This is a genomic window from Stenotrophomonas sp. C-A, from assembly GCF_054030835.1.
The window spans coordinates 4,504,151-4,618,175 of record NZ_CM132916.1 but is presented as its reverse complement, the minus strand read 5'-3'; the positions used below and the strand labels follow the sequence as shown (position 1 = coordinate 4,618,175).

Sequence of the window (114,025 nt, the reverse complement as noted above, 5' to 3'; positions counted from 1 at the left end):
GTAGCCCATTCATCCTGTCACCCAGCTCCACCTGCGACAAAGTGAAGCAGCGCGTCACCCGGTCGCATCCCACCTTAACGAAATCCTCCTAAAGTGGTCCGGTATCCCACCGGTCACAGGCAGGAGGCGTCCCTTGGACGCGTTGTTGTTGTCCCGGATCCAGTTCGGATTCGTCATCAGTTTCCACGTGCTGTTCCCCGCCTTCACCATTGGCACGGCCAGCTGGCTGGCCTTCATCGAATGGCGCTGGCTGCGCACGAAGTTGCCCGTGTGGCGCGAGCTGTATTTCTTCTGGCAGAAGATCTTCGCGGTGTCGTTCGGCATGGGCGTGGTCAGCGGCATCGTCATGGCCTTCCAGTTCGGCACCAACTGGCCGCGGCTGAGCGAGGTGGCCGGCACGGTCATCGGCCCTCTGCTGACCTATGAGGTGTTGACCGCGTTCTTCCTGGAAGCCAGCTTCCTCGGCGTAATGATGTTCGGCTGGGGCCGGGTCTCACCGCGCCTGCATTTCCTGTCCACCTGCATGGTGGCGCTGGGCACGCTGTTCTCCACGTTCTGGATCCTGTCGTCCAACAGCTGGCTGCATACGCCGGCCGGTTACGAGATGGTCAACGGTATCGTGCATCCGGTCGACTGGTGGCAGGTGGTGTTCAACCCGTCCTTCCCGTACCGGTTGGCGCACATGGCGCTGGGCTCGTTCATCACTACCTGTTTCGTGATCGGTGGTGTGGGCGCGTGGTACCTGCGCAAGGGCACGCACGTGGAAGCGGGTCGGCGCATGCTGATCGCGGCGGTGGCGTTCGCCGCACTGACCGTGCCGGTGCAGATCTTCGTCGGCGACATGCATGGCCTGAACACGCTCAAGCACCAGCCGATGAAGATCGCGGCGATGGAAGCGCACTGGCATGAAACCAAGGAAGGCGAGGGCGTGCCGCTGGTGGTGTTCGCGCTGCCGAACGAGAAGGAAGAGCGCAACGATTTCGAGGTTGCCATCCCGAAGCTGGGCAGCGTGATCCTCACCCACAGCCTGGACGGCACTTTCGATCCTCTTACCTCGGTACCCGCCAGCGAGCGGCCGCCGGTGACGCCGGTGTTCTTCGCCTTCCGCATCATGGTCGGGCTGGGCACGCTGATGCTGTTGCTGGCCTGGGTGTCGGCCTTCCAGTTCTGGCGGAAGAAGCTGCTGGATTCGCCGTGGCTGCTGCGCGGCTGGAACTGGATGCTGCCCAGCGGCTTCATCGCGCTGCTGTCGGGTTGGTTCGTTACCGAGATGGGGCGCCAGCCGTGGGTGGTGTATGGCGTGCTGCGCACCGCTGATGCAGTGGGCCCGCAGAGCGCGTGGATGACCGCGCTGTCGCTGGGCGTTTACGTGGTCGGTTACGCGTTCGTGTTCGGCTGGGGCATCTGGTACCTGGTGAAGATCCTGCGCCATGGGCCGCAGCCGTACGCCGAAGGGCCGTCGCTGGACCACGGCAGCCATACCCCGGCACGCCCGCTGTCGGCCGCCGACGAACCGCTGGAGGAGCGCTGACATGGACCTGATGACCTGGCTGCCGGTGGCATGGTTCGCGGTGATCGGCTTCGGCGTGCTGATGTACGTGGTGCTGGACGGCTTCGTGCTCGGCATCGGCATCCTCGCCCCGTTCGCCGAGGACGAGGAACAGCTGGACCTGATGATGAACACCGCCGCGCCGATCTGGGACGGCAACGAGACCTGGCTGGTGCTCGGTGGCGCCGGCCTGCTGGCGGCGTTCCCGAAGGCGTATGCGGTGCTGCTGTCGGCGCTGTACCTGCCGGTGCTGCTGCTGGTGGTGGCGCTGGTGTTCCGCGGCGTGGCGTTCGAATTCCGCTTCAAGGCGCATCGTTCGCGCCGGCTGTGGAGCGTGGCGTTCGGCCTCGGTTCGCTGCTGGCCACGTTTGCCCAGGGCGTGATCCTTGGCACCCTGGTGCAGGGCATCCCGCTGGTGGACGGTGTCTATCAGGGTGGCCCGTTCGCCTGGTTCAGCCCGTTCGCGATGCTGACCGGTGCCGCACTGGTGGCCGGCTATGCGCTGCTGGGCAGCACCTGGCTGATCCTGAAGACCGAAGGGCGCGTGCAGGCGCTGGCGCGGCAGATGACCCGGCCGCTGGTGGTGGCGGTGATCGCGGCGATGGGCCTGGTCAGCAGCTGGCTGCCGTTCCTCGATTCGCGGTTGATGGATCGCTGGTTCAGCGACGGCAACTTCTGGTGGCTGTCGCCGGTGCCGCTGCTGACCCTGGCGGTAGCCGCCGCGCTGTGGCGCAGTGCCACCCACCCGCGCCGTGACCTGCCGCCGTTCCTGCTCAGCCTGGCCCTGTTCGTACTCGGCTTCCTCGGCCTGGTGCTGGGCATGTGGCCGTATCTGCTGCCACCGTCGATGACCCTGTGGCAGGCCGCCGCGCCGGCGTCGTCGCTGGGCTTCACGCTGGTCGGGCTGGTCATATTGCTGCCGGTCATCCTCGGCTATACGGCGTGGTCCTACCGGGTATTCCGCGGCAAGGTGCACGCCGACACCGGTTACCACTGATCGATTGAAGACGGGGCCTGCGCTTGCCGGGCCCCGTGTTGGGGAATGTGAAACCTGCACACCCCGCGCGGGACGTGCTAGCGTGCGCTCCTTTCCGGCGGCCAGGGGGGCAGCCGGCGACGTCCTGGACGGACGCACGGCTGCAGGAACGGGGGGCCGCCGCGCGTCGCCGTAATGGCTCGTGCCTATCGTTCTCCCGTTGAAGCACCATCGCCAAATGATCGAATTTTCCATCGTCGACTGGGCCGCCTGGGCGCCCGGCCTGAGTGAGCGCAGCCAGTGGCTGGGCTGGGCCGATGCGCCGTACCTGCCGCATGGCGGGGACACGCCGGCGCTGGCCGAAGTGCCGGCGATGCAGCGCCGTCGCATCGAGCGGCTGGGTCGTATGGCGATCCAGGCCGCGTGCTGGTGCGAGGACGGGCAGGGCGCCGACAGTGACGTGCCGCTGGTGTTCGCCAGCCGCCACGGCGACGTGGCCCGCTCGATGGACCTGCTGGGCGCGCTGGTCGGCGACCAGCCGTTGTCGCCGACCGGATTCGGCCTGTCCGTGCACAACGCGATCGCCGCGCTGTATTCCATCGCCCGCGGCCACCGCGGCAACTACCTGGCGCTGGCGGCGGGCCAGGCCACGGTGGAGACGGCCTGCCTGGAGGCCGTCGGCCTGCTTGCCGATGGCGCCCGCGAGGTACGGGTAGTGGTCTACGAGTCGCCACTTCCTGAAATTTACGCGACGTTCGCCGACGAACCCGATCCGTTCTTTGCATGGTGCTGGCGTTTGACCGCTCCGGCAGAGGGCCGGCCGACGCTGTCGCTGCAGTGGCAGCCGGCCGACGGCCAGGCCAGCACTGCGCCCGGCCTGCTGCCGCATGCGCTGGACCTGCACCGGTTCCTGTTGTCCGGCGCGCCGGCACTGGAACACGTGGCCCACGGCCAGCGCTGGTGCTGGAGCCGCCGTGGCTGAGCTGCTGCGCCGCCTCGACCATGCCTGGCGGGTGTTTGGCACCGGCCTCAGCTTCGTCGCGTTTGGCCTGGGCGGGGTGCTGCTCGGCGTTCTGGTGATGCCGGTACTGCTGCTGATGCGTGACCCGGTGGCGCGCCGCCGCCGCGCCCGGCGCGTGGTCCAGGTCGCGTTCGCCAGCCACCTGCGGCTGATGCGCGGGCTGGGGGTGATGACCTACGAGATCGAGGGCGGTGAGCGCCTGCAGCGCGACGGCCTGCTGGTGCTGGCCAACCACCCGACCCTGATCGACGTGGTCTGCCTGATCTCGCTGCTTCCCAACGCCGACTGCGTGGTCAAGCGGGCCGTGGCCTGCAACCCGTTCATGCGCGGTCCGGTGCGGGCCGCCGGCTACATCGCCAATGACGATGGCGCCGGCCTGGTCGATGACTGCGTGGCCGCGGTGCATGCCGGCGGCACCCTGGTCATCTTCCCGGAGGGCACCCGCAGCGTGCCCGGACAGCCGCCGCGGCTGCAGCGGGGCGCGGCCAACATCGCCGTGCGCGGCCGCCTGGACATCACCCCGGTGCGGATCACCTGCAGCCCGCCAACGTTGACCAAGGGGCAGAAGTGGTATCGTGTCCCCTCACGTCGCTTTCACGTTCGGCTGCAGATCGGCGAAGATATCCCGATCGCGCCATTTCTGGCCGAAGACGACTCGCCAAGGGGGGATGCCTTGGCAGCCCGTCGCGTCACCGAGCACCTTTCTCGTTATTTCGACCTGTCTGGAGATCCGAACCGTGCAAGCACTTGAGCACGAGATCAAGGAATTGATCATTTCCTCCCTTTCGCTGGAGGACATCACGCCGGAGGACATCGATCCGACCGCGCCGCTGTTCGTCGAGGGCCTTGGCCTGGATTCGATCGACGCGCTGGAGCTGGGCCTGGCGCTGCAGAAGAAGTACGGTGTGAGCCTCTCGGCCGATTCGGAAGAAACCCGTCGCCATTTCTCCAGCGTGCGCGCGCTCGGCGAGTTCGTCGCCGCCCGCCAGTCGTAACGGTGCCAGGACCTGCCATGACCAAGAATGAACTGTTCGAACGCATCGTCAGCATCCTGACCGACAGCTTCGAGATCGAAACCGCCCGGATCACGCCCGAGGCCCGCCTGTACGACGACCTGGACATCGACAGCATTGATGCGGTGGACCTGATCGTGCAGCTCAAGCCGCTGCTCGGCCGCAACCTGCAGCCGGAAGCGTTCAAGGCCGTGCGTACCGTGCAGGACATCGTTGATGTGGTGCACAGGCTGCTGCCGGACCAGGCAGCCGCCTGACCGCAGCGCCGGCGGCTCCACCATGGCACGCGCACGCACGGTCGTGGTGGCTGCGATCTCGCTGGCCTACCCGGTACTGGTGTACCTGGCGATGGGCCGCTTTGAGCCACGCTGGCTGTCGCTGCTGCTGTTCACCCTGGCCCTGCTGCGCGCGCTGAGTTCGCGCCAGCCGCTGTGGTGGGCCGCAGCGGCTGGCACCGGCTTGCTGGCGGTACTGGCTACCGTGCTCAACCAGGCCCTGCCACTGAAGCTGTACCCGGCGCTGGTCAATGCAGTGATGCTGGCGGTGTTTGGCACCAGCCTGCGTTTCGGCCCGCCGCTGGTGGAACGCCTGGCACGGCTGCAGGAACCGGACCTGCCAGCGTTCGCGGTGGCCTATACCCGCCGCGTCACCCAGGTGTGGTGTGGCTTCTTCGTTCTCAACGGCAGCCTGGCCCTGCTGACCGCGCTGTACGCGTCGGACCGGGTCTGGATGCTCTACAACGGATTGTTGGCGTACGTGATGATGGGCGTGTTGTTCGCAGGTGAGTGGCTGGTGCGGCGGCGGGTGAAGGCGGCGCACGCGCATGGCTGAGTGGATTGCCCTGGACCGGCTGCTGCTGGAGGCGCGGCCGCAGCGCAATGTTGGCGTCTGCGATGGCGAGGTGATCGACCACGCTCGCTTCCGCCAGCGCGTGCTGGCCTGGCGCGCGGCCTTTGCGGCCGCCGAAGGCCGTGACTGGGCCCTGTATTTCGACGATGCCGTGGCCTTTGCTGCGGCGCTGTTCGGCGCCTGGCATGCCGGCAAGCGGGTGTTCCTGGCCGCCGACAACCTGCCGGCCACGCTGCAGGTGCTGCAGCCGCAGGTGAGCGGTTTCGCAGGCGACCTGTCCGCCGATTACCGCCCGCTGGCGGCGCTGGACGCCGCGCTGGACGACGAACTGCAGGCGCTGGACGAGCGCGCCTGCGAACTGTGCGTGTTCACCTCCGGCAGTACCGGCCAGCCGAGCGCGATCAGCAAGCGCATGGACCAGCTGGCGCGCGAGGTGGATGCGCTGCAGGCCGCGTTCGGCGCGCAGCTGGAAGGCGTGCAGGTGCATGGCACGGTGTCCCACCAGCACATCTACGGCCTGCTGTTCCGCGTGCTGTGGCCACTGGCCGCCGGCCGCCTGATCCATCCACGCCGGTTCTTCCATGAAGACCTGGTAGGCGCGCTGGCCGGTACCGACACGGTGCTGGTGGCGACCCCGGCTCACCTCAAGCGCCTGCCCGAGCAGCTCGACTGGGCCAGCCTGCATGGCCGCCTGCGTGCGGTGTTCTCCTCCGGTGGCCCGCTGCCGGAAGACGCGGCGCGGCAGGTGCGGCAGTGGCTGGGCGTGGCGCCGACCGAGGTCTATGGCAGCAGCGAGACCGGCGGTATCGCCTGGCGCTGCTGGGATACCGACCTGCCGCCGTGGCAGCCGCTGCCGGGCGTGCAGTGGCGCATCGAGGACGGCTGCCTGGCGGTGGCCTCCGCGCATCTGGAAACCCCGGATTGGTGGCGTACCCAGGACCGCGTCGAAGCGTTGGCCGATGGCCGTTTCCGCCTGCTGGGTCGCGCCGACCGCATCGTCAAGATCGAAGAACGCCGCGTTTCGCTGGATGCGCTCGAACGCGCGCTGCGCGAAGACGCCGAAGTGGACGACGTGCGCGTGCTGGTCCTGCCCGGCCAGCGCGAGCAGCTGGCGGCCGTGGTGGTGCCGGCCGACCTGGCGCTGCTGGAGGGCGGTGACGCCGCGCGCCGCGCGCTGGGCCAGCGCCTGGGCGCGCGCCTGGCACAGGCACATGACGCGGTCACCCGGCCGCGCCGCTGGCGGCTGGTGCCGACGCTGCCGATCAACGCACAGGGCAAGGTCACCCAGGCGGCGCTGGCAGCGCTGTTCCAGCCACTGATGCCAGTGCCGGTCTGGGACCGCCGCGACGCCGCCAGCGCCACCCTGCGCATGACCCTCGACCCGGCGCTGCGGCCGTTCCAGGGCCACTTCCCGCAGGCGGCGATCCTGCCCGGCGTGGCGCAGCTGGACTGGGCAGTGCGTTTTGGCCGCCAGATGTTCGCGATGCCGGCAGCGTTCCTGCGCATGGATGCGGTGAAGTTCCAGCATGTGGCCCGCCCGGGCGATGAGCTGACCCTGCAGCTGGACTGGGACGCCGCACGCAACGTGCTGGCCTTCCGCTACACCTCCAGCCACGGTGTGCATGCCAGCGGCAAGGTGGTCTTCGCCGATGCGGACTGATCCGGCCGTTGCCAGTGCCGCGTTCGCGCCACTGGTGGTGATCCCCGTCTACGACCACGAGCACGCCATCGCGGCAGTGGTCGACGGCGTGCAGGCCGCCGGCCTGCCGTGCCTGCTGGTCGATGATGGCTCGCATGAGGCGTGCGCGAATGCACTGCGCTCGCTGGCACAGCGCCAGGGCGTCGACCTGCTGCGCCTGGACATCAACCAGGGCAAGGGCGGGGCAATGCTGGCCGGTTTCGCCGAAGCCGGTGCGCGTGGCTACAGCCACGTGCTGCAGATCGATGCCGATGGCCAGCACGACACCGCTGACCTGCCACGCTTCATCGAAGCGGCGCGCGCCCATCCCGAGGCGGTGATCTGCGGCATTCCGGCCTACGACGCCAGTGTTCCGAAGGCGCGCCTGTACGGGCGCTACGCGACCCACATCTGGGTCTGGATCAACACGCTTTCGCTGCACCTGCGCGACACCATGTGCGGCTTCCGCGTGTATCCGCTGCCGGCGGTGCTGCGCCTGATCGATGAAGAGACCATCGGCCGCCGCATGGATTTCGATACCGAGGTGATGGTGCGCCTGTACTGGCGGCAGCTGCCGGTCGAGCACCTGGCCACGCGCGTGACCTATCCCGCCGATGGCGTGTCGCACTTCGATGTGTGGCGCGACAACGTGCGTATCAGCCGCATGCATACCCGCCTGTTCTTCGGCATGCTCTGGCGCGCACCTCGCCTGCTGTGGCGCCGCCTGCGGGGGCGGCACTGAGATGGCGGCCGCGCAGGGTGCCCCGCACTGGGCCGACATCGGCGAATCGACGTCGGTGGCCGGCGTGCTGTTCCTGTGCTGGGTGCACCGCTGGTTCGGGCGCTGGCCGTTCCGCCTGTGCGTGTGGCCAGTGGTGGCCTGCCATTGGCTGGGCAACCGTGTAGGGCGCCAGGCCTCGATGCAGTACCTGCAGCGGCTGCAGGCGCACAGCGGCGCGCTCGGTCGCACGCCGACACGGCGCGACAGCCTGCGCCATTTCTTCGCCTTCGCCGACACGATGCTGGACAAGATCCTCGGCCTGGGCGGGCGCTATCCGGCCGAACGCATCCACCTGCATCGTGACCTGGTGCTGGAGAAGATCGCGCGCCGCGAAGGTGGGCTGATCCTCACCGCGCACATCGGCTGCCTGGAACTGTGCCAGGTGCTGGCCGAACAGGTGCAGGGGTTCCGCATCACCGTGCTGGTGCACACCGCGCATGCGCAGCGCTTCAACCGCCTGCTGCAGCGCTTGGACCCGCTGGCGGCGGTGGAACTGGTGCAGGTCACCGAGATGGGCCCGGCCACGGCGGTGATGCTGGCCGAGCGCGTGGCGGCCGGTGGCTTTGTCGCCATCGTCGGTGACCGCACGCCGGTGCAGGGCGGTCGCAGCGTCACCGCCGATTTTCTCGGCCACCGGGCGCCGTTCCCGATCGGCGCCTACGTGCTCGCCGCCGCGCTGGGCTGCCCGGTCTACACCATGGCCTGCCTGCACCAGGGCGAAGGCTATCGCGTGGCGTTTGAACAGTTCGCCGAACGCATCGTGCTGCCGCGTGGCTCACGCGATGCGGCACTGGCCGAACAGGCACAGCGCTTCGCGCGCTGGCTGGAACTCCAGGTCATCCAGTCCCCGTTGGACTGGTTCAATTTCTTCCCCTTCTGGGATCAGGCTCCGCATGACGACTGACGCCGTACCCGTGTGCCGCTTTGGCGATGCACCGTTGACCATCGAAGACGTGGTTGCCCTGGCCCAGCGCCAGCGCGAGGCCGCGCTGAGTGAGGCGCCGGCGTTCCGCGCGCACATCCAGCGCGGTGCCGACTTCCTCGACCGACTGCTGCGCGAGGATGGCGTGATCTACGGCGTGACCACCGGCTACGGTGACTCGTGCACGGTGAACATCCCGCCGGCGCTGGTGGCTGAACTGCCGCACCACCTCTACACCTACCATGGTTGTGGCCTGGGTCGTTACCTGGACCCGGTCGAGACCCGTGCGGTGTTGGCCGCGCGCCTGGCCTCTCTGGTGCGCGGCATGTCCGGTGTCAGCGTGCCGCTGCTGGAAGGCCTGGCCACCCTGCTGCAGCACGACGTGCTGCCGATGATTCCGGCCGAAGGCTCGGTCGGTGCCAGTGGTGACCTGACCCCGCTGTCGTACGTAGCGGCGGTGCTGTGTGGCGAGCGCGAGGTGCTGCACGACGGCCGCGTGCAGCCGGCGGCCGAGGTGCTGGCCAAGATCGGCATGACCCCGCTGAAGCTGCGGCCGAAGGAAGGCCTGGCGATCATGAACGGCACCGCGGTGATGACCGGCCTGGCCTGCCTGGCCTGGCAGCGCGCCGATTACCTGGCCCGCATGGCCACGCGCCTGACCGCGTTCAACGTGCTGGCCAGCGACGGCAACGCGCACCACTTCGATGTGACCCTGTTCGCGGCCAAGCCGCACCCGGGCCAGGGCCGCATCGCTTCGCGCCTGCGCAGCGACCTGCACAGCGAGCGCCCGCCGCGCAATGAACAGCGCCTGCAGGACCGCTATTCGCTGCGCTGCGCGCCGCATGTGATCGGCGTGCTGGAGGACAGCCTGCCGTTCCTGCGCCAGCTGATCGAAACCGAATTGAACAGCGCCAACGACAATCCGCTGATCGATGCCGATGGCGAGCGCATCCTGCATGGCGGCCACTTCTACGGCGGCCACATCGCGTTGGCGATGGACACCCTGAAGAACACCGTGGCCAATGTTGCCGATCTGCTCGACCGGCAGCTGGCACTGGTGGTGGATGCGCGCTACAACCATGGCCTGCCGGCCAACCTGTCGGCGGCCACCGGCCCGCGCGCGGCCATCAACCATGGCCTGAAGGCGCTGCAGATCAGTGTTTCGGCGTGGACCGCCGAAGCGCTGAAGCAGACCATGCCGGCCAGCGTGTTCTCGCGTTCCACCGAATGCCACAACCAGGACAAGGTCAGCATGGGCACCATCGCCGCGCGCGACTGCCTGCGGGTGATCGAACTGACCGAACAGGTGGTGGCGGCGATGCTGATCGCCGCCCGCCAGGGCCTGGCGCTGCGCGAACGGGTTGGCCTGAACGCGCAGCTGCATGGCAGTCTGGCCGACATGTACGCCGACCTGGGGCAGCGCATCGCCCTGGTTGAAGAAGACCGCGCGCTGGATCGCGAACTGCGGGAACTGCTGGTGGAGATCCGCGCGCAACGTTGGGAGCTGTATGCCGGTGAATGAGGCCATTGAACGGGTTGGCGAGATTGCGTTGACTCCCGCCTTCCATGACTGCGACCCGATGAACGTGGTCTGGCATGGCAACTACTTCAAGTACTTCGAGATCGCGCGCTGCGCGTTGCTCGGGCGCTACGACTACGACTACCCGCAGATGCTCGAATCGGGCTACCTGTGGCCGGTGGTCGATGCACGGGTGAAATATGTGCGCCCGCTGCTGTTCAACCAGGCCCTGCGCGTGATCGCGCGCATCGTGGAATGGGAGAACCGGCTGAAGATCGAGTACGAGATTCTCGATGCGGAAAGCGGCCAGGTGCTGACCCGCGCGATGACCATCCAGGTCGCGGTGGACGCGGCCAGCAAGGAAATGCTGTACCAGTGCCCGCCGGTACTGTGGGAACGCCTGGGAGTGCCTGCGCCGTGACGATGCTTGCCCGTGTTTCGAGCGTGCTGCTGTGCGCGCTGCTGCTGGCGGCCGTACCGCGTGTACGGGCGGCCGACCCCGCCGTCGATGCGGTCACCCAGGCGGTGGCGCGGCCCGACGTGCTGCGTGGCCAGTTCAGCCAGGAAAAACAGGTCAGCGGCTTCAAGAACCCACTGCGCTCGCAGGGCCGGTTCGTGGTCGCGCGCCAGCACGGCGTGATCTGGACCACGCTCAAGCCCTTCCCTTCTGAAGTGGTGGTCACTGCCGACCGCATCCTCAGCCGCCAGCGCGATGGCAGCACCCGCGTCGAGCTCGACGCGCGGCAGCAGCCGGCGATGCGCTCGGTCAACGCGATCATGTTCGCGCTGATGAGCGGCGACGTGCAGGCGCTGTCCAGCCAGTTCAATGTTGCTGCCAGCCGCGAAGGGCAGGGCTGGCGCCTGCGCCTGACACCGAAGTCGGCAATGCTGGCCAAGGCCTTCGAATCGCTGACCTTGCAGGGTGACCGCTATGTGCGCCAGGTGGAGATCGTCGAGGCCAACAAGGACCGCACGCAGATCCAGTTCAGCGCGTTGAGCGAGGCCCCGGCCACGTTGAACCCCGATGAGGCACGCCGCTTTGAGTGAGGCCGTGGCATCGAACGCACCGGACCGGTTGCGGCGCTGGTGGCATTGGCTGGGCATCGCCTGGCTGCTGGTGCTGCTGGTGATGGGCGCGCAGCAATGGCGCCTGTGGAGCCAGGAGTCGCGGATCGACACCGATATCCTCGCCCTGCTGCCGCAGGACGCGCATGACCGCCTGTTGAGCGACGTCACCCGGCGCATCGCCGATGGCAGTTCGCGGCAGGTGGTGGTGCTGCTCGGCAGCAAGGACAGCGCGGCCGCCAAGCGCGCGCAGGCGGCCTTTGCGGCGGCCATGGCCAAGGACGCCGACCACGCCTTGTTGGTGCCCAGTGGTTCGATCGAAGGCTGGTTCGATGAGGCGCGCGCGTTCTACGCGCCGTACCGCGACCGCCTGCTGACCCCGGCCCAGCGCGAGCAGCTGCAGGGCAGTGAACCGGGCGCGTTGGCCGAGCAGGCGCTGGCTGCACTGTACGGCCCGATGGGCGCGCCGCGCCTGACCGACTGGCGACAGGACCCGCTGTCGCTGTGGCCGCAGTGGTGGCAGCAGCAGGCGCAGGGTTCGGGCCTGCGCCTGGGCGATGACGGCCTGCTCGAGGCCGAGGGCAAGCATTGGGCGGCGCTGCAGTTCGATACGCCGGGTTCGGCGTTCCAGCTCGATGGCGAGCGCCATCTTGATGGCCTGCTGGAGCGGGCCGGAAAGGCGGCCAAGACCGCAGCGCCGGAGCTGGAAATCCTGCATGCCGGCGTGCCGCTGCATGCCGAGGCCGCCGCGGTGCAGGCCAATCAGGAGATCAACACCATCGGGTGGGGTTCGCTGGCGGCGGTGCTTCTGCTGGTGTGGCTGGCATTCCGCTCGCTGCGGCCGATCCTGCTGGTCGCCGCCTCGCTGCTGATCGGCTGCGGCGTGGCGCTGGCGGTGACCGTGCTGGTGTTCGGCAAGGTGCATGTGCTGACCCTGGTGTTCGGCGCGTCGCTGGTGGGCGTGGCCGAGGACTACGGCATCCACTGGTTCGCCTCGCGCCAGGCCGAGCCGGCCGATCGCCGCTGGAAACTGCTGAGGCACCTGTTGCCGGGCCTGTGGCTGGCCCTGCTGACCAGCGCGCTGGCCTATCTGGCGCTGGGCCTGGCGCCGTTCCCGGGCCTGCGCCAGATGGCGCTGTTCTCGGTGGTCGGCCTGGCCGCCGCCTTCCTCACGGTGATCTTCTGGTTCCCGTGGCTGGATGGTGGCGAGATCCGCCAGACCCGTTTCTCGCAGTGGCTGGGCAATACGCTTGAGCGATTCCCGCGCCTGCACGGCCGCCGCCCGGTGGCGATCTTCGTGGTGGCCGCGCTGGCGCTGTCAGCGGTGGGCATCGCGCGCCTGCACAGCAACGACGACCTGCGCAGCCTGCAGTCGTCGCCGCCGGCGCTGATGGCCCAGCAGATCCGCCTGAGCCAGCTGCTGGGCATGCCCAGCCCGGCGCAGTTCTACCTGGTGCAGGGCGCGGATGCCGCGCAGCTGCTGCAGCGCGAGGAAGCACTGACCGAGCGCCTGCGTGTACTGGCCAACGACAAGCGCATTGGTGGCTATCGCGCGATCAGCGATTGGCTGCCGTCGCCGGCGCGCCAGCAGGCCGATGCCGCGCTGACCGCGAAGGTGGAACCTGGCGTGCTGTCGGCCGTGTCCGAGGCCGTGGGTGAACCGCTGCAGCGACCGCAGTTCGCCGCCGCGCCGCTCACCGCTGAAGCCTTCCTGGCCTCGCCGGCGTCGCAGCCGTTCCGTCACCTGTGGGTGGGTGAGGTCGGCGGGCAGATGATCAGCGTGGTGATGGTCGATGACCTGTCACGCGCCGATGCACTGACGACCCTGCGTGGCGCGGCCGAGGGCCTGCCGGGCGTGCGCTGGGTCGACCGCACCGCCGATTTCTCGCAGCTGCTCGGCCACTATCGCAAGCTGATGGGTGGGCTGCTGCTGGTCGGCATTGCACTGGTGTTCGGTGCGCTGTGGTTGCGCTACCGCCGCCAGGCCTGGCGCGTGTTTGCCCCGACCCTGATCGCCGGCGCGCTGACCCTGGGCCTGCTGGGCCTGTTCGGCCAGCCGCTGCAGCTGTTCAACGTACTGGCACTGATGCTGCTGCTGGGCATGGGCATCGACTACGGCATCTTCCTGATCGAGCACCGTGGCGATGCCAGCGCCTGGCTGGCGGTGTGCGTGGGTGCGGCCAGTACCTGGCTGTCGTTCGGTCTGCTGGGCCTGTCGCAGACCCCGGCGCTGCGCGCGTTCGGCCTGACCCTGCTGTTCGGCATCGGCCTGGTCTGGCTGATCTCGCCGTTGTTCCGGCCGCCGCCGCATGACCTGCCGCCCGCCTGAACCTGTCTTCCGACTTCCTTCTTTCCACCTGATCGAGCAACAAGGACGCACCGATGAATACTGCTGTGGATGCTGTCGAACGTACTGAGATCCTGATCATCGGTGCCGGCCCGGCCGGCTCCGTGGCCGCGGCGATGCTGCGCCAGCAGGGCCGCCAGGTGCTGATGCTGGAACGCCAGCAGTTCCCGCGCTTCTCCATCGGCGAAAGCCTGCTGCCGCAGAGCATGGAATACATCGAAGCGGCCGGGCTGCTGCAGGATGTGGTCGAGGCCGGCTTCCAGTACAAGAACGGCGCCGCCTTCGTGCACGGCGAAGCGCGCACCGCGTTCGATTTCAGGAAGAAGTTCTCGCCAGGCTGGGGCACTACCTACCAGGTGCAGCGCGCCGACTTCGACAACGTGCTGGCACGCGGTGCCGAGCGCATGGGCACCACGCTGCGTTTCGGTGATGAAGTGTTGTCGGTCGAACCCGGTGAACAGCCCACGGTGAACGTACGCCGCCCGGATGGCAGCGAATACCGCATCGAGGCCGATTTCATCCTCGATGCCTCCGGCTTCGCACGCCTGCTGCCGCGCCTGTTGCAGCTGGAGTCGCCGTCCAACTTCCCGGTGCGCGGCGCGATCTTCTGCCACGTGCGCGACAACATTCCGGCCGAAGCGGACTTCGACCGCAACAAGATCCTGATCACCACCCACCCCGAGCACATCGACGTCTGGTACTGGACGATTCCGTTCTCCAATGGCTGCTGCTCGCTGGGCGTGGTTGCCGAACCGTCGTTCTTCGAACGCTACGAGGGTGACGACCTGCAGAAGCTGCAGGCCATCGTCGGCGAGGACCCCAACCTGACGCGCCTGCTGGCCAACGCCGAATGGGCGGTGCTGCCGGTGCGCCGCATCACCGGCTACTCGGCCAACGTCAGCTCGCTGTGGGGCCCCGGCTACGCGTTGCTGGGCAACGCCGGCGAGTTCCTCGACCCGGTGTTCTCGTCCGGTGTGACCATCGCCTTCAAGTCCGCGCAGCTGGCCAGCGAATGCCTGGCGCGCCGCTATGCCGGTGAAGCCGTCGACTGGGAAGCTGAATTCTCGATCCCGCTGCGTGCCGGCGTGAAGACCTTCCGCCGCTTCGTCGAAAGCTGGTACGAGGGCGGCTTCCAGAAGATCATCTACCACCCGCAGCAGCAGCCCGAAGTGCGCGACATGATCAGCTCCATCCTGGCCGGCTACGCCTGGGACACCAACAACCCGTATGTGGCCGACGAAAGCGGCCGCCGCATGCGCGTCCTGGAGCAGCTGTGCAGCGCGTGATCGCCCGTACCGCAGCACTGCTGCTGTGCCTGCTGCTGGCCGCCTGTGCCGGCCGCATGCCCAAGCCGCAGGTGGAGCTGCCGCCGCTGCGCCTGTCACCGGCCAGCCTGCCGGCGCCGCTGGCCCTGCAGCAGCAGCTGCATTTCCGCTTCGGCAGCCATGAACGCGATCTCGACGCACTGCTGGAAGCCGACACCCAGCAGGTACAACTGGCGGTGCAGGCGATGGGCCAGACCGGTGTGCGCCTGCAATGGGACGGCCGACAGCTGACCCAGCAGCGTGCGCCGTGGTTGCCGCCGCAGGTGCGTGCCGAGCGTGTGCTGGATGACCTGCAGTTCGCGCTGTGGCCGACCGCCGCCATCGCTGCCGCGCTACCGGCCGGCTGGCAGGTCAGCGATGACGGCCAGCAGCGCAGCCTGTCGCGCGATGGCACGGTGTGGCTGCTGCTGCAGCGCCTGGACGATGGCAGCGTGCAGCTGGACAACCGTGCCGAAGGCTATGCGCTGCGCATCGAATCGATCGATATGGCCGGGCAGGACCGATGAGTGCACCGATCTACCTGAACGACCTGGGCGTGGTCTGCGCGCTCGGCGATGGCCGCGCCGCTGTCGCGTCGGCGATGTTCGCCGACGTGCCGGGCGGGCTCAGCGACAACGACAGCCTGCTGCCGGGGCGCACCCTGGCGCTGGGAGAGGTCCGCACGCCGCTGCCGGCGCTGGAAGACCTGCCGGTGGCCCTGCGCGGGCGCAACAACGCCCTGCTGGACGTGGCGCTGGCGCAGATCGCACCGGCGGTGGCCGCGGCGATTGCCCGCCATGGTGCCGAGCGCGTGGCGGTGGTGCTGGGCACCAGCACCTCGGGCATCGGTGAATCCGAGCAGGCCCTGCGCAGCCACGCCGAGCAGGGCCAGTGGCCGCAGGGCTTCGATTACGCCCAGCAGGAAATGGGCACCGCCGCGCAGTTCGTGCGCCAGCGCAGCGGCGCAGAGGGACCGGCGTGGACCCTGTCCACGGCGTGTTCGTCCAGTGCCAAGGCACTGATGTCAGCCGCGCGCATGCTGCGCGCCGGCATCGTCGATGCGGTGATCGCCGGTGGCGCCGATTCGCTGTGCCGCTTCACCGTGGCTGGCTTCAGCGCGCTGGAATCGGTGTCGGCGTCGCGTTGCAACCCGTTCTCGCAGCACCGCGCCGGCATCAACATCGGTGAAGGCGCCGCGCTGTTCCTGCTCACCCGCGAGCCCGGCCCGGTGTGCCTGGCCGGGTGGGGCGAATCGGCCGACGCGCACCACATGTCCGCTCCCGACCCGCAGGGGCTGGGTGCCATCGACGCGCTGCAGCAGGCGCTGCTGCGCGCAGGCTGGGGCGCCGACGAAGTGGATTACGTGAACCTGCATGGCACCGCCACCGGCCACAACGATGCGATGGAAAGCCTGGCGGTCTCGCAGGTGCTGGGCAACAGCGTGCCAGCCAGTTCGACCAAGCCGCTGACCGGGCACACGCTGGGTGCCTCGGGCGCGATCGAGGCCGCGCTGTGCTGGATCCTGCTGGCCGAGAACCCGCAGCAGCAGCTGCCGCCGCACTGGTGGGACGGCGTGGCCGACCCCGCGCTGCCGGTGTTGCCGCTGGTCGCACCGGCCACCCGCCTGGCGCAGCCGCCGCGACGGGTGCTGAGTAATTCGTTCGCTTTCGGCGGCAGCAACGCCGTGCTGGCACTGGAGCGTCGATGAACACGCTGTACGCAATCGAAGACGTGGTGCCGCACCGCCAGGACATGTGCCTGCTGGAGCGCATCATCCGGTGGGACCCGGACACACTTGAGGCCGAACTGGTGGTGCCCGAGGCCGGCCTGTTCGTGGAGAACGGCGAAGTGCCGGCGTGGGTCGGCATCGAATACATGGCGCAGGCCATCGCGGCCTGGGCCGGCTGCCGCGCGCGTGCGGCCGGCAAGCCGCCGCAGCTGGGCTTCCTGCTCGGCAGCCGCCGCTACAGCAGCGCGCGCAGCAGCTTCCCCGCCGGTTCGCGGCTGCGCGTACAGGCGCGCTGCGAGTTGTTGGGTGACAATGGATTGGGGATGTTCGCCTGCCGCATCCTGGCAGGTGAGGACGAATGGGCGACAGCCAACGTGTCGGTATTCGAACCGGCCGACGCGATGGCCTATCTGGAGAGTGGACAGGCATGACAGGGAATCGAAGCGTGCTGGTGACCGGCGCCAGCCGGGGCATCGGCCGGGCCATCGCGCTGCGCATCGCGCGTGATGGCTTCGACGTGGTGGTGCATTGCCGCAGCCGCCTGGAGGAGGCACAGGCCGTGGTGGCCGAGATCCATGCACTGGGCCAGCAGGCCCGCGTGTTGGCCTTCGACGTGGCTGACCGCGAGGCCGCACGCGCCGCGCTGGAGGCCGATGTCGAGGCGCATGGCGCGTACTACGGCGTGGTCTGCAACGCCGGCATCGCCCGTGATGGTGCTTTCCCGGCACTGTCGGCGGAGGATTGGGACCAGGTCATCCACACCAATCTGGATGGCTTCTACAACGTGCTGCATCCGCTGATCATGCCGATGGTGCGTCGGCGCAAGCCGGGCCGCATCGTCACCCTGTCGTCGGTGTCCGGGCTGGCCGGCAACCGCGGCCAGGTCAACTACAGTGCCGCCAAGGCCGGCATCATCGGTGCCACCAAGGCCCTGGCGCTCGAACTGGCCAGCCGCCAGATCACCGTCAACTGCGTGGCCCCGGGCCTGATCGAGACCGAAATGCTCAACGATGAAGTGATCGAGCACGCGCTCAAGCTGATTCCCGCCGGCCGCGTCGGCCGCCCCGACGAAGTGGCGGCCACGGTGGCGTTCCTGCTGTCCGAGCCGGCCGGCTACATCACCCGCCAGGTGATCTCGGTGAACGGGGGCATGCTCTGATGGCCGCCGATCGTCGCGTGGTGGTTACCGGTGCTGCCGCCATCAGTCCGCTTGGCCACGACTGGCCCACCATCGAAGCGCACCTGCGCAGCTGCCGCAATGCCGTGCGCACGATGCCCGAATGGGATGTCTATGCCGGCCTGAACACCAAGCTGGCCGCGCCGGCGCAGGACTTCGAGCTGCCGCCGAACTACAACCGCAAGACCACCCGCTCGATGGGCAAGGTCGCGATCATGTCGGTGCGCGCCACCGAGGTGGCGCTGCGCGAAGCCGGCCTGCACGAGCATCCAGTACTGCGCAGCGGCCGTACTGGCGTGGCCTACGGCTCCTCGTCCGGTAGCCACGAGGCCACCGGCGAATTCGGCCGCATGCTCAACGAATTCACCACCGAAGGCATCAGTGCCACCACCTACCTGAAGATGATGAGCCACACCGCGCCGGTCAACATCGGTGTGTTCTTTGGATTGTCCGGGCGCGTCTACACCACCTCCAGCGCCTGCACCTCGGGCAGCCAGGGCGTGGGCGCGGCCTATGAAGCGATCCGCAGCGGCAAGCAGACGGTGATGGTGGCCGGCGGTGCCGAGCAGCTCGATGCCACCGCTGCGGCGGTATTCGACACCCTGTTCGCCACCAGCGTGCGCAACGATGCGCCGCAGACCACGCCGCGCCCGTTCGATGCCGGCCGCGATGGCCTGGTGCTGGGTGAGGGCGCCTGTACGCTGATCCTGGAAGACCTGGAGCACGCGCAGGCGCGCGGTGCCACCATTCTTGCCGAGGTGGTCGGCTACGGCACCAACAGCGACGGCCAGCACGTCACCCAGCCCAGTGCCGACACCATGGCCCAGGCCATGCGCCTGGCGCTGGAGGATGCAGGCCTGGAGCCGGCGCAGATCGACTACGTCAACGCCCACGGCACCGCCACCGATCACGGCGACATCGCCGAGACCCAGGCCACCGCGCAGGTGTTCGGCAGCCGCATGCCGATCAGCTCGCTGAAGAGCTATGTCGGCCACATGCTCGGCGCCTGTGGTGCGTTCGAGGCCTGGATGAGCATCGAGATGATGCGCGCTGGCTGGTTCGCGCCCACCCTGAACCTGGCCGAGGTCGACCCGCGCTGTGGCCAGCTCGACTTCATCACCGGCCAAGGCCGCGAACTGCAGGCCGAGTACGTGATGAGCAACAACTTCGCCTTCGGCGGCATCAACACCTCGCTGGTGTTCCGTCGCTGGCGCGAGTGATCCACCGCCCCACCGCCGCTGTTCCCGCAACCTACCCGCACCCTCGACAAGGAGATGTTCCGATGCGCCGCACCCTGATGATCGCCACGGCCACCGCACTGCTGGCCCTGGCCTCCACCGCTTCTGCCCGCGATACCCGCGTGGAGCAGTCCCTGCAGGAACTGGTCAGTTCGCAGGCTGCCAAGGACGCCGGCATCGACGGCAGCGTCCGCTTCTACCTGGCCGGCCAGCCGGTGAGCGTGCAGCAGCGCCTGGGCGAAGACGTGACCAACAAGAAGACCAACGCCGCCAACAAGAGCGATGCCGAGGCCTGCCGCTGGGTCGCACTGTCGGCGCTGCGCGCGCTGCAGGACGGCGCCAAGTCGCGCGGCGCCAACGCCGTGGTCGACATCGTCAGCTACTACAAGAAGAACGAGTTCAAGAGCAGCACTAACTACGAATGCTACGCCGGTGCGATCCTCGCCGGCGTCGCGCTGAAGGGTACCTACGCCAAGGTCAAGTAAGCGCCTGCGTGGTGGCGGCCGTGGCTGAACGCCGCCGCCACATTGCTGAACCCCGCCGGGGAAACGCCGTCGATCACGCCGTCATCGTCGGCTGACGGCTTTCCCCGGTGTCGGCTTTCCGACACAATCATGGCTCTTCCCGGGTTATCGTCCCGCGGACATGCACGCCTACGTCTATAAAAGCCAACTCAAGCCGGACACCTACGTCTACGTTCCCCGTCGCGATGATTTCAGCGCGCTGCCTGCGCCGCTGCTCACCTCGCTGGGGACGCTCGCCTTCGTCCTGGACGTGGCCCTGGATGCCCAGCGCCGCCTGGCCCAGGCCGATCCGGAAAAGGTCCGCAGCGAAATGAGCGAGCGCGGGTTCTACCTGCAGGTGCCGCCGTCGGTGGCCAGCCTGATGCCGCGCCACTATGACTGACACGTCCCGTCCGCGCGCCCTGTCGATCGCCTTCGCCGTGGGCGCCGTGCTGGCGCTGGGCGCCGCCGTGGGCGGCGTTCCAGGTGCCATCCTTGCTGCACTGGCGCAGCCGGCGTTCGCGCTGGCGGTGTCGTGGTGGCGGCGCAGCCGCGCGCTGCTGCCGCTGAACGTGGTCGCGCGCCAGGACCTGCCGGCGCTGCTGGCGTTGTGGACGGCAGCGCCGTTGTTGCTGGCGCTGCTGCTGGCCTGGCCGCTGGCCGCACTGCGTGACAGCGGTAGCCTTGCGGCGGTGCTGGGCCTGAGCGTGCTGGTCAGTGCCGGCCTGCTGGCGGCCTGGCGCACCTGGCCGCTGTGGAACGATGTCGAACGCCTCGATGGCAGCCTGGCCCAGCACTGGCAGGCGCTGGCCGGGCGCGACCTGACCGCCTGGCGTGGCCTCGGCGTGGCCGCGCTGGTGATCGCGCTGGCCGCGCTGGTGGTGCTGCCGGCCTGGCCGGGCCTGCTGCCGGAAAGCGCACGCTGGCCCGCCGCACTGGCGGTGATGCTGCTGTCTCCAGTGCTGCACCTGTTGCTGCAGCGGGTCGCGCCGGCACCGCTGGTGTCGCTGCGCGCGAGCCCGTTGGCCACCGCCAGCAACGAGCACGAACCGATGTTCGCCGCCGCGGCCGAAACCGCGCCGCTGGAGGCGATGGCACCGCAGGAACTGACCCCGGCACTGTATGAAGCCGCCCGCCATGGCCGCATCGACCGGGGCCTGCAGCTGCTGCAGGCCGGTGCCGATCCGTATGCGCTGCCGGACCCGAACTGGCGCGACCAGCGCAGCTTGGCGGTGCTGGCGGCAGTGCTGCCGGACCTGCGCCTGCTGCGCGAACTGATCGCCCGCGGCGTCGATGTGAATGCGCCGCACCGGGGCATGACCCCGCTGCTGGCCGCCACCCGCGACAGCTGGCACGGCCGCCCCGAAGCGGTGATGACCCTGCTCGCCAACGGCGCCGACTCGCGTGCCATCGACAGCGATGGCAACACCCCGCTGCACCATGCCGCGCGCAGTTCCGACCCGGGCGTGGCCGCGCTGCTGCGCGATGCCGCCGCCGAAGTCGATGCGTTGAACAACGAGGGCTGGTCGCCGCTGGCGGTGGCCTGCCAGGTCGGCAACTGGCGCCTGGCCCGCTTCCTGCTCGAACGCGGCGCGCGCAGCGAACCGGCCGAGGGCACCCCGGTGCTGCTGGCCGCCGCTGCCACCGAAGATGACGATCCGGCCGGGGTGCAGCTGCTGCTCAAGCACAAGGCGCGCGCCGACGCCCGCGATCGCCAGCGCCGCAGTGCGTTGCATGAGGCGGCGCTGGCCGGCCACGTGGAGATCATCGGCGTGCTGCTCGGCGCCGGTGCCAATCTGGAAGCGCGCGATGCGCTGGGCCGTACGCCATGGCTGGAAGCGGCCCGTGCAGGTCGTGCCGCCGTGGTCGAGCACCTGCTGCCGCACAAGCCGGACCTGGTCGCGGTGGACGGCGAAGGCCGCAACGCGGTGCAGCTGGCGGCGATGGCCGAGGATGTCTCACCGCTGCTGATCAAGCGCCTGGTCGAACTGGGCATCGCCGCCGATGCCGCCGATCCGGTCGGTCGCCGTGCGGTGGACTACGCTGCCGAAGCCGGCCGCTGGGCGATCGTGGCCCTGCTGGACCCGTCCTATCCGTTGCCGGCCGCCGTCAGTGATGGCCTGGCCGAGCGCGGCGAAGCCGCCAGTGCCAGTGGCCTGCTGCCGGACCGTCCGCCGTTGACCCTGCTGCGCGAAGCGCTGGGCTTCGGCAACACCGAAGGCATGGCCGCCCTGGCCAAGCTGTGCCAGCCGGAAGAACTGGGTGGCCTGCTGCTCGATCCGGAACTGGCGCTGGAGCCGCGTGCGGTCGATTGGCTGCTGGCCCACGGTGCCGATCCCTACGTGCGTGACGCCTGTTCCGACACGCCGATGTTCGCGCTGTTGTCGCGCGGCATCGACGCGGTGCCGGCGCTGCAGGTCATGCTGCAGCGTGGCCTGTCGCCGGCTGGCCGGGGCGGGCTGGCGCGCTTCCTCGCCGCGTGTGCGCAGCACGACCAGGCCGCCCGTGGCCTGGAACAGCTGGCACTGGAACTGCTGGAACGTGGCGCCGATCCGTTCGCCGCCTCGCCGGCCGGTGATCCGCCGCTGTCGCTGGCGGTGCGCCTGGGCTGGCTGCGCCTGCAGCAGGCCCTTCTCAAGGCCGGTGTCGATCGCGAAGCGCGCGACAGCCATGGCATGACCGCATTGCATCTGGCCACCGCATTGGCCCGCGAAGGCGCGCTGAAGCTGCTGGTGCAGCACGGTGCCTCGCCGGAAGCCCGTGCCGCCGACGGCCAGACGCCGCTGGGCGTGGCGCTGTCGATTGGTCGCCGCGATCTGGCCGACTGGCTGGACTGGCGGGTGTGGCCGTTGCCGCGCCGTACCCTGCGCGAGGCCGATCTGCCGGCCGCCGCGATGGCCGGTGATGTGGACGCCGTGCGCCGCCTGATCGACCTGGGCTTCGCCGTTGATGCGGTCGACGCACAGGGCTGCACCGCGCTGCTGCGCGCCGCCGGTGGTGGCCATCTGGCGGTGACTGACCTGCTGCTGGCGCGTGGCGCCGATCCGCAGCACGCTGCGGCCAGTGGGGCGACGCCGTTGTCGGCGGCGGTCAGCATGCGCCAGGTGGATATCGTCTCGGCCCTGCTCGACGCCGGCGCCAAGCTGGAACACCGCCTGCCGGGTGGCGTGACCGTGCTGATGCTGGCCTCGGCGCTGGGCCTGCCGGACATCGTCGCGCGCCTGCTCACCGCCGGTGCCGACGTGCATGCCGGTGATGCGCAACAGCTGGGCCCGCTGCACTGCGCCGCGCTGTACGGTTTCAGTGCCCGCGACCGCTCGCGCCTGCTGGCCCTGCTCGACACCCTGCTGCTGGCCGGTGCCGAACCGGACCAGGCCGCTGCCGGTTCGGTGACGCCGCTGCTGCTGTTGCTGGGCGCGCGTGCCGAGCCGGGTACCGCCTGCGACGAGCAGGTGGTGATGGCGGCGGTGGAACGCCTGCTGGACGAAGACGTCAGCCTGGACGTGCGCGACCCGCGGGGCTTCGGTCCGTTGCACCTGGCCGCGCTGCATGGCCTGCCGTTGCTGGTGCAACGCCTGCTGCGCGCCGGTGCCGATCCGGAAGTACGCGACAGCCTCAACCGCAGCCCGCGCGAGATCGCGGTGATGCGTGGCTTCATCGACGTGGCCGGTGAGTTCGAACCGCGCGTGCCGGGCGTTTCGTCGATGGCGCGGTTCCTGCGCGACAACGGCTGAGCCGAGGTCTGCGACATCCACGCGTGGCGTGGATCTACTGCCGGAATCCGCGGTGGGTAGTACCGGCCGCTGGCCGGCAACCTCCTGAAACCTTCGGGATCGCGAGGCTGCCGGCCAGCGGCCGGCACTACCGGGTCCATCTGCCATCGGGTGGGTGCCGACCGTTGGTCGGCCCCCTACTTGCCGTCGCTTTCCGCGTCGGCCTCGAACAGGTGCATCAGGTCGTTGCGTGCGTCGCGCGAGGTCTGGATCACCGCCGCCTCGTCGTCGTACACCAGATACTGGTCGCGCAGCAGCTGTTCGTCGTGCTCGCGGAAGCGCTGCACATGGCGCTCGGCCACGTCCGGTGCCACGCCCAGCGCGGTCAGCACGCGGCCGCTCATCTCCAGGCTGGTGCCGAACACTTCGCGGAACGGCTCGGCCGACATGTCCATCAGGCGCCACGCATGCTGGCGGTTGCGTGCACGCGCCAGCACCGTCGCGTCCGGGTACAGCCGGCGCACCATACGCACCGCGCGCAGGTTGGTCTCGGGGTCATCCACGGTGATCACGAACACATCGATGTGCTCGCCGCCCGCAGCGCGCAGCATCTCCGGCCGGGTCGGGTCACCGTAATACAGCTGGTTGCCGAAGCGGCGCAGGTCGGCCACGGTGTCCGGGTTCGCCTCCAGCGCCACGAACGGCACCTTCTGCGCAGTCAGCAGGCGCGCGATCACCTGGCCGAAACGGCCCATGCCGGCGATCAGTACCTTCGGCCGGTTGTCCGGCGCCACCTTGTCGGCGTCGGCCGGGTCTCGCGGCGCGGCTTTCTCCTGGCCGAGCAGTTTCAGCAGCGCGATCATCAACAGCGGCGTGATCGCCATCGACAGGCCGACGATCGCCACCAGCCGGTCGTGGTTGGCATTGCCCAGCAGATGCGCGCGCTGCGCCTCGTTGAACACCACGAAGGCGAACTCGCCGCCCAGCCACAGTACGCTGCCCAGCAGCAGCGACTGTCGCGAACTGAGTTTGGCGATACGCCCGATCACGTAGAGCAGGCTGAACTTGACCACCAGCAGGATCGCCACGCCGGCAGCGATCAGCCACGGCTCGGCGGCGATGCGGTCCAGATCGATGCCCATCCCCACCGCGATGAAGAACAGGCCCAGCAGCAGCCCCTTGAACGGCTCGATCTGCGCTTCCAGTTCGTGCCGGAACTCCGAATCGGACAGCAGTACGCCGGCCAGGAACGCGCCCAGGCTGGGGCTGAGGCCGGCCTCCTGCATGAACCAGGCGGTGCCGAGCACCACCAGCAAGGCGGTGGCGGTGAACACTTCCGGGCTGCGGGTGCGCGCGATGATGCTGAACACCTTGCGCAGCACCGGTCGCCCGCACAGGATCACCACGGCCAGCGCACCGAGGGCCACGGCGGCGTCTTCCCAGCGCAGGGTCTCGTTCTTCACCCCGCCCAGCAGCGGGATGGCCGCCAGCAGCGGAATCGCGATCAGGTCCTGGAACAGCAGGATGGCGAACCCGAGCCGGCCATGGTCGCTGTTGATCGCCTTGTGCTCGGACAGCAGCTGCAGGCCCACCGCGGTGGATGACAACGCCAGCGCCACGCCCACCACCAGCGCGCTTTTCCATTGGAAATGGTCAAGCAGCAGCAGGCCGCCCAGCACCAGCCCGGACAGCGCCACCTGTGCCGCGCCGGCGCCGAACACCGAGCGCCGCATCACCTTCAGGCGTGCCGGCGACAGCTCCAGGCCGATCACGAACAGCAGCATCACCACGCCGATCTCGGCGGCACCGAGGATGCGGTCGGCGTCCTGCACGAAGCCCAGCCCGTCCGGGCCTAGCACCACACCGGCCGCCAGGTAGCCCAGCACCGCGCCGAAGCCGAACTTCTTGAACACCGGCACGGCGATGACCGCCGCCAGCAGCAGCACCAGGGCCAGTTCCAGACCACCGCTATGCATGGGAATACCTGGTCATCGGGGGAGCCCGCTGTGCGTCCGTTCGGGTGGAGAAAGCGTGGCGAACACCACCGCGCCATTATGCGCGCCGGTCTGTGTACGCACGAGAACAACCTGCGGGGCAGGGTGCTGCCGCGGCGGGACCGGGTTGACCTGCATGGCCCACGGGTCCAGACTGCCCGCCGCTGGCGGCGCGTCCGCCCGCACACGCATCCCGGAGTCCCCAACCCATGTCCAGCGACAGTAGAAGTCGACCTCGTTCGACGCCAGCGATGGCCACCGCCTGACATCGGGACGGTTTGCCTGCGTTGGCGTTGCGCGAGGTCGCACCCCCACAAGGCAAACCCGATGAACCAGAAGCAATTGCTGCGCCCGGTGGCCGATGCCGCCGCACTGGCCGCGCCATTGGCGAACTACAACACCGCCGATGCGGTGGAATTCCTCAACACGCTGGAACTGACCCGCGCTGCGGAAACGCTGGCCGCGCTGCCGTTGCCGCGTGCGGTGAAGATGCTGGAGGCACCGGAACTGCACCGCAGCGGCGAACTGGTGGCCGCGCTGCCGCCGGCACGCGCCGCCGCCCTGCTGGGTCTGATGGCCGATGACCGTGCCACCGACATCGTCCACGAGCTGGACGAGGAAGAACGCGCGCGGCTGATCCCGCTGCTGGGCACCGACGCCCGCCAGGCCATCCAGAAGCTGCTCAGCTACCCGCCGAACACCGCTGGCGCGCTGATGACCACCGAGTACGTGGCGGTACCCGCCAGCTGGACCGTGGCGCAGACCCTGCAGCACATCCGCCAGGTCGAGCGCACCCGCGAGACGGTATACGCGATCTACGTGCTCGACCCAGCCAGCCAGCAGCTGCAGCAGGTGGTGACCATGCGCCGGCTGATCACCGGCCTGCCCGAGGAATCGATCCTGGACGTGGCCCAGGTCAATCCGCCGGTGACGGTGGATGCGCTGATGGACCAGGAAGAAGTGGCGCGGCTGATCCGCCGCCACGACCTGCTGGCGATTCCGGTGGTCGACGACCAGCAGCAGATGCTGGGCATCGTCACCGTGGACGACGTGCTCGATGCGCTGATCGAGGAATCCACCGAGGACGCGCACAAGTTCGGCGGCATGGAAGCGCTGGACAAGCCCTACATGCAGATCGGCTTCTTCGAGATGCTGCGCAAGCGCGCCGGCTGGCTGAGCGTGCTGTTCCTGGGCGAGATGCTGACCGCCAGCGCGATGCAGCACTACGAGGACGAACTGGCGCGCGCGGTGGTGCTGACCCTGTTCATTCCGCTGATCATGAGTTCCGGCGGCAACTCCGGCTCGCAGGCCACCTCGCTGCTGATCCGCAGCCTGGCGCTGCGTGAACTGCGCCTGCGCGACTGGTGGAAGGTGGCCATCCGCGAGATTCCGACCGGCATGGTGCTGGGTGCCATCCTCGGCTGCCTGGCGATCGTGCGCATCGTGATCTGGCAGCTGGGCGGCCTGCATGACTACGGCGAGCACTGGATCCTGCTGGCAATCACCATCGGCGCCGCGCTGGTCGGCATCGTCACCTTCGGTTCGCTGTCCGGCTCGATGCTGCCCTTCATCCTGAAGCGGTTCGGCTTCGACCCGGCCAGCGCCTCGGCCCCGTTCGTGGCCACCCTGGTGGATGTCACCGGCCTGGTGATCTATTTCAGCATCGCCGCGATGATCCTGCACGGCACGCTGCTGTAACAAAAAAGGGGACGGAGGGGATTAAGTCGTTTGTGCCACAAACGACTTAATCCCCTCCGTCCCCTTTTTTGGGTACCGTAGGCGCATGAGTACCTACCACCTGCAGTCTGTGTTCCGTCCGCAGTCGGTCGCGGTGATCGGCGGCAGTCCGCGTGAGCGTTCGGCCGGCCGTGCGGTGATGCGCAATCTGCGCGGCACCGGCTTCCCCGGCAAGGTGGCGTGGATCAACCCGCGGCATGCCGAGATCGATGGCATCCGCACGATCAAGCGGCTGAAGGACCTGGACTGGGTGCCCGACCTAGTGGTGATCACCGCACCGGCGGCGATCGTGCCGCAGGTGGTGCGTACCGCCGCCGAGCGCGGCGTGCAGGCGGCGATCATCCTCACTGCGCACCTGGGCGAAGGCCCGGGTTCGTTGTCCGCACAGGTAGAGGCGGTGGCGCGCAAGCATGGCCTGCGCATCCTCGGGCCGCACTGCCTGGGCGTGATCGCGCCGCACGCGCGACTCAATGCCAGTATCGCCGCACATTTCCCGCAGGCAGGCGACCTCGCCCTGATTTCCGAATCCTCGGCGATCGCCGCCGCGCTGGTGGAGTGGGGCGTAGCGCGCTCGGTCGGCTTCTCCGCGGTGGTCTCGCTGGGCGACACGATGGACGTCGACTTCGGCGATCTGCTCGACTACTTCGCCACCGACTACCGCACCCGCGCCATCCTGCTCTATGTCGAGCAGATCAAGGACGCGCGCAAGTTCATGTCGGCCGCGCGTGCCGCCGCCCGCGCCAAGCCGGTGGTGGTGGTGAAGTCCGGCCGCGCCGAACGCGTGCAGCCGGGCAGTCGTGATACCCATGTGCAGGCACTGGCCCGCGCCGACGACGTGTACGGTGCAGCCTTCAACCGCGCCGGCCTGCTGCGCGTCAGCGCGCTGGACGAACTGTTCACTGCTGCGGAGTCGCTGGGGCGGCTGGGTACATTCCCTGGTCGTCGGCTGGCGATTCTCAGCAATGGTGGCGGTGTCGGCCGACTGGCTGTTGATCAGCTGATCGCACTGCGTGGCACGCTCGCCACTCTGTCCGACAGCACGATTGAAAAGCTCGATTCGGTGCTGCCGCAGGGCTGGTCGCGCAGCAATCCGGTCGACATCGTGGTGGACGCCGATGGTGACCGCTATGCCGCGGCCATCGAAGCGCTGCTGGCCGACAACGAGAACGACGCGGTGATGGTGGTCAACGTGCCCACCGCGTTCACCTCGTCCGCAGACGCTGCGCAGGCGCTGACCCGCACGCTCGGCCTGCGCCCGCGCCATCATCGCGACAAGCCGGTGTTCGCGGTGTGGCTGGGCAACGATGACCAGGCCACCGCCACGCTCAACGCGGCGCGGGTGCCGACCTATCCGACCGAGGCGGAGGCCGTACGTGGCTTCCAGCATCTGGTGCGTTACCGCGAAGCGCAGAACGCCCTGATGGAAACGCCACCCAGCCTGCCGCAGGACTTCAACGTTGACGCGGCGGCCGCGCGTGCCCTGGTTGATGCAGCGCTGGCCAACGGCCAGCAGTGGCTGGACCCGCTGGCCACGCATGAACTGCTCAAGGCCTATGGCATTCCGTCCGCGCCGGTGATGCACGCGCGCGATGCGCACGAGGCGATGGACCTGGCGCAGCCGCTGCTGGAGCGCGGTGCCACGGTCGCACTGAAGATTCTATCGCCCGATATTCCGCACAAGTCGGAAGTGGACGGCGTGCGCCTCAACCTGTCCACGCTGCCGGCGGTGCAGAGCGCGGCCAACGCGATCCTGTCGCGTGCGCGCCAGCTGCGGCCGGATGCGCGCATCGATGGCCTGCTGGTGCAGCCGACCATCGTGCGCCCGAAGGCGCGTGAACTGATTGTCGGCATCGCCGATGACGCGACGTTCGGCCCGGTGATCGTGGTCGGCCGTGGCGGTACCGCAGTTGAAGTGATCAATGACAAGGCACTGGCATTGCCGCCGCTGGATCTGCGCCTCGCCCACGAGCTGATTGGCCAGACCCGCGCCTCGCGCATACTCAAGGCCTACGGTGATGTGCCTGCCGCTGACGAGCGCGCACTGGCATTGGCGCTGGTCAAGCTGGCACAGCTGGCCGCGGACATTCCCGAAGTGCGTACGCTGGACATCAATCCGTTGCTGGTCGACGGCAAGGGCATCCTCGCGCTCGACGCACGTGTGGCTGTGGCGCCGTCGCGCATTCTGCACAAGGGCCGCGGTCATCCGCGCTTCTCGGTGTTCCCGTACCCGAAGGAGTGGGAGCGCACCATCGAACTGTCCGATGGCGGCCGCGCCTTCGTGCGTCCGGTGCGTCCGGAAGACGATGCGCTGTTCCGCGCATTCTTCGCCCGTGTCAGCGACGAGGACCTGCGCCTGCGCTTCTTCCAGTCGGTGAAGCATTTCAGCCACGAGTTCATCGCGCGCCTGACCCAGCTCGACTACGCACGCTCGATCGCACTGGTGGCGATCGAGCCACGCAGCGGCGAAATGCTGGGCGCGGTGCGCCTGCACGCCGATGCCGATTACCACCGTGGCGAGTACGGCATCCTGATCCGCTCGGATCTGAAGGGGCACGGCATCGGCTGGCGGCTGATGGCGATCATGATCGAGTACGCCAAGTGGCTGGGCCTGGACGTGGTCGAAGGCCAGGTGCTGCGCGAGAACAGCACCATGCTGGCGATGTGCCAGAGCCTGGGCTTCAAGACCAAGCTGGACCCGGACGACCCGACGGTGATGGTGGTGACCCTGCCTGTGCAGCAGGTCGAAGTGCCCGACGTGCCGCCGGTGGCGTAATTCCTGTAGAGCCGAGCCTACGCTCGGCTGCTCTTGCGTGCGCTTGGCATCTGCGTCATCGCACCGGCTCCACCACCACCGCCGTGCCATAGCACAGCACCTCGGTCAGCCCGGTCATCACATCGGTGGCGTCGTAGCGCATGCCGATGATCGCGTCGGCACCCAGTTGCCGCGCATGCTTGACCATGTCGCGGTAGGTTTCCTCGCGGGCCTGTTCGCACAGTTCGGTGTAGATGGTGATGTTGCCGCCGAACAGGGTCTGGATGCCGCCGAGGAAATTGCCAACGATCGAGCGCGAGCGCACGGTGATACCGCGTACCACGCCCAGGTTGCGCACCACGCGATGGCCGGGCAGCTCGAAGGCGGTGGTGACCAGCGCATCGTCGAAGCGCAGTGCGGGCGGGGAAGGGGAGCCACTGTTGTAGGGGTCTGCCATGGTCGCGTCCGTATCGCTGCCTTCTGTAGAGTCGAGCCATGCTCGACTGGCTGTGCAGCAGTCGAGCATGGCTCGACTCTACAATGCAACCGCCCGTTGCGGCACGGCTCCGCCACCGTGATGGCGCGACAATACCCCCATGACCAACCGTATCCCCCTGTTGCTGCTCCCCGGCCTGCTCAACGACGCCGAGCTGTGGCGCGCACAGCTGGCCGACCTGGCCGACATCGCCGATTGCACCGTGGGCGACCAGACCCGTGGCGAGAGCCTGCAGGCCGTGGCCGAAGATGTGCTGGCCCAGGCGCCGGAGCGCTTCGCCCTGGCCGGTTTCTCGTTGGGTGGCTTCGTCGCCCAGCAGATCCTGCGCATCGCCCCGGAACGCGTACTGCAGCTGGCGTTGATCGATACCTCGATCCACGCCGACTCGCCGGAACGTGCCGAACAACGCCGCAGCCAACGCGCCAGCGTGCGCCTGCCCGGCAGGTTCCATGGCTTTGGCGATGTGTTGATGCGCAGCTACATCGATGCCTCGCGCTTGGATGATTACGTGCTGGTGCAGCGTGTGCGCGACATGACCGCTCGCTTGGGCGCGGAAGTGTTCCTGCGCCAGAGCGCGCTGGAACGCCGCGATGGCCATGACGTGTTGGCTGGCTACCGCGACCCGCTGCTGATCGTGTGCGGCGCGAACGACCGCATCACGCCGCTGGCAGTGAGCGAGGAAATGCATGCGATGGTGCCGCACTCGCAGCTGGTGGTGGTGCCCGATTGCGGGCACCTGGCCCCGATGGAAAAGCCGGACGAGGTCAGTGCGGCAATGCGTGGGTGGCTGTCTGTGGATTGAAGGGGATCGGTGGCATCGGTGGTTCGTTCCACCCCAGTCTGTTGTAGGCGTGGTAACGAAGCACGCCGATACGTTCGTGCAACATCACCTCAGCCAGCAGCAGGTTGAAGGCCGAGGGGAGCCATCCGGGCGTGGCGCGTAGCCGGTCGCTGGGCAGGCCTTCGGCAATTACGCCGAAATGCTGGAAATAGAGCAGGCTTCGCCTGAGGTGAAGACCCGAGGTCACGATTACCACGCGCGATGGGTCGTGGTGGAGCATCGCGCTGCTGTTCCGGGCGTTCTCCCAGGTGTTGGCGCTGGCATCCTCCTGCTCGATGCGATCCATCGGCACACCCAGACGGACCAGCTCGCGCGCGTAGACGTTGGCCTCGCTGGTATTACGGTTTCGTGAGGCACCTCCGCTCACGATCAACCTGCAGGTCTCGTGCTTCTGCTGGCAGAGCAGATAACGCTGCGCCGTAACCAGCAATCGGCTGTACCCCGCCAGACCCGGGCTGGAGCCCTCGGCATGGTGCTCGATGCCACCGCCCAGCAGCACGATCGTTGTCTTCGGCCGATCTGCAGGTGTCGTGAATGCAGCGCTGGCCTGGGCCCGGTCGAGCATCCACTGCGTTATCGGGCCCGTTGCGCTGGACAAGGCCATCAGGGGCAGCACCGACAGGAGTGCCGCGGTGCGGAATCGGCGTGTGGCGATCAGTGCAGCACATGCCAGCAGAAGAAGAAGGGTAAACGCCAGCACAGTGCACCTCAGGAAAGTTTGAATGAATTCCGATGGCGCGGGGCCTTCGTTGTGTGGATGCTGGATGCCATGGATCTGAAGCGACTGTCACCCTCCGCAAGAGCGGGCGTCATTCTCGGCGGCGTATTGCTTGGATTAGGGCTGGGATACGTGTTTTCCGAACGGTTTCCGGGTTTGTTCGCTCTCATTCATGAGCGGATGCAGTAGCGAATCGGGAAGATGCGTCGTCGCGAATGGCCCTGCACGAAATCGTATTTGGCCGGGAGCGACATGCACGAACAGGTCGCATGCGACATATGGCGGAGACAGATGCACGCAATCGATCGACGTGGCATGGCAGGAACGCAGGCGGCAGGCGCCGATCGCCCTGAGCTTGGCGAGCATTCAATGCTGAAGGTGATTGCTGCGGTGTCACCATGCGAGCTGCCGTCCTTTGTCGCTGCGTTGGATGAAGCGATTGCAAGGTGGAGGGCGGAGTCTGCCTGTACGCCCTGCAGCGATCTGGATGCAGAACTGGCGCGTCTGCACGCGCTCAAGAGCATCACGTCGGCGCTGGGCAGCAGGATGATCGCCAGCGCGTGCGACGACCTGGGTGAGTGCCTTCGATCGGGCGCGGCGGCAGACCACATACGACGCCGCTCCCAAGCCGTGGCGGTAGCTGCGCAACGCCTTCTGCAACGTTCCACCGTTTCTCACAGGTGAAGGAGTCCGGCCATGCCCCATGCACCCCCTGCTCTGCTCGATCTTGGCCCCGACGCACTGCTTCAGGCGGCCCGTTCACTGGAAATGAAACGACTTGCGCTGTTGCTGTCCTGGCTGCAGGAACCGCGTGCCAGCCTGTCCAGAGTGGTATTGCAGGCACTGACCGTGCTGTGGTGCTGGCTCTGGATGGATGGACCACAACCCGTGCTGGCCAACGAGGCGGCGAAGGTGCTGCCTGCGTCGATTGCGCTGCTTGTTGCGTCCGTGGCATGGGCCGCATGGGTGAACCTCCATAAGGATCGCGGTGTGGCATGGCGCGACGCGGTGGGCCTGCTCCTCAGCCTGGTGATGGTGACGGTGCAGGTCGATGCAGCCTTCATTCTTCTGATGACGCTCAATGCAACGCTGCCTTTCCTGGTGATCGCCGCGACGGCTGCCTACGGGCGGAGGGCGATCGCGCCAGCCATCGCTGCAACGGCGTTGGGGCTGCTATGGGCCGCGCCGGAGGGCTATTGGATCTCGCGACCTGCCTACCTGGCCTATGCCCTTGCACTGACGATCCTGCTGCCGGCCGTGGTTGCCTCCATGGTTGCGGCCATGCGCGATATTGCGCTCCGTGCCGTCGCGTCGCGCGAGGCCCAGGGGCGGTTCATCGGAACGATGAGCCATGAGCTGAGGACGCCGTTGAACGCCATCATCAATGGCATCCAGTTGCTGGACATGAACACCGCGACGCCGGTGCAGCGCAGTTCGTTTGCGATGGTGGCCCGGCAGGCAAGAGCGCTGCGGCATCGCATTGATGATGTCCTCGATGTGGCCAGCATCGAGGGTGGAACGCTGCGGCTTCGTCCTCAACCCTGTTCATTGGCGTCCGCTCTCGATGCGATGCGGGAAAGCTGCGCACCGGCTGCTGCGGAGAAAGGTGTACTGCTGACGGTGGAGGACTGCGATCCCGCAGTGTGGATGCTGGTTGACGCAGGCCGGGTCGAACAGGTGATCAGCAATCTTGTCTGCAACGGAATCAAGTTCAGCCCGGTGGGGGGCGAGACCCGCGTGTCCATTGACGCCTCCCGCATCGGTGAGCAATGGCAGGTGCGGGTGACCGTTTCCGACTCCGGGTGCGGTATCGACGAGAGCGACCAGGAGGCGATCTTCTCCCCCTTCGTCCAGGTGAGCGAGGGTGATGCCCGTTGCGAGCAGGGGGTTGGGCTTGGGCTCTACATCGTGCGACTGATTTCCGATGCCATGGGCGCGACGATCGAGGTGGGCCGCAGCACGTGGGGTGGCGCCTCGTTCCAGTGGTGCTTCACCGCTCCTGCCGTGATCGGCGATGCAGCATCACCTTCGCTTGAGGCAGTGTTCAAGGCACATGCGGCGTCGGTACGATCCCTGCATTGCCTGCTGTTCGAGGATGTGGAAACCAACCGGCAGGTGGTCGAGCGGCTGATGGAATGTGCAGGTCATCGACTGAGTTGCCGGCACGACGGGCGCGATGCGCAGGCTGCGGTGGCGTCGCTTGCGCCGGACGTGGTGCTGCTGGACCTTCATATGCCGGGTTGCAGCGGTTGGGACGTACTTGAAGCGGTCGGCTCCAGAATGGACGGTCCGCCCATCCTGGTGATGAGCGCGGACACGCGTCTGCAGGTCATCGAGAGGGCGCGTTCAATGGGCGCTGCCGGCTTCCTGTGCAAACCGTTGGATGTGCACGAGGTGCTGCGGATGCTGCACGAGGTGGTTACGCCGCGGTCCAACCTGTAAAGCAGTGCCGACCAAGGTCGGCACCCACCGGTAGTGCCGGGCCATGCCCAGCGGCCTTTGCTCAATCCCAGGCCGGCGCAATGCCTTCCGGGTTGGCCAGGCGGTGCCCACGATCCAGCTTGGCGATCTGTGCCATGTCTTCGTCGGTCAGGCGGATCGCGGCCGCTTCCAGGTTGCTGGCCAGATTCTCGCGCTTGGTCGAGGACGGAATGACCGAGAAGCCCTGCTGCAGTGCCCAGGCCAGCGCGATCTGCGCGGGTGTGGCCTGGTGGCGGCCGGCAATGGCCTGGATCACCGGGTCCTTGATCACCTCGCCATAGGCCAGGCTCATGTAGGCGGTGATGTGGATGCCGTTGTCCTGCAGGAACTTCACCAGCAGGCGGTTCTGCAGGTACGGATGGATCTCGATCTGGTTGGTGGCGATCGCATCGGCGCCGAGGATCTCGATCGCCTTGCGGGTCTGGGCGATGGTGAAGTTGGAGATGCCGATCGCCCTGGTCAGCCCCTGCGCCTTGGCTTCGGCCAGCGCCGGCAGGTACTCCTCCATCGGCACGTCGACCTTGTCGTTCGGCGAGGGCCAATGGATCAGCGCAAGGTCGACGCGGTCGGTGCGCAGCTTTTCCAGGCTGGTACGCAGGCTGGCCAGCAGCGCATCGTGCTTGAACTCGGAGATCCACACCTTGGTGGTGAGGTACAGATCATCACGCGGCACGCCGGACTCGGCGATGGCCTGGCCGACTTCGGCTTCGTTGCCATAGATCTGCGCGGTATCGACGGCGCGGTAGCCGACGTCCAGTGCATTGCGCACCGAGTCGATCACGGTCTGGTCCTTCAGGCGGAAGGTACCAAGGCCAAAAGCGGGAACAGTCATGGGAAGCTCCAAGGGGGAGGGAGTCGCAAAGGAAAGAGGGTAGGGCAGGTGCCGTATGCATGCCGGCAACGCTGCATTGCATGAATCAATGCGCGGCCACGGCGATGCCATCGGCGCGGTCATCGATGCCGTCGCGGCGGTCCAGGCGGCCGCTGAGCACGGTCAGCGCATACGCGCCCAGCACCACCAGCGCGCCCAGCCACGGCGTGTGCATCAGGCCGATGTTTTCCACCACCAGGCCGCCGAGCGAGGCGCCCAGCGCGATGCCGATGTTGAAGGCGGCGATGTTCAGCCCCGAGGCTACATCAGTGGCCTGCGGCGCATAGCGCTGCGCCTGCTTGACCACATACACCTGCAGGCCGGGTACGTTGCCGAAGGCCACCGCACCCAGTGCCAGCACCGTCAGCAGCATCAACCAGGTGTTGTAGGCGGTGAAGGTGAGCACGAACAGCACGACGGCCAGCAGGGCGAAGATGCGCTTCAGCGCGGGCACCGGGCCCATGCGGTCGGCCATGCGCCCGCCCCACAGGTTGCCGATCGCCACCGACACGCCGTACACAAGCAGCACCAGGCTGACCGCATTGGCGGAGAAACCGGTGACGTCCTGCAGGATCGGCGCCAGATAGGTGAAGGCCAGGAAGGTGCCGCCGTAGCCAAGTGCGGTCATCGCATAGACCAGCAGCAGGCGGGGTTGGGCCAGCACAGCCAGCTGCTGGCGGAAACTGGCGGGCGCACTCTGCGGCACGCTGCGCGGCACGAACAGCAGCGCGCCGAGCAGGGCGATCACGCCGAGGCCGGCTACCGCCAGGAAGGTGGCACGCCAGCCCAGGTGCTGGCCGATGAAAGTGCCCAGCGGCACACCGGTCACCAGCGCCACGGTCAGGCCGGTGAACATGATGGCGATGGCACTGGCTGCTTTCTCCTTCGGCACCACCGCGGTGGCGATGATCGAGCCGATCGAGAAGAACACGCCATGTGCCAGGCCGGTGAGGATGCGCGCGGCGATCAGCGACGTGTAGCCCGGCGCCAGGAAGGCGATGACGTTGCCGACGGTGAACAGCACCATCAGCGCCACCAGCAGGGTCTTGCGCGGCACGCGGCCGGTGAGCGCGGTCAGCACCGGCGCACCGATGGCCACCCCGAGGGCATACAGCGAGACCAGCAGGCCTGCGGAGGGCAGGCTGACCTGCAGATCGGCGGCAATGGTGGGAATCAGGCCGACGATGACGAACTCGGTGGTGCCGATGGCGAAGGCACCGAGGGTCAACGCCAGCAGGGCGAGGGGAATGCCACGGATCATGGCCGGCTCCGGAGGGAAGGAAGGCGCGCAGTGTGCGCGGCGCACCTTTGCCGAAAAACCGGTCTTCACGCCAATCACTATTGCCGTTCAGTCAATAATGGCGGGATGAAGACCACTCTCGACGAAATGCAGGCCTTCCTCGCGGTGATCGACAGCGGGTCGATCAGTGCCGCTGCCGAGCAGCTGGGGCAGACGCCCTCGGGCGTGAGCCGTGCGCTGGGGCGGCTGGAGGACAAGCTGGGGATCACCCTGCTGACCCGCACCACCCGCCGCCTGCACCTGACTGCCGAGGGCGAGGTGTTCCTGCGCCATGCACGGGCGATCATCGATGCGGTGGAATCGGCCGAGGAACAGATGGCGGCGCGCCGCGAGCGTCCGGCAGGGCGCCTGCGCGTGGATGCGGCGATGCCGTTCGTGCTGCACGTGATCGCGCCGCTGGTGAGCGGCTATCGTGCGCGCTACCCGGAAGTGCAGCTGGAGTTGAACAGCTCCGACCGCTACATCGACCTGCTGGAGCGGCGCACCGATCTGGCGATCCGGATCGGGCCACTGGCCGACTCCACGTTGCATGCGCGGCCGCTGGGGCGGTGCCAGCTGCGGCTGGTGGCCAGCCCGGCCTACCTGGCTGCACACGGCGAACCGGCTAGCGTCGCCGCGCTGGGCCAGCACACGCTGCTCAGCTTCAACGAGCCGGAGTCACTCAACCGCTGGCCGTTGCCGGGCGATTCCGATGGCCTGCTGCGGGTGCATCCGGATATCGCGGTGTCCAGTGGCGAGACACTGCGCCGCCTGGCGGTGGAAGGTGTCGGCATCACCTGCCTGTCCGACTTCGTCACCGATCGCGACCGCGCTGCTGGCACGCTGGTGCCGGTGCTGGCGGCGCAGACGCTGGATGTGTACCAGCCGATCCACGCGGTGTATTACCGCAACACGGCGGTGTCGGCGCGGATCAGCTCGTTCCTGGATTACCTGGGTGAAGCGATGGCGCAGAGCGGTTACCTGCGCTGATCGGATTCGGGTGGGTGCGGACCGTTGGTCCGCACTGCTCCTGCCATCGCCCGACCAACGGTCGGGCGCTACCCATCTGACGCTGGCCGGCAACCGGACCAATCAGGCCGCGCGCGCCAACCCGCCCTTCGCATCCGCCGTGGTCGACAGATCGAACACATCCACCGCCTCGATCAACCGGTTCGCCTGCTGTTCCAGGCTGCGTGCCGCGGCGCTGGCTTCCTCCACCAGCGCGGCATTCTGCTGGGTGGTGCCGTCCATCTGGATCACGGTCTGGCTGACCTGTTCGATGCCCGCGCTCTGTTCCTGCGAGGCGGCGGAAATCTCGGCCATGATGTCGGTCACGCGCTGCACCGAGGCCACGATCTCGGCCATGGTGTCACCGGCCTCACGCACGCGCTGTGCACCGTGCCCCACCTGTTCCACCGAGGCTTCGATCAGCGACTTGATCTCCTTCGCGGCTGCCGCCGAACGCTGCGCCAGCGTGCGGACCTCGCTGGCAACCACCGCGAAGCCACGGCCCTGCTCGCCGGCACGCGCGGCTTCCACCGCAGCGTTCAGCGCCAGGATGTTGGTCTGGAAGGCGATGCCATCGATCACGCTGATGATCTCGGCGATCTGCCGTGAAGAGGTTTCGATCGCGCCCATCGTCGTCACCACCTGGCCGACCACGCTGCCGCCGTGAGAGGCAACGGTGTGCGCGCCGATCGCGAGCTGGTTGGCCTGGCGCGCGTGTTCGGCGTTCTGGCGCACGGTGGAGGTCAGTTCCTCCATCGATGCCGCCGTCTCTTCCAGGTTGGCGGCCTGCTGTTCGGTGCGGCGCGACAGATCATTGTTGCCGGCGGCGATCTCCGCCGCCGCCGTGTGGATGTTGCCGGAGGCGTGCTTGATGTCGGTGACGATGGTCGCCAGTTGTGCGGCGGTGGTGTTGGCGTCACCGGCGATACGCGCGAACACGCCCTGGAAATCACCGTGCATGCGCGCGCCGAGACGGCCATCGGCAATCGCACGCAACATGCTGGAGACCTCGCCCAGGTTCAGTTCAGTGGTCTGCATCAGGCGGTTCAAACCGTCGACCATCGCGCGGAAATCATGCTCGAAACGAGCGCTGTCGCCGCGCTGGCTGAAGTCACCGGCGGCCGCCGCTTCGGCCAGGCGGCGGATCTCGCCGTTGATCACACCGAGATTGGCCTTGGCCGTATCCAATGCGTTGGTGATCACGGCCTTCTCGCCGGGCAGGCGTTCCATGTCCTGGCTGAGGTCGCCGACGGCATAGCGGCCCATGATCGCGATCGCGCGCAGCTTCACCTGGATGTGCGCATCGACCAGCGCGTTGCTGTCGGCCACCATCGTGCCGAACGCGCCGGGGAAGGCGCTGGCGTCCATGCGGTGGCTGATGGTGCCGGCCTCATGCGCCTGCGCCATCGCGGCCTGTGCATCCAGCACGCCGCGCAGTGTCGACTGCACCGCCTGCATGGCCTGCGCGAGGCGGCCGATCTCGTCGCGGCTGTGCACCTGCACCACGTGTTGCAGGTCGCCGGCAGCCACTGCACGTGCAGCGGCTTCCACCGCCAGTACCGGCTGCACCACCGCGCGCCGCAGCCACCAGGCCAGGCCCATCAGCAGCAGCACCGCGGCCAGCACGGTCAGCGCCGCGCACAGCAACAACGTCTGCCGTGCCTGCTGAGAACGCGCGGCCACCGCTGCTTCGGCCACCTGCGTGGCGTGCGTGCTCAGCGCATCCAGTGCCGTCGCCACCGGGCGATCCTTGCCGCGCACGAGGTTGTCGCCGGCGGCGGGGTCGTAGCCGGCCTCTGCAAATGCCTGCAGGGCAGCGTGATAGTCCTTCTGCAGCTGCGCATGCAGGCCGATGAAGGCCTGTGCCAGATCACGCGTGCGCGCGTCCGCGCTGGCCAGCAGGCCCTTGGCCAGCTGCTCGACCAGGCGGCCCTCGCTGTCGAAGGCATCCAGATGGCGCTGGCGCAGCGCATCGTCGCGGCCGCGCAGCAATACGTTCTTCCATTCCTGCACCTGGCCGCGGAACTCGCGTTGCAGGCGTTCTGCATCGCGGCTGTGCGCGACTTCGGGTGGAACCTCGGTGGACAGCTTCAACCAGGCGGAGGCCAGGCCCGCCAGTGCGCAGAGCAGGACCACGGCCAGACCAACGGAAACCGCGCCGAGCAGCTTGGACTGCAGGCGCGGAGCACGGACAGACGCTTTCATGGAAGGGACTCTCGGGAAGGGGCAATGCGGTATCGACCCGTGCCCTGCGCGTCTGAAGTGCGACAACGATCACATTCGCGTTCTGTTTAGAGATGTGAAGGAGATGTTTCACGGGACAAATGTGTCCATATGGAACGAATACGGACTCTCGACAGGTGGTTTAAATGTAACTATTGTTGTTACATGAAATCAGCAAACCCGCTTTCCGACGCCCTGCACGTGATGGCGCATCTGGTGGGCCACGCTGCCCCGCGTACGTCCGAGCAGCTGGCGTCGTGCCTGCCGACGCATCCGGTGGTGATCCGTCGCCTGCTGGCACAGCTGCACAAGGCCGGCCTGGTGCGCAGCACCCGCGGCCACGGCGGCGGCAGCCTGCTGGCACGCGATGCGGCAACGATCACCCTGCATGACATCTATCTGGCCGTGGGCGCACCACCGCTGGTGCAGGTCGGCGCCCGCGTTTCCGGCGGCGGCTGCCCGATCCAGCAGCTGGTCAACAGCGCCCTGCTCGAAGGGGCGCGCGAAGCACAGCGCCTTCTCGAACAGCGGCTGCAGGCGACCACGCTGGACCAGCTCGGCGCCGACTTCGCCCGCCATCTCGCCCATCACCGTTCCTTGGAAGGTCACCATGAATCCTGATGTGCTCATCGTCGGCGGCAGCTATGCCGGCATTGCCGCCGGCCTGATCCTCGCCCGCGCCCGTCGCCCGGTCACCGTCATCGATGCCGGTTCACCGCGCAACCGTTTCGCCGGCCATTCGCACGGCGTGCTGGGGCTGGATGGCATCAGCGGGGCCGAGCTGCTGAAGACCGCGCGACAGCAGCTGCTGGACTACCCCAGCGTACGCTGGCTGCACGCCGAGGCCGTGCAGGCATCCGCCACCGCCGAAGGCGTGGAAGTGCATACCGCCGATGGCCAGGTCCTGGCCGCGCGCAAGCTGCTGCTGGCCAGCGGTATTGCCGACCAGTTGCCGGCGTTGCCGGGCCTGGCCGAGCGCTGGGGCAGCACCGTGCTGCATTGCCCGTACTGCCATGGCTATGAAGTGGGTGGTGGTGCCATCGGCCTGCTCGGCGGCCATCCGATGTCCGCCAGCAAGGCGCCGCTGTTCGCCGACTGGGGCAATGTCACGTTCTTCAGCCAGGGCCTGCCGATCACCGATGAGGAACGGGCCGCCATGCAGCAGCGCGGCGTGCAGATTGAGACCTCGCCGGTGCTGGGCGTGCAGGGCGACCAGCCGACCTGGCTGGAAGTGGAGCTGGCCGACGGCCGCCGCATCGCCCAGCGTGCGTTGTTCGTGCCGGCCACCCAGGCGATGGCCACGCCATTGGTACAGCAACTGGGCTGCACATTGGTCGAGAGCCCGCTGGGCGTGCTGATCGAGGTTGACATGATGAAGCAGACCTCGGTGCCGAATGTGTATGCCGCGGGCGATGCAACCACGGTTGGCAACATCACGCTGGCCGCTGCCGAGGGCGTGCGCGCGGGCATTGGCGTGCATCATGCGCTGGTGGCCGAGGACAGCGTGCCGCGCTGACCACCTGCTCTGGTAGATGCCGACCTTGGTCGGCACCGTTCCATTACCCCTTCACGCACAGCACCTGCCGCAAGGTGTGCACCACGTCGACCAGGTCCAGCTGCGCGGCCATCACATCGTCGATCGACTTGTACGCGGCCGGTGACTCGTCCAGCACGCCGCTGTCCTTGCGGCATTCCACGTGCGCGGTGGCCTCGCGGTGCTGGGCCAGCGTGATCTGCTGGCGCGCCGTGCCACGGCTCATCGCCCGGCCGGCACCGTGGCTGCAGCTGTGGAAGCTGTCCGCGTTGCCCTTGCCGCGCACGATGTAGCTGCGCGTGCCCATGCTGCCGGGAATGATGCCCAGCTCGCCCTCACGCGCGCTGACGGCGCCCTTGCGTGTCACCAGCAGCTCCTGGCCGTGATGCGTTTCCCTCTGCACGTAGTTGTGGTGGCAGTTCACCGCCATCGCCGCCAGTTGGAACTTCGGCAGCCGGTGGCGCATTTCGGCCAGCACGCGCGACATCATCGCCTCGCGGTTCTGCCGGGCGTAGTCCTGCGCCCACGACACCGCTTCAACGTAGTCATCGAACAGCGGCTCGCCTTCCATGAAGAACGCCAGGTCCTTGTCCGGCAGGTGGAAGCCGAGCACGCGGCGGGCCAGTTCCTCGCGCGCCTTCTCGATGAAGTAGGTGCCGATCAGGTTGCCGGTGCCGCGCGAGCCGCTGTGCAGCATCACCCACACCGTATCCGTCTCGTCCAGGCACAGTTCGATGAAGTGGTTGCCGCCGCCCAGCGTACCCAGCTGGCGGTCCAGCTTGTCGGTGCGGATCCGGCGGTGCTTGTCCTTGATCTTCTCCAGGCCGTCGGCCAGCCCCGACTGCACCAACCGGGTGTGGATGCTGTCGGGCATGCGGTGATGCTCGCCGCCGCGCCCGTTGCCGACCGGGATGCTGCGCTCGATGCTGCTGCGCAGTTGCCGCAGGTCATCGGGCAGGTCGTTGGCGCGCAGCGTGGTACGCACCGCCGCCATGCCGCAGCCGATGTCGACGCCGACCGCGGCCGGAATGATCGCGCCACGGGTCGGAATCACCGAGCCCACGGTCGCGCCCTTGCCCAGGTGCACGTCCGGCATCACCGCCACCCACGGCCCGACGAACGGGATCGCGGCGATGTTGCGCAGCTGCTCGTGGGCCTGCGCTTCCAGCGGCACACCGTTGACCCAGCCCTTGATCGGCGTGGTGCCCTCGGCGTGCAGCCATTGATAGTTCTGTTGAGTGTCCATGTCTTCGTCTATGTCCTTGATGGGCCGGTGGCGCGTCCCTGCGCCACCGCTACCCCCTACCTGATCGTCACCAGCTGCTTCAGCACGCCATCCAGCCCGCCGAACACGGTGAGCGTGTCGATCTTCTCGGTGACCTTCTCCAGCGCCTCCAGCTCCTTCAAGCGCATCAGCACCGGGTTGTCCTCGATCAGCTTTGCGGTGTTGAGCTGCGAACGCGTGGCGTTGGCCTCCTCGCGGCGACGGATCACGCTGGCCTGGGCCTGCTTCTCGGCCAGCACCACGCCATTGAGGATCTCCTTCATCTCGCCCGGCAGGATCACGTCCTTGATGCCGACGCCGAGCAGGCGCACACCGTGGCCCTCGATCGCGGCCTGCACATGGGCGGCGATCTCGCCGTCCAGCGCCGCCTTGTCACCGAGCAGCTCGTCCAGGCTGCGTGCGGCGATCGCCTGGCGCAGGCCAAACTGCAGCTGCCGATAGATGAACTCATCGGCATTGCTGAGCGTGCGGTGTGCACGCACCGGGTCGACCACCTGCACGGTCGCGGCCAGGTTCACCCGCAGGGTCACCTTGTCGCGGCTGAGCAGTTCCTGGCCGGACACGTCCAGCGAACGCGCACGCAGCTCCACGCGCTCCACCGACACGTTGCCGTTGAAGTTCCAGAACGCGTGCAGGCCGGCGTCCAGCGTCTGCCGCAGCGTGCCATCGATGAACAGCAGGCCGACCGACTCGCTCGGCACGGTGCTGATCACCGCGACACGCGGCAGCATGCCCAGCTGGCCCAGGCGCTGCTGCACGTCCAGCGGGATGCGCGGCTCGTCACCCAGCGCCATCACGCGGACCTGGGTGTCGACCGAACCGCGCCAGTACAGACGGCGGCTGCCCGGCGGCAGGACCTCGTCGATGCGGCCGTTGCGCAGCAACAGGCCGACCTCGCCGGCGCCGACGTTGGCCAGTACGAAGTGCGTGTCCAGCTGTGCGCCCAGCGCTTCGATCAGGCTGTCCTGGTCGCTGCCGGTGTAGGCCGCGCCCTTCGATGCGTTGTGGATGTCCACGTGCGGCCGGCCGCCGAACGGCGACAGGCGGTGCACGCCCGGCAGCAGGATCTGCTGGAAACGACGGTTGCGATACACCAGGCCGCGCTCGCCGTCGCCGATCACGACCTTGATGGTCCAGAACATGGGAGTCTCTCCTTGTATGGCTCTGGTGGTTCGACCCGATGCGGATGAATCACCATGACCCGGGTCGATCAGGTCGTGGCGAGGCCGCCTGCACACCACGTGCAGGCAGCGGAAGAGGGCGGCCATCGGCCGACGGTCCGCGCGCGGAGCCTTCGGTGCGTCATCACCCTTGCGGCCATCGCTGCCGGCAGACAGCACCGGAGCAGAGTGGGGCAGGTAGTGGTGACAGGCCGAGGCCCGGCGTGCGGTCCGTTGCCTTCCACGTTCCTGCCCGAAGGCAATGACGGTGGACGGCGACGATGGCCGCTGGGGCTTGCGCCCCGGGTGTTGCTTCAAGTCATGACGTGACAGGTCATGTGGTTGGAGTGGGAATCGAACCCACGACAGACGGATTACGGATCCGTTGCTCTGACCAAGCTGAGCTATCCAGTTGGGGACCGCGCGGAATCGAACCGCGTACCGGCGAACCGGTGCCTGCCTCCAGCAGGCGATCCAGGCGATGGCATGTCCGCGACCTCCGGCATACGCCACGGCAACGCCGCGCGCACCAGCCCGTGGTGGAAACGGGACCGTTGGAGAATCGAAGGTGCAGGCCACCGACATTATCGGCGAGCGATAATGTTTGGGTGCGATGCAGATAATGTCCAGGTGTTGCCATGCACGCGGAGAAAATCCTCCGGTGTGGCGAAGAAACCTGGGTCAGTGAGCGGCGGGTTGCCGCGCGGGGTGCAGTTCTGGCATCGCGGGTCCTTGTGCCGACGCAAACGAAAACGCCCCCGGGACGTGCGTTCCGAGGGCGTCGTCAGGCCTCGGAGATCGGGGTGGCCGATCTCCGCAGGGCGGGTATCAGGCCGTTGTCAGCTGGTCTTCCTTGCCGAACGCGCGCGCCAGCCCGTCCATGCGCAGGCATGGCAGCAGTTTGGCGGTGGCGACGGAATGCGCGTTCAAGGGAGTTTTCCAGTGGTTGTTGAAACGAGGTGCGCACGATAAACCACGATTTAGTCGCGCGCAACTATTTTGTTCAATTATTTTCTTCGCTGTTGTGCAATGCCGGCCAGCGGCCGGCACTACAACTCAGGCTTCCGCGCTGGCGGCATCCAGCTGCGCGACGTCCTGCACGCTCAACGACAGGTTGGCCGCTGCCAGCAGATCGTGCAGCTGCTCGACGCTGGTGGCGCTGACGATCGGCGCGGTGATCGACGGCCGTGCGATCTGCCATGCCAGTGCGATCTGTGCGGCGCTGGCGCCGTGCTTGCTGGCCACGTCATCCAGCGCCTGCAGGATGCGCAGGCCGCGCGGGTTCAGATAGCGCTTCACCACCGTCTCGCCACGCGCTGGGCTCTTGGCTGCATCGGCCGGCGTGCGGTACTTGCCGCTGAGGAAGCCACTGGCCAGGGCGTAGTAACCGATCACGCCGATCTGTTCGCGTTGCACCAGCGGTTCCAGTTCCTTCTCGTAGCCGGCGCGGTCGTACAGGTTGTACTCCGGCTGCAGGGTTTCGTAACGCGGCAGCTTGTAGTCGGTGGAGACCTTCAGCGCGTCGGCCAGGCGCGTGGCGCTGTAGTTGGAGGCGCCGATCGCACGCACCTTGCCGGCCTCGATCAGGCGGCCGAATGCCGCAAGCGTCGCCTCCAGTGGCGTCGACTCATCGTCCTCGTGCGCCTGGTACAGGTCGATCACGTCGGTCTGCAGGCGGCGCAACGAATCCTCGACCGCCGCATTGATGTTGTCCGGGGTCAGGCCGGGGCGTTCGGCCCACTTGGCCACCTTGGTCGCCAGCACCACCTTGTCGCGCTTGCCGCTGCGCGCGAACCATTTGCCGATCAGCGTCTCCGATTCGCCGCCGGCATTGCCGGGCACCCAGGCCGAGTACACATCGGCGGTGTCGACCAGATTGAAACCGGCGTCGACGAAGGCATCGAGCAGGGCGAAGCTGGCCTTTTCATCGGCGCTCCAGCCGAACACGTTGCCACCGAAGGCGAGCGGACGTACATGCAGGCCGGAACGGCCCAGTTCGCGGGTTGCCGTCATGGGCACGGACTCCTTGGGGGAAGTGCTCCAGAATAGAACGCGATGTGTGACCGTGCTGCGGCGACGACCACAAAACAGTGTTCCGCGGCGCGCACGCAGCTAACGTTTTGTGAACACCTGGGACGCTGCGACTGCTAGTCTCGCCGCATCTTCCGCTGGAGTCGTCCCGATGATGCCTGCTTCGTCCCTGCGTGGTTGCCGACTGCTGCTTGCTTCGGCCCTGCTTGCTGCTGTTCCTGCGTTCGCCGCACCGGCCACGGTAGCGCCGGCGAAGATCGAGGTCTCGCCGGCCATCGACGCGGCGGTGAAGGCGCCCACCCGCGATGCCAACAACGTCAAGCGCGATGGCTTCCGTCATCCGGCGCAGACGCTGTCGTTCTTCAGGGTGGCTCCGGAAAAGACCGTCATCGAGATCACCCCCGGCAACGGCTGGTACTCGGAGATCCTGGCGCCGCTGCTGCATGACAAGGGCCGATACGTCGCCGCCGTGGTCGACCCGATGGCCGTGCCCGAAGGCCGCGGCCGTGACTACCAGCAGCGCAGCCGCGACAGCCTGGAAAAGAAGTACGCCGGCGCACCGGCGCAGTTCGGCAAGACTGCCGTGGTCGCCTACGATCCGGCCAAGCCGGTGTTCGGCCCGGCCAATTCTGCCGACGTGGTGCTGACCTTCCGCAACGTGCACAACTGGCGCAAGGCCGGCCAGGCGCAGGGCATGTTCCAGGGCTTCTTCAACGTGCTCAAGCCGGGCGGCGTGCTCGGCGTGGTCGAGCATCGCGCCAAGACCGATGTGGCCGACGACGATGACACCGGCTATGTCGGCCAGCAGCAGGTGATCGCGATGGCCGAGGCGGCTGGTTTCAAGCTGGATGCGCGCAGCGAGGTCAACGCCAACCCGCGCGACACCAAGGACCACCCGAACGGCGTCTGGACGCTGCCGCCGACCAACCAGCACGACAAGGCCGACGACGTGAAGTACCAGGCGATCGGCGAGAGCGATCGCATGACCCTGCGCTTCATCAAGCCGTAAGAGGGGTGCCGGGCTGGCGCATGCTGACTCTGTAGAGCCGAGCCCATGCTCGGCTCATCGCGCGTAGCGCGGCGCATGGCTGGTCCCAAGGCCGGCCATGCGCCGGAATTGGATCGTATGCAAGGACATGGATAGTTGAAGAAGATTTTTTACATCGCCGTTGCCGTGCTGGTGCTGGCGCGGCTGATTGATTTCGTGTTCTACGGTGGCCATGCCTACGACCTGGTGGCGACGGTGGGGTTTGCCGTGCTGTTCGCCGGTGCGCTGCTGGAGGAACGTGCGCGTGCCATGAATCCGCCACCGGTCCGCCTGCGGCGCCGGGCCAATGTCATCGCGGCGTGCGGCATCGCACTGGTGCTGGGCTCGTTCCTGCTGGAGTGGAAGGTCTTCGGCTGATCCCGCCGCAGCCTCGGCCAAAGGGGTGCCCGGCGAGCGAGCAGCGCGGCGTGGGACAATGCGCCTTCTGCCGCCCGCCGTGCCCGCAATGCTGATTGCCTTCAACAAGCCCTTCAACGTGCTCTGCCAGTTCACCGACCGCAGCGTGCCGCCGCGGCCGACCCTGGCCGGGTTTGGCCTGCCGCCGCGCGTGTATGCCGCCGGCCGCCTGGACCATGACAGCGAGGGCCTGCTGCTGCTGACCGACAACGGTACGCTGGCGCACAAGCTGACCGACCCCAGACACAAGGCCGACAAGACCTACTGGGTGCAGGTGGAAGGCACGCCCAGCGACGAGCAGCTGCAGCGGCTGCGCGACGGCGTTGAGCTGAACGACGGGCCGACCCTGCCGGCGAAGATCGAGCGCCTCGATCCGGCGCCGTCGCTGTGGACGCGCGATCCGCCGGTACGTTTCCGCAAGACCGTGCCTGACAGCTGGTTGGCGATCACGATCCGCGAGGGCCGCAACCGCCAGGTGCGGCGGATGACCGCGGCGGTGAACCTGCCGACGCTGCGGCTGGTCCGCGTGTCGATGGGACCCTACCGGCTGGACGACCTGCAGCCGGGCCAGTGGCGGCAGATCGGTTGAAATGAAAAGGCCGGAGCCCTTCCTGCGGAAGGACCCCGGCCCTGGCAGCGGCCGACGATCTCAGGCGTCGCTGCCGATATCGCTGTGCTCATCCACCACGGTGTCGTTGCGGCGGTCACGCGCATTGATGCGCTGCGCCTGCCCATTCACCACGTGGCCATTGGCGGCCTTCTTCTTCTGCTGCTTGCGGTACAGCGCATAGCCGAGCAGGCCCACACCGACCGCAGCTGCGGCCACGGCTACTGCCGGATTGCGGCGCACGAACTTGGTCGCGGCCTTGCCGCCGGTCTTCACTGCGCCGATGGCGGCGCCGGTCTTGATCCAGTCCGCATTGCGCAGGCTGCCACCGGCGCTCTTCAGGCCATCGCCGGCGGTGTGGGCCAGCTCCAGGGCGCGCTCCAGAGCGCGGTCGGTGATTACGGTCAGCTTGCTCATGCGGGGGGTCCTTTGCCTCGGGTCGAAGTCCAGTGTCGCGTGTTGCCCGTAAACGGTATGTCAGTCGAGGCCGCACGTGGCGTGACTTTACCGCAGCCATTCAGGATCAGGCAGGGTCCGCAACCGGTCGTGCCGGCAGGGCCGGTCAGGTCCCGCGTGGCTTGGCCCGGTGCGTGGCCGTGGCCGTCCACGGGTCATCCGGCCACGGATGGCGCGGGTAGCGGCCCTTCATCTCCTTTTTCACTTCGGCGTAGGTGTTTTCCCAGAAGTTGCGCAGGTCCTGGGTGACCTGCAGCGGCCGGCCACCGGGCGACAGCAGGTGCAGGGTCAGCGGCACGCGCCCATCGGCGATGCGCGGCGTATCAGCCAGGCCGAACAGTTCCTGCAGCTTCACCGCCAGCACCGGTGGCAACGGCTCGCCACTTTCGCTGTCCAACTCGTAGGTGATCGGCCGCTCCAGTCCGGACGGCACGGTGATGCGGGTCGGTGCATGGCGTTCGACCAGCTGCCGCTGCGACCACTCCAGCGGCGACTTCAGCGCCTCGCCGAAGCTGGACTCGTCCAGCGCATCCAGACGGCTCTTGCCGGCGAACGCGGGCTGCAGCCACTGCGCACGGTTGGCCAGCAGGGCCGCGTCGCTGCAGTCGGGCAGATCCAACTCCGGCATCCAGCGCCGCAGTGATTCCACCCGTGCCTGCCACTGGCGCAGGCCTTCGGTCCATGGCAGCGCCTGCAGGCCGAGCTCGGCCACCGCGTCGGTCAGCGCCTGCGCGGCGTGCTGCGGATCGACCCGGCCGGCCGAGCGGCTGTCCAGTACGATGCGGTCGAAACGGGTCTCGCGCAGGGCCACCAGGGCGCGGCGCTCGCTGTCCCAGCGGACCACATCTTCGGTGACGAAGCGCTCCGGCCACGCCTTGCGCAGCTGGCCTTCGTCCACCGGTGCGGCACGCAGCAGCAGCGCATCGCGTGCCTCGAAGCGAAGCTCGCTGGCGACCAGCCACGGTTCGCCACGCAGGTCGCTCAGTTCGTGCAGGCGCGCGCTGCGACCATTGGCCAGCAGGTAGCGCAATGGATCGCTGGGATGCTGGAAACCGATCCGATCAGGGAAGGCGTGTGCGAGCAGGTCGCCCAGCTCATGGGCCTCGATGCTGGCCGGCGGTGTGGTTTCGCAGCGCAGGCGACGTCGCCACTGCTTGGCGGCCGCATCGATGGCGGCCAGACCGCTGCGGTTGGCGTCACCCGGTGCGCGGCCATTGCGGAACGCGGCCAGTGCGCGCCAGCGTGCCGCCAGCGCGTCACCGCCCTGGCGCAATGGGTCGCGCGCCTCCAGCAGGGCGGCCAGATCAGCGGCGAGCGCCTGCGCACGTGCATCGGACGCCGCCAGCAGCATCGCCGCCATCCGCGGATGCGTGCCCAACGCCAGCACGCGCCGGCCAAGTGCGGTGATCGCGCCACTGCTGGACAGCGCGCCCAATCGCTGCAGCAGTTCGCGTGCCGCGCCCATCGGGCCGGCCGGTGGCGGGTCTAGGAAGCGCAGGTCGCTGCTGCCCCAGGCCGCCAGTTCCAGTGCCAGTCCTGCCAGTTCCACCTGGTCGATCTCGGCGCGGCGCTGCGGTTCCAACCGTTGCGACTGCGGCCACAGGCGCCAGGCCACGCCTTCGGCCACGCGTCCGGCACGGCCGGCACGCTGGTCGGCGGAGGCCTGCGCGATGGCCACCACGTCCAGCCGGGTGAAGCCGCTGTTGGGGTCGTAGCGCGGTTCGCGCGCCTGGCCGCTGTCGATCACCACGCGCACGCCGGGCAGGGTCACCGAGGATTCGGCGACATTGGTGGCCAGCACCACGCGGCGGCGACCATCGCTGGCCACCTGCAGCACGCGCGCCTGCTGCTCCACCGGCAGTTCACCGTGCAGGGCCAGCACTTCGGCGTTGCCGTCCAGCGATTCCTGCAGCCCGGCCTGCACGCGCGCGATTTCGCGCTGGCCGGGCAGGAACACCAGCAGGTCACCGGGGTGTTCGGCCAAGGCCTGCTGCACCGAGCGGCGCACCTGCAGTTCCAGCGCCTCATCGCGGCGCGCCGGGAAATGGCTGATCGCGACCGGGTAGCTGCGGCCCTCGCTGCTCAGCCGCGGCGCGTCGAGGAAGCGTGCCAGGCGCTCGCCATCCAGTGTTGCCGACATCACCACCAGACGCAGGTCATCGCGCAGCTGGGCCTGAACGTCCAGTGCCAGCGCCAGGCCCAGATCGCCACTGAGATGGCGCTCGTGGAACTCGTCGAACAGGATCGCGCCGACTTCTTCCAGCATCGGGTCGTCCTGCAGCATGCGGGTCAGGATGCCTTCGGTGACGACTTCAATGCGCGTGCGCGACGAAACCTTGTTCTCGAAGCGGATGCGGTAGCCGACGGTGCCACCCACCTCTTCACCGAGCTGCCGCGCCATGAACAGCGCGGCGCTGCGTGCGGCCACCCGGCGCGGCTCCAGCAGGATGATCTTCCGGCCCTGCAGCCACGGTGCATCCAGCAGTGCCAGCGGTACCTGGGTGGTCTTGCCGGCGCCGGGCGGGGCTTCCAGCACCAGTCGCGGCTGCGCGGCCAGGTGCTGCTGGATCTGTGGCAGCAGCGGGGAAATCGGGAAGAGCGGGGCGTTCATGTGCAAAGGATAAGGGGCCACGGTGGGCGCAGGTACAATGCGCGGGCACTTTTCCCCCGCGATGACCATGCACCTGATCGATATCGGCGCCAACCTGACCCACGATTCCTTCGACCGCGACCGTGACGCCGTGCTGGACCGCGCGCGCCAGGCCGGCGTGGTGCAGATGGTCATCACCGGCGCCAGCCGCGAGCACTCGCCGTTGGCGGTGCAGCTGGCGCAGCAGCATCCGGGCTTCCTGTACGCAACGGCCGGCGTGCACCCGCATCACGCGGTGGAGTACACCGAGGAATGCGATGCCGAGATGCGCGCGCTGCATGCCCACCCGGAAGTGGTGGCGGTGGGTGAGTGTGGTCTGGACTACTTCCGTGATTTCTCGCCGCGCCCGGCCCAGCACCGTGCCTTCGAGCGCCAGCTGCAGCTGGCGGCAGACAACGGCAAGCCCCTGTTCCTGCACCAGCGCGACGCGCACGCCGATTTCATGGCGCAGATGAAGAACTTCGAAGGGCGCATCGGCCCGGCGGTGGTGCATTGCTTCACCGGCGAACGCGATGAGCTGTTCGACTACCTCGACCAGGACTGGTACATCGGCATCACTGGCTGGCTGTGTGACGAGCGCCGTGGCGCGCACCTGCGCGAACTGGTGAAGAGCATCCCGGCCAACCGCCTGATGATCGAGACCGACGCACCGTACCTGCTGCCGCGCACGCTGAAGCCGATGCCGAAGGACCGCCGCAATGAACCGATGTTCCTCTCGCACATCGTGGAAGAGCTGGCGCGCGACCGTGGCGAGGACGTGGCGGTGACGGCGGCCAATGCCACGGCGGCCACGCGCACGTTCTTCCGCCTGCCCGAGGTGGGTTGATACGTAGAGCCGAGCCCATGCTCGGCTTATCGCGCGCAGCGCGACGGACACGTAGAGCAGCCGAGCATGGGCTCGGCTCTACAAAGGGCTGTCCGGTAGCGCCAGGCCATGCCCGGCGAGCGAAGCGGCCAGCGCCTGCAGTCCTTCCCGATACGTCGGAAACCGCGGTGCCCACCCCAGCGCCGCACGCGTGCCACGGCTGTCGATGCGCTTGTTGCTCTGGTAGAAGCGCTGCAGCGTCGGGCTCAGCGCTGGATCGTCCCAGGCCACGGCCGGCGGCATCGCAAACCCGCCCAGCTGCGCGGCGAGGGCCAGCACATCCTGTGGTGGTGCCGGCTCGTCGTCGCTGGGCAGGTACAGGCCCTGGTGGGTCGGTCGCTGCATCGCCGCGATGATCACTGCCGCAAGATCCTCTACGTGCAGGCGATTGAACACCAGGCCCGGCCGAATCACATGGCGGGCACGGCCCTCGGCCAACTGCAGCAGTGCGTTGCGTCCGGGCCCGTACAGGCCAGGCAGGCGGAACACCGCCGAGGCGATGCCACGTTCTTCTGCAAGTGCACGCCATTGCACTTCGGCACGCAGGCGCTGCACGCCGGGTGCTTCAGTGGTATCGGCTGCGCTGCGCTCGTCAACCCAACCGCCGGCCCGGTCGGCATACACCGACGTGGACGACAGATAGCCCACCCAGCGCAGTGCCGGGCTGGCCTGCAGTGCCGGCAGCAGCAGGCGCAGTGCCGGGTCGCCCTCGGCATCTGGCGGCACGCTGCACAGCACGGCCTCCGCCTGTGCAATCTCATCGAGCAGGGCTGACGACGGTGGCGCGTCGGCGCGCAGCTGATGCCGCAGCCGGCCATCGTCCGGTGCCGACGAGGGGTCGCGCGCGGTGCCGACGACCCGTACGCCCGATGCCTGCAGATGTTGGGCCAGCACGCACCCACTCCAGCCCATGCCAAGGATCAGCACCCGCGTAGGCAGCGCGCTGGCCTGCAACGGGAGGCTCACGCGCCGCGCAGTGCCTGGTAGGCCTGCAGGCTGCTGTACGCCACCTGCAGCAACAGGCCTTCCTGGTCGGCCTTGCGTGCACGCGCCAGCATGTCGCCGACGATCTGTTCGGCTTCCACTTGCTGACCGGCTTCCAGATCGCGCAGCATCGACGCCTTCAGGGCAGATCCGGCCTGGGTCAAGGTGCCGCGTGCGGTGTCCTGCGCGGCATCGGGAATCGGTTCACCGGCGGCTTCTGCCACGGCCAGGCATTCGTCATACAGGCCGCGCACGATCGCCTCGCCATCGTGGGTGGCGACGATGGTGCCGATGTCGGCGCGCAGCAGGCAGGTAGCCGCGGCCAGCGCGGTCAGGAAGGTGTACTTGACCCACTGCTCCTGGCCGATGCGTTCGCTGGCCAGGTGATCAAGATTGGCCTGTGCGCAGGCGGCGGCGAAGGCGCGCACGCGTGCGGAGATCGCGCCGCCATCGCGTTCGCCGAAGGTGAGCTTGGCCGGCTTGCCCAGATGCAGCACGGCGCCATCGGGTGCCTTGGTGGCGCTGATGAAGCACAGGCCGCCGAGCACGGCGTCGCGGCCGAAGCGCAGGTCCAGCGCGTTGTAGTGGTGCAGGCCGTTGAGGATCGGCAGCACGGAGGTGCTCGCGCCCACGGCCGGAGCAATGGCGTCGATCGAGCTGTCCAGGTCGTAGGCCTTGCAGCTGAGGATGACCAGATCGAACGGCTTCCGCGCGGCCAATGCGGGCAGCGCATCGGCGGTGACGTGCTGCACCGGGAAGCTGGCATCGCCGAGTGGGCTGCGGATGACCAGGCCATCGCGGTCCAGCTGTGCGGCGCGCGCGGGGCGTACGAGGAAGGTCACGTCCACGCCGGCCTGGGCCAGGCGACCACCGAAGTAACCGCCGGTACCGCCGGCGCCAAGGATCAGGATGCGCATTGCAGGTTCACCGTGTTCTGGGGGAATCATGAGTCCGATTGTGCCGGAGATTGCGGCCAACGGCGGTGCCCCTCGTGGTGGAAGAAGTACGCGCCTCTGCCAACGTCGCATCCGACGGTCCGAAGGATACCGGTCAGGACGGCCCGCATGACCCACGCTCGGCGGCTCTGCTCAGGACAGCTGTTGGCTGAAGTCTTCGGTGTATCCCAATAGAAGCGTGGTTCGGGTGGCCAGCGTTGCAGCCAGTTGTGACCAGGTTTCGTGTGTTCCGGCAGCGTAGACACGCTGCAGGTCAGCGACCAACGCGTTTGCCTCTGCTGGCGGTGGCGCCCGGTTACGCTGGAAGCCAAGCCACGATGCGCCGAGTCCGAACAGGCGGTAGTCGTAGCGCTCCTGCAGGTGCCGTATCAGGGCGTGGTTCTGGAAGATGTCCCAGTCCGCGCTGAAGTAGCCGTTGGGCAGGGCGGCAATCATCAGGTCATCGCGGTCCACCGGCACCTGCTGCACGCAGACGGTCTCGTCGACGATGAGGTCGGGTGCGGCATTGGCCGCGACCAGCGCCTCGATGTCTGCGTCACTGCACAGCAAGGTACCCGGCAGGGTGGTCCATTCCAGCCGATGAGAGGAATGTTCGAGCTGCGCGACGACATGCGCCAGCAACCGCTCGCGTGCCGCCAACGCATCTTCGGGGGTTGCCGGGTCTTCGTCCTCATACAGTGCGATGCGCTCGTCGTCGGACGCGTGCATGCTGGTGTAACGGCACTGGCCGGCATCGTCGAGCGTGCACAGATAGCGATACCGGGGATCAGCCGTGCGTAGTGATGCCAGGTATTCCAGCATCTCATCCAACGAGGGTGAATCGCCCAGCAGCGCATGGCTGAAGGCATCGATGGGGCCGTCCGACACGGCCTTGTCCAACGGAACGGAAGTGATCTTCATGACCACAGCCTAGCCGCAATCCCGAACGAGAAGAGCGGAGCATCGGCCTTACCGTGAACGCTCCATCCACGCATGGCGTGGATCTACCGTGTCGACCAAGGTCGAAACCCACAAACAGCAGCGCAGAACGACTCCCCGGCAGATCGCAGAAATTTGTCGAAGGCGGGGTGGGTCCGGTTGCGGGGGCGTGAGCCGCATGGATGCGGCGACCGAGCCTCCATGGACGGATTCACGGCGTCCCCCGCAACCGGACCCACCCCGCCATCCCCCGGATAGCCAGCTTTTGCCGTTGAAGTTGACGTTGACGTTGATTCGGCGGGTGCAGGGCCGCAGGCCCTGCACGCAAAACTCAGCTGCGCATGCCCACGCCACGGCGCAGCAGCCACAGCGCCAGCGCCGTCAGCACCACCACGAAACCGATCATCAGGCCGTAGGCCACCGGCAGCGGTACATCGCTGCTGCCCAGCAGGCCATAGCGGAACGCATTGACCATGTAGAAGATCGGGTTCGCGTGCGTGGCCGCTTCGGCCCAGCCCGGGAGCAGCTTCACCGAATAGAACACGCCACCCAGATAGGTCAGCGGGGTCAGGATGAAGGTCGGCACGATCGCCACGTCGTCGAATTTCTTCGCATACACCGCGTTGATGAAGCCGGCCAGCGAGAAGATCGTCGCGCCCAGGATCACCGTGGTCAGCATCACCAGCGGGTGCGGGATGCGCACCGGGGTGAAGAACATCGCGATGATCAGCACGATCACGCCCACCATCAGGCCGCGCAGCACCGCGCCGGCCACGTAGCCCCACAGGATCACCCAGTTCGGCATCGGGCTGACCAGCAGTTCTTCCACGTGACGACCGAACTTGGCGCCGAAGAACGAGGAGCTGATGTTGCCGTAGCTGTTCTGGATCACGCTCATCATCACCAGGCCAGGCACGATGAACTGCATGTAGGTGTAGCCACCCATGTCACCCACGCGCGACCCGATCAGGTTGCCGAAGATCAGGAAGTACAGGGTCATGGTGATCGCCGGCGGCACCAGGGTCTGGCCCCAGATGCGCATGATGCGGGCGACTTCGCGGCGCACGATGGTCATCAGTGCGACGCGGTTGCGCTGGCCGTCGGTCAGCTCGGTGGTGCTCATGCAGGCTTCTCCAGGTTGCCGGTGAGGCGCACGAACAGCTCCTCCAGGCGGTTGCTCTTGGTACGCATCGAACGCACGCGGATGCCGGACTCGTTGAGCGTGGCGAACACGCGGTTGAGGTCCATTGCGCGTGGCATGTCGATGTCCAGCGTGTGCGGGTCCGGCGCGGTCAGCGTCGCGCCTTCGATCACCGGCAGCTGCGCCGGCAGCTCACCGTCGATGTCCAGCAGGAAGCCTTCCACGTCCAGCTTGGCCAGCAGGGCGCGCATCGGGCCCTGCTCGACGATCTGGCCGTGGTTGATGATCGCCAGGTGCCGGCACAGGTACTCGGCCTCTTCCAGGTAGTGCGTGGTGAGGATGATCGTGGTGCCGGCGGCATTGATCTCCTTCAGCACGCGCCACATGTCGCGGCGGATCTCGATGTCCACGCCGGCGGTCGGTTCGTCCAGGATCAACAGGCGCGGGCGGGTCATCATCGCGCGGGCGATCATCAGCCGGCGCTTCATGCCGCCGGACAGCGTGCGGCTCATCACCTGGGCCTTTTCCCACAGGTGCGCGCGCTTGAGTTCCTCTTCGGCGCGCTGCTCGGCTTCCTCGCGCGGCACGCCGTAGAATCCGGCGTAGTTCACCAGGATGTCGAAGGGCTTCTCGAACAGGTTGAAGTTGATTTCCTGCGGCACCAGCCCGATCAGGCGCATGGTGGCGCTGCGGTTGCGCACCAGGTCGCTGCCGAACACTTCCACCTGGCCCTCGCTGAGGTTGACCAGGGAGCTGATAATACCGATCAGGGTCGACTTGCCGGCGCCGTTGGGGCCGAGCAGGGCGAAGAAATCGCCCGGGGCCACTTCCAGGGAAACCCCCTTCAGGGCCTGGGTGCCATTGTCGTAGGTCTTGCGCAGGTCGCGCACGCGCAGGGCGGGCGCCATATCGTTCTGGGATGCCAAGCTCGAAGCCTTCGCGCCCATGGGCTGGCGCTGGAGAGGGGCGGGGAGGGGCTATTATAGAAGACCCCGAGGGCTTGCCCCGGCTACACACTGTCCCGAAAAGTCGTGCCTGTTCAATTCCCCCTCAAGCTGGTCGGCTGCCGCATGCTGGCCCCGACCGTCGGCCACTACCAGTTCGTGCGTGACGATGGACAGCCGCTGGATTTCCAGCCCGGCCAGTTCATCCAGGTCCATTTCAGCTACGCCGACGGCACCGAAACCAAGCGCAGCTACTCGCTGGCGACCATCCACGACCACGCGCTGGGCCCGGGCGAGGCGGTGGATATCGCGGTCAGTTTCGTGCCTGGTGGCGCCGCCACGGCCCTGTTCGAGGCGCTGGAGCAGGGCGGCCAGATCAGTGCGTCCGGTCCCTATGGCCGGTTCTGCCTGAACCCCGGCGACCACAACGCCCGCTACCTGCTGATCGCGACCGGTACCGGCGTTACCCCGTACCGCTCGATGCTGCCGCTGCTGGAAACGGCGATGGCCGAACGGGGCGTGCAGATCGTGCTGCTGCAGGGCGCGCGCAGCCCGGGTGAGCTGCTGTACAGCGAAGACTTCTACAGCTTCGCCGAAAAGCACCCGAACTTCCGTTATGTTCCGTGCCTGTCGCGGGAACTGCCGGCCGATGCTCACCCGGACGTGCAGCATGGCTACGTGCAGCAGGCGTTGGCCGCCTTCACGCCGGACCCGGCCACCGACATCGCCTACCTGTGCGGCAACCCGGACATGGTCGATGCCTGCGCCGAGCTGCTCAAGGCGGCTGGCCTGGGCAACCCGCAGATCCGCCGCGAGAAGTACGTAAGTTCAACCCCTTCAAAGGCTTAAGTGGCCTATTGACCTTGGCGAACAGCGGGCGTACCGTCCGCTGCAGGTCAGCTCGGAGTCAATCCGATGCAAGTGGTTATGCCCCCTGAGGGAGCCTTTGCACACGCGCCTAAGTTGCAGCATGTACCGATTCTGATCGGTGACGATGGCTCATACCCAATTGAAGCCAACCGCTACCTCGATGAGCGCAGCAACGGGGAATGGCAACTTCCTCGCGACCGATCAAAAGCAAAAGCTGAGAGTGAGCTCTTTTACGGGCCCATCCCAACCTTGCGCTCGCGAAGAAACATGGCCGCAAGGCTTTCTATTTTTCTCGAATGGTGCATAGACCAAGCCACTGATTGGCGAGAAATTTCCTACAACGAGAATATCCTTCATCAGTATCAGCCGGCACTCCTGAGTGGAGACGGCTCCCCGAGTGGGAGGCAGTTGGATCCCGCTACAGTTAACCTCTACGTCAATGAGGCGTGTCTATTTCTGACCTGGGCCAGCGAGCGCGGCTATCGCCTGCCCATGCAGATACCTGTAAGAAAAGTTGCATACACCTACATATCGCCCACAAGCTCGCAAAGCGGAACACTGCGCTCAAAGACTGTGCGGATCGGGTCTCTAACTGCGCCGGAAGCTCCGATCATCCTCCCTCCTGACAGGGAGGTTGAGATGTGGTTGAAGTCGATTTCGGTGCGTGCGCCCGTAAAAATTCTGATCTTCGAGCTGATCATCCGTTCTGGCCTCAGGATCTCGGAAGCCAATCAACTACGGGTCACCTGTTTTCCAGCAAAAAGAACGAGCGAGAGAACCAACTGGCAACCCGACTGGATATTGGCTGGTGAGGTTCCGCTAGTGCTCAAGTATGGCACTAAGGGAGGCAAGGTCAGTCCTGGGTCAGACCTTGGCACAAGATGGCGTACGGTATTTGTGCCACTAGATCTTGCCGAAAGGATCTGGCACTACATTTCGGTGATTCGACCGACCCAGCTGACGAGATATCACATTGGTGATAGGAAACACACCAAGCGGACAGATCGTCTGTGGCTTGGAGAAGGTGTGAACCGACCTGTGAGCAATGAGATGCTTCGCCGGATTTGGACTTCCGATCGGCATTGTCCCAAAGGATGGCACCCTCATACAGGAAGGCACCATTTTGCGGTGGAGAAGATCTGCGCCCTGACGCGGGCGCAGTTGGCCCTCGCAGGCAACTCAGAGCTGAGTGGTGCTGACTTCGGTTGGTTGCATGGGCTCATGGCCGGACAGGTAAAGATGCTTCTCAGTCCGCTTATGGGGCACGTTGATGAGCGCACGACGATGCAATACTTGCGCGCTGCGGTAGCCAAAATTGGTCGTGATCGAGGGCATCCAGCAATTCGTTGGAATGCGATCATCGACGAGGCATTGACGTGAGAGCGCGTGAAGATACAGGGGGAATGCCTGGGAAATGGGTGGTGCCCTGTACACATCCGGACCTCATTAGCACGGGGAAGATCTATGACTTCTCGATTCTGGCGACTGGTGCAAGTGATGCCCCGCCCATTGCCGCAGTCAGGCATTCCTGGAAGGGGGGATTCACTGGTAGGCCGGAGCTGCTGCGCGATCTATGGCCTACGCTGAGCGCGAGTATTGAAGGCATCGCATCAGACGGTGCAGCTGCAAGAAGGGGGGCACTGGTGTCCTTCTGGAGATTCCTCGATGCACTTGAGGGATACATGGCCTCAAATGGAATTCCATTCAAACGGGTGGTTAGACTTCGCGATCTGACATCCCGGCACGTTGCCCTCTACACAAGCCCGGGTCCGGAGGGTGCATGGGATGCCACTATGGACAGCAGAGCTGCCGTCGTCCGCGCGATTATAAAGACCGCGATTAGCTACCATGAACTTCCAGAGCTAGTACTTCCAGTTTTCAGGATAGCCTCGAATCGCCGCGAGACCCCATCCGAAGAGCACGGATTGGCCGTCATTAGGCTGCTACGAGCGGAGGCACTGAAGGTTCTACAGCGGTGGAGGAGAACGGACAGACTCATTCCTCAAGGACGCGATCTGATCGAGTTGTACAGAGAGAATCCTGAGTTCATGAATGCCCCCGACTTCGTATGTACGGAAGCGGATGCGCACGCGACCTATCGCGCGCTCATAAGGCTGACGGGAAATCCAGTGCCTCGGCGATCTCAGTTGTTGGCGATCTTCGGCAAGCGCATCAAAAGACTCCCAAGCTGGTGGGCGCACTACCCCGATGACCACGAACGATCAGGAAGCGAGGTCGGCTGGCACGATCTGGTTGCCGGAACCTATCCTACTAGCGCAGATGTCTCAATTTTCTTCCTGCTCTTTGTAGCGCGGAGCGCCTGGAACCCCGCAACCGCAGCATCCATGAACTTGAGCGACTGGACGGCAGTCTATGATGAGCAGCATGCATGGATCTATGCGCCTAAGGACCGGGCCAAAGGGACCGCGCAATGGACTGTGTCACGGGTAGGCGATGCGACGGGCTGTCATTCGTTAGTTGAGCTTCTTCTGAAGCGGACAGAAGGGCTTCGAGGCCATATCGAAAGAAACCCGCGCCTGTGCCCTCTCCCAGACGTTGTCGCTCGTAGTCCATGGGTGGGCGTAACAGTGCGCGGACGGCGACAAGGGGTGTATGTAGTAAATCCCCGCACAACTCGAACTGCAAACAACTGGCTCGCCTCTCTGATAGAGCAACTCGATGACGGCACCCGTACAGCTTCCGAGACCATGTCAATTGGACAGTTCAGAGATGTCGCCGCGGCTGCGATCTTCAAGGATTCTCAATACTCGAACTGGGTAATGATGGTACTACTTGGTCACAAGAACCTCATGACCACTAGGCACTATGGCTACCGAAGATCTTCTTTTGAGGAATCCTTCTCGCTTGTGTCCGAAGTGATTGATGACTTGTTCTCCCAGCTTCGGGTCAATCGTGTGTTCGACGTAGCCTTGACGAGGGCGAAGCTCGCAAAGTTGGACGTCAGTGAAGCCGAGATCGAAAAGCTGAATCAAGCACGCCGTCATAAGACCTACGACGGAAGCGGATGTGCAGATCCTTACAGCCCGCCAGCAGTCATTGATCCAGGCAATCCGAGAGATGGATGCACTCTATGCGTCCAGCAGCATAGGTGTGCTTCCAGCGGCTGCCCCAACTGTTTTGTGTTCACGGACAGCCTGGACTTCATCTGCCGGCGTGTGGCAGAGCTAGAGGCAGTTCGGACCTCCGTAGGAATGGTTCGGTTCGATGCTGGATCAGATGCAAGTGACCTGGCGCGGCTTCGCCTAACCGTTCTTCAATGGCCAGCAGATGCAGTGAAGTTCGCCATTGATAAGTGGGCGGCAAGGATAGCCTCCGGTGAGCACATGCCAATCTACTTCGCAGGGCAGCACTGATGAAAATGGTCAACCGGTCTCTAGTAGCAGGCAACCATGAACTCCTAGCTCCTGACGTGGAGGTGTCGCTACTGTCGATTAGTCCGAATGAGCTGAGGTTGGCGCCGGAGGCAAAGCTGAAGCAGCTTCAGAAGCTTGTTGGAATGGGGGACAACTGGGGCGTTCTTCGTATTGACGACGAACATCAGTCTGGCCTACGGACCTCTGATCTCGATCTAAGGCTCTATTCTGGAAGGGGCAAGACGTGCAAGGGGAAGCACTCACCCTTCGTAGTTCGAGAGCTTATGAGGCTGGCGATCACGATGGCGATAATTCCAGGCAAAACCGGGAAGGTGTATAGATACACAACGATCCGGACGCTCATTGCCAATCTTAAGAGGGCGATCCAGCGTACAAATGTACGTCCAAGCTCCAAGAGACTCTGGAGCCTGGTCGAACGCGCTGGCCTGACGCAGAAGTACTCTGACTGCCTTGGGGTGGTTGAGTACTACCACCGACTGGGGTGTCTTCCCGATGGCCCCGCGCCCATGCGTCCAACGGTTCATGGAATGAAGGCTGCGCGAGATCGAACGGGTGAACCTGAGCATACAATCCCGGTCAGCATAGCGAAACCTCATCAGCCATACTCAGATGAGTTCGTCTCTGAAGCAGGCTCGATGGCACTGGTGATGATCGAAGTCGTTGGTCCTACTTTGTTGGATGCCGTAGAGGCCGCACTCGCCGCTACTGAAACTACTCGTGATCTGAAAGACGGTCCCTCGCCATCTCCCAGTCGCCGAGCTGCTCGCGTAAGCAATGCTGTGATCCGGTCATGGGAATGGCGGGGGCCTGACGGGGAGCCGCTTAGGGATGCCCCGCTTCAATTTTCGATGAAATCCGGGCGAAGTGGAAAAACCGTCGCATGGCCGCCTCGGACGTTACCCCAGGCCTTGCGCCTGATAGTGGTTCTACAGGGTGCACACGCTTTTCCGGTGGCTCTTTCTGGCGGTCCCCGACATGGTGAACTGCTAACGATGCAGATCGGCTCGCTTGGCAAGCGAGGTGGTTCCAGTGTTTACGAGTTCAGAACCTGGAAGTTTGAGAATCCCGGAGGGAGGCAGAGTGAAGCGCCAGCGCCGTCAATTGCCATTCAAGCGATTCTGCAGCAAGAGCGCCTAGCGAACATTTTTCGACGGCACCACGGCCTAAAGGGGAACGGCCTGTGGGTTTCCCCAAGATATCCAGATAAGGTGCCGAGCCTTGCGCATGTGTTCAATAGCTTCGTGGAGATACTTGGCCTGGAGCGCTGGCTCACCGATGGTGGTATGAACCCGCATCGATTCCGAAAGACCCTCGCTCGAATTGTTGCTCTAGCGCTTGTCCATGCGCCAAAGATTTTGATGGATGTCTTTGGGCACAGGGATGAACAAATGACAATCATGCGCTACATACTTTCGGATCCAGGAATTCTTTCCGAAGTACAGCAAGTTGTACGTGAGATGCTTATTCTAAAGGGAGTGGAGGCGATCAATAAGGCTGATGAGGTTCAGGGGGCCGGCGCAGAGAAGCTACGGGGGCGTGTGGCGCTGTTCGCGCGCCGGCTGGGTAAGTCCGCCCTTGATCCGCAGAACATCAGGGAGTTCGCCCGCGCGATGACTGCTGAGGGCTCTTCTTGGGCAGTTGTCGCACCAGGAATAGTGTGTACGAACTTCACCGATGGAGGCCTTTGCAACAAGGGGCATGGTCAGGCTAATCCACACTACTGTCATCCTGCATGTGAGAATCAGTTGATTCTCCCTGACGACGAGGATAAGGCGTCCAGAAGCGTTGTTCAGGCCATCGAGACAGTTCAGTACAATCTTGAGTTGCTAGAGCACGCTTTCGTGGATGATGACGTTATGCTCATTGCTCAGTTCCGGGGGCAGATCAAGTCCGTGCTCGGCAGGTGGAAGAAGGTGGACGAATACTTCTCGAAGAGCAGTTTGCTGACGCGCCTCGTACCCAATGTGGTACTTCTGAAATGAGACAAAAGAAGAGTCTTGCCGAGCTTGGAAAGGAGCGGACGGAGGCGTTCGTTGCACGCCTTCGATCAACTATGGCCGAGATTGACAGGGAGATATCGGAGAACGACGGAGTGTATCCACGGAACTCTGGTCGGCTGAATGTTGCAGAGCTGTGTCGGCGGGCAAAGGTAACAGCGGTATCGCTGCACGGAGAGAAGCATGCCGGCACCACAAAGCTCGAGGTGCAGGCCTGGCTCACGAAACTTCGAGTGGACGTTCCTACGAGCGTGAAGGCCGCCAGACGAAAGTCCTACTCACAAAGGCTGGGATGGAAAGAGAGGTACGACGGTATTTCTGCGCAGTTCAAGAACATGTACTCGATCGAGGTGGTGCAGCGAGATGCAAAGATCGCCGCCTTGAAGAAGGAGATTTCTGAGCTGAAGTCACAGATCAAGAAGCAGCGCGAGGCGGGCTCAAGGGTGGTTGGAATCGAGAGCGGGAGAAGGAGAAAAGCGAGTTCGTAATAGGGCATCTCGCAAGCTTCGAATGATGCCCCGCCAGAACTCTTAGGAGCGCGTTCGCACCAGCTCCTCAAGTCGATGAAACTGGTTGTTTCGCTCTAGGTCGGGAGCGGCGGCCCTTACTTGAGCTAGGCATTCATTCAGTCCTAGAGGCGCCCATTGTTGGGATCCAACAACGGCACCCAGCAAATCTAAAGCCTCAGTTGGCGACTGGCTACAAAGGCCAGATTCTAGTAGAAGATGGACGATGTAGTCCGAATTCGCTACCGGCTGAAGCCAGTCACGTACCGCCTTCAATGCGGAAGGGAACTCAACCCGGGCCGCGATGGCGAGTCGAGCTAAGGAGGCAGCAATGCTGGGTGTAGCTAGATTGCGCGATTTTGGCCAAATCTCCTGCCAGAAGGGTTGGACTCGATTTCTCCAGAAGTCTTCGCGTTGATCGCCTGCGGCCTCCAGTGCTTGGGAGAGCGATTGTGCGGACTTCTCCAGTCCATCCTGTGGAAGCTTGCCCAATGCAGATCTAAAGTCGTCCCGAGAGTAGCCTTCCAATTGCCCTAGGGCTGAGTGCGTTAGGAAAGCAGAGAACTGTCCTCGGTGTTCACCAAGGTCGGCGTAGTGACCGGCCGTCAATAGGAACTGCGACTTCAATGCCACCATCAATGGCTGGTACAGTCGCGGTGACCAAAGAAATCCTTCCCAGGCTGCTTTCGCTTCGACAGGGTTGGACCAATCGAAGAGCGGTAGTAGCGTCGCTTCGGTCCACGCCCGGTCTACGCGATACAGGGCGATGAGTCTAGATGCGAGCAACACCCTGCCATGGCGGAATCGATCTACTTCAACATCGCATATGGCGGAAAATGCCGCCTTAAGTTCAGGGGGAAGTAGGTCTCCATCGTTGGGCGCCCTCTTGAACCATAGATTGAGCAAGGCGCGCGTGGCATGCCCAATGGGGTGATTAATCGCCTCCGAGACAGGGTTATCGATTGGCTCGCCGTTCCTTGTCATGCCACTACTCAAGGGGATCGGAAGCGCAAGCACTCGACCGGCGAGAGTCAATAGGAGGTTCTCGCGATTCGCGCCGCTTCTTGAAGTGGCCTCCATCCACCACGCTACTGCAGGTGCGATCTCGGACAGAACTTCATCAGGCATTAGCAGTACCAAAGGCGATGCGTACTGCCAGGAGCGGGCTGCCATTGAATCGTCCGACCAAACCTGAAGCGCCTCGCGCCACCGAACTGCGGGCCAGACGTCTTGGTGAGCGAGGTCGCAGAGCGCGGCAAGGCTATGGAAGAAGCGAGTACGGCAGACATCCCGCCAAGTGTCCTCATAGAACGGTCTATGGGCAGGCCTCGGCGATTCAAGCCATTCAACTAGCTCCTTGCGAGTGCGAGGGGCGACATCGACCTCTCTGCCGTCCTCGAAATCCGGATCTCCGGTGCCGCTCATCCAGTGTGAGAATTCGTCCTTCTCGTTAGGGTCCAATCTCAACTCAGGATGCGCGATGGATATCTCCGCTAGGCGCCTTGCTGCAGACACACCAAGATGTAGGCCCGAGGACTCCAGCTTCGCTAGACGAATCCATACTGCGCGAGCAACCAGGCGATCCCAGCGTTCGGACTCCAGATCATCGCGATACATCTCGCGGGGAGGTCCTGCCAAGATGACATTCTCCAAGCGTGCTTGAGACGCGTTGTCTAGAATTCACCCCTGGAGAACAAGAAGCCTCAGCACTTCGCGTGCGGTGCACTGCGACCACAGCCACCGCCCCTCATCCAGTAGCAGCCAATCGACCCACTGCTCCTGCTCGATGCAATTGTCCTGGCTGGCCGCAAACAATGCCAGCCGCTTGAATGTGGGATACGGGATCTCGAACCATGCCTGAGCCATGAGCGTGGATCTCGACTCATCCGTAGCTCGAACTGCTAACCAAGCGTCGCGTAGCAGTTCAATCAGGCTAACCCAGTCTCGGAAGGACCGGTTCTGCCAATGGGGCGTGATTGATGGAAGGTCCCAGTAGGATCTATCGACAAGGTCATCTGCCTCTCCTAGATCTCGAAGAAGGCCCAGCGCGTCACAGAGCAGTTGCTGTAGGTCCGAATGCAGGAGCGGGAGTGCCTTCTCCCACTCACCCTTAGACTGATCCTGGAGGACCGCATGTACATTGTCCTCCGCAAGCACAAGGTCCCAGTCAACCAACTGCTTAATTCGCACTGTCTCGTCTGCACCATCGGCCACTTCGCCGTCCCAAACAAATGGACGCCTTAGTGTGATCTTTGGGCTGAGAAGGCTACGAAGTTCCATCCGAAGAGACGTGTTCAGTCCCTCACGTCTAAGACGCTTGATCCAACGATATAGCAGCCCCCCTGACAGTGGGGTCTTGAGTCGGCCACCGAGCACGATTCTCCAAAGAGTTCGCATCTTTGGATCGGGCACACCCTTTGGGGCGTCCAGGCGAATAAGATCCAGCTCCGAGACTTTGCCATCCCGTTCCAGTGTGGCCAGACGCTCAAGTTCGGAGTCGACTAGAGAGATCCAGCGACTATCCATCTGCCCGCCACGCTCTGCAATCCATATGATCAATCGTGGATCGTCCAGATGACGCACAAGCCAGCGTGCGAGCTGGAACATCAATCCATCCCATCGGCTGGCCATACTTCCAGAAGACGCCAGTGTCATAGGAGGAGCGTGATCATAAGGCGCAGGCCTACGAACCAAGCTGAATCTGAGTTCTGCATCCTCCTCCTTAACCGAGGAGAAGCCAAAGCGGGCTAGATCCCTCTGCAAGAATCGCTCATGGGAAAATGCCTCGAGGAGCCACTCAAGCGGGGGAACTGGATTGAACTCCGCGAAGCGCTTCGCGGGGAGGCCTGACTTGTCTGAAAGAGCCCACAGCATTCGTCCAACAAAATCGTCCTGGAGCGTGCTGTCCTGAGGTTGGGCCATGGCGTGCTTCGCAACAATGGCCTCTTTACCTTGAACTCCATCGCGATAGACATCTGCCCAAGTCCTGATTGTGTCGTGCAACGCAGAGTGGTCATGGGTAGCAGGCTGAACCCTGTAGAGGATAGGTCTAACGCCCTTAGCTTCCCATTCAATAGTCTTCAGATGCTCTTTCCCGGCTTCGCAATCTCCGAACGCCCACGCCTGCGGGGTAACCTCACCGAGCATTCGATCTGCTGCTAATGCGTCCATCATGTACCGGAGGACCGGATCGTCAATGCTGTATCCAATGAAGCAAACGACATAGTTGCGAAAAAGTTCGCTGACGAACCGCGCGGCCCAGCGTTCGGTCAAGTAAGCCAAGCCGAAGTCACCACTGGTGGCCACTAGTCGATGGAGTGCTGCATCATCCTCACTCTCCGGAAGCAGGCCATGCAGAAAGACAAGCCCATCCCAGCGGCTGCTCTTAGGGATCGGCAGCATTGGAGCGGGATAGGCCGGAAATGGTTGGCCCATGCGCTTCGCCGCCGCGTGGAAGGTTCGATCGAAGTTGGTAGTCACCAACCGCAACGCGCCATCCCGGCTTCGTGCTAACCGAAGAAGCGCTGCTTGGGTGTCAATTGCTCCCTTCCGACGAAGCTTGGGTCTCAACGATTTCGCTAGGGCGCGCCGAACCGCCAATCGCTGCCCAGGCAGTCGCCTTTCAAGTAGATCGAGAGTCGCGTCGAACTTTGAATGATCGAAGGCGGCACGCTCGATGTCCGTGAATGATGTCCCATTCGACGCATAGATTTGCTCAACCAGTCCTTTGAAACCAGGTAGTCCTGACGGGTAGGAGACTCCGGCGCCGCAGAAGAAGACTACTCGTCCTTCTTCGTGTGCCTGTAGAAGTGCTTCTGGGATGTCTGGCCCGTCGACGATGAACTGCATTGCAACTCCCTCTGAATGCTCTCGAACAGAGTGTAGGTTCAAATCAGATGGAATTGGCCAATCGCAGCGTCCAATTAAGTTCTTCTTTTGAAGTTTGTGCGGATTCAGTCTGATGGTCCAAGAGGTGAGATCTGTCCGAGCCCGCTCAACGCCTCGTCGTGGCAGTGCCAATCATTCTTCAGTAAATTCGGCTTCGAACTCGTGCTGATGTGGCAGTATTGAAGGTAGGGTTTTTGGTCTCATCCGCGTTTAGGAATGTTAAAGCCAACCACAGCGGAGGACCGCAACTTCAGCGCCTCAACAGTGGTTGGCAATTGAACGCTTCCATATGAAGGGACTGCATTCCGATACCCACTCATATGGACGAGGTGCTTATGGAACTAGCGAGTCCAGGGCATCCATTCTCGGAGTCCTCCGGACTGGCTCTGTCTGATGCCGGTGGCAAGAAGCGCTCTCATTGCCTCACAGCAACCTACATATGTGATCCAGAGGGAGAGTCTGGAGAGCACTCCGGTATCGAACTGGTGATGGAGTACGTTGGCAGACCATTCATGTCGATCCCAACTCCATAGTTTGGAGCATGTTTTAGCATGCATCGATCATCTGTGTCCGAATTACCTCCGCTAGCCCCTTGAGGCCGGGCAGGGATTGGCGACGAGTGGGGTAGTACAGCATGAATGGTGCGCCCATTGATGCCCAGTCTGGCATCACAACTTCAAGTGCGCCGGACGAGATTTCGTCCTGCACTCTGAGTTCCAGACAGTATGCCAACCCCAATCCCTGCAACGTTGCAGCGAGCAGAGAGTCGGTGCTGCTCACCCTCAGCATTCCGCTGGGAATTACCTTGACCATACGATCACCGTCGCCAAGTTCCCAGCGATAGATTGAGCCGTCGCCGATTCTGTTCTCAATACAAACATGCCGCCGCAGATCGCTTGGATTCTCAGGTCTCCCAGCATGTTGCAGATAGCTGGGCGCTGCCACGACCACCCACTTAAGCGGATGTGTAAGCTCCAGACCAACCATCCCCTCTGGCACTCGGTCACCGTATCGAATGCCGCCGTCAAAGCCTTCCGCTACTAAGTCCACCAGGCGTTCTTCTATCACTAGATCAAGATGGACGTTAGGCCAGCGTTGCTGAAAGCTCCACAGCACTGGCCAGAGTAGGAGGCGCGCCGCATCGTGTGATAGCGAGATCTTGAGCATCTGGATCTCTGACTGCTTCCGAGCCCGAATCGCGGCTAGACCCTCTCCAATTGTATCTAGGCCAGTGGCTGCATAGCGTTCCAGTTCGCGTCCTTCAACGGTGATCGAAAGCGCACGGGTCGTACGATTAACGAGACGCACACCCAGTCGATCTTCCAGCCGCTTTAAGGCGTGACTTAGAGCTGAGGCAGATAAGCCAAGTTCGAGGGCGGCGGCGCGCATTGATCCATGCCGAGCGATCTCGATGAACGCAGCTAGATCTGAAATGCTTATTCTCTCTAGATCACCTTTCAAGACACTTCACCCGGGTATCGATTACTAAACGTGCCAATGATCCGCCGCACAAAGCATGATTTATGGATCGAACGCAGTGCAGATGCTTCCCCATTATCGCCGAGGATGGCATGGCAAGAAGCTGCGCCGTCGACGCTTTCGATCATTTCTGAATTGAAAGAACTTCAGCAATAAAATTGCTACTTGCGCATGTTCGCCGCAGTAAAGTTGCGTCTCCTCCACGGTCGCTGTACTCAAATTTGCTTGGGCCAGAGTGACCAATCAACTGGGATGAACATGTCAAATTCGAATAGTGATTTGCCTGAGCACGACGATGAAGCCACGCCGGTCATCGGCCGCAGACAGTTTATTGCGGGAAGCAGTGTGGCCATCGCCAGCGGAATTGCTGCTTCCTCGGCATTCGGTGCTGTGCCCGCTGCGGTACTCTCGGAGGCGCAGGGTCAGGGCCGCCCGCGAGCCGGCCTGATCGACCCTCGGCAGGCATATCCTCGGCCACCCTACCCGCGCCAAGAACAGCCTTGGCCGGGGCTTGCGTCGAAGATGCGTCCGCTGCCGGACCACGGTGAGAAAACCTATCGAGGCAATCGGCGCCTTGAAGGCCGCAAGGCACTGATTACGGGAGGAGACTCAGGAATCGGTCGGGCCGCTGCCATTGCATACGCCCGCGAGGGTGCCGATGTGGCCATCAACTATTTGCCTGAAGAAGAGGAAGATGCGCGTGAAGTTATTGCGCTGATACGCGCAACCGGCCGTCAGGCATACGCTTTACCTGGTGATATTCGCAGCAAAGACTTTTGCCTGGATCTTGTGCGCAAGGCGGCATCGGCGTTGGGCTCGATCGACACCTTGGTGCTGAACGCGGCGTATCAGCAGCAGGAGCCGGACATTCTAAAGATTACCGACGAACACCTCGAGAACACCTTCCTTACCAACATCAATGCAATGGTATGGATGACCCAAGAGGCACTGCGTGTGTCTCTTCCGCCTGGAAGCGTCATCATCGTTACTACGTCTGAGCAGGGCTACGATCCGTCCCCCTACCTGGTCGACTATGCGATGACGAAGAGTGCGCAGGTTAGCTACGTTCGCTCGATGGCTAAGCAGCTTGGCCCTAAGGGGATTCGGGTAAACGGAGTTGCTCCAGGTCCTATCTGGACTCCGTTGCAGATCAGTGGCGGGACTGCATCCGAGAAGATTCCGAACTTCGGGGGGGACAAGCCGCTAGGACGCGCAGGTCAGCCTGCTGAGCTGGGTTCAATCTTCGTCCAACTTGCGGCAAGCGACGCCAGTTATGCGAACGGCCAGGTGTATGGGGCCGAAGGTGGCGCTGCACGCCCCTAACTTGCGTCACAGACGACCCCAACTCCTTTCATGACTCAACTACACCTGGTCGCCAACGAACGTAGGAGATAGACCTTGACAGAAGCAAGTTACAGCCTTAGAAACCGCTGCGTTGCCATTACTGGCGCCGGTTCGGGGATCGGACTGGCAACGGCGGAGATGATCTTACGCAGTGGTGGAAGCGTTCTTGGAGGATCCAGGCGTTTAGGTGACTTCAAGCGGCTACAGGATGAGTTCGGCGCTGATCGCGCCTACTGGATGCGTCTGGATGTGCGCGATCCGGATAGCGTGGGTGCCTTCGCATCTTGCGGCATTGATCACTTTGGAAGCGTACATTCGGTAGTGGCCAACGCCGGGGTTGGCTACTACGGCGGAGTCGCTGACGCAAGCGATGATCAAGTCATCGAAATGTGTGAAATCAACTATCTCGGAACGGTCCTCACGGTACGTGCTTTCCTCCCTCATCTTCGTAGCGTTGGTGGCGGGGATATTTTGATCGTATCGAGCGTCGCAGCTCATCGCAGTGGGGCGGACGAAGCCGTCTACGCAGGTACCAAGGCCGCCCAGCTCATTTTTGCGGGCGGCTTGGACCGAGAAGTAAGGAAAGATGGGATTCGCGTGAGTGCCATCTGCCCCGCAGGTACTCATACATCTTTTGCCGTGGGTCACGGTCGCACGGCCGACGATCCCCGTTTGAGCGAATTCATGGCCGCGCAGGATGTAGCCTCGCAGATTGTCTATTGCTTGCAGCAACCGCGGACCTTGCGGACCGGCGTATGGACGACTTGGAGCATGAGCCAGTCCAGCTGAGGTGCTGCCCAGACAGCATCGGTCGGCCACAGTTTGATACCTGACCTCAAGACGCAAGCCAGCCCTCGACCCGATATGGGCGTTTTCCGGAATCAAGCGAGGCAGCCATTCCCCAGCAATAATGCCCGTTACCGGATTACCCCGAGATGTCGCACACATACCTGAAGTCACGACTTGCTCTTCCCACGCTGACAGTTGCTATTGGTCTGGCCCTTTCTTCGCATGCCAGCGCTGAAGCTTTGACGCATGCCTCCTCCGTCAAGCAGTTGGACACCTTGGTCGTTACCGCCACCGGTGCCCAGCAGTGGATCAGGGATGCGCCAGCCAGCATTAGCGTTATCAGCCGCGAGGAGATCGAGCGTAAGCCGGTCACCAGCATCGGCCAGCTGCTGAGTACCGTCCCTGGAGTGACCGGTGGCTATGCACTGTCCGGAGCGCAGTCGAAGATCCGCCTGCGTGGACTGCCCGAGCAGTACACGCTGATCCTGATCGACGGCCGCCGCCAGGGCAACTCCTCCGGCGTGAACTACCGCGACGACCTGGGTCCGCAGGATCTGAACTGGCTGTCGCCGGACATGATCGAACGAATAGAAGTGGTGCGCGGCCCGATGTCGTCGCTATACGGTTCGGATGCGATGGGCGGCGTGATCAACATCATTACCCGCAAGATTTCCGACCACTGGGGCGGCTCGGTCACCTTGAACCACAGCGTGCCCGATTCATCCACCCGCGGTGATACCACGCAGATGGGTGCCCTTTTCAGCGGCCCACTGACCGACAACCTGGGGATCCGCATCGGGGCCAACGTGACCGACCGCAAGTCCGATCGCCTTGAGGGCCAGACTCCGGGCAGCAAGGCGGAGAATGCCAACCTGCAGTTCCACTGGCGCCTCAACGATGACCACGCACTGACCATAGAAGGGTCGCGCGGCGTGCAGCGCAACACCGGCAGCGGTGATGTATATGCCTGGGGTCTGTCCAAGCTGGTACAGACCGGTTACGTGCTGGGCCATGATGGCCGTTACGGCGACTCCACCACCTCCAAGACCACCCTTGTGCGGAACGACTACCAAGACAAGGGCAGTGCGGTGGGCAACCATTCGAAGGAAACGGTGTTCGATACTGCCTTCACCACCGCTTTCCATTGGGGCTTCGAGCACAGCCTGAACGTGGGTGGTCAGTGGAAGCGCGAGCAGCTGGAAAACAGCGACACCATCGGTACCGTACCTGTGACTTGGACCGGCAGCAGCCGCATCAGCCCGACCAGTGAAGCGGACTCATGGGCCTTGTTCGCCGAAGACCACATCACCCTGCACGAGCGCTTCGTGCTGACTCTGGGCGTGCGCTGGGACAACACCGACAACTACGACGACAACGTGAGCCCGCGCATCTACGGCGTGTGGCACCCGGCAGACGCATGGACAGTACGCGGCGGTGTCTCCAAAGGGTTCCGCGCGCCCAATCTTAAGCAGGGCACCGCTGGTGCGGCCACCCAGTCTCTGGGACGCGGCTGCGGCAGCCTGACCCCGGAAGGCTGGAACAGCCGGCTGATCAACGCCGACGGCACGACCGGCTGCTACATGGCCGGTAACCCGAACCTGAAACCGGAAACCAGCACCAACTATGAGCTTGGCGTGGGCTTCGACCAGAACGGCTGGTCCGCATCGGCCACCTACTTCCTGACCAACTTCGACGACAAGATCGAACAGGTGCCGCTGCGCGAGATCCCAGGCCAGAACACTAGCTTCGTAAACGGCTTCTGGTGGACGGTGGCGCAGAACATCCAGAAGGCTCGCACGCGAGGCGTGGAAGCCAGTGTGACCGTGCCGCTGCACGAGCGACTGAGCTGGACCACCAACGCCACACGCATGTTGGAATCGAAGAACCGCACCACCGGCGCCAGCCTGCTAGTGGTGCCGAAGATCACCGCCAACACTTCGCTGAACTGGAGCGTGTCCGATGCATGGTCGCTTAACCTCAGCGCGCAACACATCGGGAAGCAGCTTGTGTCTTCGTCCAGACCTACCTTCGCCAAGGCATACACCACGGTGGATCTGGTCACCGCTCTCGATGTGAACGAAAACCTGACCTTGCGCGTCGGCGTACTGAACTTGGGTGATGTTTCCACGCTTGAAGAAGGCAATAATTACGACGGCGGCGCACGCACGCTCTTTGTGGGCGCGACCGCGCGCTTCTAAGGCGGGTTGATCAGGTCAGGAGATTGCGTTCGGTTCAGCACGTTCGATCACGTCGATGATTGCAAATGAACTTTGCCGCACTCGGGTTTGGAGAATGTAAGCCCGAGTGCGGCTCTAATCGCAATCCTCCGGTCAAACGCTAGCATTCGAGAGCGAGCCTGTTGGAAGAATGAGGGTCTAACCGAGGTCTATTTGTAGGACGACGCTGGCACTATTCGCTTGGCTCAAGGGTAAAGACGAATGGTCCGACTTCACCCAAGCCGGACCATTCGCCGCAATCAATTACTTCTTCTTCGCAGCCGACTGCGCCTGAGCGTCGCACCTGTCCTTCAGCGCCTTGGTCTGAGGATCGGCAAGATCCACCTTGAACTTCGTCCGGTCAGCCAGCTGTTCACACGTAGCAGGCTTTGCCTTAGGCGCCTCCTTCACTTCCGACTCGGCATGAAGCGCCGGATCATGTGCGAAGGCCGATGCGGACGCTGCAATGGAAGCGAAAAGGACGCTGATGAGGGCAAAACGATTCTTCATGTTGCTTCTCCTAGGTTGATTTCGGCGTTATGCCGGGTGTCACGGCTGGTAGAGGTCGGCTTGGTAGCCGGTAATTTGCACCTCGATGATCACGGGGGTGCTGCCGCGGTTCTGCCAGTACCACCCATGGGTACCTTCAAAGGGAGCAATGAACGTTCCCTCGGCCTGACGCTGGGCGCCTTCAACGGCGTAGCTGGTCCAGGGGCCCTTCACGTCGGGACGCTCGCCGTGCATGTCCACGGCAACATCAGACGTGGCCTTCCAGCTGAAAACCATCCCAGCGCCCTGAGCCATATGGGCCTTCACCTCCTGGCCCTTACCAGGGGCAAGCTCGATCGTCAGTGAGTCCTGCCGTAAAGGAGTGCTGGCGAGAGAGACAGCGGCGGGTTCGAAGGCCTGCTTGCCATTGCTCCCGAAGGCAACCTTGGCCTTCTCGAACAGCGCCGAGACGGCTTCGGCGCTGCCAGCAGATGCCGGAACTGGGGGAGCTACGGCCTCTACCTGGTCAGTGGAGGCTAGGGCGTCCAGACCCAGAACCTTACCTACGCCCGTAGGGTCGATTCCGTACTCCGCGGGAAGCACGGTGGTGAGCAGAATCACCCCTGCAACGGCAGCGGCCAGGGCGGTGGATTTCAGCAGCTTGCGAGTGCTGGGCAGCTGATTGGAAAGCGTGATGGACATGAGTACCTCTGTAGATTCAGGAAACGAAGTAGCCGGTGAGCTGCATGCCAACAAGCACGAAGCCGGCGCACATAAGGGCGGTGTTGATGCTGTACGCCTGTCGATGGAATGACGGCAAGCGGCGCCAGAAGCCCATCACGATCAAGATGCCTGCGAGCGCGAGCAGCTGTCCGATCTCGACCCCCACGTTGAAGGCGAGCATGTTTGGGACAAGCCCGTCAGGTGAGAGCGAGAAATCCTGCAGCTTTGTCGCTAGACCAAAGCCATGGAAGAAGCCAAAGATCAGCACGGCGGCTTTGGTGTTGGGCTGTACCCCAAACCAGCGCTTGAACGCGCCCATGTTGTCCAGCGCCTTGTAGACAACCGACAGGCCAATGATTGCGTCGACCAGGTACGCATTCACATGCAATCCGCCCAGGACACCTAGCAGCAAGGTGGTGCTGTGGCCGATCGCGAACAACGTCACGTAGATGCTGACATCACGCATCCGGTACAGGAAGAAGATCACCCCGAACAGAAACAGGAGGTGGTCGTATCCAGTCACCATGTGCTTGGCGCCGAGGTACGTGAACGCGATGAGCTGCAGGCCGGTACTGTCTTCCAGGAAGGCCTGGTCGCCTTCACTGACGCCATGCGCCCAAGCAACGCAAGGCAGAAGGATGGCTGCAAGCAGGTAGAGCCACGCTTGGGTTCGTTTGGAAATGGTCAACTGCATGTTCCTGGGAGGGGTTGAGATGGACGGGTTCACGCTGCGTCCTCCTTCCGCTCATCCCCTTCGCGGTGGATGAGGCGATAGAGCGCCGGCAACACCAGCAAGGTCAGCAGCGTGGAGGAGATGATTCCGCCGATAACGACCGTCGCCAGCGGGCGCTGAACTTCCGCGCCAGCCCCAACGTTTAGGGCCATTGGCAGGAAGCCCAGGCTGGCAACCAGGGCCGTCATCAGCACGGGGCGCAGCCGGGTCAGTGCACCTTCGGTTACCGCTTGGTGCAGGGGAGTGCCCTGTTCCCTAAGGCTCTTGATGAAGCTGATCATGACCAGGCCGTTGAGCACGGCGACGCCCGACAGCGCGATGAACCCCACGCCTGCAGAAATGGACAGGGGTATGTCACGCATCCACAGAGCCACCACGCCACCGGTCAACGCAAGTGGAACGCCGCTGAACACGATGGCAGCATCCTTGCCCGAGCCGAACGCCATGAAGAGCAAGCCGAAGATCATCACCAGGACGACCGGCACGACCACGGACAGCCGCTTGCTGGCAGAGATGAGCTGCTCGAAGGTACCGCCATACTCAATCCAGTAGCCTTCCGGCAACTGCACCTCCTGACCAACCTTCTCTCGCAGCTCCTCTACGAACGAACCAAGGTCGCGACCACGTACGTTGCTGGTGATGACGACGCGACGCTTGCCGTTCTCGCGACTGACCTGGTTTGGGCCTGGCGCAACTTCAACTTTAGCCAGCTGCCCCAGCGGAACGAACGCTCTCTGTTCGCCGGAACTGGCCCCGACGGCGACGGCTACCGGTAGCGATGCGAGCGTCCGGGTGTCCTGACGCAGGTTCTCGGGCAGACGAACGACGATGTCGAAGCGACGATCACCCTCAAAGACCTGACCGACCGCCTCACCGCCCAGCGCAACAGAGATGGTCTTCTGGACCTCGTCGATCGAAACGCCATAGCGGGCCAAAGCACCCAGGTCAGGCGTGATGGTCATAAGAGGCAGACCACTGATCTGCTCTAACTTCACGTCTGCGGCGCCTGGGATGGAACCTGCGGCGTCCTCGATCTGGCTGCCGATCTGCGCCAGCTGATCCAGGTCGTCACCGTACAACTTCACCGCCACCTCGGCGCGTACACCGGCAATCAGCTCGTTCATGCGCATCTGCACGGGCTGGGTGAACTCGTAGTTGTTGCCGGGAATTGCTCGGACAGCCTTCTCCAGCTCAGCAATGAGCTGCGCCTTTGGCTTGCGGGGATCAGGCCATTGGTCGCGATCCTTGAGCATGATGAAGGTGTCTGCGACCGACGGTGGCATGGGGTCGGTCGCTACCTCTGCTGTGCCGATCTTTGCGACAACCTCATCCACCTCGGGGAACTTCTTGATGGTCGCTTCAAGCTGGCGCTGCATGCCGATGGCTTGCGTCAGACTAGTGCCGGGAATGCGCAGCGCGTGAAGCGCAATATCACCTTCGTCCAGATTCGGAATGAACTCAGTGCCCATGCGACTGGCCAGAAGACCCGCCAGTACGGTGAGGACGGCTGCACCACCCACAACCAGTTTGCGAGCACTGACTGCCCGCTCCAGCATCGGGCCATACAGCTTGGTTACGCCCCGCATAGCCTTGGTTTCCTTCTCCGAGACCTTGCCCGTGACAAACTGAGCAACCGCAGCGGGAACGAACGTGAGGGACAATGCCATCGCACCAGTCAGCGCGATAACGACGGTCAGGGCCATCGGGTGGAACATCTTTCCTTCCACGCCGGAGAGCGCAAAGATCGGGATGTAGACGGCGGCAATGATGAACAAGCCGAACAAGCTGGGCTTGATCACCTCGGCACTGGCGCTGGCGGCCAAAGCAAAGCGCTCATCCCGGGTCAACAGACGCCCCAGGGCGTGCTGACGCTCGCCGAAGCGGCGCAGACAGTTCTCAACAATGATGACCGCGCCGTCGACGATCAGACCGAAGTCCAGCGCACCCAAGCTCATCAGATTTGCTGAGACACGGTTCTGGACCATGCCGGAGATGGTCAGCAGCATGGTCAAAGGAATGACCGCGGCCGTGATCAGTGCGGCGCGAAGATTTCCGAGCAGAAGGAACAGCACCGCAATGACCAGCAGGGCACCTTCCAGTAGGTTCTTCTTGACGGTTTCAATGGTGCGGTCGACCAGCTCCGTACGGTCATAGACCGCATGCGCGCGGACACCTTCTGGAAGCGTCTCGTCGATCTCCTTCAGCTTGGCAGCGGTTCGCTGAGCGACTTCGCGGCTGTTCTCACCAATGAGCATGAATGCAGTACCAAGTACCACTTCCTTGCCATCTTTGGTCGCTGCACCCGTTCGCAGTTCGGTGCCCTCGTGAACGTCTGCGAGGTCACCGACGCGAAGCGGCAGCCCCTCGCGATTGGCGACCACGATCTTGCGCAGGCCGTCCATGTCCGCCACTTGGCCAGGAACGCGCACAAGGTACTGTTCACCACTCTTTTCAATGTAGCCGGCACCCACGTTCGCATTGCTGCGCGCCACGGCCTCCATCACATCCTGCATGGTCAGCTCGTACGCCTGAAGCTTGCGCGGGTCAGGCGTGATGTGGAACTGCCGCACATAGCCACCGACGGTGTTGACCTCTGTAACACCTTTCAGATGTCGCATCTGGGGGCGTACCACCCAATCCTGGAGGGTACGAAGCGCCATCGGCGTCCAGGTCTCTTCAGCACCCTTCTCGGCTTCCACGGTGTACATGAAGATCTCACCGAGACCGGTGGCGACCGGGCCCAGCGTTGGCTTCAGCCCAGTTGGGAGCTGGGATGCGGCTTGCTGCAAGCGCTCGGCCACCTGCTGCCGCGCGAAGTAGATGTCGGTACCGTCTTCGAATACAACGGTGACCTGGGAGAGACCATAACGCGAGATGGACCGCGTGTACTCCAGCTTGGCTAAGCCGGCCAAGGCTGTCTCGACGGGGAACGTTACCCGCTGCTCTGCCTCCAGTGGAGAGTAGCCCGGTGCTTCGGTGTTGATCTGGACCTGGACATTGGTGATGTCAGGGACGGCGTCGATTGGCAGCTTGCTGTAGTTCCAGATGCCCAAGCCTGACAGCGCCAGGACCAGAAGCAGCACAAGCCATCTATGCGCGATGGACGCGCGAATGATTCGCTCTAGCATGATGGATCCTTAGTGGTCGTGGCTGGCGCCAGACTTCTCGATGTCTGCACGGATCAGATAGCTCTGCTCGGCGACGTACCGCGTTCCGGGCTTCAGTCCGCCAAGAACCTCTGCCCACTCGCCATCACGCTTTCCAAGCTCAAGCATGCGCACCTCATAGGTATCGCCCACCTGCGCAAATACGACGGTAAAGTCGCGAAATCGCTGGAGCCCTGACTCTTTGACGGCCAGTGGAACAGGTGTCTCGGCAATGATGACCTCGGCCGAGACAGCCATTCCTGGACGCCACTTGCCGTCACCATTGGGGATACTCACGCGCGCAACCACGCTTTGGCCGCTGCTTGCCAGCGGAAGCAGGCTTTGGAGCCTACCTTCAGTCTCCAAGGCACCCGTGGCGGAACGGATCCGCACTGCTTGACCTGGAGCGAGACGCTCGGCGTCAGTGCCCAGAGCTCGTAGATCGACCCAGACCTCTGACAGATCGGCAACGTCGAACAGTGTGTTGTCGGCGGCCACATCACCAACACTGGTGTTGCGCGCAAGAACGATGCCGCTGAAGGGAGCAATCACCGCGTAGGTGCGCATGCTGTCATTGCCTTCAACCGTCGCCAGCGTCTGCCCTGCGGAAACGCGTTGGCCCATCTCGACCGACACGCTGCGGACAATACCTGGGAATCGTGCTTTGACGGCGGCCTGGCGGCCAGTGTTGACCGCGATGTTCCCCATCAGCGTGACCGTATCGCGGATAGTGCCAGCGGTAGCCTCTTCCACCACCACACCCGCATCCTTGGCAGCGCTTGGCTCGATGGTGGTACGGCCCTCATAGGACTGATAGGACCAGGTGTGTGTCTTTCCTCCTACCACTGCGTCTGCCTTCACGTCGAAAGAATGAGGTTCCACGACCTCGCCGTTCCCCACGAGATAGTCGTTTTCGGCGGTGAAAGTGAAATCATTGACCTCACCGTCGAGGCGCTTCAACTGCATTGTTGCCTTCACCTCATTCGGTGAGATCGGCTTGTCATTTCGATAGGCGTAGAGGCGGAACTGAGGAGGCGTGTTGGTTTCATAGACGGTGACTTCAAGTGCGAAATCACCATCGCGGAGCATGCGACCGCGGTTGGGGCCGCGCTCGTAGTCGCCGGCCGCGGCGGTGGACTCTGCGGCTTCTTTCTCAACCGGCTTTTCACCGCCACAGGCGGCCAGTGCCAGCGGAAGCAACATAAGAAGGGCGTAACGATTCATGGGCGGATATCCTGGGCGGAGGCGGTGAGGCGATCTGCCTCGACCAGCAATCGGAGATAGAGTGCGGCGGACTCGACTTCGCGCTCACGAAGGTCGAACAGCGTCTTCTGCGCCTGGCTCAATGCGAGATAGGAGAATCGACCCTCCTCGAAGCCACGACGGCTCTGATTCATCGCCTGCTCCGCCTTGGGGAGCTGCCGCTCACGAACGGAGGTGACCTCCAACTGCGCTTGGCGCAGCTGTTGATAGACTCCGAACAGCTCCTGGTTGAGCTCCAACATTTGTGCTTCACGGCGTGACTTGAGCGCACTCAGTTCGTAGTCGACTTCGGATACCGAGTAGGCTGATCGACGCCGGGTTCCCAAGGGAACCGAGATCGACATGACCAAGCCACTGTCCTTCGTTGCTTCAAGACGGCGAAGTCCAAATCCAACACTCACGTCAGGCTTCGCGCTGGAAACGGCGACATCGCGGCGCGCGGCAAGAATTCTGGACTGGGCATCGAAGGCACGTTGCTGTGGCGCGTTCTGAAGGCGTTCGGACAGCGTCTGGTAGTCATCCAGCGGGGGGAGGATGTTTGTATCGCCGGCGACGGTGTCGAAGTCAGCGGTGAAAGAGCCCCAGGAAGACGCAAGCGCCATGCGCGATGCCTCCAACCGCTGGACTGCTTGATCACGCTTGAGCTCTGCATCGGCCAGGGCGATTTCAGCGGCCCTCAGGTCTGAGTCCGGGTTCCGTGCCGCAGAGACCCAGCGGGCCACCTCTCGCTGGAGCGCGCGGGCCATACGAATCCGCTCTTCCGCATGCTCGACATGCTCCTGCGCCGCAAGCACGTCGATGAATCGACCAGCGGTGCGTGTGGCGATGGCCACCCGGGTCACATCAGCCTCTCGCTGGGCTGCATCGACCTCCGCGCCGCCAAGCGCTTGGCGGGCCGCCCGCTTGCCACCCAGTTCCAGAATCTTGGATACCCGGAACGTTGCCTCGGCAGCGTCCATACCTCGCACGCTGCCACTACCGGCCACGTTCTCCAGTTCTCCGCCGAGCACCAACGGGGCTGCTAAGCCCTCTCGCGCCGCACGGTTCTTTGTCGCCTCTATTTGTGCGGCATCTGCCTGCACGCTTGGGTGAGTGCCAAGGGCGCGGGCAACCGCATCCTCCAGGCGCAGCACTTCGGCGGCGTGGCCAGGAAGGGCCACACCGCAGGCGCCGGCAACAGCCAGCGCCCACACACTACGGAATTTCACGGAAGCCTCCGGAAAGAAAGTCAGAACGACGCGCCGCGTCCCGCTACACGGGAGGCGCGCTCAGGCTGCTAGAGCGCAGCTAGGGTCGTCAGACGATCGGAGGTCGGAAGGGTGACGCCGGGTGCCCTGCAGGCACCCTCAGAAGTCGCAGAGCATGGACTTCACCGGCCAGCGGTAGTGAAGCCAGGTAGACGTGGGGCGTGAACAAGCTTCCAGCGAAACTCGCGTCTGCCTGATGCAGTACCGCATGAGCGCCAGTGGCGTGATCCGGGTCCAGATTGTCGCCCGCACCGCCGGCATGTGAATGGCCATGATCCACCGCTGCTGCGATGTCATGTTCCAATCCGTGCAGTTCGCTGAGCTGGATCACCATCGGCCGCGCAACGACACTCAACAGCATCAGCGCAAAGAAGCTGATCCTGAGGGCAAGGCCGTGGCGGGCGGAAAGACGCATATGGGTTAGCTTAAGCGGGGCTGGCTGGGGTTGTCGAGGGGCCGAAACTGGGCGCAGCCCATCGGAAATACCCCACATAGGGCGGTGGCCGGGCCTTAAGCGCACCCGGCCACCGCTCACCGCTGCGGTTTACATCTTCTTGATCAACTCGTACTCCCCTCCGGTGCGGAGCAGAAGCGTTACGGGCTCCTCGCCCCTGTTGCGCCAGAACCATCCGTGGTTGCCATCGAAGGCAGCCAGGAGCACCCCCTGCTTGGTGGCTTCCCCTCGACCCTTCTCATAGCTGATCGCTCGACCGCCGCCGTCTCCGTGGGTGTCGAAGTTCACGACGCCGCCTTCAACAGACCACTGGTAGCTGGCGCGCTCGCCCGCCTTCATGACGAGCTTGATCTCGGTGCCCTGGCCCGGCGTCAGGACAACCTGTTCTTCGTCCCGCCATTCGGCAGCGGTGGCCGCATTACTCGCGGCAGGCTTCTGAGCAACTTCAACGGTCTTACGGTTCTGCGTGGACACCTGCGTCAGCAGGGCGGCTGCCTCGTCTTCGGCGGCCTTTGCGTCCATCGCAGCGTCAGCTGCCGCTTCCTCGGCAAGCTGTTCCTTGATCTCCCCCATTTCCTTCAGACCAAGTACCCGACCAACACCAGTGGGATCGATTCCGTACTCAGATGGCATCACCACTCCAACCAGGAGGATGATGGCGATGCCGGCGGCAATTGCGGTGGTGCGTCCCAGCTGGCGGCTGGTGGGAAGGTCGCCTTCGGCGGGCTTACTGTTGTACATGATGTAGTTCTCTTGAAAGTCAGGAAACGAAGTAGCCAGTGAGCTGCATGCCGATCAGAATGAATCCGGCGCAGAGCATGGCGGCATTGGCGGTGTAGGCGTGCTTGAAGAAGCTGGGCGTGCGGCGCCAGTAGCCCATTGCGATCAGAATCGCGCCAAGCGAGAGGATCTGGCCGATCTCCACGCCGACGTTGAACGCAAGCAGGTTGGGCAACAGACCATCGGGTGAGATGTCGTACTCGATGATCTTGGTTGACAGACCAAAGCCGTGGAACAGGCCGAAGATCAACGTCGCAACCTTTGTGTTTGGCTGGAAGCCGAACCAACGCTGGTAGGCGCCCAGATTGTCCAAGGCCTTGTAGACCACAGACAGACCAATGATTGCGTCGATCAGGTAGCTGTTGATGCCCACGTTGAACAGCACACCCAGCAGCATCGTTGTGGAGTGCCCGATCGCGAACAGCGTCACATACAGCGCGACATGCTTCATCCGGTACAGGAAGAACACCACGCCCAGGAGGAACAGGATGTGGTCATAGCCGGTGGCCATGTGTTTCGCGCCCAGATAGGCGAATGCGATCAGATTTACTCCAGATATTTCCTGGATGTAGCCCTTGTCGCCTTCGGCGATCGCGTGAGCCAACGCCCCGTCAGCTGTGAGTAGCAGCATGAACAGGGAAAGCAGTGCGAGTAGAGTTCGCGGCCAGTGCGACAGTAGTGGGGGTTGGAGAAGGACGCGCGAGAGCGTCCCGGATTCAGAACTGGGGATCATGATGAGGATCTACGAATGCGGTCAGCGGACCTCCGCCAAAGCTATCCGCTACGACACTGGGAACCGGCGCAACGTGCTACGAGTGCGCAGAAGGCGCGCACGGCACGTCACACGGATCACTGCGCGTAAGCGGGGTCCGGGCGGGGAACGAATGAATAATTTCTTGCAGCGACGAACGTCCAGTAAGGATTGACTGGACGGGCGCTGCCAAGCCTCTGCTCAGTGCGAGCACGATGCCTGGGTCTCAGGCGATAGGAGGCCTGAACAGGGATGAGCGATGATGCTGAAGCTCTGCCGCTGGCTGGTGCCAGGGATGGATATCGCTCAGATCAACTCGAGCGGGTCCAGCAAGGCTGGCCAAGATGCCTACAGAAGCCGTCAGATCGGCCTGGTGCAACAGGCTGTGCAATCCAACCGCGTGTTCAAGATCACGGTCTGCGGCATCACTCACCCCAACATGGGGGTGACCATGTTCCACCGCAGCCTGCACGATGTGCTGCAAGCCGTGCAGCTCACCCAGATGATTCAGGACGGGTCGCACGAGCAGACTCGCCACCAGCATCATGAAGATGCAGCTGCGCAACAGCACGCTGGTTGGTAGACGAAGGGATCGCACGGGCAAAGACTAGAGGCTTGTTCTGGCAAAGTCGATATGACAACGTCGGGCGCGAGCGGTGAAAATGCCCTCTCGCGCCCCTTGTTCAAGTTTCCGTCATCCAGGCCAACGAGGGTGCACGTCGTCGATGACATACCGATGTGAATGCTTGCCGTTGGAAGAGGCGTGTTCCGCCCAGTGGGGATGGTCCGCAGCCAGATCGTCGTGACCGTGGGAAATCTCGTCCGGGTCATGGGCGGGCCAGATTCTCCAGGCGAACACGAATCCGGCGATGCCGACTACTGCCAGTGCCATGATCGCCACTGGCATTCCAAACTTCGCACCCACGGTTCCCGCCAGAGGGTAGGCAATCAGCCAACACACGTGGGAGAGAGAGAACTGCGCTGCGAACAGGAATGGCAGATCGGTGGATTCCGCTGATCGTCGCAGCAATCTGCCGCCAGGAGTCACCAGCCCCGCATAGCTCATCCCCAACAATGCCCAGCCGGCGAGCACGATGGGCCAACCTATGGAGGAGGGCGAGAGCAGCCAGGTAAGACTGAGGGTCACAAGTACAATGCACATTGCAAGGGCTGCGGAGAGCATCACACGCCTGTCAGCCACCCGATCGAGAACCTTGGGGAGGACAAGCGCCGTCAGCATCGAACCGCCACCGAAAGCTGCCAGCGCCCATGCCACCTGTGACTCTGCTCCGCCGAGAACGTTGCGCACCACGACGACAGTGTTCACGAACACCATGGCGCCGCCGGCGGCCGCACACAGATTAAGGGCAAGCAACCCTTTCAGCCTGGGCGTCTTCAGGTAGATCCGCATTCCTCGAATCGCGCGGGCGTAGGGACCGTCCTTTCTCAGGGAAGGAGCAACGAAGGGGAATGCAGTTGAGAACACCAGCATGGCGGATATCACGAAGCCTACGGACGTACCAGCGAACAGGCCGTGGAAGCTGATCAGCGTCAGCAGAGCAGCGGCCAACGCGGGACTCAGCAGGCTCTCCAGGTCATAGGCCAGGCGCGACAGGGACAGTGCTCGGGTGTAGTCGCGTTCCTCCTTCAGGATTTCCGGGATCGTCGACTGGAACAGAGGGGTGAAGCACGCCGAGGCCGACTGCAGCAAGGCAATGAGCAGGTACACCTGCCAGATCTGGTTGACGAACGGCAGACAAAGCGCCGCGCCCGCCCGCACCAGGTCGAGGGCAATAAGCACCGGTTTGCGTAGATTTGCCGGGACGATCGCTCCGGACAGAGGGGCCAACAGCACGTAGACAATCATCTTGATTGCCAGAGCCGTACCTAGCACAGCGCCCGCCTCAGCCCCCGCCAGGTCATAGGCCAAAAGAGAGAGCGCCACGGTAGCCAAGCCCGTGCCGATCAGCGCGATAACCTGCGCAGCGAACAGGTTCCTGAATGTTGGAAAGCGTAGGACCTCGATCATGGCTCACCTCTAGATGGAACAGTGGAAAGCGCCGCTGCCCTGCGGATCGTAATCCGATCCGTAGGGCAGGACGTGAAGCCGTGGAAGGGGCTTGTGCTCAATCGACTTCGGGTACCGGCAGGGGGTCTTCAATGCCCGCGGCCTTCCTGCGCGCAGTTCTTCGGAGTACCAGCCCGCACAGCGCAGGCAGCACGAACAGCGTCAGTACGGTTGCCGTGGCAAGACCCCCGATAACCACTGTAGCCAGTGGCTTCTGCACTTCGGCGCCCGTACCCGTTGCAATCGCCATCGGGACGAAGCCCAGGGAGGCAACCAGCGCGGTCATAAGAACCGGTCTGACGCGCTCCATTGCACCCAGTTCGACCGCCTCATCTGGCGGAAGCCCCTCGTGCAGGCGTTTCTTGATCGCGGAGATCAGAACCAGGCCGTTGAGCACCGCGACACCAGATACCGCGATGAAGCCCACAGCGGCTGAGATCGAGAAGGGGATTCCTCTCAACGCCAATGCGAAGAATCCACCGGCCAGAGCAAGTGGCACTGCAGTCAGTACCGTACCTGTCAGCAAACCGTTGCCAATCGCCATGTAGAGGACGGCCGCAATGAGGATGAAGCAGAGAGGCACAATGATCGCCAGTCGCTTCGTTGCTGCCTGCAGATTTTGGAACTGCCCGCCCCATTCGATCCAGGAACCGGTGGGCAACTGCACCTGCTGGCCAATAGCCGCCTTGGCGTCGTCAACGAAGCTACCCAGGTCACGCCCGACCACATTCGCTTCCACATAGATTCGACGTTTGCCATTGTCGCGGCTGACTTCGTTCAGACCCTGCGTGAAGCGGAAGCTGACCAATTCACGAAGCGGAACAGACTGACGGCCTTCCTGACTGCCTGGCGGCAGCATGACCGGAACGGCTCCCAGTACATCGAGATCGCTGCGGTCCACACGGGGCAGACGAACCACTACGTCGAAGCGCCGATCACCTTCGAAGATCTGGCCCGCCATGCGACCTGCCAGCGCAGCAGACACTGTGTCGGCCACTTCCTTGACGGTCAGTCCGTAACGGGCGATCGCGGCCCGGTCGAATGCCATGTCAAAGGTCGGGAAGCCTCCCGTTTGCGCCACACGGACATCCGATGCGCCCGGAATCTTCTTGAGGACGCTCGCAATCTTGTCAGCGCTGCCGGCAAGCGCCGTCAGGTCTTCGCCATAGATCTTGACTGCAACGTCGCTACGAACGCCGCCGATCAGCTCATTGAAGCGCATCTCGATGGGCTGGGTGGCGTCATAGTTGTTACCAACAAGAAAGGCTGTCTTCTCTCGAATCCTCTCGATCACCTGCTCTTTGGTCTTCACTCCATCCGGCCATTGGTCCTTGGGCTTGAGGATCACGTAGTTGTCGGACGCGTTGGGCGGCATGGGATCTGCGGCCAGGCTTGCGGTACCGGCCTTGGAGTACACCGTCTGTACCTCCGGCAACGTCATCAGTGCCTTCTCAAGAGGAAGGTCGATGGCGACGGACTGCTCGATCGATGTGGACGGGATGCGAACGGAGGACAGGTTGAGATTCTGCTCATCCAATGTGGGCATGAACTCCCGACCCACAAAGCCAAAGGCCACAACGCCGGCCACCAGGACGCCAAGACCACCGGCCAGGTAGGGCATGGGTTGGCGGATTGCGCTGCGAAGCATCGGCTGATAGCGGCTCTTGGTGGCAGCGACTACCCGTACTTCTTTCTCGGAAATGTGGCCCTTGAGCATGACCGCCACCATCGCCGGAACGAAAGTGAGGGAGAGCACGAATGCAGAGGCCAGCGCCAGCATCAGGGTAATTACCATCGGGGAGAACATCTTTCCCTCGACGCCCTGGAAGGTCAGGCATGGCACGAAGACCAGGAAGATGACCGCCTGCCCATACACGGTCGGGCGGACCATCTCCTTGGACGAGGCGATCGTTTCATGCAGCCGCTCCGATAGATTGAGTGGGCGCCCAAGTGCATGCTGTCGCTCTGCCAAACGGCGCAGCGCGTTCTCGACGATGATGACCGCGCCGTCGATGATCAGGCCAAAGTCGAGCGCACCCAGACTCATCAGGTTGCCAGAGATCCCGAGCTTGTTCATGCCGATCGCGGTGATCAGCAGGGACAACGGAATCACCAATGCAGCAATGACAGCAGCTCGCCAGTTTCCGAGCAATGCAAATAGGATGACCACGACTAGAAGAGCGCCTTCGGCCAGGTTCTTGGCGACGGTCTTGATCGTTGCGACAACCAGCTGGGATCGGTCCAGCGTGGGAACAATCCTCACGCCCGGCGGCATGGTCTTGCCGATCTCCTGCAGCTTGTCACCCACTGCGGCCGCCACAGTTCGGCTGTTGGCGCCAACCAGCATGAGTGCGCTGCCAACGACGGTCTCGTAGCCATTGCGGCTGGCGGCACCGCGGCGGAGCTCACCGTCAACGACCACACGTGCGACGTCTCCCACTGTTACGGGAACTCCGTTGCGATTGCCCACAACGGCACGGGCAATCTCGTCCACGGAGCGGATGCGGGCGTCTGCGCGCACCAGATAGGACTCGCCCGACCTCTGGATGTAGTCTGCTCCGACCGACAGGTTGGCATCCTGCAACGCGTCGGCTAGGTCGGTATAGGAGAACCCGTACTCTGCGAGCTTGCTCGCATTGGGCTCAACGACATACTCCTTGACGTAGCCGCCGAGGCTGTCGACGTCTGCTACGCCCGGCGTCGTGCGCAGCTGAGGCCGCACAATCCAGTCCTGGACTGTGCGCAAGTAGGCCAGACGTGCCATGTTGTCCGTCAGCCGTTCCCCCTGATCAGTCAGGAACGAACCGTCGCTTTGCCAGCCAGGCTTACCATCATTTCGCGGGGCATCTTTGCCATCTGGGTGGGTGAATTCAACGCTGTAGTGGAATACTTCGCCCAACCCGGTCGAAACCGGGCCCATCAGCGGTTCGGCACCCTCCGGCAACTGGGGCCGAGCCTGAGTCAGTCGCTCGGTGACCTGTTGGCGCATGAAGTAGAGGTCTGCGCTCTCATCGAAGATCACCGTGACCTGGCTGAAGCCGTTGCGCGAGAACGACCGGGTGTTCGCGACGCCCCGAAGTCCTGCCATCGCGGTCTCGATCGGGTAGGTAACGCGCTTCTCGACCTCCACTGGACTCAGCGTCGGGATGACGGTGTTGATCTGGACCTGCTTGTTCGTGATATCCGGAGTCACGTCGATCGGTAGCAGGTTCAGTTGCCACCCGCCGATCACCGCAATCACCAGTGTGATGAACAGAACCAGCCAGCGGTGCCGTACGGCACCCGTAAGTACTTGCTCGATCATTACTCGTCTCCGCCCGACTTTTTCATCTCGGCCTTCACCAGAAACGCATTACGGGTAGCAACCGGGGTTCCCGCAGTGACGCCAGAAAGGATCTGCGCCATACCACCGCTACGGAGGCCAATGAAGACCGGCTGTGCAGTGAACCCCTTACTGGTTCTGACGAAGAGGACGTCTTTTCCGTCGATGTTCTGGACCGCCTCTTCCGAGACAGACAGCCCCTCACCCGATCCGGAAGCGGTGACCAGCCGGACCTGCACACCGTCACCCACAACCAATCCGTTCGCCTCTGCGCTCGGGGTGATTACGACTGTGGCAGCCCTTGTCAGCCCACCTACGGCGGCAGCAACTGAACGGACCTTGCCTGAGGTGACGCTTCCGTCGGAGCGGGTAATGGACGCGCTGTCGCCGGCCTTGATCCGACCGGTGTCACCCGCACGAACGGAGGCCTGAATCTCCACGCCATTGGAACCTGTGACCCTATAGAGGGAGGCCTGCGGCTCGACGAAAGCGCCCAGAGTCACTTGCGAGCTGCTGATGGTTCCATCGATAGGGCTGATGACGTTGACGCTACCTCCTCCATCCACATTGGCGGTGCGTGCCACCAGGGCAGCGCGTTGTGCTTCTGCTTGCGCTGTGAGATAAGCGGCGCGACTCGCCTCGGCCTCTTGTCGTGCCAACACGCCCTGTGCGAGCAACGACTCATCGCGCTTGACGTTCTTTTCGGCGAGGGAGAGGCTGGCGCTGGCCACACGAAGGTCAGCCGCAATACGGGCCCCATCAGGGCTGGCTACGCGTGCCAGCACTTCGCCCTTCTTCACCTTGTCGCCCACCTGCCGGATGACATCGGTGACGTTACCGGCCGCACGTGCCACCACGACGGCCTCACCACCGGGGATTGCCACGACCGAACCCGATGCGGTGATGTTCGCCGCTACCTGAGCGGAAGTGACGGGCTCCACCGAGATCCCCGCAGCGGCAACATACTCCTTGGGAATCGCGACTTCCTGAGCCGCCTCCGCCGGCGCACTGGCGCTGGCTTCGTCTTTCGCGGGGTCGACCACCGTCTCTGAAGGGGCGGATAAGCGTGCAATGCCAAATCCTGCGCCAAGCGCCAAGGTAGCCACGCCGATCATCGTCAGGGTGTTAACAGCCGGAATACTTCTCTTCATCTACATGTCTCCAAAGGCAATCTGACCGCTGGCCACGGCGAGCGATGCGTAGGCGGCAACGCGTGCGAGTCGTGCATCCACCACGCTCAGCCTCGCGTCCGTCAGCGTGCGACGGCTAAGCAGCAGCTCAACCAGTGGGGTTCTACCGGCCTCGTATCCCAAGCGCGCCATTCGGTAGGCTTCCGTGGCTGCTTCCTCTCCCTTGGAGGCAGCGATCAGTCCTCGCTTGGCGGCGTCAACACGCGCAAGCGCAGTCGCACGGTCCGCCTGGCTCTGGAGGCGTGCGGCATCCAATCGAGCACGGGCGGCGTCGCTCCGTGCTCGAGCCGCGCTGATCCCGCCACTGTTCCGGTCAAACAATGGGATGCTCAGAGACACGCCGACGACCAATGCGTCCCCACCGGCGGCGAAGTTGCGACGGCCTGCGGTGAGGTTCAGGTCCGGTGCCCGCTTGAAGCGTTCAGTGCGCAGAACCGCATCGCTCGCGTCGACGTCTGCCTTCGCAGACAGGACAGATGCCGAATCGACGTTCGCAATTGCGGGCGCAACCCACTCGCGCACCAGGAGTGACTCGGACGTGCCTGAGTAGGGTTCCGCTCTTCCCGCCAGTACTGACAGTTGCTCGAGAGCTGCAGCCGCCTCTGCCTCTCTTGAGGCGGCAATCGCTTCTGCTGAGCTCAAGCCTGCCTGGGCTTGTGCTACGCGCAGGCTGGCCTCCTTTCCTGCGTCAACCAGCGCCTGAGCTGCCTTCAGGTCGCCTCTGGCGCGATCAACATCTTCGGCAGCAATGTCGCGCCGTATCAGCCCAGCTTCGGAAGACGCGTAGGCAACAGCCAAGGCTGCGGCGAATTCGACTTGCGCCTGGTGCTGGCGAGCTTCGGCCGCCTGCAGCCCTTTCTCTCCCGCCTGGATTCGAGCCCCACGTTGGCCAAAGATCTCGAGTGGCTGGCTGATGGTGTAGGTCGTCTGCCGCTGGCTCGCGCCATTGCTGGGGGGAGCGTTGAGATTCTCTGCGAGGGCATCAATGGTGGGGTTACGTAGCGCTCGCGCTTGGCGGGCTTCGCCCGCAGCGGCAGCTGTGTCGAACCCCTTTTCCTGAAGGAAGGGGGATTGGGCCCTGCTCTGCTCGAGCAACGCGCTGAAGTTCGGGGCGTCCGAGGCATAGGCCGCAGAGATACTGGTCAGGGCCAGCATCACCGTCAGGGCAAGCAATGATGGTTTCATGAGGATCCGGTGCAGTGGGGCCGCAATCTCGGCCGTCTTTCTGCACTACGCGGCCTGCGCGGCCTTCCCCTCGAATCCGGCGAAAATTTATTTCCCGCGGCTCAGTGCATCTGTCAGTTTGGCCCGCGCTCTCAGGACGCGACCCTCTATCGTTTTGAGACTGATACCCAGGGCGGAAGCTGCTTCAACCTGGGAAAGGCCGACGAAGGCAGTCAGAACCAGAGCTTCACGCAGGCTCGGGTCGATCGTGTTGAGAACCCTTCTTACTTCTGCGAGCTCAAGCTGAGAACCGGCAACCTGCTCTGGCCCGGCCTGCTCGGAATGCAGGGCGCGTCCTTCCTCATCATCCAAAGGCTTGGCCCGAAACAGGAAGTGGCGGACGCGTCGAAACCGTTGCGTATCACGAACCTTGTTGATTCCAATACGCATCAGCCAAGGAAGTACCGAGCGCGTCGGATCGTACTCTGACAGGCCTCGCCAAGCGGCAACGAATGTCTCCTGCACGACATCATCGACGTCGGTTTCGGGCAGACCCATGCCTCGAACCATCTGCTTGATTGCTGGCGAGTGACGGCGGACCAGGCGAGCGAAGGCCTCAGCATCACCCGCCGCAGCTTCAACTGCCCAGTTGTTGTCGTCCTCGATGGTCACAACGTTTGTGGGGCTCAGGGAGAGTCGGTGCGAAGTGCTTCAAGGAGTGCCTTGTCGTAGGCCGGCCGGTGCTCGGGTTTCAAGCCCTCGCGCATCTCGAACACATGCTCGAGCGTGATGCGCTGGAGATCGCCCGCAGCCCGCTCCACCTCACGACTTGCACGTTCCACCTGGGGGTTCCATTTGGGGTCAGCCGCGATGGCGTCCGCCAGCTGGCGGTTGGCAATCCGCAGGCGCGCTTCGATCTCACCTCGCCTTGTTGCGAACAGCTGTTCCTTGGCCTGGAGGATCTGCTTCTCCGAGTCGTCCAGAGGCACCACGGCGTGAAGGCGTTCATGGAGATCGCTGTGCCCAGGATTGAGCGAGTGCCAGATCCAGCCGATAGCCAGCGCGCACACTACGCCAATGATGGCGCCAGCGATTGTTGCCAGCGGCAGCCTCATGAGGGGTCCGATTGCCATCAGCGTTCCACCAGTAGAGCGTATGGGGACATGGAAGCTGGGGCCGCGACCCATGTCGGGCGCGAGGGTGCCTGGGTGACAAAGAAGGCGGAGCCTACTCCTCCGCAGGTAAGCACCGCCGCGAGCGCCGCGCATGCGAGTGCCCGGCGGAACTCTCGCTTACCGGCCCATTGCGAAGGGGAAGCTTCCTGGGACAGGCGTCGGACCAGGCTATCGGTGGCCCGATCATGGCCGTCTGGCCTTGTAGCTGCCGAGGCTCTGGACAGCCAATCGTCTAGATCATTCATGTGGAGATCTCCTCATCCTTCCCTACTTATACGCCTGCCGTGGGGAGATCCCCTCAAACCTCTGATTGCTGACCTCCCCGCGGGTTCTCAGATTCACCGATGAGCACCGGGGCGAAGCTGATCCGGCACTGGGAGGTTCACAGGTCTGGACGTGATTAGTGCCGTGTCAAGAGTTCAGAACGGATGCTTCAGCGCACACGGTTCTAGAGCATCCGAGAAGCCCAGTGAAGAAGGAAGCGCTCTTGCTCCGCCGTTTCCACGGCTCCGGGACGAGCACTCCGAACTCTGGCCATAGCTTCTTCAGCGCTTAGGCATGATCTGCTCTCGAGCAGTAGCATCGAAGCCACGGTGCCCGCTCTGCCAAGCCCTCCTTTGCAATGAACGACTACTTTGTCACCGCGGAGCAAATCGTCAGTGAGGACGGGGCCTAGTCGTGTCCACTCGTCCAAGAACTGAGGATCCGGCGCTTCTCCATCACGAATCGGAAGACCATGCCAGTGCAGGCCATGAGCGCGCGCGCGTTCGGGTAGCGACCCTATCCCGAGATCGTCGAACTCCCACGGTTCAATCAAGGAAAGCAGATGGCGACATCCCCAAGCTGAGACGGACGCTAGATCGAGCTCGAGATCTCTACACCACGAGCCCGTCATTGCAACTTTCTGATGCTTACCGGGGGCAAAGGTAACGCCTATGGTTCCTCCGTTGGCACCGACGGAAAGTCCCGCAATCTGCAACGGATGAGACAAGCTAGTTCTGTGCACAGAATCCTCGAGTATTGGGGGCTGGCGGTGTCTCACTGCGGCGTCCGAAGATTGCATCCACGGCACACTCCATCCACTAAGGCCGCGCCTTGGGCTTTGTGCTGCCTGGATTGAGGCGCTCCTCAAGACGCTGGATCACCAGCTGCAGCCCCTCGTCTCCATCAGAATATGGTGCAGCGAAGAGAGGGGCTTCAATCCAGAGGAAGTGTTGGCCGGGATGCACGTAGGCCCCGTGATCATCCAGCAACAGTGCCTCGCCAAGTTCTGCCGAAACGAATCGAAGGTCCTTCGTCGGACCGTCCCATTCGATGTATGGGAGATGTTGAGACCATTCGGGAGCGCGTCCCTCCAGCACCAAGAGGGATGTAATCTCTGCAACAACCTTTTGGGGTACAGAGGTGAACATGACGATCCGATTGAAGGTGCTGCTGGCATAGTTTAGGAACTCCATCAGGCCGGGTCGGGGTATTTGACTGACGGCATTGGAGATAAGTGTTCCCTCAAGGTCCAGTGCAAGAATGATTGGACGCATCTATCAAGTCTCGTGATTCTTGGTTCAGCTGAGCCAGGGAAGTGGGTAATCGAGGGCCTCTGTTTTGACTAGATTTCGCCCAAGGATGGAGCTGCAAGCCAGTAGTCATCGCCTATCTTCAGTATGCTTTCCAGCGCTACATCGATCATCAGTGGTCGTCGCCAACCTGTGTCAGGAAGGAAGCAATAGTCGGTTCTTCGAAGTTCACCCGCGGCCGCCTTTACTACCAGCCAGCGCGTCCTCCTTCGCATCTCTCGGGAAAGCACTTCTAGTGCGGCGTCCTCGTTGCCACCGCTACTAAGGAACTGGCTCGCTGCTCCCCTTACAGATGACCAGAGCACGTATCGTTTCCGCCCCAGGCTCAGACGAGTCCACTCCTCATCCTGACTTCTCAGGATTTCATCTACGCGGTGCACTCCGATACGGTGACGGCGCAGCAATGATGTGAGATAGGCGCTTGCCTCTCGATCCGCTAGCTGGCGCCAGATCCAAAGTCTTGCGTGTTTATCAAGCGTCGGGCGCCAAGCATCAAGCATCCCCTTGAGCGCTGCATCAAGGTCATCAGGAAGAATCAGGTCATCGACGTAGGACCAACTGACCGGTTCGTAGAGAGAGCGCTTAACGGCTCCGTTGCCTGAACTGGAACCGGTCACAACACCTGCGCTTTTTAGGAATTGCAGGAGTTGCTGGGCGACAGCAGGGTCTGAGGAAACGGGCGCGCTAACGGAAGTGGAGCGTTCAAGCGCACACCAGGCGCAGGTGTAGAAAGGACCAAGCGATACGACAAGTGAGTCGAGCTCGGGCCACGAAGGAAGGAGGGTCTGTTGGCTACGGCCATAGATCACTCGATCCCCGGCAAATTAACCAGTCCGGATGCTACCAAGGCGGCACGATGTCGTCTACATGATTTTCATGTATGCCGTGCCCCGGTCATAGATTTCCATCCGCTCCTTGAGGCGGACCGGATGGCTACGAAGACGATCTATCAGAACCCGTACCTCCGTTTGGTCGGAAAGCTTCGGGAGCATCGGGAGATCTTGGGCATCAGTCAGACTCAGCTTGCTGCCCATCTGGGGTGGCCCCAACAGCGCATTTCTTCAATAGAGTCTGGATCACGTCGTCTAGACGTTCTCGAATTCTGCCAAATGGCATCTGCGCTGGGTGTCTCTCCAGCTGAGGTGTCTGATTTGATCTGCAAGGCTCTAAAGGCAGTGCGAGTCTCGAGGATCAATTGACAAGGCTCACATAAGTCGAAAGTCTTATTTCAAGCATAAGTAATTGATTTATATGCTTTAAATAAGTTTTCCGTTGTTATTTAGTCCTTCAGCAGCAAATAAACCCGGGTAGTGCCGGCCGCCGGCCGGCAACCCGATGAACCGGAGGCGGCCACAGGCCGCCCCCGGAACCTGCCTCAGTACGCGATCCAGGCATCACGCCAGGCAGCGCCGGTGCCAGGACGGTACGCCTCTGCATTGACGTTGCACCACGCGCCTTCCGGGAACGGGCGGCAGGCGTAGAGCCTGCCGTCGGTGCCCTTGACCACGGTTTCGCCCGGCGTGTAGCTGCCGATACCGGCCGGATACACGAAGTCGTAGTCGTCGCCCGGCGGCGGATCGATCGGGCCCGGCACACGGGTATCGATCTGGAACAGGTTGCCCGGCTTCAGGTAGACGCGGTTCTCGGTGGCCGAGGCGACCGGTGTGATCACGCCGTTCTTCATCACGCCTACGCGCGCCTGCTGTGCACTGGCGTTGACCTTGCGGGCCAGCGCCAGCGGCCACTGGTTCGCAGCGGTCTGACCTGCGGCCAGGGTGATCTCCGGGCGCTCCAGATCGTTGCCCTGGGCGTTGAACACGCGCAGGGTCACGGTGGAGCCCACGTCCAGCGCACCGCGGGCGGTGACCGGGCCGGCATCCTGCCACTGCGGCGGCGGTTCGACGCCACCACCGCCTTCGAAGCGCACGTCCGCGCAGGTATAAAACGCTTCACCGGAATCCGAGCGCTGCCAGGTGTTGTAGATGATGTGCTGGCCGCTGCGCTTGGGCAGCGGGCAATCCAGCTTGTAGACGTCGCCGGAGACCGGCACGTTGCCCACCGTGCAGAATTCCTGCAGGTCGGCCCAGCGCAATGGGCTGTCCGGCTGCCAGCCGTCGCGGGTGACGTAGAACTTCCACTCGCGGGTGGCATGCGGGGCCGGGGCCTTGAACTCGAAGGTGTAACGCCCGCGCGAATCGGCATGGATCGGAGAGGTCGGCCAGTCACTGCGGTTCAGATCGAGGCCGCGGTACTTGCTGTTGCCGCCGCTGCACAACTCGCCATCTGGAACCACCGCTTGATGGTTGCCATTGGCGTTGGCCTGATTGACACCGGCCCAGTCGTAGAAAGGCTGGGCGCCACCGACGGCCTTGGCGGCGGCACAGGCCGGGTTGGTCGGATTTTCGGGATTGCCCTGATAACAGGAATAGACGCGGCTGGAGGGTTTGGACATGGTGCCGTGGGCGAAAGCGCTGCCAGCGGTGGCAATGCCTGCAATCACAGACAGCGCGATGACAGTCCGATATGACAGATGCATGGAGATCTCCTGTGGGTGGTGAAACCCCGCGAAGTCTCTGCATCCCACCCGCCCGCATCCATAGGATTACTTTGAAAGAAGCATCGCGTGGTTCCGTATGGGAACGGCTTCACACTCACGCGCTGGCGCGTCTCACGCTATGCAGGGAACGGCGCTCTGCCACCGTTCCCTGCACCCGGTCTCAGTACGCGATCCAGGCATCGCGCCAGGCGGCACCCACACCCGGCCGGTACGCCTCGGCGTTGACGTTGCACCACGCGCCCTCCGGGAACGGACGGCAGGCATACAGCTTGCCGTCGCTGCTCTTCACCACCGTCTGGCCCGGTACATAGCTGCCGATGCCCGCCGGGTACACGTGGTCGAAATCACCGCCCGGCGACGGCGTACCCGGGTCCGGCACCCTGGTATCGAGCTGGAAGCGGTTGCCGTCCTTCAGGTACACGCGATTGTCGGTGGCCGACGCCGACGGCGTGATCACGCCATTGGCAAGCACGCCCACACGCGCATGCTGTGCACTGCCATTGACCTTGCGCGCCAGAATCAATGGCCATTGCGTGGCAGACGTCTGGCCGCTGCCCAAGGTCGTTTCCACACGTTCGACATCGTTGCCGTTGGCGTTGAATACGCGCAGTGCGAGCGTCGTTCCCACCGGCAGGTCGCCGCGTGCGGTGACCGGGCCAGCATCCTGCCATTGCGGTGCCGGTGTCGTACCACCACCGCCTTCAAAACGCACGTCCATGCAGGTGTAGAACGCTTCGGTCGAATCCGAGCGCTGCCAGGTGTTGTAGATCACATGCTGGCCGGTGCGCTGCGGCAGCGTGCACTGCAGCTTGTAGGTGCCATCGGCCGACAGCGGCGTATTGCCCAGGGTGCAGAACTCCTGCAGATCGGCCCAGCCCAGCGGGCTGCCCGGCTGCCAGCCTTCGCGGGTGACGAAGAAGCGCCAGTCACGCGTGGCATGTGGCGCGGTCGCCTTGAACACGAAGGTGAACTTGCCATTGGCATCGGCGTGGATGGGCGTGGTCTGCCAGTCGCTGCGGTTTACATCCAGGCCACGGAAGGTCGGGTTGTTGCCGCTGCACAGCTTGCCGTCGGGCACCACGGCCTGGTGGTTGCCGTTGGCGTTGGCCTGGTTGATGCCGTTCCAGTCGTAGAACGCCTGTGAGCCGCCGATGGCCTTGGCCGCGGCACAGGCCGGGTTGGTCGGGTTCTCGGGATTGCCCTGGAAGCAGGCATAGACGCGGCTGATCGGCGTGGTCATGGTGCCATGGGCAAATGTATCGCCGGCCAGCAGCAGTCCAGCGGCGGCCAGTGAAGTGGCCAGCAACAGCGGTGTGGATCGGAATGACATGGCGCTTCCTTGTGGTCGTCGAAAGAGAGCGGTGACCGCAGGAGCTGCGCTGCACGGCGGACTTTCGGCGGCACCACGGCGAGTATCGAGTCGCAGCGCAGGGTGCGGAACCATGGAAATGCCGATCCGTGACTGTGGGTGTGAAGCCCTTCCCGCAGGCTTCACGCGGGACTGAACGGATGCGCTGACGATCACGTCTTCGGCGTGGCAACGATCACGTCGTGGAGATCCTGCTACGTCGGCGCCATGCCCACGCGATCCGCCTGGCATGAGAAGCAGCCGTGCGCCGCGTTGTGCAGCTGCACGAAGGCCACGGCAGGATCGGCAAACAGCGCGTCCAGCCGAGCGGAGACGTCCGTGCCCGCGCTGATCTCTGCGGCCAGCATCCATGCAGCCTGGTCATAGGCGCGCAACGAGATCATCCGGCGCTGTACGTACGGCGGTACTTCACCTGGCGGCAGCACGCATCGGGTCACGCCACGCTGCACGAAGATCGGGCCCGAGGCGTGATAGGGCGAGTGCAGGGGCAGGTGCACATGGGACAACAGCAGCAGCTCGCTGCCACCGGGCGGATCGCTCAGGCTGATCCGGCAGGGGTGTCCTCCTGTTTCGCCGGCCCAGCGACGCTGGATGCCCAGCGCAGCCAGCGCGGTGTCGCTCTTCTCGAACAGGTGCAGGAACGGGCGGTGGTCGATGCCACCGAGGTACCACGCTTGCATGAGCGTCTCCTTGGTTTTCCGCGGATTCTGCGCATACGCCGGCCGCCGTGCTCGCCGTTTTCAGACCCCGCATCGCCATCGGGGCGGGAAGCGCCGGGGGGATCGCACCACAAGGCGCTAAGATGCGCGCGCCGCCCCGGCCGATGAGCGCCGCATGTCCCTGGATTTCCCGACCATTACCGTGCTTGGCTTCCTGCTCTGCATCGGCATTGCCGTGGGGTTCTCATTGTTGCTGGTGGTGCTGCGCGGGCAACCGGTGCTGCGCCTGTGGACCGCCAGCCTGTGGCTGCTGACCCTGGGTGTGACCCTGCTGGCGCTGCGACCCTACCTGCTGTTGGCGCCGGCCATACTGGCCGGGAACGCGGCGATGGCCGGCTGCGCGGTGCTGATGCTGCGCGGCGTGGCGCTGCATCTGGAACAGCCGCTGCCGCTGTGGCGTCCATTGTTGATGGCGGCCGCCTTCATGGCCGGCATCTTCGCCTTCCTGGTGCTGTGGCCGGACCTGGGCGTGCGCCTGCAGGTGTTCAGTGTGTTCACGCTGCTGGTCGATGGCTGGATCGCGTGCTTGCTGCTGCGGCATGCCCCCGTGCAGCAGCGCAACAGCTGCCGCCTGGCGGCGGCGGTGTTCCTGGCCGAGGCGGCCCTGTACGCGGTGCGCCTGTTCCTGCCGGTGGCACCCGATGCCGGCGAGGACATCATGCGCACCGGTACACCGATGTTCGTCACCTACCTTGCCGGCGTGATGCTGGAACTGGCGCGGTGCTTTGCGATGGTGCTGCTGCTGGTCGAACGCATGCTGGTCGATCTGCGGCGTGCGGCGCGCACCGATGGGCTGACCGGGCTGCTCAACCGCAGCGCGGTGCTGGCCGATGGCCAGGCACAGTTGCAGCGGCTGCGTCGGCAGGGCCGGCCACTGGCCCTGTTGCTGGTCGACGTCGATCACTTCAAGCAGATCAACGACCGCTGGGGCCATCTGGCCGGAGACCAGGTACTGCGCCACTTCGCTGCGCTGCTGCAGCACGGTTTGCAAGGCCAGGACACGCTGCTGGGCCGCTACGGGGGCGAGGAGTTCGTGCTGGTGCTGGCCGGCAGCACGCAGGACGAAGCGATGGCGTGGGCTGCGGCGATCCGTACCGCTCTGCAGCAGAAGCCGGCGCGGCTGACCACCGGGCCGGTGGCGGTCACCGCCAGCATCGGCCTGGCCATGGACGACGGCCACGGCGACCTGTCCACGCTGCTGGCAGCGGCAGACGCGGCGCTGTACCGGGCCAAGGCCGCGGGCCGCGATCGCCTGGCCTGCGCCACGCCGGCGGAGATTTCGCTTCTGCCCATCGCCGACGACGCCGTGCCCGTGTAAGTTGGGTCACATCTTCCGCGGCAGCCCGTCGTGGTTGCCAGGAACGTCCTCCAGGGGAAACGAGCACGATGCAAAGACACCACCTCGCGTTGGCCGCAGCGTTGGCCAGCCTGATGCTTGCCGGTTGCAGCCAGTCACCGTCACCCGGTGCCGAAGGCGCCAGCGATGCACCCAGCCGCCGCTTCGGCAGCATCGATTTCCAGCCCTGCACGCTGTCCACCGAAGGCGCCAGCGCCAACGTGGAGGCGCAGTGCGCCACCCTGCAGGTGCCGGAGGATCGGGCCCAGCCCGATGGCCGACGCATCGGCCTGCGCATCGCCTGGCTGGAATCGGGCAGCAGCGGCTCCAGCCAGCCAGATCCGGTGTTCTTCCTGGCCGGTGGTCCGGGCCAGGCCGCCAGCGAAGTGGCGGTCATCGTCGATACGGCGCTGCGCCAGGTGCGCAAGCAGCGCGACGTCTTCCTCGTCGACCAGCGCGGTACCGGCGGCTCCAATCCCCTCAACTGCCTTGGCGCGGATGGCAAGGACCTGGCCATGGACGAGGATGCCGCACCCACTGAAGCGTCGCTGCGCGATTACGCCGAGCGCTGCGCCGCTTCGCTGCAGGGGCGGGCCGATGCGCGCTTCTACACCACCACCGAGGCGATTGCTGATCTGGATGCGGTGCGTCAGGCGCTGGGCGTCGAGCGCATCAACCTGGTCGGCGGCTCCTACGGTACCCGCGTGGCCCAGCGCTATGCCGGTGCCTATCCACAGCACACGCGCAGCATCGTCATCGATGGCGTAGTGCCGAATGAGCTGGTGGTCGGCGGCGATTTCGCCACGACGTTCGAGGATGCGATCGCCCTGCAATCGGCGCAGTGCCGCAAGGATGCCGCCTGCAGCAAGCGCTTCCCGACCGACACCCGCGCGCAGCTGCGCAGCGTGGTCGAGACCCTGCGCCGTGCGCCGGTCTCGGTGGAGTATCGCGACCCCGGCACCAACCAGACCCGGCAGGATGTACTGAGTCCGGACAGCGTGATCGGCCTGGCGTTCGCCTTCTCCTATGTGCCGCAGTATTCCTCGCTGCTGCCGCTGGTTCTCGATGAAGCCGCGCATGGCCGCTATGCACCGCTGGCGTCGCTGGCACGTGGTGCGAACCGCAGCATGGATTTCCAGATCAATCGTGGCATGCAGTGGTCGGTGATCTGCAGCGAAGATGCGCCGCGCTACCACGCACCGGCCGAAGATCCCGAGCGCCTGTTCGGCAACGACGTGGCCAGTGCCTTCTTCGCCGCCTGCCCGGTATGGCCGCACCGGCCGGCACCGGCAGGCAATGCCGTGCCGCTGCGCAGTGACGTACCGGCGCTGCTGCTGTCCGGTGAGCTGGACCCGGTGACGCCGCCGCGCTATGCCGAGCAGGTGCTCAAGGGCCTGCCCAATGGCCGCGCGCTGGTCGCCCGCGGCCAGGGCCACGGCACGCTGACCGCCGGCTGCATGCCGCGCCTGCTCGGCCAGTTCATCGACAAGACCGATGCCAAGGCGCTGGATGCCGGCTGCCTGGACACGCTGAGCTACGTGCCGGCGTTCACCTCGTTCAACGGATGGGAACCATGATCGTCGCCGACAACCTGCACAAGGCTTTCGACACCCGCACGGGCCGCATCCAGGCGGTCTCCAACGTCGGCTTCCGCGCCGAGGATGGCCGCATCACCGGCCTGCTCGGCCCCAATGGTGCCGGCAAGACCACCACCATGCGCATGCTGTACACGCTGATGACCCCCGACCAGGGCAGCATCAGCGTCGATGGTGTCGATGCTGCGCGCAATCCGGTGGAAGTACGCCGCCACCTTGGCGTGCTGCCCGACGCGCGCGGTGTCTACAAGCGCCTGACCGCGCGCGAGAACATCGCCTACTTCGGCGAACTGCATGGTCTCTCGGCCGAGCGCATCCGCGAGCGCATCGAGGTGCTGTCACATGCACTCGACATGGGCGATATCCTCGACCGCCAGACCGATGGCTTCTCGCAGGGCCAGCGCACCAAGACCGCGATTGCCCGCGCGCTGGTGCACGACCCACGCAACGTCATTCTCGATGAGCCGACCAATGGCCTGGACGTGATGACCACGCGCGCACTGCGCCGCTTCCTGCTGGGTCTGCGCGAAGAGGGCCGCTGCGTGATCCTGTCCAGCCACATCATGCAGGAGGTGGCCGCGCTGTGCGATCACATCGTGATCATTGCCAAGGGCACGGTGATGGCTGCCGGCAGCGCCGATGAACTGCGCGCGCAGGCCGGCGAATCCAACCTGGAAGATGCGTTCGTGAAACTGATCGGCAGCGAAGAGGGCCTGCACGCATGAGCATGATGTCGACCCTGATGACGGTGATGCGCAAGGAACTGCGCGATCTTTCCCGTGATCGCCGCACGCTGCTGCTGACCCTGCTGTTCGGGCCGCTGCTGTACCCGGTGCTGCTGCTGGGCATGGGCAAGCTGGCCGAGAGCCGGGTACGCACCCAGATTGAACAACCGCTGCAGATTCCGACCATCGGTGCGGACAACGCCCCTAATCTGGTGCGTTTCCTTGCCGCGCAGGGACTGAACACCGCACCGGCACCGAAGGACCTGGCCGAGGCCATCCGCAGCCAGCAGATCGACGTGGCACTGCGCATCAGCGATGACTTCGGCAAGGACTGGGCCGATGGCAAGCCGGCGCTGGTGGAGGTGATCAAGGACAGTACCCGTCGCGCCGCAGAAGTGCCCAGCGCGCGGCTGGAGGCGGCACTGGCGACCTACAATGGCCAGGTCGGTGCGCTGCGCCTGATGGCGCGTGGCATCGACGCACAGGTCGCGCGGCCGCTGGACGTGGCGCGCCAGGACCTGGCCAGTGCCGAAGCCAAGCGCGGCATGATCCTGTCGATGCTGCTGCCGGTGCTTCTCACACTCACCTCGTTCATCGGTGGCGCCTACCTGGTGATGGACGCTACCGCTGGTGAGCGCGAGCGGCAGTCGCTGGAGCCGCTGCTGGCCACGCCGGGTTCGCGCAGCGCGATCGTAAGCGGCAAGATCGCCGCCGCCTGCGTGGTCGGGTTCGTGTCGCTGCTGCTGACCCTGGTGGCGTTCAAGGTGAGCGCACAGATCGCGCCCGGCAACATCGGCCGCCAGTTCAACATGAATGTCGGTTCGATGCTGCAGATGCTGCTGGTGATGTTGCCGATGCTGATGATCGGCACCTCGCTGCTGACCTTCCTGTCCGCCGCAGCCAAGAGCATGAAGGAGGCGCAGAGCCACATGACCTGGCTGATGCTGCTGCCGATGATGCCCGGTTACGCGCTGGTGGCCTACCCGTTGAAGAGCGAGCTGTGGCAGTACGCCGTGCCGTTCCTGTCGCAGAACCAGATGCTGCTGAAGGTGATCCGCCACGAGCCGATCACGCCGGCAGTCTGGGCCATCTACCTGGGCGCCAGCCTCGGCCTGGCCGCACTGCTGTGGTTCGCCGCAGTGCGGCGTTACCACAACGAGCGTCTGGCCATCTCCGGCTGACATGCAAAAAAGGGGACGGAGGGGATTAAGTCGTTTCCAGCCCTCCCGTCCCCTCTTTGCGCGGGCGCCCCCGCTTGCGCAGCATCGCAGGTCGCCCAAGTGTCTGCTCCACCATCCGCAGGTACGCTGTACTTCCCAATGGATGCTGCGCAGCACTGTGAGCGCGGATTGCCTGCAGGTCAGCGGACGCATTCAGATCCCGCAGGAACTGCCCATAGAGCGTCGCACGCTGTCGCTTGCTCGCGGCCAGTGCCTGAAATGCAGGATGCTCTGTCAGAATCGGGTCGTGCCGTCGCTGCAGGTTCCCATGCACACTCGACCATGGGTGATCTTCCGGGCCGGCTGTCATGCCTGCACGAACCGGATTGAGTTCGATGTAGCGATAGACGCTGAGCAGATAGGCGTCGCTGTCCACCATTGAAGAATGGAAGCGGCCCTGCCAGAGCGGTCCGCTGCGCCCATGTCGCTGATTGAAGGCCTGGACGTAGTTGTTGCCCTGCATCCGCATCGCATTGGCTAGGCCCACACCCGTGGAGGGTGTGGCCAACAGATGGACGTGATTGCCCATCAATACGTAGGCATGCAGCGCGATCTGATGCTTCAGGAAGGCGCTGTGCAACAGGTGCAGAAACAGTTGGCGGTCGATATCGTCAACGAAGATAGCCCCCTTGTTCACACCGCGCTGGGTCACGTGGTATGGCTGGCCGGCCAACATCAGGCGTGCTTGTCGAGGCATGGGAGTTCAGGGATTCAAGGAATCATCAGCCTGCCGCCAACGTGGCTGCGGTGGACATCAGGCGATGCCGCGAGAAGATGTGGGGTAGGGCAGAAGCGACTTAATCCCCTCCGTCCCCTTTTCCGTACCGCGCAGGCGTCACGCCCATCTCGCGCTTGAACACGGCGATGAAGGCGCTGGGCGTCTCGTAGCCCATCGACAGCGCGACGCTGATCACCGGCTCGCCCGCCAGCAGGCGTGGCAGCGCCAGCAGCACGCGCAGGCGTTGCCGCCACTGGCTTGGCGACAGGCCGGTCTCGGCCAGCCAATGGCGGGCAAGGCTGCGGCCGGACAGGCCGCTGCTGGCGGCCCAGTCCTCGATGCTGCGGCCGTCTTCGGGTGCGCGCGCCAGTGCGGCGGCGATCTTCTGCAGTCGCCGGTCACGCGGTTGTGGCAGGGCAAGCGGCAGGGGCGTGCTGGCGGCAATCTCATCGGCGATCACACCGGCCAGTCGAGCCTGTGCAGCATCCAGTGGCTGATGGGGCCATCGCAGCGCACGTGTTGTCGCCGCCTGCAGCAGTGCATTGGGCTGGAAAATGCGCGGTGTGGCGGGTAGGCCCAGGCAGGCCTCGGCGTTGAAGTACAGGCTCCAGCCATCGAACGCGTCTGCGCTCAGCAGCGCGTGGGGCAGCAAGGGCGGTATCCAGGCGACGTGACCTGCGGGCAGCAGCCAGTGCAGGTCGTCGGCGGCGATCCGCAGCAGCCCCTGATGCGCACCCAGCAGCTGCCCACGGGCATGCCGGTGGCGGGCTGTGCGACGTATACCGCGTTGGCGCAGCCCGGCCGCCAGCACCACCGGTCCGTCGGCGGTATCGGCCAACACGGGGTCGAGCAATCCGCTGGTTGTCTGATCTGCCATATTAGTTGGCAGTTATACGGCAGAAACGTCGCGTCCGCGTCCCGACACTGGAGCCTACTTCAACGGAGCGCTTCCCCATGCAGCCACAGGACATTCTTCCCGATCATCAGAACGACGTGCAGGTGAACGGCGTCACCGTGCGCAAGGGCAGCGTGGGTGCTTTCCTGGCCAGCGTTCGTGACTGGCAGGATCCGTCCAGCGATCCCGCCTTCCGCGCCACTGCCGAAGCCGACCTGCGTGCGTTGCTGCCGGGCCTGCATGCGCTGGGTCTGTTCCAGGTGCTGGTCGCGCGCGATCCTGCCCTGCAGCGCCTGATTGATGGCGCGGCCTGAAACGGACAAGGCCCGGACGAACCGGGCCTTGGCGTCACGGAGGCGGCAGAAACGACTTAATCCCCTCCGTCCCCTTTTTTGCGGTCAGCCGCCCGGCGCGAACACCAGGGTGCGGCGCGTGGTGACCGGCGCGTTGACCGGCTCGAAGCGCCAGCGCTTGACTGCGTTCAGGGCTTCGCGGTCGAAGGTCCGTCCGGACGTTGCGCGCAGCACGCGGGCGCTGACCACTGAGCCGTCGGTGCCCACGGTGATCTCCACCAGCACTTCGCCCGACGTTCCCGAACGCAGGGCTTCGGCCGGATAGCGCGGCGCTGGCGTACTGACCGGGCGCAGGGTGGGAGCTGCGACGGCGGCTGCCTGGCGCGCGGCGCTGGCCTGCTGGGCGGCGGCCTGCTGCTGCTTCTGTTCGGCATCGCGACGGGCCGCGGCCTGGCGCTCGGCCTCCTGGCGCTCGTTGTCGCGGCGTGCGGCATCCTGCTGCGCGGCGATCTGCTTGGCCGCGTCGGCTTCCTTGGTGCGTTGTTCGGCCAGGCGCTGCTGTTCGATCTGCTGCTTGCTGCGGTCCTCGGCGTCCTTCTTTGCCTTCTCGGCTTCGGTCTCGGTGCGCTTGGCCGCGTTTTCCACGCCCTTGGCCAGGCCTTCCTTCAGGCGCGGAAGTGCGGGGGCGGAGGCATCCACCTTTTCGATCAGCGCCACCAGGCGCTGCGCCTCGGTGTAGTCCTCACGGCCCAGGTGCTGCTCGGCGGCGATCAGGGTGTAGGGCAGCAGGTCGGTCAGCGCGCTCTTCACCGAGGCGTCGTCCGGCGTCTTGTCACGCAGGGCGAGGTAGTACTCGATGGCGTTGTCGCCGGCCGGCGCATACATGCGGTTCTCGCGCAGCGCCTGGCTGGCCGATTCGCGCAGCTGCTCGGTGCCCATCGACTGCACCTTGGCAGCGACCACCGGTGCGGCGGGTGCAGCAGCGGCAGGCGCCGTGGCGGCAGCAGGCGCTGCGGATTCTTCCTTGCCCGAGCAGGCGGCCAGTGCCAGTGCCAGGGTAACCGGCAGCCACCGGCGCGCGGCGGTGATCGTTGAGACGTGCGACATCCTGCTCCCCTCTAGAAGACGACGTGACGTAAATCATTGATACGCATGGCCGGGACCTGTGGTCCGGGCGCGGAACGATGACGTTTCCCGACGCCACCGCCGGCAACGGCGAGGGTGCAATCTAGCATCCCGGCCACCGCCGCGTACAAGGGGCGGTGGCCGGGACGGGCAACGGCGTCATGCCGCTGCTGGCAACGACATCAGTGGTCGTGCGACTTGTCGTGGGACTTGCTGTGGCTGTTGGACATCAGCTTGTCGGTCCAGGCGATGCCGATCGCCGACAGGATGAACACGCAGTGGATGATGGTCTGCCACAGCACGCCTTCCTGGGTCATGGTCGTGCAGGTATCGACGCCAGCGTTGTAGAAGCTGGTCGAAGCCGACGACACTGCAGCGGCCCACTGTTCCGGTTTGCACAGCGGCAGTCCCTTCAGCGCGCTGGTGGCGATGAAGGTCTTCAGCAGGTGGATCGAGGAGATGCCGATGATCGCCATCGCCAGCTTCACCTTCAGCACGCTGGCGTTGACGTGGCTCAGCCATTCCGGCTGGTCAGGATGGCCTTCCAGGCGCAGGCGCGAGACGAAGGTCTCATAGCCGCCGACGATCACCATCACCAGCAGGTTGGAGATCATCACCACGTCGATCAGGCCCAGCACGATCAGCATGATCTGCTGCTCGCCCATCGAGACCGAGTGGGACAGCAGGTGCCAGAGTTCCTTGCCGAACAGGAACACGTAGACGCACTGGGCAAGGATCAGGCCCAGGTACAGCGGCAGCTGCAGCCAGCGCGAGGCGAAGATCAGCGAGGACAACGGGGACAGGGGGCGAGGACTGTGGCTCATGCAGGACAGTGCGTTTCGGGGGAGCCGCGAGGTTACCGGCCTGCCGTGACGGTGCCAACCCAACTCACGCACTAGACTTCAGGTTCCTTTCCGCACCCCGAGCCGCCGCCATGATCGACCTGTATTACTGGCCCACCCCGAACGGCCACAAAGTGACCCTGCTGCTGGAAGAAGCCGGCCTGGAGTACCGCATCCACCCGGTCAACATCGGCTCGGGCGACCAGTTCAAGCCGGAATTCCTCGCCATCTCGCCCAACAACAAGATGCCGGCCATCGTCGACCAGGCCCCGGCCGATGGCGGCGCCCCGCAGAGCGTGTTCGAGTCCGGCGCGATCCTGCTGTACCTGGCCGAAAAGACCGGCCAGTTCCTGCCCAGCGATCCGCGCGGCCGCGTCACCACCCTGGAATGGCTGTTCTGGCAGATGGCCGGCCTGGGCCCGATGAGCGGCCAGATGGGCCACTTCAACGTGTATGCGCCGGACAAGATCCCGTATGCCATCGAGCGCTACGACAACGAAGTGCGCCGCCTGCACGGGGTGATGGACAAGCGCCTGGCCCAGCACGCCTTCCTGGCCGGCGACGACTACACCATCGCCGACATGGCCAGCTATCCGTGGATCGGCGCCTACGACAAGCTGCCGGTGGATTTCGCCGCGTTCCCGAACCTCAAGCGCTGGCACGACGCCATCGCCGCACGCCCGGCCACCCAGCGCGCCTATGCCCTGCGCCAGCAGGTGAACCCCAACGCCGGCAAGCCGCTCAGCGACGAAGAGCGCAAGCACCTGTTCGGCCAGCGCTGACCCGGTACGGTGGGTGCCGACCGTTGGTCGGCACTCGTCAGCACGCCTTATGGGCAAAAGGTCATGCTGCCTTCCTGCACGGGCTTGGTTAGGATGGGGAACGACCGCCCCGTGCTCCGAGCCGGGGTGGACCTGCCGTTTGCCGGGATCCTCCATGCGCCACCTGTTCGCTTCGCTCGCCCTCATGCTTGCCACTACAACCGCCGCCCACGCTGAAAAGCTGACCCTGGAAGCCATCACCGGCCCGCTGCCGTTGTCCGGCCCGACCCTGATGAAGCCGAAGGTGGCGCCGGATGGTTCGCAGGTCAGTTTCCTGCGTGGCAAGGACAGCGACCGCAACCAGCTGGACCTGTGGACCTATGACATCGGCAGCGGCCAGACCCGCCTGCTGGTCGATTCCAAGGTGGTGCTGCCCGGCACCGAGACCCTCAGCGATGAGGAAAAGGCACGCCGCGAGCGCCAGCGCATCGCCGCGATGACCGGCATCGTCGATTACCAGTGGTCGCCGGACGCGCAGCGCCTGCTGTTCCCGTTGGGCGGCGAACTGTATCTGTACGACCTCAAGCAGCAGGGCCAGGCCGCGGTACGCCAGCTGACTCACGGTGAAGGTTTCGCCACCGACGCCAAGCTGTCGCCCAAGGGCGGCTTTGTCAGCTTCATCCGCGGCCGAAACCTGTGGGTGATCGACCTGGCCAGTGGCAAGCAGCTGCAGCTGACCCGTGATGGCAGCACCACCATCGGCAACGGCGTGGCCGAGTTCGTCGCCGATGAAGAAATGGACCGCCACACGGGCTACTGGTGGGCACCGGATGATTCGGCCATCGCCTTCGCCCGCATCGACGAGGCACCGGTGCCGGTGCAGAAGCGCTACGAGGTCTACGCCGACCGCACCGATGTGATCGAACAGCGTTACCCGGCCGCCGGCGACGCCAACGTGCGCGTGCAGCTGGGCGTGATCGCACCGGCCGCCGACGCGCAGCCGCGTTGGGTCGACCTCGGCAAGGAACAGGACATCTATCTGGCCCGCGTCGATTGGCGCGATGCGCGGCACTTGAGCTTCCAGCGCCAGTCGCGTGACCAGAGGCAGCTGGACCTGGTGGAAGTGGCGCTCGATTCCAACCGTCAGCGCGTGCTCGCCCACGAGACCAGCCCGACCTGGGTGCCGCTGCACAACAGCCTGCGCTTCCTGGAAGACGGCAGCGTGCTGTGGTCGTCCGAGCGCACCGGCTTCCAGCACCTGTACCGCATCGACGGCAAGGGCAAGGCCACCGCGCTGACCCACGGCAACTGGCCGGTGGACGAACTGCTGGCGGTCGATGAAAAGGCCGGCAAGGCCTACTTCCGTGCCGGCATCGAGACCTCGCGCGAAAGCCAGATCTACGCGGTGTCGCTGCAGGGCGGCGAGCCGCAGCGCCTGTCGAAGGCACCGGGCATGCACAGCGCCACGTTCGCCCGCAATGCCAGCGTCTACGTTGACAGCTGGTCCAACAGCACTACGCCGCCGCAGATTGAACTGTTCCGCGCCAACGGCGAGAAGATCGCTACGCTGGTGGAGAACGACCTGGCCGATCCCAAGCATCCGTATGCGCGCTACCGCGATGCGCAGCGCCCGGTCGAGTTCGGCACGTTGACGGCTGCCGATGGCAAGACCCCGCTGAACTACAGCCTGATCAAGCCGGCCGGCTTCGATCCGTCCAAGCGCTACCCGGTGGCGGTGTACGTCTACGGCGGCCCGGCCAGCCAGACCGTCACCGACAGCTGGCCCGGCCGTGGCGACCACCTGTTCAACCAGTATCTGGCCCAGCAGGGCTACGTGGTGTTCTCGCTGGACAATCGTGGCACCCCGCGACGTGGCCGCGACTTCGGTGGTGCGCTGTATGGCAAGCAGGGCACGGTGGAAGTGACCGACCAGCTGCGCGGCGTGACCTGGCTGAAGCAGCAACCGTGGGTGGACCCGGCGCGCATCGGCGTGCAGGGCTGGTCCAACGGTGGCTACATGACCCTGATGCTGCTGGCCAAGGCCTCGAACCAGTACGCCTGTGGCGTGGCCGGTGCGCCGGTGACCGACTGGGGCCTGTATGACAGCCATTACACCGAACGCTACATGGATCTGCCGGCGCGCAATGAAGCGGGTTACCGCGAAGCGCGCGTGCTGACCCATATCGACGGCCTGCGCTCGCCGCTGCTGCTGATCCACGGCATGGCCGACGACAACGTGCTGTTCACCAATTCGACCAGCCTGATGAGCGCGTTGCAGAAGCGTGCACAGCCGTTCGAGCTGATGACCTACCCGGGTGCCAAGCATGGCCTGTCCGGCGCCGATGCCCTGCATCGCTACCGCGTGGCCGAAGCCTTCCTGGGACGTTGCCTGAAGCCCTGATCCGCAGCCGGGAAGGAGCCCGCCGATGACCCTGCCACCACCGATTCCCGCCCATCGACAGACGTCCGCCGGTTGGTGGTGCCGTCATTGGCGCTGGGCGATGCCGCTGACGGTGGTGCTGGTGCTGGGCGGCGCAGGTGGCGTGGTGACCTGGAGCGTGCTGCGCTGGAGCGAGGCGGCACGCGAGAGCCCGCCGATGCGCGAAGCTCTGCGTCGCGCGGGCTGCAGCATCGAACTGGTGGAAGCCTTCGGCGAGCCGCTGCATATCGAATCGATGCCGCTGGGCAGCATGCAGACCGCGATCAACGGCCAGCGCGATGTCGGCCTGACCGTGGCCCTGGAAGGACCGCATGCGCACGGCCGGTTGTTCGTGCAGGGCAGCCGTCGCGATGAAGTCTGGGATTACCCGGTGATGTATGTACTGGCCGAAGACAAGCAGACCTTCGATCTGACCGCGCTGGATGACGACGAGGCTGCGGGAGAGTGCGAGTTGCAGGCCTGCCGTGATCGCGGCGAATGCCCGCTGACCGCGGCGTTGTGACCTCCGCTTGAAGCGGCGGGAGTAGCGCCGACCGTCAGTCGACTGTCGCGCGCAGCGCGGGGCTTTGGCTTGGTCGCCGTGTCGTAAGCGGGACCTCCTACATCGGGGTGCTGAGCCGTGAGAATGCCCTGCCACACATGCTTGGCTGGGGCTGTCGCGGTTGACCATTGCGACCTTGCCCGCATTCCTCTAGAGATTGATCGAAACGTATCGTGCTGCCCCAGGCAGCCGACGTCGGTCCTGTCCCGGAGGTCCATGCAATTCGAATAGAAGCGATCAGGATGCTGGCGGCGTTGCAGCTCTACACGCCGGTATGGCTCTCGCAGACCATGGCCGCTGAGCCATTCGTGGAGGCGCTTGCCGATACATCGGTGGTACAGGCAGAGCAGCGCCTGCGTGCGAGTGGCGACACCGTGGAATGGGTGCGTCTGGTTCGAGTGAATGAGCTTGCGTCGGCCGCAGACGAGATTACCGTCAACCTGTATGACGTTGTTCTCCACCTTGTCCGCGATCCTTCCGTCCCTTTGTTCGAAACCGCGGAAGAGGTCATGTACCGCCCTGATGGTGCGCAGGGCGTCCATCGCGAAGTTGTCACGATGTCCAGCGTGCAATGGACGGGAACGGCGAAAAGCACGTCCCCGGATGCAAACCCAAGCTCAGCCAGCCGCAGCGCATAAGCATCAGATTGAGTGCCTCGGGCGCATGCGCGGGGTTCAGGCACGGCGTCTGGCGCTATACCCTCAACGATGATCAGCTGGTGAAGCGCGATACGCGCCGCGCTGTGTTCAATGAGCGCAATGATGTGAGGGACCGGCGGCCAGACTATCAGGTGTCGCAAGCGCCAGTTATTTGAGTATCGCTGGCATGGCGAGGCCGAATTTCAGCGCTTCAGATCTGACCAATCCTGAGCTTGCATAGGGAGATTTTGTCGCATGCTACTCGACATCGCTGTCTCCCACAGCCTATGTGACGAAAGTCTCCAAGTGGTCAGTAGCAAGGCCGTAGCGTTCGTCATGCCATGTGGCACCGATACTACGAGTAGATCATGAAAACAGATCTATTCTCTCTGGCCGTCGTGCTATTCAGTAGCGCATCCTGGCCTGCGCAGGCGGCATCCAAGTTCATTGAGATTCCTGTCGGCGGATGGGATCCCGGTATGCAGATTCGTAAGCAGCACGAGGATAGCATTGTCGACTGGATTCGCCGTGTCGACGTTCACCCAGAGGCATTGACCGACAATGTGATCGAAGTGGATCTCTTCGATGCAATCGTGCGATTGAAGCGCACTGCAGGCCCGCGATTGAATGCGGCTCCAGACCCGGTCTATGTCCCGGCGGGCACGGATGCAGGAGCAGTGGCCGCGATGCCCTCTGCCCGGCTTCGTTGGACCGGAACGATGGCTACTTCTACATCTAAGGCACCATCTTCGTGCATGGATGCGGAGAGAGCGGTTCGGATCACCGAGGCTGCTGACGGACAACTAAGGGCCATCTTTGACATTGGGAGCTTTCGATACGAACTGCGAGACGGTGTGCTGATTCGAAAGGATTTTCGCCGGCTTCCACACGAGGCACCGGTTCGTGATGTCAGCCCGGATGCACTCGATGCGGTCAGTTCTGACGACGTTGAGCAAGAGGCGAAATCGACAGTACGTGTTCTGTTTGGCTACGGAACTACGGCCCTCGGCGATGACCGCGAGGTGGTCTTCGCAGAAATGCGGGGGGCCGTCTGTTTAGCCAACGAGAGTTTCTCTCATAGCGGAATCAAGGTTGAACTCGAGCGCGCCGCCAACGTCCTTTCCGGCTATCAGGAAACCGGTGTTACTCAGACGCTTGACGATCTGGTTGCCGGAAGAAGAGGCGCACTCGGCGTCATGCATCAGGTTCGTGATATTGAGAAGGCAGACATCGTCCTGATGATCATTGATACCGGTCCGTCACGGTCGGTCTGTGGGCAATCGCAGCGCGTGCTTGCGACGAAGGAAACCGCATTCGCGGTAGTGGAACGAAATTGTCTCGGTGCCACGACCAGCAGCCTTGCCCACGAGATCGGGCACCTGTTCGGTGCAGATCATGAGCCCGCGAACGCCACCGTACGTCCCCCGAGATTTTCTTATGGCCATGGCTATAAGGCGCCGGAAAATGCGCCTGGACGATGGAGGACACTGATGTCCTATGAATGCTCCGGAGCACCATGTGGACGGATAAATCTCTGGTCGTCACCTGACCTCAGTCATAACGGTTTGCCCGCAGGGACGAAAGAGACCCATCACAACGTCAGAGTGTTGAATGAGACCCGAGGGGTGATTGCCAATTTCTACCCCGAGCCATGACCGGATACCCGAGCGGGCGGGCGCATTCATGCCGGTCCGCCCGTGACCTCCAGCCGATTGTCGGCATCGCCGAGAGCGCGTAGGGTGCGGGCAACCCTGTCCTGGAATGCACCATGAAGCCAATCGCGTTGGCCGTTGCCCTGGCCCTGACTGCCGCACCTCTGCTGTCCGCACCGCCGGCCCTGGCTGCGCCGGCTGCCAAGGCCACTACTCCGGCCAGCCCGGCCTGGGTTGCCCGCAGCAATGTGCTGGCGCAGATCCTGCTCGATGCACAAGGCCCGTTCCAGCCGGAGGAAACCGGCTTCTTCGGCGTTCCCGGCTACGACGACAAGGTCGCAGACCTTGGCCCGGACAACGGCAAGCGCTATCGCGCCGCGATGGCCAAAGCCCGCGATGAACTCAAGGCAAAGCTGGTCACCGAGAAGGATCCCAACGTCCGCCAGGACCTGGAGATCATGATCCACGCCGCCAGCCAGAACATCGAAGGCAGCGAGCTCAACGAAAAATACCTGCTGCCGTGGAGTGATGCGCCGCAGACCGTGTTCAGCGGCCTCAACCTGCTGCTGTCCGACCAGGTGCCGGCCGAGCGCCGGGCCAAGGCGCTCGACCGCCTCAAGGCCTATGCCGGCCTGCAGCCGGGCGGCACCGCCTTCACCACGTTGGCCCGCCAGCGCTACGAGGAACGGCTGAAGGACAGCAGCCTGCTGCAGCCGACGAAGATCGAAGTGCAGCAGTCGCTGGATAATGTCGAAACCTACATCACCGGCATCGAGTCGCTGCTGAAGAAGTACCAGATTGCCGGTGCCGATGAAGCGATGAAGACCCTGGCCGGGCAGATGAAGGACTACGCCGCCTGGACCCGCAAGGAGGTGCTGCCGAAGGCGCGTGCCGACGCACGCCTGCCGGCGCCGCTGTATGCCTACCAGCTCAAGCAGGTCGGCATCGATATCGATCCGAAGCTGCTGATGCAGCGCGCGCAGCTGGAGTTCATGGAAACCCGCTCGGCGATGCAGCAGCTGGCGCCGCTGGTGGCGAAGGACAAGGGCCTGAAGGTGGCCGACCCGAGCGATCCGGTAGCGGTGATCCGCGCACTGAAGGCCGACAAGATCGCCGACGACCATCTGGAAGGCCACTACCGCAAGGTGATCGATGCGATCGACCCGCTGATCCGTGAACACGCCATCGTCGACGTACCCAAGCGTGCCATGCAGATGCGCCTGGGTTCGGCCGCCGAGAGCGCGGCCAGCCCGGCCCCGCATTTCCTGCCGGCGCCA

General features: G+C 64.5%; 102 protein-coding genes and 1 tRNA gene (2 of these 103 cut by a window edge). 57 read left to right on the top strand and 46 right to left on the bottom strand.

Annotation, left to right across the window (positions count from 1 at the left end; genetic code table 11):
- The 24 genes from ACW5IY_RS21410 to ACW5IY_RS21295 all read left to right on the top strand — a co-directional run.
- Positions 1–4: the 3' end of an ABC transporter permease gene (locus ACW5IY_RS21410; protein WP_049435996.1), read on the top strand. It extends 1,196 nt beyond the left edge of the window; the window shows 4 of its 1,200 coding nt (coding positions 1,197–1,200); its start codon lies beyond the left edge, outside the window; the stop codon is at positions 2–4.
- Between the two features lie 129 nt (positions 5–133).
- A complete protein-coding gene (locus ACW5IY_RS21405) occupies positions 134–1,531 on the top strand; it encodes a cytochrome ubiquinol oxidase subunit I (RefSeq protein ID WP_049435995.1) in 1,398 nt (465 codons plus the stop codon).
- Between the two features lies 1 nt (position 1,532).
- Positions 1,533–2,546 carry a cytochrome d ubiquinol oxidase subunit II gene (gene cydB, locus ACW5IY_RS21400; RefSeq protein WP_010482330.1) on the top strand — a complete coding sequence of 338 codons (1,014 nt, stop codon included), beginning with the start codon at positions 1,533–1,535 and terminating at the stop codon, positions 2,544–2,546.
- A 217-nt stretch (positions 2,547–2,763) separates the two neighbouring features.
- The gene (locus tag ACW5IY_RS21395; RefSeq protein ID WP_049435994.1) at positions 2,764–3,507 is read left to right on the top strand and encodes a beta-ketoacyl synthase chain length factor; all 744 of its coding nucleotides are present in this window, start codon (positions 2,764–2,766) and stop codon (positions 3,505–3,507) included.
- Positions 3,500–4,297, top strand: coding sequence for a lysophospholipid acyltransferase family protein (locus ACW5IY_RS21390; RefSeq protein WP_049435993.1), 798 nt, complete (start codon positions 3,500–3,502; stop codon positions 4,295–4,297). The genes ACW5IY_RS21395 and ACW5IY_RS21390 overlap by 8 nt, the downstream gene beginning before the upstream one ends.
- A complete protein-coding gene (locus ACW5IY_RS21385) occupies positions 4,284–4,541 on the top strand; it encodes a phosphopantetheine-binding protein (RefSeq protein ID WP_005411610.1) in 258 nt (85 codons plus the stop codon). The genes ACW5IY_RS21390 and ACW5IY_RS21385 overlap by 14 nt, the downstream gene beginning before the upstream one ends.
- A 17-nt stretch (positions 4,542–4,558) precedes the next feature.
- Positions 4,559–4,816: an acyl carrier protein gene (locus tag ACW5IY_RS21380; RefSeq protein ID WP_006402206.1), complete on the top strand. Its 258-nt coding sequence runs from the start codon at positions 4,559–4,561 to the stop codon at positions 4,814–4,816.
- Positions 4,817–4,838: 22 nt separating this feature from the next.
- Positions 4,839–5,390 (top strand): COG4648 family protein, encoded by a 552-nt coding sequence (locus tag ACW5IY_RS21375; protein ID WP_049436063.1) that lies wholly within the window; start codon positions 4,839–4,841, stop codon positions 5,388–5,390.
- Positions 5,383–7,068: an AMP-binding protein gene (locus ACW5IY_RS21370; protein ID WP_197638490.1), complete on the top strand. Its 1,686-nt coding sequence runs from the start codon at positions 5,383–5,385 to the stop codon at positions 7,066–7,068. The genes ACW5IY_RS21375 and ACW5IY_RS21370 overlap by 8 nt, the downstream gene beginning before the upstream one ends.
- The gene (locus ACW5IY_RS21365) at positions 7,058–7,828 is read left to right on the top strand and encodes a glycosyltransferase family 2 protein (protein WP_049435989.1); all 771 of its coding nucleotides are present in this window, start codon (positions 7,058–7,060) and stop codon (positions 7,826–7,828) included. Before ACW5IY_RS21370 ends, ACW5IY_RS21365 begins: the two co-directional genes overlap by 11 nt.
- 1 nt (position 7,829) lies before the next feature.
- Positions 7,830–8,771, top strand: coding sequence for an LpxL/LpxP family acyltransferase (locus ACW5IY_RS21360; protein WP_049435988.1), 942 nt, complete (start codon positions 7,830–7,832; stop codon positions 8,769–8,771).
- Positions 8,761–10,311 (top strand): HAL/PAL/TAL family ammonia-lyase, encoded by a 1,551-nt coding sequence (locus ACW5IY_RS21355; protein ID WP_049435987.1) that lies wholly within the window; start codon positions 8,761–8,763, stop codon positions 10,309–10,311. Before ACW5IY_RS21360 ends, ACW5IY_RS21355 begins: the two co-directional genes overlap by 11 nt.
- Complete coding sequence (locus tag ACW5IY_RS21350) at positions 10,298–10,729, top strand: acyl-CoA thioesterase (protein WP_043034444.1); 432 nt, start codon at positions 10,298–10,300, stop codon at positions 10,727–10,729. Before ACW5IY_RS21355 ends, ACW5IY_RS21350 begins: the two co-directional genes overlap by 14 nt.
- Positions 10,730–10,731: 2 nt before the next feature.
- The gene (locus ACW5IY_RS21345; protein WP_192840215.1) at positions 10,732–11,355 is read left to right on the top strand and encodes an outer membrane lipoprotein carrier protein LolA; all 624 of its coding nucleotides are present in this window, start codon (positions 10,732–10,734) and stop codon (positions 11,353–11,355) included.
- Positions 11,348–13,702, top strand: coding sequence for an MMPL family transporter (locus tag ACW5IY_RS21340; RefSeq protein WP_049435985.1), 2,355 nt, complete (start codon positions 11,348–11,350; stop codon positions 13,700–13,702). The genes ACW5IY_RS21345 and ACW5IY_RS21340 overlap by 8 nt, the downstream gene beginning before the upstream one ends.
- Positions 13,703–13,755: 53 nt before the next feature.
- Positions 13,756–15,006 carry an NAD(P)/FAD-dependent oxidoreductase gene (locus tag ACW5IY_RS21335; RefSeq protein WP_049435983.1) on the top strand — a complete coding sequence of 417 codons (1,251 nt, stop codon included), beginning with the start codon at positions 13,756–13,758 and terminating at the stop codon, positions 15,004–15,006.
- Positions 14,994–15,551, top strand: a complete 558-nt coding sequence (locus ACW5IY_RS21330) for a DUF3261 domain-containing protein (RefSeq protein ID WP_049435982.1) — start codon at positions 14,994–14,996, stop codon at positions 15,549–15,551. The genes ACW5IY_RS21335 and ACW5IY_RS21330 overlap by 13 nt, the downstream gene beginning before the upstream one ends.
- Positions 15,548–16,732 (top strand): beta-ketoacyl-[acyl-carrier-protein] synthase family protein, encoded by a 1,185-nt coding sequence (locus ACW5IY_RS21325; RefSeq protein ID WP_049435981.1) that lies wholly within the window; start codon positions 15,548–15,550, stop codon positions 16,730–16,732. Before ACW5IY_RS21330 ends, ACW5IY_RS21325 begins: the two co-directional genes overlap by 4 nt.
- Positions 16,729–17,184, top strand: a complete 456-nt coding sequence (locus ACW5IY_RS21320; protein WP_049435980.1) for an ApeP family dehydratase — start codon at positions 16,729–16,731, stop codon at positions 17,182–17,184. Before ACW5IY_RS21325 ends, ACW5IY_RS21320 begins: the two co-directional genes overlap by 4 nt.
- Positions 17,181–17,912 carry a 3-ketoacyl-ACP reductase FabG2 gene (locus tag ACW5IY_RS21315; RefSeq protein ID WP_006401885.1) on the top strand — a complete coding sequence of 244 codons (732 nt, stop codon included), beginning with the start codon at positions 17,181–17,183 and terminating at the stop codon, positions 17,910–17,912. The genes ACW5IY_RS21320 and ACW5IY_RS21315 overlap by 4 nt, the downstream gene beginning before the upstream one ends.
- Complete coding sequence (locus tag ACW5IY_RS21310; protein ID WP_049435978.1) at positions 17,912–19,150, top strand: beta-ketoacyl-ACP synthase; 1,239 nt, start codon at positions 17,912–17,914, stop codon at positions 19,148–19,150. Before ACW5IY_RS21315 ends, ACW5IY_RS21310 begins: the two co-directional genes overlap by 1 nt.
- A gap of 62 nt (positions 19,151–19,212) precedes the next feature.
- Complete coding sequence (locus ACW5IY_RS21305) at positions 19,213–19,653, top strand: hypothetical protein (RefSeq protein ID WP_010482305.1); 441 nt, start codon at positions 19,213–19,215, stop codon at positions 19,651–19,653.
- Positions 19,654–19,813: 160 nt separating this feature from the next.
- A complete protein-coding gene (locus ACW5IY_RS21300) occupies positions 19,814–20,074 on the top strand; it encodes a YcgL domain-containing protein (protein WP_010482302.1) in 261 nt (86 codons plus the stop codon).
- Positions 20,067–23,405 (top strand): ankyrin repeat domain-containing protein, encoded by a 3,339-nt coding sequence (locus ACW5IY_RS21295; RefSeq protein ID WP_049435976.1) that lies wholly within the window; start codon positions 20,067–20,069, stop codon positions 23,403–23,405. The genes ACW5IY_RS21300 and ACW5IY_RS21295 overlap by 8 nt, the downstream gene beginning before the upstream one ends.
- Before the next feature lie 176 nt (positions 23,406–23,581).
- Here the strand turns inward: ACW5IY_RS21295 and ACW5IY_RS21290 are convergent, their stop codons facing one another.
- Positions 23,582–25,360: a monovalent cation:proton antiporter-2 (CPA2) family protein gene (locus ACW5IY_RS21290; RefSeq protein WP_049435975.1), complete on the bottom strand. Its 1,779-nt coding sequence runs from the start codon at positions 25,358–25,360 to the stop codon at positions 23,582–23,584.
- A 345-nt stretch (positions 25,361–25,705) separates the two neighbouring features.
- On the opposite strand from ACW5IY_RS21290, the gene mgtE reads away from it, so the two are divergent.
- Both mgtE and ACW5IY_RS21280 read left to right on the top strand, forming a co-directional pair.
- Positions 25,706–27,076, top strand: coding sequence for a magnesium transporter (gene mgtE, locus ACW5IY_RS21285; RefSeq protein WP_049435974.1), 1,371 nt, complete (start codon positions 25,706–25,708; stop codon positions 27,074–27,076).
- An 85-nt stretch (positions 27,077–27,161) separates the two neighbouring features.
- Positions 27,162–29,888, top strand: coding sequence for a bifunctional acetate--CoA ligase family protein/GNAT family N-acetyltransferase (locus ACW5IY_RS21280; RefSeq protein WP_049435973.1), 2,727 nt, complete (start codon positions 27,162–27,164; stop codon positions 29,886–29,888).
- 55 nt (positions 29,889–29,943) lie between these two features.
- Here the strand turns inward: ACW5IY_RS21280 and ACW5IY_RS21275 are convergent, their stop codons facing one another.
- Positions 29,944–30,324 (bottom strand): YbjQ family protein, encoded by a 381-nt coding sequence (locus tag ACW5IY_RS21275; protein WP_049435972.1) that lies wholly within the window; start codon positions 30,322–30,324, stop codon positions 29,944–29,946.
- A gap of 139 nt (positions 30,325–30,463) precedes the next feature.
- Here ACW5IY_RS21275 and ACW5IY_RS21270 point away from each other — a divergent pair, with 139 nt between their 5' ends.
- Entirely contained in the window at positions 30,464–31,165 is a 702-nt protein-coding gene (locus ACW5IY_RS21270; RefSeq protein WP_049435971.1) for an alpha/beta fold hydrolase, read from the top strand.
- On the opposite strand, the gene ACW5IY_RS21265 is transcribed toward ACW5IY_RS21270, so the two are convergent.
- Positions 31,128–31,904 (bottom strand): YdcF family protein, encoded by a 777-nt coding sequence (locus ACW5IY_RS21265; RefSeq protein ID WP_049435970.1) that lies wholly within the window; start codon positions 31,902–31,904, stop codon positions 31,128–31,130. The genes ACW5IY_RS21270 and ACW5IY_RS21265 overlap by 38 nt on opposite strands.
- Positions 31,905–32,213: 309 nt before the next feature.
- On the opposite strand from ACW5IY_RS21265, the gene ACW5IY_RS21260 reads away from it, so the two are divergent.
- Positions 32,214–32,606: a hypothetical protein gene (locus ACW5IY_RS21260; RefSeq protein ID WP_239682826.1), complete on the top strand. Its 393-nt coding sequence runs from the start codon at positions 32,214–32,216 to the stop codon at positions 32,604–32,606.
- 12 nt (positions 32,607–32,618) lie between these two features.
- Positions 32,619–34,364 carry an ATP-binding response regulator gene (locus ACW5IY_RS21255; RefSeq protein ID WP_049435968.1) on the top strand — a complete coding sequence of 582 codons (1,746 nt, stop codon included), beginning with the start codon at positions 32,619–32,621 and terminating at the stop codon, positions 34,362–34,364.
- A 61-nt stretch (positions 34,365–34,425) separates the two neighbouring features.
- Here ACW5IY_RS21255 and dkgB read toward each other — a convergent pair whose 3' ends face one another.
- On the bottom strand, positions 34,426–35,235 hold the full coding sequence (gene dkgB, locus ACW5IY_RS21250) for a 2,5-didehydrogluconate reductase DkgB (RefSeq protein ID WP_010482282.1): 810 nt from the start codon (positions 35,233–35,235) through the stop codon (positions 34,426–34,428).
- 85 nt (positions 35,236–35,320) lie between these two features.
- Positions 35,321–36,535 (bottom strand): MFS transporter, encoded by a 1,215-nt coding sequence (locus ACW5IY_RS21245; protein WP_049435967.1) that lies wholly within the window; start codon positions 36,533–36,535, stop codon positions 35,321–35,323.
- 105 nt (positions 36,536–36,640) lie between these two features.
- Here ACW5IY_RS21245 and ACW5IY_RS21240 point away from each other — a divergent pair, with 105 nt between their 5' ends.
- Positions 36,641–37,543: a LysR family transcriptional regulator gene (locus ACW5IY_RS21240; RefSeq protein WP_049435966.1), complete on the top strand. Its 903-nt coding sequence runs from the start codon at positions 36,641–36,643 to the stop codon at positions 37,541–37,543.
- Between the two features lie 102 nt (positions 37,544–37,645).
- Here ACW5IY_RS21240 and ACW5IY_RS21235 read toward each other — a convergent pair whose 3' ends face one another.
- Positions 37,646–39,766, bottom strand: coding sequence for a methyl-accepting chemotaxis protein (locus ACW5IY_RS21235; protein ID WP_049435965.1), 2,121 nt, complete (start codon positions 39,764–39,766; stop codon positions 37,646–37,648).
- Between the two features lie 183 nt (positions 39,767–39,949).
- On the opposite strand from ACW5IY_RS21235, the gene ACW5IY_RS21230 reads away from it, so the two are divergent.
- Both ACW5IY_RS21230 and ACW5IY_RS21225 read left to right on the top strand, forming a co-directional pair.
- Positions 39,950–40,405 carry an Rrf2 family transcriptional regulator gene (locus ACW5IY_RS21230; RefSeq protein WP_049435964.1) on the top strand — a complete coding sequence of 152 codons (456 nt, stop codon included), beginning with the start codon at positions 39,950–39,952 and terminating at the stop codon, positions 40,403–40,405.
- Entirely contained in the window at positions 40,395–41,300 is a 906-nt protein-coding gene (locus ACW5IY_RS21225; RefSeq protein WP_043399517.1) for an NAD(P)/FAD-dependent oxidoreductase, read from the top strand. Before ACW5IY_RS21230 ends, ACW5IY_RS21225 begins: the two co-directional genes overlap by 11 nt.
- Before the next feature lie 43 nt (positions 41,301–41,343).
- Here the strand turns inward: ACW5IY_RS21225 and ACW5IY_RS21220 are convergent, their stop codons facing one another.
- From ACW5IY_RS21220 to ACW5IY_RS21205, 4 genes are all read right to left on the bottom strand, one after another.
- On the bottom strand, positions 41,344–42,564 hold the full coding sequence (locus ACW5IY_RS21220; RefSeq protein WP_043399516.1) for an RtcB family protein: 1,221 nt from the start codon (positions 42,562–42,564) through the stop codon (positions 41,344–41,346).
- A gap of 56 nt (positions 42,565–42,620) precedes the next feature.
- Positions 42,621–43,745: a slipin family protein gene (locus ACW5IY_RS21215; protein WP_049435963.1), complete on the bottom strand. Its 1,125-nt coding sequence runs from the start codon at positions 43,743–43,745 to the stop codon at positions 42,621–42,623.
- A 357-nt stretch (positions 43,746–44,102) separates the two neighbouring features.
- Positions 44,103–44,174 (bottom strand) — tRNA-Thr (locus ACW5IY_RS21210).
- 645 nt (positions 44,175–44,819) lie between these two features.
- Positions 44,820–45,776 (bottom strand): aldo/keto reductase, encoded by a 957-nt coding sequence (locus ACW5IY_RS21205; protein WP_049435962.1) that lies wholly within the window; start codon positions 45,774–45,776, stop codon positions 44,820–44,822.
- Between the two features lie 169 nt (positions 45,777–45,945).
- On the opposite strand from ACW5IY_RS21205, the gene ACW5IY_RS21200 reads away from it, so the two are divergent.
- The 3 genes from ACW5IY_RS21200 to ACW5IY_RS21190 all read left to right on the top strand — a co-directional run bounded on the left by ACW5IY_RS21200 (position 45,946) and on the right by ACW5IY_RS21190 (position 47,827).
- The gene (locus ACW5IY_RS21200) at positions 45,946–46,803 is read left to right on the top strand and encodes a class I SAM-dependent methyltransferase (protein WP_049435961.1); all 858 of its coding nucleotides are present in this window, start codon (positions 45,946–45,948) and stop codon (positions 46,801–46,803) included.
- Between the two features lie 135 nt (positions 46,804–46,938).
- Positions 46,939–47,199 (top strand): hypothetical protein, encoded by a 261-nt coding sequence (locus ACW5IY_RS21195; protein WP_049435959.1) that lies wholly within the window; start codon positions 46,939–46,941, stop codon positions 47,197–47,199.
- 88 nt (positions 47,200–47,287) lie between these two features.
- Positions 47,288–47,827 (top strand): pseudouridine synthase, encoded by a 540-nt coding sequence (locus ACW5IY_RS21190; RefSeq protein ID WP_026347220.1) that lies wholly within the window; start codon positions 47,288–47,290, stop codon positions 47,825–47,827.
- 60 nt (positions 47,828–47,887) lie between these two features.
- Here the strand turns inward: ACW5IY_RS21190 and ACW5IY_RS21185 are convergent, their stop codons facing one another.
- Positions 47,888–48,262 carry a hypothetical protein gene (locus ACW5IY_RS21185; RefSeq protein ID WP_019336760.1) on the bottom strand — a complete coding sequence of 125 codons (375 nt, stop codon included), beginning with the start codon at positions 48,260–48,262 and terminating at the stop codon, positions 47,888–47,890.
- A gap of 145 nt (positions 48,263–48,407) precedes the next feature.
- Positions 48,408–50,912 carry an ATP-dependent helicase HrpB gene (gene hrpB / locus ACW5IY_RS21180; protein ID WP_049435958.1) on the bottom strand — a complete coding sequence of 835 codons (2,505 nt, stop codon included), beginning with the start codon at positions 50,910–50,912 and terminating at the stop codon, positions 48,408–48,410.
- A 67-nt stretch (positions 50,913–50,979) separates the two neighbouring features.
- Between hrpB and ACW5IY_RS21175 the strand changes: the two genes are divergently transcribed.
- The gene (locus ACW5IY_RS21175) at positions 50,980–51,777 is read left to right on the top strand and encodes a TatD family hydrolase (RefSeq protein ID WP_049436061.1); all 798 of its coding nucleotides are present in this window, start codon (positions 50,980–50,982) and stop codon (positions 51,775–51,777) included.
- A 78-nt stretch (positions 51,778–51,855) separates the two neighbouring features.
- Here the strand turns inward: ACW5IY_RS21175 and ACW5IY_RS21170 are convergent, their stop codons facing one another.
- From ACW5IY_RS21170 to ACW5IY_RS21150, 5 genes are all read right to left on the bottom strand, one after another.
- Positions 51,856–52,782, bottom strand: coding sequence for an NAD-dependent epimerase/dehydratase family protein (locus ACW5IY_RS21170; RefSeq protein ID WP_049435957.1), 927 nt, complete (start codon positions 52,780–52,782; stop codon positions 51,856–51,858).
- Positions 52,779–53,717, bottom strand: coding sequence for a 2-dehydropantoate 2-reductase (panE, locus tag ACW5IY_RS21165; protein WP_049435955.1), 939 nt, complete (start codon positions 53,715–53,717; stop codon positions 52,779–52,781). The genes ACW5IY_RS21170 and panE overlap by 4 nt, the downstream gene beginning before the upstream one ends.
- A 171-nt stretch (positions 53,718–53,888) precedes the next feature.
- Positions 53,889–54,656, bottom strand: a complete 768-nt coding sequence (locus ACW5IY_RS21160) for a hypothetical protein (protein WP_049435953.1) — start codon at positions 54,654–54,656, stop codon at positions 53,889–53,891.
- A gap of 349 nt (positions 54,657–55,005) precedes the next feature.
- Complete coding sequence (locus tag ACW5IY_RS21155; RefSeq protein ID WP_010482250.1) at positions 55,006–55,797, bottom strand: ABC transporter permease; 792 nt, start codon at positions 55,795–55,797, stop codon at positions 55,006–55,008.
- Positions 55,794–56,762: an ABC transporter ATP-binding protein gene (locus ACW5IY_RS21150; RefSeq protein ID WP_010482249.1), complete on the bottom strand. Its 969-nt coding sequence runs from the start codon at positions 56,760–56,762 to the stop codon at positions 55,794–55,796. The genes ACW5IY_RS21155 and ACW5IY_RS21150 overlap by 4 nt, the downstream gene beginning before the upstream one ends.
- 84 nt (positions 56,763–56,846) lie before the next feature.
- Here ACW5IY_RS21150 and ACW5IY_RS21145 point away from each other — a divergent pair, with 84 nt between their 5' ends.
- The 5 genes from ACW5IY_RS21145 to ACW5IY_RS21125 all read left to right on the top strand — a co-directional run bounded on the left by ACW5IY_RS21145 (position 56,847) and on the right by ACW5IY_RS21125 (position 63,509).
- Entirely contained in the window at positions 56,847–57,608 is a 762-nt protein-coding gene (locus tag ACW5IY_RS21145) for a ferredoxin--NADP reductase (protein ID WP_100049953.1), read from the top strand.
- Between the two features lie 66 nt (positions 57,609–57,674).
- Entirely contained in the window at positions 57,675–59,009 is a 1,335-nt protein-coding gene (locus ACW5IY_RS21140) for a site-specific integrase (RefSeq protein ID WP_125899101.1), read from the top strand.
- On the top strand, positions 59,006–61,003 hold the full coding sequence (locus tag ACW5IY_RS21135; protein WP_125899102.1) for a hypothetical protein: 1,998 nt from the start codon (positions 59,006–59,008) through the stop codon (positions 61,001–61,003). Before ACW5IY_RS21140 ends, ACW5IY_RS21135 begins: the two co-directional genes overlap by 4 nt.
- Positions 61,003–63,006 carry a site-specific integrase gene (locus ACW5IY_RS21130; protein ID WP_125899103.1) on the top strand — a complete coding sequence of 668 codons (2,004 nt, stop codon included), beginning with the start codon at positions 61,003–61,005 and terminating at the stop codon, positions 63,004–63,006. The genes ACW5IY_RS21135 and ACW5IY_RS21130 overlap by 1 nt, the downstream gene beginning before the upstream one ends.
- Positions 63,003–63,509 carry a hypothetical protein gene (locus tag ACW5IY_RS21125; RefSeq protein ID WP_049459868.1) on the top strand — a complete coding sequence of 169 codons (507 nt, stop codon included), beginning with the start codon at positions 63,003–63,005 and terminating at the stop codon, positions 63,507–63,509. The genes ACW5IY_RS21130 and ACW5IY_RS21125 overlap by 4 nt, the downstream gene beginning before the upstream one ends.
- Positions 63,510–63,551: 42 nt before the next feature.
- Here ACW5IY_RS21125 and ACW5IY_RS21120 read toward each other — a convergent pair whose 3' ends face one another.
- The 3 genes from ACW5IY_RS21120 to ACW5IY_RS21110 all read right to left on the bottom strand — a co-directional run bounded on the left by ACW5IY_RS21120 (position 63,552) and on the right by ACW5IY_RS21110 (position 68,804).
- Positions 63,552–64,700, bottom strand: a complete 1,149-nt coding sequence (locus ACW5IY_RS21120) for a hypothetical protein (RefSeq protein ID WP_148565003.1) — start codon at positions 64,698–64,700, stop codon at positions 63,552–63,554.
- 507 nt (positions 64,701–65,207) lie between these two features.
- Positions 65,208–67,376, bottom strand: a complete 2,169-nt coding sequence (locus ACW5IY_RS21115; protein ID WP_197573146.1) for an SIR2 family protein — start codon at positions 67,374–67,376, stop codon at positions 65,208–65,210.
- A 585-nt stretch (positions 67,377–67,961) separates the two neighbouring features.
- Positions 67,962–68,804 (bottom strand): LysR family transcriptional regulator, encoded by an 843-nt coding sequence (locus tag ACW5IY_RS21110; RefSeq protein ID WP_080281918.1) that lies wholly within the window; start codon positions 68,802–68,804, stop codon positions 67,962–67,964.
- 348 nt (positions 68,805–69,152) lie between these two features.
- Between ACW5IY_RS21110 and ACW5IY_RS21105 the strand changes: the two genes are divergently transcribed.
- The 3 genes from ACW5IY_RS21105 (at position 69,153) to ACW5IY_RS21095 (ending at position 73,225) form a co-directional block, all read left to right on the top strand.
- On the top strand, positions 69,153–70,217 hold the full coding sequence (locus ACW5IY_RS21105) for an SDR family oxidoreductase (protein WP_008266446.1): 1,065 nt from the start codon (positions 69,153–69,155) through the stop codon (positions 70,215–70,217).
- A gap of 75 nt (positions 70,218–70,292) precedes the next feature.
- Positions 70,293–71,027, top strand: coding sequence for an SDR family oxidoreductase (locus ACW5IY_RS21100; RefSeq protein WP_075075813.1), 735 nt, complete (start codon positions 70,293–70,295; stop codon positions 71,025–71,027).
- Positions 71,028–71,173: 146 nt separating this feature from the next.
- Positions 71,174–73,225 (top strand): TonB-dependent receptor domain-containing protein, encoded by a 2,052-nt coding sequence (locus ACW5IY_RS21095; RefSeq protein ID WP_080347466.1) that lies wholly within the window; start codon positions 71,174–71,176, stop codon positions 73,223–73,225.
- Between the two features lie 282 nt (positions 73,226–73,507).
- Here the strand turns inward: ACW5IY_RS21095 and ACW5IY_RS21090 are convergent, their stop codons facing one another.
- From ACW5IY_RS21090 to ACW5IY_RS21050, 9 genes are all read right to left on the bottom strand, one after another.
- Positions 73,508–73,753 (bottom strand): hypothetical protein, encoded by a 246-nt coding sequence (locus ACW5IY_RS21090; protein WP_008267212.1) that lies wholly within the window; start codon positions 73,751–73,753, stop codon positions 73,508–73,510.
- A 39-nt stretch (positions 73,754–73,792) separates the two neighbouring features.
- Positions 73,793–74,434: a hypothetical protein gene (locus ACW5IY_RS21085; protein WP_032961297.1), complete on the bottom strand. Its 642-nt coding sequence runs from the start codon at positions 74,432–74,434 to the stop codon at positions 73,793–73,795.
- Positions 74,435–74,450: 16 nt separating this feature from the next.
- Positions 74,451–75,149: a HupE/UreJ family protein gene (locus ACW5IY_RS21080; RefSeq protein WP_008264906.1), complete on the bottom strand. Its 699-nt coding sequence runs from the start codon at positions 75,147–75,149 to the stop codon at positions 74,451–74,453.
- Positions 75,150–75,178: 29 nt separating this feature from the next.
- On the bottom strand, positions 75,179–78,316 hold the full coding sequence (locus tag ACW5IY_RS21075; protein ID WP_032961302.1) for an efflux RND transporter permease subunit: 3,138 nt from the start codon (positions 78,314–78,316) through the stop codon (positions 75,179–75,181).
- A 9-nt stretch (positions 78,317–78,325) separates the two neighbouring features.
- Complete coding sequence (locus ACW5IY_RS21070) at positions 78,326–79,558, bottom strand: efflux RND transporter periplasmic adaptor subunit (RefSeq protein ID WP_040006894.1); 1,233 nt, start codon at positions 79,556–79,558, stop codon at positions 78,326–78,328.
- Complete coding sequence (locus ACW5IY_RS21065; protein WP_075075812.1) at positions 79,555–80,805, bottom strand: TolC family protein; 1,251 nt, start codon at positions 80,803–80,805, stop codon at positions 79,555–79,557. The genes ACW5IY_RS21070 and ACW5IY_RS21065 overlap by 4 nt, the downstream gene beginning before the upstream one ends.
- Positions 80,806–80,893: 88 nt before the next feature.
- A complete protein-coding gene (locus ACW5IY_RS21060) occupies positions 80,894–81,259 on the bottom strand; it encodes a hypothetical protein (RefSeq protein ID WP_075075811.1) in 366 nt (121 codons plus the stop codon).
- A 129-nt stretch (positions 81,260–81,388) separates the two neighbouring features.
- Positions 81,389–82,039, bottom strand: coding sequence for a hypothetical protein (locus tag ACW5IY_RS21055; protein WP_008264806.1), 651 nt, complete (start codon positions 82,037–82,039; stop codon positions 81,389–81,391).
- 19 nt (positions 82,040–82,058) lie between these two features.
- Positions 82,059–82,709: a HupE/UreJ family protein gene (locus tag ACW5IY_RS21050; protein WP_223224807.1), complete on the bottom strand. Its 651-nt coding sequence runs from the start codon at positions 82,707–82,709 to the stop codon at positions 82,059–82,061.
- A gap of 379 nt (positions 82,710–83,088) precedes the next feature.
- On the opposite strand from ACW5IY_RS21050, the gene ACW5IY_RS21045 reads away from it, so the two are divergent.
- Entirely contained in the window at positions 83,089–83,412 is a 324-nt protein-coding gene (locus tag ACW5IY_RS21045; protein WP_008264507.1) for a hypothetical protein, read from the top strand.
- Between the two features lie 111 nt (positions 83,413–83,523).
- Here the strand turns inward: ACW5IY_RS21045 and ACW5IY_RS21040 are convergent, their stop codons facing one another.
- The 10 genes from ACW5IY_RS21040 to ACW5IY_RS20995 form a co-directional block, all read right to left on the bottom strand.
- On the bottom strand, positions 83,524–84,858 hold the full coding sequence (locus tag ACW5IY_RS21040; protein ID WP_008267238.1) for an MFS transporter: 1,335 nt from the start codon (positions 84,856–84,858) through the stop codon (positions 83,524–83,526).
- A gap of 97 nt (positions 84,859–84,955) precedes the next feature.
- Positions 84,956–88,201 carry a CusA/CzcA family heavy metal efflux RND transporter gene (locus ACW5IY_RS21035; RefSeq protein WP_008266162.1) on the bottom strand — a complete coding sequence of 1,082 codons (3,246 nt, stop codon included), beginning with the start codon at positions 88,199–88,201 and terminating at the stop codon, positions 84,956–84,958.
- Positions 88,201–89,370 carry an efflux RND transporter periplasmic adaptor subunit gene (locus ACW5IY_RS21030; protein ID WP_032961315.1) on the bottom strand — a complete coding sequence of 390 codons (1,170 nt, stop codon included), beginning with the start codon at positions 89,368–89,370 and terminating at the stop codon, positions 88,201–88,203. The genes ACW5IY_RS21035 and ACW5IY_RS21030 overlap by 1 nt, the downstream gene beginning before the upstream one ends.
- Entirely contained in the window at positions 89,371–90,594 is a 1,224-nt protein-coding gene (locus tag ACW5IY_RS21025; RefSeq protein ID WP_008266451.1) for a TolC family protein, read from the bottom strand. It lies immediately after the preceding gene.
- An 87-nt stretch (positions 90,595–90,681) separates the two neighbouring features.
- Positions 90,682–91,245 (bottom strand): RNA polymerase sigma factor, encoded by a 564-nt coding sequence (locus ACW5IY_RS21020; protein ID WP_049400889.1) that lies wholly within the window; start codon positions 91,243–91,245, stop codon positions 90,682–90,684.
- Between the two features lie 14 nt (positions 91,246–91,259).
- Positions 91,260–91,688: a periplasmic heavy metal sensor gene (locus tag ACW5IY_RS21015; protein WP_087786541.1), complete on the bottom strand. Its 429-nt coding sequence runs from the start codon at positions 91,686–91,688 to the stop codon at positions 91,260–91,262.
- 17 nt (positions 91,689–91,705) lie between these two features.
- Positions 91,706–91,993 (bottom strand): CnrY/NccY family anti-sigma factor, encoded by a 288-nt coding sequence (locus tag ACW5IY_RS21010; protein ID WP_133308083.1) that lies wholly within the window; start codon positions 91,991–91,993, stop codon positions 91,706–91,708.
- A gap of 203 nt (positions 91,994–92,196) precedes the next feature.
- Entirely contained in the window at positions 92,197–92,643 is a 447-nt protein-coding gene (locus ACW5IY_RS21005; RefSeq protein WP_226053690.1) for a cyclin-dependent kinase inhibitor 3 family protein, read from the bottom strand.
- A gap of 187 nt (positions 92,644–92,830) precedes the next feature.
- Entirely contained in the window at positions 92,831–93,286 is a 456-nt protein-coding gene (locus tag ACW5IY_RS21000; RefSeq protein ID WP_032961321.1) for an NIF family HAD-type phosphatase, read from the bottom strand.
- 68 nt (positions 93,287–93,354) lie between these two features.
- Positions 93,355–94,131 carry a hypothetical protein gene (locus tag ACW5IY_RS20995; protein ID WP_125899104.1) on the bottom strand — a complete coding sequence of 259 codons (777 nt, stop codon included), beginning with the start codon at positions 94,129–94,131 and terminating at the stop codon, positions 93,355–93,357.
- A gap of 120 nt (positions 94,132–94,251) precedes the next feature.
- Between ACW5IY_RS20995 and ACW5IY_RS20990 the strand changes: the two genes are divergently transcribed.
- Positions 94,252–94,521, top strand: a complete 270-nt coding sequence (locus ACW5IY_RS20990; RefSeq protein ID WP_075075810.1) for a helix-turn-helix domain-containing protein — start codon at positions 94,252–94,254, stop codon at positions 94,519–94,521.
- A gap of 176 nt (positions 94,522–94,697) precedes the next feature.
- On the opposite strand, the gene ACW5IY_RS20985 is transcribed toward ACW5IY_RS20990, so the two are convergent.
- From ACW5IY_RS20985 to ACW5IY_RS20975, 3 genes are all read right to left on the bottom strand, one after another.
- Positions 94,698–95,858 carry a lytic polysaccharide monooxygenase gene (locus tag ACW5IY_RS20985; RefSeq protein WP_049435827.1) on the bottom strand — a complete coding sequence of 387 codons (1,161 nt, stop codon included), beginning with the start codon at positions 95,856–95,858 and terminating at the stop codon, positions 94,698–94,700.
- A 181-nt stretch (positions 95,859–96,039) separates the two neighbouring features.
- A complete protein-coding gene (locus ACW5IY_RS20980) occupies positions 96,040–97,209 on the bottom strand; it encodes a lytic polysaccharide monooxygenase (protein WP_049435826.1) in 1,170 nt (389 codons plus the stop codon).
- 233 nt (positions 97,210–97,442) lie between these two features.
- Positions 97,443–97,928 (bottom strand): DUF1203 domain-containing protein, encoded by a 486-nt coding sequence (locus tag ACW5IY_RS20975; protein WP_049412357.1) that lies wholly within the window; start codon positions 97,926–97,928, stop codon positions 97,443–97,445.
- A gap of 154 nt (positions 97,929–98,082) precedes the next feature.
- Between ACW5IY_RS20975 and ACW5IY_RS20970 the strand changes: the two genes are divergently transcribed.
- The 4 genes from ACW5IY_RS20970 (at position 98,083) to ACW5IY_RS20955 (ending at position 102,804) form a co-directional block, all read left to right on the top strand.
- A complete protein-coding gene (locus tag ACW5IY_RS20970; RefSeq protein WP_049435825.1) occupies positions 98,083–99,285 on the top strand; it encodes a GGDEF domain-containing protein in 1,203 nt (400 codons plus the stop codon).
- 68 nt (positions 99,286–99,353) lie between these two features.
- Positions 99,354–100,880 carry an alpha/beta hydrolase gene (locus tag ACW5IY_RS20965; protein WP_049435824.1) on the top strand — a complete coding sequence of 509 codons (1,527 nt, stop codon included), beginning with the start codon at positions 99,354–99,356 and terminating at the stop codon, positions 100,878–100,880.
- A complete protein-coding gene (locus ACW5IY_RS20960) occupies positions 100,877–101,623 on the top strand; it encodes an ABC transporter ATP-binding protein (protein WP_012512433.1) in 747 nt (248 codons plus the stop codon). The genes ACW5IY_RS20965 and ACW5IY_RS20960 overlap by 4 nt, the downstream gene beginning before the upstream one ends.
- Positions 101,620–102,804: an ABC transporter permease gene (locus ACW5IY_RS20955; protein WP_029379812.1), complete on the top strand. Its 1,185-nt coding sequence runs from the start codon at positions 101,620–101,622 to the stop codon at positions 102,802–102,804. Before ACW5IY_RS20960 ends, ACW5IY_RS20955 begins: the two co-directional genes overlap by 4 nt.
- A gap of 25 nt (positions 102,805–102,829) precedes the next feature.
- On the opposite strand, the gene ACW5IY_RS20950 is transcribed toward ACW5IY_RS20955, so the two are convergent.
- Both ACW5IY_RS20950 and ACW5IY_RS20945 read right to left on the bottom strand, forming a co-directional pair.
- On the bottom strand, positions 102,830–103,540 hold the full coding sequence (locus ACW5IY_RS20950; protein ID WP_049435823.1) for a transposase: 711 nt from the start codon (positions 103,538–103,540) through the stop codon (positions 102,830–102,832).
- 100 nt (positions 103,541–103,640) lie between these two features.
- The gene (locus ACW5IY_RS20945; RefSeq protein WP_049435822.1) at positions 103,641–104,438 is read right to left on the bottom strand and encodes an AraC family transcriptional regulator; all 798 of its coding nucleotides are present in this window, start codon (positions 104,436–104,438) and stop codon (positions 103,641–103,643) included.
- A 77-nt stretch (positions 104,439–104,515) separates the two neighbouring features.
- Between ACW5IY_RS20945 and ACW5IY_RS20940 the strand changes: the two genes are divergently transcribed.
- Positions 104,516–104,770, top strand: coding sequence for a hypothetical protein (locus ACW5IY_RS20940; RefSeq protein ID WP_049435821.1), 255 nt, complete (start codon positions 104,516–104,518; stop codon positions 104,768–104,770).
- Between the two features lie 84 nt (positions 104,771–104,854).
- Here ACW5IY_RS20940 and ACW5IY_RS20935 read toward each other — a convergent pair whose 3' ends face one another.
- Complete coding sequence (locus ACW5IY_RS20935) at positions 104,855–105,856, bottom strand: energy transducer TonB (protein ID WP_049435820.1); 1,002 nt, start codon at positions 105,854–105,856, stop codon at positions 104,855–104,857.
- 200 nt (positions 105,857–106,056) lie between these two features.
- Positions 106,057–106,698 (bottom strand): TIGR00645 family protein, encoded by a 642-nt coding sequence (locus ACW5IY_RS20930; RefSeq protein WP_029379810.1) that lies wholly within the window; start codon positions 106,696–106,698, stop codon positions 106,057–106,059.
- A 110-nt stretch (positions 106,699–106,808) separates the two neighbouring features.
- Between ACW5IY_RS20930 and ACW5IY_RS20925 the strand changes: the two genes are divergently transcribed.
- The 6 genes from ACW5IY_RS20925 to ACW5IY_RS20900 form a co-directional block, all read left to right on the top strand.
- Positions 106,809–107,498, top strand: a complete 690-nt coding sequence (locus ACW5IY_RS20925) for a glutathione binding-like protein (RefSeq protein ID WP_049435819.1) — start codon at positions 106,809–106,811, stop codon at positions 107,496–107,498.
- 154 nt (positions 107,499–107,652) lie between these two features.
- Positions 107,653–109,878 carry a DPP IV N-terminal domain-containing protein gene (locus tag ACW5IY_RS20920; protein ID WP_049435818.1) on the top strand — a complete coding sequence of 742 codons (2,226 nt, stop codon included), beginning with the start codon at positions 107,653–107,655 and terminating at the stop codon, positions 109,876–109,878.
- 25 nt (positions 109,879–109,903) lie between these two features.
- The gene (locus ACW5IY_RS20915; protein WP_029379809.1) at positions 109,904–110,419 is read left to right on the top strand and encodes a cytochrome c oxidase assembly factor Coa1 family protein; all 516 of its coding nucleotides are present in this window, start codon (positions 109,904–109,906) and stop codon (positions 110,417–110,419) included.
- 212 nt (positions 110,420–110,631) lie between these two features.
- A complete protein-coding gene (locus ACW5IY_RS20910; protein ID WP_054172775.1) occupies positions 110,632–111,096 on the top strand; it encodes a hypothetical protein in 465 nt (154 codons plus the stop codon).
- Between the two features lie 368 nt (positions 111,097–111,464).
- Positions 111,465–112,751, top strand: a complete 1,287-nt coding sequence (locus tag ACW5IY_RS20905; protein ID WP_100049954.1) for a reprolysin-like metallopeptidase — start codon at positions 111,465–111,467, stop codon at positions 112,749–112,751.
- 113 nt (positions 112,752–112,864) lie between these two features.
- Positions 112,865–114,025, top strand: partial view of a DUF885 domain-containing protein gene (locus ACW5IY_RS20900; protein ID WP_049435817.1) — the 5' portion only. It continues 639 nt past the right edge of the window; 1,161 of the gene's 1,800 nt are visible here — the first part of the coding sequence; its start codon is at positions 112,865–112,867; its stop codon lies off the right edge, out of view.

Excerpts from the sequence above, each read along its gene's own strand:
- ACW5IY_RS21000 (WP_032961321.1), bottom strand. The coding sequence starts at position 93,286 with ATGCGTCCAATCATTCTTGCACTGGACCTTGAGGGAACACTTATCTCC.
- cydB (WP_010482330.1), top strand. The coding sequence starts at position 1,533 with ATGGACCTGATGACCTGGCTGCCGGTGGCATGGTTCGCGGTGATCGGC.
- ACW5IY_RS21235 (WP_049435965.1), bottom strand. The coding sequence starts at position 39,766 with ATGAAAGCGTCTGTCCGTGCTCCGCGCCTGCAGTCCAAGCTGCTCGGC.
- ACW5IY_RS20935 (WP_049435820.1), bottom strand. The coding sequence starts at position 105,856 with ATGTCGCACGTCTCAACGATCACCGCCGCGCGCCGGTGGCTGCCGGTT.
- ACW5IY_RS21010 (WP_133308083.1), bottom strand. The coding sequence starts at position 91,993 with ATGAATGATCTAGACGATTGGCTGTCCAGAGCCTCGGCAGCTACAAGG.
- ACW5IY_RS20975 (WP_049412357.1), bottom strand. The coding sequence starts at position 97,928 with ATGCAAGCGTGGTACCTCGGTGGCATCGACCACCGCCCGTTCCTGCAC.
- ACW5IY_RS21105 (WP_008266446.1), top strand. The coding sequence starts at position 69,153 with ATGTCAAATTCGAATAGTGATTTGCCTGAGCACGACGATGAAGCCACG.
- ACW5IY_RS21025 (WP_008266451.1), bottom strand. The coding sequence starts at position 90,594 with ATGAAACCATCATTGCTTGCCCTGACGGTGATGCTGGCCCTGACCAGT.
- ACW5IY_RS21130 (WP_125899103.1), top strand. The coding sequence starts at position 61,003 with ATGAAAATGGTCAACCGGTCTCTAGTAGCAGGCAACCATGAACTCCTA.
- ACW5IY_RS21035 (WP_008266162.1), bottom strand. The coding sequence starts at position 88,201 with ATGATCGAGCAAGTACTTACGGGTGCCGTACGGCACCGCTGGCTGGTT.
- ACW5IY_RS21045 (WP_008264507.1), top strand. The coding sequence starts at position 83,089 with ATGATGCTGAAGCTCTGCCGCTGGCTGGTGCCAGGGATGGATATCGCT.
- ACW5IY_RS21375 (WP_049436063.1), top strand. The coding sequence starts at position 4,839 with ATGGCACGCGCACGCACGGTCGTGGTGGCTGCGATCTCGCTGGCCTAC.
- ACW5IY_RS21110 (WP_080281918.1), bottom strand. The coding sequence starts at position 68,804 with ATGCGCGCCGCCGCCCTCGAACTTGGCTTATCTGCCTCAGCTCTAAGT.
- ACW5IY_RS21200 (WP_049435961.1), top strand. The coding sequence starts at position 45,946 with ATGATGCCTGCTTCGTCCCTGCGTGGTTGCCGACTGCTGCTTGCTTCG.
- ACW5IY_RS21150 (WP_010482249.1), bottom strand. The coding sequence starts at position 56,762 with ATGGGCGCGAAGGCTTCGAGCTTGGCATCCCAGAACGATATGGCGCCC.
- ACW5IY_RS20905 (WP_100049954.1), top strand. The coding sequence starts at position 111,465 with ATGAAAACAGATCTATTCTCTCTGGCCGTCGTGCTATTCAGTAGCGCA.
- ACW5IY_RS20990 (WP_075075810.1), top strand. The coding sequence starts at position 94,252 with ATGGCTACGAAGACGATCTATCAGAACCCGTACCTCCGTTTGGTCGGA.
- ACW5IY_RS21300 (WP_010482302.1), top strand. The coding sequence starts at position 19,814 with ATGCACGCCTACGTCTATAAAAGCCAACTCAAGCCGGACACCTACGTC.
- ACW5IY_RS21185 (WP_019336760.1), bottom strand. The coding sequence starts at position 48,262 with ATGAGCAAGCTGACCGTAATCACCGACCGCGCTCTGGAGCGCGCCCTG.
- ACW5IY_RS21090 (WP_008267212.1), bottom strand. The coding sequence starts at position 73,753 with ATGAAGAATCGTTTTGCCCTCATCAGCGTCCTTTTCGCTTCCATTGCA.
- ACW5IY_RS21280 (WP_049435973.1), top strand. The coding sequence starts at position 27,162 with ATGAGTACCTACCACCTGCAGTCTGTGTTCCGTCCGCAGTCGGTCGCG.
- hrpB (WP_049435958.1), bottom strand. The coding sequence starts at position 50,912 with ATGAACGCCCCGCTCTTCCCGATTTCCCCGCTGCTGCCACAGATCCAG.
- ACW5IY_RS21275 (WP_049435972.1), bottom strand. The coding sequence starts at position 30,324 with ATGGCAGACCCCTACAACAGTGGCTCCCCTTCCCCGCCCGCACTGCGC.
- ACW5IY_RS20940 (WP_049435821.1), top strand. The coding sequence starts at position 104,516 with ATGCAGCCACAGGACATTCTTCCCGATCATCAGAACGACGTGCAGGTG.
- ACW5IY_RS21215 (WP_049435963.1), bottom strand. The coding sequence starts at position 43,745 with ATGTTCTGGACCATCAAGGTCGTGATCGGCGACGGCGAGCGCGGCCTG.
- ACW5IY_RS21355 (WP_049435987.1), top strand. The coding sequence starts at position 8,761 with ATGACGACTGACGCCGTACCCGTGTGCCGCTTTGGCGATGCACCGTTG.
- ACW5IY_RS21115 (WP_197573146.1), bottom strand. The coding sequence starts at position 67,376 with ATGCAGTTCATCGTCGACGGGCCAGACATCCCAGAAGCACTTCTACAG.
- ACW5IY_RS21335 (WP_049435983.1), top strand. The coding sequence starts at position 13,756 with ATGAATACTGCTGTGGATGCTGTCGAACGTACTGAGATCCTGATCATC.
- ACW5IY_RS21005 (WP_226053690.1), bottom strand. The coding sequence starts at position 92,643 with ATGACGGGCTCGTGGTGTAGAGATCTCGAGCTCGATCTAGCGTCCGTC.
- ACW5IY_RS21365 (WP_049435989.1), top strand. The coding sequence starts at position 7,058 with ATGCGGACTGATCCGGCCGTTGCCAGTGCCGCGTTCGCGCCACTGGTG.
- ACW5IY_RS21095 (WP_080347466.1), top strand. The coding sequence starts at position 71,174 with ATGTCGCACACATACCTGAAGTCACGACTTGCTCTTCCCACGCTGACA.
- ACW5IY_RS21245 (WP_049435967.1), bottom strand. The coding sequence starts at position 36,535 with ATGATCCGTGGCATTCCCCTCGCCCTGCTGGCGTTGACCCTCGGTGCC.
- ACW5IY_RS21160 (WP_049435953.1), bottom strand. The coding sequence starts at position 54,656 with ATGAAGATCACTTCCGTTCCGTTGGACAAGGCCGTGTCGGACGGCCCC.
- ACW5IY_RS21060 (WP_075075811.1), bottom strand. The coding sequence starts at position 81,259 with ATGCGTCTTTCCGCCCGCCACGGCCTTGCCCTCAGGATCAGCTTCTTT.
- ACW5IY_RS21260 (WP_239682826.1), top strand. The coding sequence starts at position 32,214 with ATGCACGCAATCGATCGACGTGGCATGGCAGGAACGCAGGCGGCAGGC.
- ACW5IY_RS21240 (WP_049435966.1), top strand. The coding sequence starts at position 36,641 with ATGAAGACCACTCTCGACGAAATGCAGGCCTTCCTCGCGGTGATCGAC.
- ACW5IY_RS21225 (WP_043399517.1), top strand. The coding sequence starts at position 40,395 with ATGAATCCTGATGTGCTCATCGTCGGCGGCAGCTATGCCGGCATTGCC.
- ACW5IY_RS21360 (WP_049435988.1), top strand. The coding sequence starts at position 7,830 with ATGGCGGCCGCGCAGGGTGCCCCGCACTGGGCCGACATCGGCGAATCG.
- ACW5IY_RS21080 (WP_008264906.1), bottom strand. The coding sequence starts at position 75,149 with ATGCAGTTGACCATTTCCAAACGAACCCAAGCGTGGCTCTACCTGCTT.
- ACW5IY_RS21270 (WP_049435971.1), top strand. The coding sequence starts at position 30,464 with ATGACCAACCGTATCCCCCTGTTGCTGCTCCCCGGCCTGCTCAACGAC.
- ACW5IY_RS20955 (WP_029379812.1), top strand. The coding sequence starts at position 101,620 with ATGAGCATGATGTCGACCCTGATGACGGTGATGCGCAAGGAACTGCGC.
- ACW5IY_RS21140 (WP_125899101.1), top strand. The coding sequence starts at position 57,675 with ATGCAAGTGGTTATGCCCCCTGAGGGAGCCTTTGCACACGCGCCTAAG.
- ACW5IY_RS20920 (WP_049435818.1), top strand. The coding sequence starts at position 107,653 with ATGCGCCACCTGTTCGCTTCGCTCGCCCTCATGCTTGCCACTACAACC.
- ACW5IY_RS21075 (WP_032961302.1), bottom strand. The coding sequence starts at position 78,316 with ATGCTAGAGCGAATCATTCGCGCGTCCATCGCGCATAGATGGCTTGTG.
- ACW5IY_RS21205 (WP_049435962.1), bottom strand. The coding sequence starts at position 45,776 with ATGACGGCAACCCGCGAACTGGGCCGTTCCGGCCTGCATGTACGTCCG.
- ACW5IY_RS21305 (WP_010482305.1), top strand. The coding sequence starts at position 19,213 with ATGCGCCGCACCCTGATGATCGCCACGGCCACCGCACTGCTGGCCCTG.
- ACW5IY_RS20970 (WP_049435825.1), top strand. The coding sequence starts at position 98,083 with ATGTCCCTGGATTTCCCGACCATTACCGTGCTTGGCTTCCTGCTCTGC.
- ACW5IY_RS20950 (WP_049435823.1), bottom strand. The coding sequence starts at position 103,540 with ATGCCTCGACAAGCACGCCTGATGTTGGCCGGCCAGCCATACCACGTG.
- ACW5IY_RS21085 (WP_032961297.1), bottom strand. The coding sequence starts at position 74,434 with ATGTCCATCACGCTTTCCAATCAGCTGCCCAGCACTCGCAAGCTGCTG.
- ACW5IY_RS21310 (WP_049435978.1), top strand. The coding sequence starts at position 17,912 with ATGGCCGCCGATCGTCGCGTGGTGGTTACCGGTGCTGCCGCCATCAGT.
- dkgB (WP_010482282.1), bottom strand. The coding sequence starts at position 35,235 with ATGACTGTTCCCGCTTTTGGCCTTGGTACCTTCCGCCTGAAGGACCAG.
- ACW5IY_RS21155 (WP_010482250.1), bottom strand. The coding sequence starts at position 55,797 with ATGAGCACCACCGAGCTGACCGACGGCCAGCGCAACCGCGTCGCACTG.
- ACW5IY_RS21175 (WP_049436061.1), top strand. The coding sequence starts at position 50,980 with ATGCACCTGATCGATATCGGCGCCAACCTGACCCACGATTCCTTCGAC.
- ACW5IY_RS21015 (WP_087786541.1), bottom strand. The coding sequence starts at position 91,688 with ATGAGGCTGCCGCTGGCAACAATCGCTGGCGCCATCATTGGCGTAGTG.
- ACW5IY_RS20965 (WP_049435824.1), top strand. The coding sequence starts at position 99,354 with ATGCAAAGACACCACCTCGCGTTGGCCGCAGCGTTGGCCAGCCTGATG.
- ACW5IY_RS21295 (WP_049435976.1), top strand. The coding sequence starts at position 20,067 with ATGACTGACACGTCCCGTCCGCGCGCCCTGTCGATCGCCTTCGCCGTG.
- mgtE (WP_049435974.1), top strand. The coding sequence starts at position 25,706 with ATGAACCAGAAGCAATTGCTGCGCCCGGTGGCCGATGCCGCCGCACTG.
- ACW5IY_RS20980 (WP_049435826.1), bottom strand. The coding sequence starts at position 97,209 with ATGTCATTCCGATCCACACCGCTGTTGCTGGCCACTTCACTGGCCGCC.
- ACW5IY_RS21040 (WP_008267238.1), bottom strand. The coding sequence starts at position 84,858 with ATGATCGAGGTCCTACGCTTTCCAACATTCAGGAACCTGTTCGCTGCG.
- ACW5IY_RS21290 (WP_049435975.1), bottom strand. The coding sequence starts at position 25,360 with ATGCATAGCGGTGGTCTGGAACTGGCCCTGGTGCTGCTGCTGGCGGCG.
- ACW5IY_RS21125 (WP_049459868.1), top strand. The coding sequence starts at position 63,003 with ATGAGACAAAAGAAGAGTCTTGCCGAGCTTGGAAAGGAGCGGACGGAG.
- ACW5IY_RS20945 (WP_049435822.1), bottom strand. The coding sequence starts at position 104,438 with ATGGCAGATCAGACAACCAGCGGATTGCTCGACCCCGTGTTGGCCGAT.
- ACW5IY_RS21325 (WP_049435981.1), top strand. The coding sequence starts at position 15,548 with ATGAGTGCACCGATCTACCTGAACGACCTGGGCGTGGTCTGCGCGCTC.
- ACW5IY_RS21315 (WP_006401885.1), top strand. The coding sequence starts at position 17,181 with ATGACAGGGAATCGAAGCGTGCTGGTGACCGGCGCCAGCCGGGGCATC.
- ACW5IY_RS21320 (WP_049435980.1), top strand. The coding sequence starts at position 16,729 with ATGAACACGCTGTACGCAATCGAAGACGTGGTGCCGCACCGCCAGGAC.
- panE (WP_049435955.1), bottom strand. The coding sequence starts at position 53,717 with ATGCGCATCCTGATCCTTGGCGCCGGCGGTACCGGCGGTTACTTCGGT.
- ACW5IY_RS20960 (WP_012512433.1), top strand. The coding sequence starts at position 100,877 with ATGATCGTCGCCGACAACCTGCACAAGGCTTTCGACACCCGCACGGGC.
- ACW5IY_RS21030 (WP_032961315.1), bottom strand. The coding sequence starts at position 89,370 with ATGAAGAGAAGTATTCCGGCTGTTAACACCCTGACGATGATCGGCGTG.
- ACW5IY_RS20985 (WP_049435827.1), bottom strand. The coding sequence starts at position 95,858 with ATGCATCTGTCATATCGGACTGTCATCGCGCTGTCTGTGATTGCAGGC.
- ACW5IY_RS20915 (WP_029379809.1), top strand. The coding sequence starts at position 109,904 with ATGACCCTGCCACCACCGATTCCCGCCCATCGACAGACGTCCGCCGGT.
- ACW5IY_RS21190 (WP_026347220.1), top strand. The coding sequence starts at position 47,288 with ATGCTGATTGCCTTCAACAAGCCCTTCAACGTGCTCTGCCAGTTCACC.
- ACW5IY_RS21350 (WP_043034444.1), top strand. The coding sequence starts at position 10,298 with ATGCCGGTGAATGAGGCCATTGAACGGGTTGGCGAGATTGCGTTGACT.
- ACW5IY_RS21220 (WP_043399516.1), bottom strand. The coding sequence starts at position 42,564 with ATGGACACTCAACAGAACTATCAATGGCTGCACGCCGAGGGCACCACG.
- ACW5IY_RS21370 (WP_197638490.1), top strand. The coding sequence starts at position 5,383 with ATGGCTGAGTGGATTGCCCTGGACCGGCTGCTGCTGGAGGCGCGGCCG.
- ACW5IY_RS21055 (WP_008264806.1), bottom strand. The coding sequence starts at position 82,039 with ATGTACAACAGTAAGCCCGCCGAAGGCGACCTTCCCACCAGCCGCCAG.
- ACW5IY_RS21255 (WP_049435968.1), top strand. The coding sequence starts at position 32,619 with ATGCCCCATGCACCCCCTGCTCTGCTCGATCTTGGCCCCGACGCACTG.
- ACW5IY_RS21050 (WP_223224807.1), bottom strand. The coding sequence starts at position 82,709 with ATGCTGCTACTCACAGCTGACGGGGCGTTGGCTCACGCGATCGCCGAA.
- ACW5IY_RS21380 (WP_006402206.1), top strand. The coding sequence starts at position 4,559 with ATGACCAAGAATGAACTGTTCGAACGCATCGTCAGCATCCTGACCGAC.
- ACW5IY_RS20925 (WP_049435819.1), top strand. The coding sequence starts at position 106,809 with ATGATCGACCTGTATTACTGGCCCACCCCGAACGGCCACAAAGTGACC.
- ACW5IY_RS21070 (WP_040006894.1), bottom strand. The coding sequence starts at position 79,558 with ATGAATCGTTACGCCCTTCTTATGTTGCTTCCGCTGGCACTGGCCGCC.
- ACW5IY_RS20930 (WP_029379810.1), bottom strand. The coding sequence starts at position 106,698 with ATGAGCCACAGTCCTCGCCCCCTGTCCCCGTTGTCCTCGCTGATCTTC.
- ACW5IY_RS21395 (WP_049435994.1), top strand. The coding sequence starts at position 2,764 with ATGATCGAATTTTCCATCGTCGACTGGGCCGCCTGGGCGCCCGGCCTG.
- ACW5IY_RS21120 (WP_148565003.1), bottom strand. The coding sequence starts at position 64,700 with ATGGCAGCCCGCTCCTGGCAGTACGCATCGCCTTTGGTACTGCTAATG.
- ACW5IY_RS21230 (WP_049435964.1), top strand. The coding sequence starts at position 39,950 with ATGAAATCAGCAAACCCGCTTTCCGACGCCCTGCACGTGATGGCGCAT.
- ACW5IY_RS21345 (WP_192840215.1), top strand. The coding sequence starts at position 10,732 with ATGCTTGCCCGTGTTTCGAGCGTGCTGCTGTGCGCGCTGCTGCTGGCG.